This is a genomic window from Spirillospora sp. NPDC029432 (assembly GCF_040703975.1).
Classification (GTDB): domain Bacteria; phylum Actinomycetota; class Actinomycetes; order Streptosporangiales; family Streptosporangiaceae; genus Spirillospora.
In genome coordinates this window covers 1-97,319 of the sequence record NZ_JBEZWH010000027.1, presented here as the reverse complement: position 1 = coordinate 97,319, position 97,319 = coordinate 1, and the positions used below count along the sequence as shown (strand labels likewise).

The 97,319-nt window shown below is 72.9% G+C and carries 85 protein-coding genes; 34 read left to right on the top strand and 51 right to left on the bottom strand.

Annotated elements, in window-relative coordinates; genetic code table 11:
* On the bottom strand, positions 1–742 hold a 742-nt coding region (locus AB0881_RS22165; protein ID WP_366619365.1), incomplete at its 3' end, for a TerD family protein.
* A gap of 178 nt (positions 743–920) precedes the next feature.
* Here AB0881_RS22165 and AB0881_RS22160 point away from each other — a divergent pair.
* Positions 921–1,730: a DoxX family protein gene (locus AB0881_RS22160; RefSeq protein WP_366619363.1), complete on the top strand. Its 810-nt coding sequence runs from the start codon at positions 921–923 to the stop codon at positions 1,728–1,730.
* A 7-nt stretch (positions 1,731–1,737) separates the two neighbouring features.
* On the opposite strand, the gene AB0881_RS22155 is transcribed toward AB0881_RS22160, so the two are convergent.
* The 6 genes from AB0881_RS22155 to AB0881_RS22130 form a co-directional block, all read right to left on the bottom strand.
* Entirely contained in the window at positions 1,738–2,787 is a 1,050-nt protein-coding gene (locus tag AB0881_RS22155) for a biotin/lipoate A/B protein ligase family protein (RefSeq protein ID WP_366619361.1), read from the bottom strand.
* 41 nt (positions 2,788–2,828) lie between these two features.
* A complete protein-coding gene (locus AB0881_RS22150) occupies positions 2,829–4,499 on the bottom strand; it encodes a hypothetical protein (protein WP_366619359.1) in 1,671 nt (556 codons plus the stop codon).
* Complete coding sequence (locus tag AB0881_RS22145) at positions 4,496–6,334, bottom strand: NAD(P)/FAD-dependent oxidoreductase (protein ID WP_366619357.1); 1,839 nt, start codon at positions 6,332–6,334, stop codon at positions 4,496–4,498. The genes AB0881_RS22150 and AB0881_RS22145 overlap by 4 nt, the downstream gene beginning before the upstream one ends.
* A gap of 144 nt (positions 6,335–6,478) precedes the next feature.
* The gene (locus AB0881_RS22140; protein WP_366619356.1) at positions 6,479–7,129 is read right to left on the bottom strand and encodes a helix-turn-helix domain-containing protein; all 651 of its coding nucleotides are present in this window, start codon (positions 7,127–7,129) and stop codon (positions 6,479–6,481) included.
* A gap of 11 nt (positions 7,130–7,140) precedes the next feature.
* Entirely contained in the window at positions 7,141–8,109 is a 969-nt protein-coding gene (locus AB0881_RS22135) for a pirin family protein (protein ID WP_366619354.1), read from the bottom strand.
* A gap of 27 nt (positions 8,110–8,136) precedes the next feature.
* Positions 8,137–9,045: a MerR family transcriptional regulator gene (locus AB0881_RS22130; RefSeq protein WP_366619353.1), complete on the bottom strand. Its 909-nt coding sequence runs from the start codon at positions 9,043–9,045 to the stop codon at positions 8,137–8,139.
* Positions 9,046–9,277: 232 nt separating this feature from the next.
* Here AB0881_RS22130 and AB0881_RS22125 point away from each other — a divergent pair, with 232 nt between their 5' ends.
* Both AB0881_RS22125 and AB0881_RS22120 read left to right on the top strand, forming a co-directional pair.
* Entirely contained in the window at positions 9,278–10,129 is an 852-nt protein-coding gene (locus AB0881_RS22125) for an alpha/beta hydrolase (RefSeq protein ID WP_366619351.1), read from the top strand.
* A complete protein-coding gene (locus tag AB0881_RS22120) occupies positions 10,126–11,370 on the top strand; it encodes an MFS transporter (RefSeq protein WP_366619349.1) in 1,245 nt (414 codons plus the stop codon). The genes AB0881_RS22125 and AB0881_RS22120 overlap by 4 nt, the downstream gene beginning before the upstream one ends.
* A 42-nt stretch (positions 11,371–11,412) precedes the next feature.
* On the opposite strand, the gene AB0881_RS22115 is transcribed toward AB0881_RS22120, so the two are convergent.
* The 6 genes from AB0881_RS22115 to AB0881_RS22090 all read right to left on the bottom strand — a co-directional run bounded on the left by AB0881_RS22115 (position 11,413) and on the right by AB0881_RS22090 (position 19,771).
* The gene (locus AB0881_RS22115) at positions 11,413–12,648 is read right to left on the bottom strand and encodes a cytochrome P450 (protein WP_366619347.1); all 1,236 of its coding nucleotides are present in this window, start codon (positions 12,646–12,648) and stop codon (positions 11,413–11,415) included.
* Positions 12,649–12,815: 167 nt separating this feature from the next.
* Complete coding sequence (locus tag AB0881_RS22110; protein ID WP_366619345.1) at positions 12,816–15,644, bottom strand: vitamin B12-dependent ribonucleotide reductase; 2,829 nt, start codon at positions 15,642–15,644, stop codon at positions 12,816–12,818.
* A 119-nt stretch (positions 15,645–15,763) separates the two neighbouring features.
* Positions 15,764–16,234 (bottom strand): transcriptional regulator NrdR, encoded by a 471-nt coding sequence (gene nrdR / locus AB0881_RS22105; RefSeq protein WP_366619343.1) that lies wholly within the window; start codon positions 16,232–16,234, stop codon positions 15,764–15,766.
* A gap of 224 nt (positions 16,235–16,458) precedes the next feature.
* Positions 16,459–17,541 (bottom strand): serine hydrolase domain-containing protein, encoded by a 1,083-nt coding sequence (locus AB0881_RS22100; protein ID WP_366619341.1) that lies wholly within the window; start codon positions 17,539–17,541, stop codon positions 16,459–16,461.
* Positions 17,542–17,569: 28 nt separating this feature from the next.
* Positions 17,570–19,162: an MFS transporter gene (locus AB0881_RS22095; protein WP_366619339.1), complete on the bottom strand. Its 1,593-nt coding sequence runs from the start codon at positions 19,160–19,162 to the stop codon at positions 17,570–17,572.
* A 90-nt stretch (positions 19,163–19,252) separates the two neighbouring features.
* Positions 19,253–19,771, bottom strand: a complete 519-nt coding sequence (locus tag AB0881_RS22090; RefSeq protein ID WP_366619338.1) for a LysM peptidoglycan-binding domain-containing protein — start codon at positions 19,769–19,771, stop codon at positions 19,253–19,255.
* Between the two features lie 197 nt (positions 19,772–19,968).
* Between AB0881_RS22090 and lexA the strand changes: the two genes are divergently transcribed.
* On the top strand, positions 19,969–20,670 hold the full coding sequence (lexA, locus tag AB0881_RS22085; protein ID WP_366619336.1) for a transcriptional repressor LexA: 702 nt from the start codon (positions 19,969–19,971) through the stop codon (positions 20,668–20,670).
* 325 nt (positions 20,671–20,995) lie between these two features.
* Here lexA and leuS read toward each other — a convergent pair whose 3' ends face one another.
* A complete protein-coding gene (leuS, locus tag AB0881_RS22080; RefSeq protein ID WP_366619334.1) occupies positions 20,996–23,500 on the bottom strand; it encodes a leucine--tRNA ligase in 2,505 nt (834 codons plus the stop codon).
* Positions 23,501–23,988: 488 nt separating this feature from the next.
* On the opposite strand from leuS, the gene AB0881_RS22075 reads away from it, so the two are divergent.
* Positions 23,989–25,530 carry a long-chain fatty acid--CoA ligase gene (locus tag AB0881_RS22075; protein WP_366619332.1) on the top strand — a complete coding sequence of 514 codons (1,542 nt, stop codon included), beginning with the start codon at positions 23,989–23,991 and terminating at the stop codon, positions 25,528–25,530.
* A 34-nt stretch (positions 25,531–25,564) separates the two neighbouring features.
* Here AB0881_RS22075 and AB0881_RS22070 read toward each other — a convergent pair whose 3' ends face one another.
* The 7 genes from AB0881_RS22070 to AB0881_RS22040 all read right to left on the bottom strand — a co-directional run bounded on the left by AB0881_RS22070 (position 25,565) and on the right by AB0881_RS22040 (position 34,422).
* A complete protein-coding gene (locus AB0881_RS22070; RefSeq protein WP_366619330.1) occupies positions 25,565–27,466 on the bottom strand; it encodes a glycosyltransferase in 1,902 nt (633 codons plus the stop codon).
* A gap of 149 nt (positions 27,467–27,615) precedes the next feature.
* Positions 27,616–28,863: a cytochrome P450 gene (locus tag AB0881_RS22065; protein ID WP_366619328.1), complete on the bottom strand. Its 1,248-nt coding sequence runs from the start codon at positions 28,861–28,863 to the stop codon at positions 27,616–27,618.
* 121 nt (positions 28,864–28,984) lie between these two features.
* A complete protein-coding gene (locus tag AB0881_RS22060) occupies positions 28,985–29,890 on the bottom strand; it encodes an alpha/beta hydrolase (RefSeq protein ID WP_366619326.1) in 906 nt (301 codons plus the stop codon).
* 97 nt (positions 29,891–29,987) lie between these two features.
* On the bottom strand, positions 29,988–31,253 hold the full coding sequence (locus AB0881_RS22055; RefSeq protein ID WP_366619324.1) for a class I SAM-dependent methyltransferase: 1,266 nt from the start codon (positions 31,251–31,253) through the stop codon (positions 29,988–29,990).
* A gap of 116 nt (positions 31,254–31,369) precedes the next feature.
* Positions 31,370–32,737 carry an FAD-binding oxidoreductase gene (locus tag AB0881_RS22050; protein WP_366619322.1) on the bottom strand — a complete coding sequence of 456 codons (1,368 nt, stop codon included), beginning with the start codon at positions 32,735–32,737 and terminating at the stop codon, positions 31,370–31,372.
* Positions 32,738–32,941: 204 nt separating this feature from the next.
* Positions 32,942–33,475: a DUF1707 and DUF4870 domain-containing protein gene (locus AB0881_RS22045; protein ID WP_366619320.1), complete on the bottom strand. Its 534-nt coding sequence runs from the start codon at positions 33,473–33,475 to the stop codon at positions 32,942–32,944.
* 53 nt (positions 33,476–33,528) lie between these two features.
* Positions 33,529–34,422 carry a polysaccharide deacetylase family protein gene (locus tag AB0881_RS22040; protein ID WP_366619318.1) on the bottom strand — a complete coding sequence of 298 codons (894 nt, stop codon included), beginning with the start codon at positions 34,420–34,422 and terminating at the stop codon, positions 33,529–33,531.
* A 184-nt stretch (positions 34,423–34,606) separates the two neighbouring features.
* Between AB0881_RS22040 and AB0881_RS22035 the strand changes: the two genes are divergently transcribed.
* Together AB0881_RS22035 and AB0881_RS22030 are read left to right on the top strand one after the other, a co-directional pair.
* Complete coding sequence (locus tag AB0881_RS22035; protein WP_366619315.1) at positions 34,607–34,978, top strand: hypothetical protein; 372 nt, start codon at positions 34,607–34,609, stop codon at positions 34,976–34,978.
* A gap of 118 nt (positions 34,979–35,096) precedes the next feature.
* Positions 35,097–36,005, top strand: a complete 909-nt coding sequence (locus tag AB0881_RS22030; RefSeq protein ID WP_366619313.1) for an NADP-dependent oxidoreductase — start codon at positions 35,097–35,099, stop codon at positions 36,003–36,005.
* A gap of 327 nt (positions 36,006–36,332) precedes the next feature.
* Here the strand turns inward: AB0881_RS22030 and AB0881_RS22025 are convergent, their stop codons facing one another.
* The 14 genes from AB0881_RS22025 to AB0881_RS21960 all read right to left on the bottom strand — a co-directional run bounded on the left by AB0881_RS22025 (position 36,333) and on the right by AB0881_RS21960 (position 49,756).
* Complete coding sequence (locus AB0881_RS22025) at positions 36,333–37,322, bottom strand: DUF4192 domain-containing protein (RefSeq protein ID WP_366619312.1); 990 nt, start codon at positions 37,320–37,322, stop codon at positions 36,333–36,335.
* Positions 37,323–37,393: 71 nt separating this feature from the next.
* Positions 37,394–37,927, bottom strand: a complete 534-nt coding sequence (locus AB0881_RS22020) for a hypothetical protein (protein WP_366619311.1) — start codon at positions 37,925–37,927, stop codon at positions 37,394–37,396.
* 11 nt (positions 37,928–37,938) lie between these two features.
* Positions 37,939–38,808: a hypothetical protein gene (locus AB0881_RS22015; RefSeq protein WP_366619309.1), complete on the bottom strand. Its 870-nt coding sequence runs from the start codon at positions 38,806–38,808 to the stop codon at positions 37,939–37,941.
* Positions 38,809–38,828: 20 nt separating this feature from the next.
* Positions 38,829–39,389: a hypothetical protein gene (locus tag AB0881_RS22010; protein ID WP_366619307.1), complete on the bottom strand. Its 561-nt coding sequence runs from the start codon at positions 39,387–39,389 to the stop codon at positions 38,829–38,831.
* 11 nt (positions 39,390–39,400) lie between these two features.
* Positions 39,401–39,895, bottom strand: coding sequence for a hypothetical protein (locus tag AB0881_RS22005; RefSeq protein WP_366619305.1), 495 nt, complete (start codon positions 39,893–39,895; stop codon positions 39,401–39,403).
* Complete coding sequence (locus AB0881_RS22000) at positions 39,892–41,139, bottom strand: MlaD family protein (RefSeq protein WP_366619303.1); 1,248 nt, start codon at positions 41,137–41,139, stop codon at positions 39,892–39,894. Before AB0881_RS22000 ends, AB0881_RS22005 begins: the two co-directional genes overlap by 4 nt.
* Positions 41,139–42,353 (bottom strand): MCE family protein, encoded by a 1,215-nt coding sequence (locus AB0881_RS21995; protein ID WP_366619301.1) that lies wholly within the window; start codon positions 42,351–42,353, stop codon positions 41,139–41,141. Before AB0881_RS21995 ends, AB0881_RS22000 begins: the two co-directional genes overlap by 1 nt.
* Entirely contained in the window at positions 42,350–43,588 is a 1,239-nt protein-coding gene (locus AB0881_RS21990) for an MCE family protein (protein ID WP_366619299.1), read from the bottom strand. The genes AB0881_RS21995 and AB0881_RS21990 overlap by 4 nt, the downstream gene beginning before the upstream one ends.
* 11 nt (positions 43,589–43,599) lie before the next feature.
* A complete protein-coding gene (locus AB0881_RS21985) occupies positions 43,600–44,730 on the bottom strand; it encodes an MCE family protein (protein ID WP_366619298.1) in 1,131 nt (376 codons plus the stop codon).
* A complete protein-coding gene (locus AB0881_RS21980; protein ID WP_366619296.1) occupies positions 44,727–45,779 on the bottom strand; it encodes an MCE family protein in 1,053 nt (350 codons plus the stop codon). The genes AB0881_RS21985 and AB0881_RS21980 overlap by 4 nt, the downstream gene beginning before the upstream one ends.
* Positions 45,776–47,068, bottom strand: coding sequence for an MCE family protein (locus AB0881_RS21975; RefSeq protein WP_366619294.1), 1,293 nt, complete (start codon positions 47,066–47,068; stop codon positions 45,776–45,778). Before AB0881_RS21975 ends, AB0881_RS21980 begins: the two co-directional genes overlap by 4 nt.
* A gap of 7 nt (positions 47,069–47,075) precedes the next feature.
* Positions 47,076–47,912: an ABC transporter permease gene (locus AB0881_RS21970; protein ID WP_366619368.1), complete on the bottom strand. Its 837-nt coding sequence runs from the start codon at positions 47,910–47,912 to the stop codon at positions 47,076–47,078.
* A gap of 21 nt (positions 47,913–47,933) precedes the next feature.
* Positions 47,934–48,722, bottom strand: a complete 789-nt coding sequence (locus AB0881_RS21965) for an ABC transporter permease (protein WP_366619292.1) — start codon at positions 48,720–48,722, stop codon at positions 47,934–47,936.
* Positions 48,719–49,756 (bottom strand): ATP-binding cassette domain-containing protein, encoded by a 1,038-nt coding sequence (locus AB0881_RS21960; protein WP_366619290.1) that lies wholly within the window; start codon positions 49,754–49,756, stop codon positions 48,719–48,721. Before AB0881_RS21960 ends, AB0881_RS21965 begins: the two co-directional genes overlap by 4 nt.
* Before the next feature lie 626 nt (positions 49,757–50,382).
* Here AB0881_RS21960 and AB0881_RS21955 point away from each other — a divergent pair.
* The 4 genes from AB0881_RS21955 to AB0881_RS21940 all read left to right on the top strand — a co-directional run bounded on the left by AB0881_RS21955 (position 50,383) and on the right by AB0881_RS21940 (position 54,616).
* Positions 50,383–51,402, top strand: a complete 1,020-nt coding sequence (locus tag AB0881_RS21955) for a methyltransferase domain-containing protein (protein ID WP_366619288.1) — start codon at positions 50,383–50,385, stop codon at positions 51,400–51,402.
* A gap of 67 nt (positions 51,403–51,469) precedes the next feature.
* Complete coding sequence (locus AB0881_RS21950; protein WP_366619286.1) at positions 51,470–52,117, top strand: PadR family transcriptional regulator; 648 nt, start codon at positions 51,470–51,472, stop codon at positions 52,115–52,117.
* Positions 52,118–52,303: 186 nt separating this feature from the next.
* Positions 52,304–53,494, top strand: coding sequence for an NAD(P)/FAD-dependent oxidoreductase (locus AB0881_RS21945; protein WP_366619284.1), 1,191 nt, complete (start codon positions 52,304–52,306; stop codon positions 53,492–53,494).
* 162 nt (positions 53,495–53,656) lie between these two features.
* Complete coding sequence (locus AB0881_RS21940; RefSeq protein ID WP_366619282.1) at positions 53,657–54,616, top strand: NAD(P)-dependent alcohol dehydrogenase; 960 nt, start codon at positions 53,657–53,659, stop codon at positions 54,614–54,616.
* A 106-nt stretch (positions 54,617–54,722) separates the two neighbouring features.
* Here AB0881_RS21940 and AB0881_RS21935 read toward each other — a convergent pair whose 3' ends face one another.
* The 4 genes from AB0881_RS21935 to AB0881_RS21920 all read right to left on the bottom strand — a co-directional run bounded on the left by AB0881_RS21935 (position 54,723) and on the right by AB0881_RS21920 (position 57,315).
* A complete protein-coding gene (locus AB0881_RS21935; RefSeq protein WP_366619280.1) occupies positions 54,723–55,367 on the bottom strand; it encodes a hypothetical protein in 645 nt (214 codons plus the stop codon).
* A gap of 89 nt (positions 55,368–55,456) precedes the next feature.
* Positions 55,457–55,984, bottom strand: coding sequence for a DinB family protein (locus AB0881_RS21930; RefSeq protein ID WP_366619279.1), 528 nt, complete (start codon positions 55,982–55,984; stop codon positions 55,457–55,459).
* Between the two features lie 162 nt (positions 55,985–56,146).
* Complete coding sequence (locus AB0881_RS21925; protein ID WP_366619277.1) at positions 56,147–56,533, bottom strand: DUF4440 domain-containing protein; 387 nt, start codon at positions 56,531–56,533, stop codon at positions 56,147–56,149.
* Positions 56,530–57,315 (bottom strand): NmrA family transcriptional regulator, encoded by a 786-nt coding sequence (locus AB0881_RS21920; protein ID WP_366619275.1) that lies wholly within the window; start codon positions 57,313–57,315, stop codon positions 56,530–56,532. The genes AB0881_RS21925 and AB0881_RS21920 overlap by 4 nt, the downstream gene beginning before the upstream one ends.
* A 35-nt stretch (positions 57,316–57,350) precedes the next feature.
* On the opposite strand from AB0881_RS21920, the gene AB0881_RS21915 reads away from it, so the two are divergent.
* From AB0881_RS21915 to AB0881_RS21900, 4 genes are all read left to right on the top strand, one after another.
* Positions 57,351–58,304: an AraC family transcriptional regulator gene (locus AB0881_RS21915; RefSeq protein WP_366619273.1), complete on the top strand. Its 954-nt coding sequence runs from the start codon at positions 57,351–57,353 to the stop codon at positions 58,302–58,304.
* Between the two features lie 195 nt (positions 58,305–58,499).
* Entirely contained in the window at positions 58,500–59,051 is a 552-nt protein-coding gene (locus AB0881_RS21910; RefSeq protein ID WP_366619271.1) for a hypothetical protein, read from the top strand.
* Positions 59,052–59,296: 245 nt separating this feature from the next.
* Positions 59,297–59,557: a hypothetical protein gene (locus AB0881_RS21905; protein WP_366619269.1), complete on the top strand. Its 261-nt coding sequence runs from the start codon at positions 59,297–59,299 to the stop codon at positions 59,555–59,557.
* Positions 59,558–59,995: 438 nt separating this feature from the next.
* On the top strand, positions 59,996–60,661 hold the full coding sequence (locus AB0881_RS21900; RefSeq protein WP_366619267.1) for a hypothetical protein: 666 nt from the start codon (positions 59,996–59,998) through the stop codon (positions 60,659–60,661).
* Between the two features lie 151 nt (positions 60,662–60,812).
* Here AB0881_RS21900 and AB0881_RS21895 read toward each other — a convergent pair whose 3' ends face one another.
* A complete protein-coding gene (locus AB0881_RS21895; protein WP_366619266.1) occupies positions 60,813–62,876 on the bottom strand; it encodes a DUF6801 domain-containing protein in 2,064 nt (687 codons plus the stop codon).
* Between the two features lie 244 nt (positions 62,877–63,120).
* Entirely contained in the window at positions 63,121–63,750 is a 630-nt protein-coding gene (locus tag AB0881_RS21890; protein WP_366619265.1) for a hypothetical protein, read from the bottom strand.
* Between the two features lie 733 nt (positions 63,751–64,483).
* Here AB0881_RS21890 and AB0881_RS21885 point away from each other — a divergent pair.
* From AB0881_RS21885 to AB0881_RS21875, 3 genes are all read left to right on the top strand, one after another.
* Entirely contained in the window at positions 64,484–65,614 is a 1,131-nt protein-coding gene (locus AB0881_RS21885) for a helix-turn-helix domain-containing protein (protein WP_366619263.1), read from the top strand.
* Positions 65,615–65,884: 270 nt separating this feature from the next.
* A complete protein-coding gene (locus tag AB0881_RS21880; protein ID WP_366619261.1) occupies positions 65,885–67,216 on the top strand; it encodes a helix-turn-helix domain-containing protein in 1,332 nt (443 codons plus the stop codon).
* 127 nt (positions 67,217–67,343) lie between these two features.
* Positions 67,344–68,459: a hypothetical protein gene (locus AB0881_RS21875; RefSeq protein ID WP_366619259.1), complete on the top strand. Its 1,116-nt coding sequence runs from the start codon at positions 67,344–67,346 to the stop codon at positions 68,457–68,459.
* Between the two features lie 58 nt (positions 68,460–68,517).
* On the opposite strand, the gene AB0881_RS21870 is transcribed toward AB0881_RS21875, so the two are convergent.
* Positions 68,518–69,015, bottom strand: a complete 498-nt coding sequence (locus tag AB0881_RS21870; RefSeq protein WP_366619257.1) for a phosphoribosyltransferase — start codon at positions 69,013–69,015, stop codon at positions 68,518–68,520.
* Between the two features lie 121 nt (positions 69,016–69,136).
* Between AB0881_RS21870 and AB0881_RS21865 the strand changes: the two genes are divergently transcribed.
* From AB0881_RS21865 to AB0881_RS21810, 12 genes are all read left to right on the top strand, one after another.
* Positions 69,137–71,272, top strand: a complete 2,136-nt coding sequence (locus AB0881_RS21865; RefSeq protein ID WP_366619256.1) for an ATP-dependent DNA helicase — start codon at positions 69,137–69,139, stop codon at positions 71,270–71,272.
* 109 nt (positions 71,273–71,381) lie between these two features.
* Positions 71,382–72,233: an IclR family transcriptional regulator gene (locus AB0881_RS21860; protein ID WP_366619254.1), complete on the top strand. Its 852-nt coding sequence runs from the start codon at positions 71,382–71,384 to the stop codon at positions 72,231–72,233.
* On the top strand, positions 72,230–72,712 hold the full coding sequence (locus AB0881_RS21855; RefSeq protein ID WP_366619252.1) for a pyridoxamine 5'-phosphate oxidase family protein: 483 nt from the start codon (positions 72,230–72,232) through the stop codon (positions 72,710–72,712). Before AB0881_RS21860 ends, AB0881_RS21855 begins: the two co-directional genes overlap by 4 nt.
* Positions 72,709–73,929 carry a M20/M25/M40 family metallo-hydrolase gene (locus AB0881_RS21850; protein ID WP_366619250.1) on the top strand — a complete coding sequence of 407 codons (1,221 nt, stop codon included), beginning with the start codon at positions 72,709–72,711 and terminating at the stop codon, positions 73,927–73,929. Before AB0881_RS21855 ends, AB0881_RS21850 begins: the two co-directional genes overlap by 4 nt.
* A complete protein-coding gene (locus AB0881_RS21845; RefSeq protein ID WP_366619248.1) occupies positions 73,926–74,903 on the top strand; it encodes an ABC transporter permease in 978 nt (325 codons plus the stop codon). The genes AB0881_RS21850 and AB0881_RS21845 overlap by 4 nt, the downstream gene beginning before the upstream one ends.
* Positions 74,900–76,081: a substrate-binding domain-containing protein gene (locus AB0881_RS21840; RefSeq protein ID WP_366619246.1), complete on the top strand. Its 1,182-nt coding sequence runs from the start codon at positions 74,900–74,902 to the stop codon at positions 76,079–76,081. The genes AB0881_RS21845 and AB0881_RS21840 overlap by 4 nt, the downstream gene beginning before the upstream one ends.
* Before the next feature lie 16 nt (positions 76,082–76,097).
* Positions 76,098–77,624 carry a sugar ABC transporter ATP-binding protein gene (locus AB0881_RS21835; protein WP_366619245.1) on the top strand — a complete coding sequence of 509 codons (1,527 nt, stop codon included), beginning with the start codon at positions 76,098–76,100 and terminating at the stop codon, positions 77,622–77,624.
* The gene (locus AB0881_RS21830) at positions 77,621–78,610 is read left to right on the top strand and encodes an ABC transporter permease (protein ID WP_366619243.1); all 990 of its coding nucleotides are present in this window, start codon (positions 77,621–77,623) and stop codon (positions 78,608–78,610) included. Before AB0881_RS21835 ends, AB0881_RS21830 begins: the two co-directional genes overlap by 4 nt.
* Positions 78,603–79,634 carry a sugar kinase gene (locus tag AB0881_RS21825; RefSeq protein WP_366619241.1) on the top strand — a complete coding sequence of 344 codons (1,032 nt, stop codon included), beginning with the start codon at positions 78,603–78,605 and terminating at the stop codon, positions 79,632–79,634. The genes AB0881_RS21830 and AB0881_RS21825 overlap by 8 nt, the downstream gene beginning before the upstream one ends.
* A complete protein-coding gene (locus tag AB0881_RS21820) occupies positions 79,631–80,275 on the top strand; it encodes a bifunctional 4-hydroxy-2-oxoglutarate aldolase/2-dehydro-3-deoxy-phosphogluconate aldolase (RefSeq protein ID WP_366619239.1) in 645 nt (214 codons plus the stop codon). Before AB0881_RS21825 ends, AB0881_RS21820 begins: the two co-directional genes overlap by 4 nt.
* The gene (locus tag AB0881_RS21815) at positions 80,272–81,150 is read left to right on the top strand and encodes an amidohydrolase family protein (protein ID WP_366619238.1); all 879 of its coding nucleotides are present in this window, start codon (positions 80,272–80,274) and stop codon (positions 81,148–81,150) included. The genes AB0881_RS21820 and AB0881_RS21815 overlap by 4 nt, the downstream gene beginning before the upstream one ends.
* Positions 81,150–82,298 (top strand): aminotransferase class I/II-fold pyridoxal phosphate-dependent enzyme, encoded by a 1,149-nt coding sequence (locus AB0881_RS21810; RefSeq protein ID WP_366619236.1) that lies wholly within the window; start codon positions 81,150–81,152, stop codon positions 82,296–82,298. Before AB0881_RS21815 ends, AB0881_RS21810 begins: the two co-directional genes overlap by 1 nt.
* Positions 82,299–82,338: 40 nt before the next feature.
* Here the strand turns inward: AB0881_RS21810 and AB0881_RS21805 are convergent, their stop codons facing one another.
* The 3 genes from AB0881_RS21805 to AB0881_RS21795 all read right to left on the bottom strand — a co-directional run bounded on the left by AB0881_RS21805 (position 82,339) and on the right by AB0881_RS21795 (position 85,348).
* Positions 82,339–82,782 (bottom strand): pyridoxamine 5'-phosphate oxidase family protein, encoded by a 444-nt coding sequence (locus AB0881_RS21805; RefSeq protein WP_366619234.1) that lies wholly within the window; start codon positions 82,780–82,782, stop codon positions 82,339–82,341.
* A 70-nt stretch (positions 82,783–82,852) separates the two neighbouring features.
* A complete protein-coding gene (locus AB0881_RS21800) occupies positions 82,853–84,064 on the bottom strand; it encodes a pyridoxal phosphate-dependent aminotransferase (protein WP_366619232.1) in 1,212 nt (403 codons plus the stop codon).
* Positions 84,065–84,100: 36 nt separating this feature from the next.
* A complete protein-coding gene (locus AB0881_RS21795) occupies positions 84,101–85,348 on the bottom strand; it encodes an FtsX-like permease family protein (protein WP_366619230.1) in 1,248 nt (415 codons plus the stop codon).
* Positions 85,349–85,566: 218 nt separating this feature from the next.
* Here AB0881_RS21795 and AB0881_RS21790 point away from each other — a divergent pair, with 218 nt between their 5' ends.
* The 3 genes from AB0881_RS21790 (at position 85,567) to AB0881_RS21780 (ending at position 88,273) form a co-directional block, all read left to right on the top strand.
* Positions 85,567–86,253 carry a TetR/AcrR family transcriptional regulator gene (locus tag AB0881_RS21790; protein ID WP_366619228.1) on the top strand — a complete coding sequence of 229 codons (687 nt, stop codon included), beginning with the start codon at positions 85,567–85,569 and terminating at the stop codon, positions 86,251–86,253.
* 44 nt (positions 86,254–86,297) lie between these two features.
* Complete coding sequence (locus tag AB0881_RS21785) at positions 86,298–87,308, top strand: diiron oxygenase (RefSeq protein ID WP_366619227.1); 1,011 nt, start codon at positions 86,298–86,300, stop codon at positions 87,306–87,308.
* A gap of 143 nt (positions 87,309–87,451) precedes the next feature.
* On the top strand, positions 87,452–88,273 hold the full coding sequence (locus AB0881_RS21780) for an SDR family oxidoreductase (protein WP_366619225.1): 822 nt from the start codon (positions 87,452–87,454) through the stop codon (positions 88,271–88,273).
* Between the two features lie 13 nt (positions 88,274–88,286).
* On the opposite strand, the gene AB0881_RS21775 is transcribed toward AB0881_RS21780, so the two are convergent.
* The 4 genes from AB0881_RS21775 to ctaD form a co-directional block, all read right to left on the bottom strand.
* Complete coding sequence (locus AB0881_RS21775) at positions 88,287–89,594, bottom strand: ABC transporter substrate-binding protein (RefSeq protein ID WP_366619223.1); 1,308 nt, start codon at positions 89,592–89,594, stop codon at positions 88,287–88,289.
* Positions 89,575–89,955 carry a DUF742 domain-containing protein gene (locus tag AB0881_RS21770; protein ID WP_366619221.1) on the bottom strand — a complete coding sequence of 127 codons (381 nt, stop codon included), beginning with the start codon at positions 89,953–89,955 and terminating at the stop codon, positions 89,575–89,577. Before AB0881_RS21770 ends, AB0881_RS21775 begins: the two co-directional genes overlap by 20 nt.
* Positions 89,955–93,059 carry a nitrate- and nitrite sensing domain-containing protein gene (locus tag AB0881_RS21765; protein WP_366619219.1) on the bottom strand — a complete coding sequence of 1,035 codons (3,105 nt, stop codon included), beginning with the start codon at positions 93,057–93,059 and terminating at the stop codon, positions 89,955–89,957. Before AB0881_RS21765 ends, AB0881_RS21770 begins: the two co-directional genes overlap by 1 nt.
* Positions 93,060–93,240: 181 nt before the next feature.
* Complete coding sequence (gene ctaD / locus AB0881_RS21760) at positions 93,241–94,908, bottom strand: cytochrome c oxidase subunit I (protein ID WP_366619217.1); 1,668 nt, start codon at positions 94,906–94,908, stop codon at positions 93,241–93,243.
* 93 nt (positions 94,909–95,001) lie between these two features.
* Here ctaD and AB0881_RS21755 point away from each other — a divergent pair, with 93 nt between their 5' ends.
* The gene (locus AB0881_RS21755; protein ID WP_366619216.1) at positions 95,002–95,499 is read left to right on the top strand and encodes a DUF523 domain-containing protein; all 498 of its coding nucleotides are present in this window, start codon (positions 95,002–95,004) and stop codon (positions 95,497–95,499) included.
* Between the two features lie 22 nt (positions 95,500–95,521).
* Here the strand turns inward: AB0881_RS21755 and AB0881_RS21750 are convergent, their stop codons facing one another.
* Both AB0881_RS21750 and AB0881_RS21745 read right to left on the bottom strand, forming a co-directional pair.
* Positions 95,522–96,661, bottom strand: coding sequence for a DUF6596 domain-containing protein (locus AB0881_RS21750; protein ID WP_366619366.1), 1,140 nt, complete (start codon positions 96,659–96,661; stop codon positions 95,522–95,524).
* A gap of 8 nt (positions 96,662–96,669) precedes the next feature.
* The gene (locus tag AB0881_RS21745; RefSeq protein ID WP_366619214.1) at positions 96,670–97,077 is read right to left on the bottom strand and encodes a YciI family protein; all 408 of its coding nucleotides are present in this window, start codon (positions 97,075–97,077) and stop codon (positions 96,670–96,672) included.
* Positions 97,078–97,319 lie beyond the last annotated feature (242 nt).

The window sequence follows — 97,319 nt, the reverse complement described above, 5'->3', positions numbered from 1 at the left end:
ACTGCTGGCCCGGCGCGGGCGGCGGGGGCGGGGGCGTGTACTGCTGGCCGGGCGGCATGTACTGGTTCGCGGGCGGCGGGGGCGGCGGCGCGTACTGCGGCGCGGGCGCGGCGGGAGCCGGCGGCGCGGGCGGCGCGGGCGGGGGCGCCTGCGGAGCGGGCGGAGCCTGGGGGGCCGGCGGGGCCTGCGGCGCGGGCGGGGCCTGCGGTGCCGGAGCGGGCTCGTCCACGGAGATGCCGAAGTCGGTGGCCAGCCCGCCCAGGCCCGAGTCGTACCCCTGGCCGACCGCGCGGAACTTCCACGCGCCCTGGCGCCGGTACAGCTCGCCCAGCACGAACGCCGTCTCCGACGTGGCGCCCGGGTTCTCGAAGCGCGCCACCTCCGTGCCGGCGGCCGCGTCCACCACCCGCACGTACAGGCCCTGGAACTGGCCGAACGTGCCGCCGTCCGAGGACGCAGCGATCACGATGCGCTCGATGGCCGGCTCGACCCGGCCGAGGTCGACCGCCAGCACGTCCCGTACGGTCGGGCCCTGCTGCTTGCCCTCGTGCCGGACCGAACCGGACCCGTGCGCGGGCTGGTTGTAGAAGACGAAGTCGTCGTCCGAACGCACCCGGCCGGTCTCCGCGAGCAGCAGCGCGGAGGCGTCCGCGTCGGGCACGCCGGGGCCGCTCTGCCAGCCCAGCTCGATCTTCACCGACGGCACCGGGACCGGCGTGTTGGCGCCCTTCTGCATGGACATGAACGCTCCTCCTCCTCATCCGACGTTCACAACCTATGCCAGTCGCGCGCCCCGGCGGCCAGGCCCGGCGAAGCTCCGGCCACCCGCGTCCACCAGCGGGACTCGCGCGATCCGCGCGCCGGGCGTCATACTCGCGGTCGAAACCCGGGCCCGCCCCCGCCCCGAAGGAGCCGACGGCATGCGCTCACGGCCGCTGTTCGACGTCGCCGCCCTCCTCGCGCGCCTCGGCGCGGGCGTCGTCTTCATGGCGCACGGCTGGCAGAAGATCGAGGCCGGCATCACCGCGACGGGCCGCTCGTTCGACGCGCTGGGCGTGCCGCTGCCGACGGGCGCCGCCGTGTACGCCGCGTTCGTCGAGCTGCTGGGCGGTGCCGCGCTGATCGCCGGGCTGGGGCTGCCGGTCGTGGGGGTGCTGCTGTTCGTCGACATGGCGGGCGCGTTCGTGTTCGTGCACGCGGGCGAGGGCCTGTTCCTGGTCGACGGCGGGACGGCGCGCAACGGCTACGAGCTGGTGCTGGTGCTCGGGCTGACGAGCCTGCTGTTCGCGGCGGGCGCGGGCGGGCGGCTCACCCTGGACCGGTGGCTGCTCGCGGGCCGGCCGCGCCGCTCCTCCGGTGACGGCGGCGACGACGACGAGGAAGAGGACGAGCAGAGCTTCGTCGCGTCGCTCCGCGAGCCGGAGGCTCCGGGCGCGCCCGGAGCGCTCACGAAGCCGAAGCCGGAGCCCAAGGCCCCGGCCCCCAAGCCCCCGGCGCCGCCGGAATCCGCCGTCCGGCCGGAGAGGAAGCCGCGGCTCGCCACCGACATCGTGGAGGGCGAGGCGGACGACACGCTCGTCGCGGGCCGCCGCAAGCCGGGCCGGCGCCGCCGTACGGACGACACCCGGCCCATCCGCCGCGAAGGCGACCAGGGCCCCGGCCGCAAGGGCGCGGCTGGTAAGGACGGCAAGGGCGCGGACGGCAAGGGCGCGGACGGCAAGGACGCCTGACCGCGGCCTACGGCACCCGCGCGGTCCACTCCGGGTTCTCGAACTTCTCCCCGGCGAGCTTCTCCGCGCGGCGCAGCTCCTCGTCGCTCACGCGATCGTCCACGAGCCCGTAGCGGCCGCGGAAGTGCCCCACCATCCGGTCGATGATCTCCTCGCGCGGCAGCCCGGTCTGGCGGCGCAGCGGGTCCACCCGCTTGCCCGCGCTGGCGATGCCCTTGCCGGACAGCTTCTCCTTGCCGATCCGCAGCACCTCCAGCATCTTGCCCGCGTCGATGTCGTACGACATCGTCACGTGGTGCAGCACCGCGCCGGCCGCCAGCCGCTTCTGCGCCGCGCCGCCGATCTTGCCGTTCTCGGAGGTGATGTCGTTCAGCGGCCGGTACCAGGCCTTGATGCCCAGCTCGCCGAGCGCGCCGAGCACCCAGTCGTCCAGGAACGCGTAGCTCTCGGCGAACGACATGCCCGCGACCAGCGACTCCGGCACGTACAGCGAGTACGTGATCGTGTTGCCCGGCTCCACGAACATCGCGCCGCCGCCGCTGATGCGGCGCACCACGGTGACGCCGTGCCGGTCCGCGCCCGCGGGGTCCACCTCGTTGCGCAGCGACTGGAAGCTGCCGATGATCACCGAGGGCGAGGCCCACTCCCAGATCCGCAGCGTCGGCGGCCGCCGCCCGGCGCCCACCTCCTCGGCGAGCACCTGGTCCAGCGCCATGTGCAGGGCCGGCTCCTGCGGCCCGTCGTGGATCAGCCGCCACTCGTGGTCCCGCCAGTCGGACGCGTGCGCGACGGCGCGCCGCACCGCGATCCCGACCGCCTCGGCGGTCAGCCCGAGCAGCACCGTGCCCGGCGGCAGCCCGCGCTCCACCTTCGCCGCGATCTCGGCCGCCTCCAGCGTCGCGGGCAGCCCGTCCAGGGCCGCGTCGATCGCCTCCAGCGCCTCGTCCGGCTCCAGGAAGAAGTCCCCGCTGATCCGCGGCGACCTCAGCACCCCGTCCACGACCTCCAGGTCGGCGACCACCAGCTTGCCGCCCGGCACCTTGTACTCCCCGTGCATCACGTCCAGTGACAACCACGCGCGCGCCCGGCGGATTCCGCCTACTTCTCGGACAGGGCCAGCACGCTCCCCTCGCCGTTCGCGGAGATCAGGAGGCGGCCGCCGGGGCCTGCCGCGAGCCCGGCGAACGGGCGCGGCGGGGCGGGGACGCCCGGCGGGACGGGCGGCCGCACCCGGCCGGGGGCGGCGGTCCCCGGGGGCAGGCCGACCGCCAGGTCCTCGGCGTCGATCCGGCTCTCCCCCGTGGCGGTCGAGATCGCCAGCAGGCGCCGGCGCCCGACCTCCACGACGAACAGCTCGCCGCCGCGGACGGCCAGCCCCTGCGGCGCCTCCAGCCCCTCCACCAAGGGCACGGCCGCGCCGCCGTCGAGCCGGAGCACCGCGCCGCGCTCCTCGTCGCTGGCGTAGCAGCGCCCCTCGGCGTCGAACGCCACGTCCACCGGGCGGCCGAGGCCCTCGGCGAGTACGGAGACCCGGTCGTCCGGGCCGATCCGCACGATCCGGCCGGCGCCCGTCTCCGCGACCACGAGCGCGCCGTCCGGCGCGACCGCGATCCCGCCGGGCTCGTCCAGGTCCCTGGCCCGTACCCGGGTGGTCCGCTCCACCGGATCGTGGGTGCGCACGTCCCCGGTCTGGGAGGTGAGGTGCAGCAGCCCGTCGTCGCCGGCGGTGACGGCGTGGACGAAGACCGCCAGCTCATGGGTGACGGCGTCGCCGTCCTCCGCGTTCTCTGTGTTCGCGTTCTCTGTGTCCGCTTTCTCTGTGTCCGCTTTCTCTGTGTCCGTGCTCTCGGTGCGGGCCAGGCGGTAGTGGTCGGCCGCGTAGACCGTCCCGCCGAGATCGACCGTGATGCCGAACGGGCCGTCCAGGCCGCGCGGGACGATCTCGCGGGTGCGGCCGTCGGCGTGCATCTCGGTGACCCCGCCGCTGGCGTAGCTGGAGACGAACATGCGGTTCTCGCCGTCGAACGCCGCGTTGTCCAGCCCGGTGACGCCCGAGGTGACGATCCACCGGCGCCCGGTGTCCAGGTCGATCCGGGTCACGATGCCCTCGGCGCCGCGCGACAGGACCGTCAGGATCCCGCCCTGGTCGAAGCGCACCGCGACCGGCTCGTGCACCCGCTCGGCGACGAGCTCCGGCGGGCCGGAGCCGTCCGCCGGGACGCGCCACACCTGGTCCCCGACCATGTGCGGGTAGTACAGGCAGCCGTCCGGCCCGAGCTGCATCGCGTTGCCCATGGCGAGCCCGCCGGCCAGCGGCACCGGGTCGCCGCCGCCGGGGAACAGCTCCAGCAGCCGGCCGTCCATCCTCATCTCGTTGACGAACAGCCGGTCGCCGACGCAGGCGATGCCGTTCGGCGCCACCAGGTCGTCCGACACCAGGGTGTACTCGCCCTCCGGGCCGCGCCGCCACACCCGCCCCGGGGTCAGGTCGGTGATGTACATCGAGCCGTCCGCGCCGAACGCGAGGTCGTCCGGCGCCAGGACCGGACCGTCCATCGGCACCACCACCTCGACGTCCCCGGACGCGGGGTCCACCGCGCTGATCTGCCCGGCGAGGAACTGCGCCACGTACAGCCGCCCGTCGGGCCCGAACGCGACACCGTTCGAGCCCCACAGGCGGTTGGTCCGGACGAGCCTGCGCACGTCCCAGCGGCGGCTCGACGGCCGCCCGCGCCCGGTGCCGTCGAACCGGCTGGGCCGGGCCGTCACTTCCGGCCCCCGGTGTCCGGGACGAGCACCTCGCCGAACCGGTCGTCCTCGCGCCACCGGCGCAGGAGCTCCTGGAACGCGACCGGCCCGTCCCCGAACATCTGGCTGCGCGGCGGCGGCATGCCCTCGCGGTTCTTGTAGCCGGGCGTGCACTCCATCTGGAACCGGTACAGGTCCGGCGCCCTCTCGTCGATCAGGTCGATCCAGCCGGCCTCGGCCTCCTCGGTCGGCTCCACGTACCGCGCCCCGCGCTCGCGCGCCGCGGCGATGACCGCTGCGATGTGCGTGGCGCCGGTGTCGAGCACGTGCACGAAGTTCACCGCGGGGGCGCCCTGGATGGAGCCGAGCTGGAACAGGTTGGGGAACCCGCGGGTGCAGAACGCCTGGAACGTCCTCGGCCCGTCCTTCCAGCACTCGGCCATGGTGACGCCGCCGCGCCCGTACGCCGGGAGCCGCCCGGAGACGGTCGCCGGCAGCGGCGAGTCGAATCCGGTGGCGAAGATGATGCAGTCCACCTCGTACCGGGCGCCGCCGACGACGACCGCGTCCTCCTCGACGCGCTCGACGCCGCCGTGGTCGGCCGTGTCGACCAGCGTGACGTTGGGGCGGTTGAAGGTCTGCAGGTACTCGTCGCTGAACGTGGGGCGCTTGCACTCGTAGCGGTACCAGGGCTTGAGCAGCTCCGCCGTCCGCGGGTCCCGGACGATGCCGTCGACCCGGGCGCGCAGCTCGTTCATCTTGCGGAAGTCGTCCAGCTCGTCCCGGAGGTCCTGGTCGGGATCGCCGGACGAGGGGCTGCCGCTGCCGGGGACGCCGGCGCGGAGCCGCCGGGCGGTGCTGGTCCAGGCGTCCCCCACGAGGTCCTCCTCCACCGGCTCGCCCGAGACGATGGAGAGGAAGTTGTCCATGCGGCGCCGCTGCCAGCCCGGCTCCAGCGAGGCCGCCCACTCGGGATCGGTGCGGCGGTTGCCGCGCACGTCCACCGAGGACGGCGTGCGCTGGAACACGTACAGGTGCCCGGCGTCCCTGCCCAGGTGCGGGACGACCTGGACGGCGGTGGCGCCGGTGCCGACCAGCGCGACGCGCTTGCCGGCCAGCCCGTGCAGGTTCCCGCCGTCGCCGCCGCCGGTGTAGTCGTAGTCCCACCGGTTGGTGTGGAAGGTGTGGCCCTTGAACGTCCGGATGCCGGGGATGCCCGGCAGCTTCGGGCGCAGGAACGTCCCGTTCGTCACCACGACGTAGCGGGCCCTGATGCGGTCGGCGCGGTCGGTGCCGAGCAGCCACTCGGCGGCCTCCTCGTCCCAGCGCAGCTCGGTCACCTCGGTCTGGAAGCAGGCGTCCCGGTAGAGGTCGAACGTCCGGCCGATCGCCTGCGCGTGCCGGCGGATCTCCTCGCCCGGGGCGTACTTCCACTCCGGTACGGAGCCGACCTCCTCCAGCAGCGGCATGTAGACGTACGACTCGATGTCGCAGTGGATGCCGGGGTACCGGTTCCAGTACCAGGTGCCGCCGAAGTCGCCGCCCTTCTCGATCACGCGGATCGACTCCACGCCGTGCCGGCGCAGTCGCGCGGCGGCGAGCAGCCCGCCGAAGCCGCCGCCGATGACGGCCACCTCGACCGAGTCGTGCAGCGGGTCCCGGGCGAAGTCCGGATCGGCGTACGGGTCGTCGGCGTAGTAGGCGAAGTCGCCGGTGGCCTCCTGGTACTGGACGGCGCCGTCCGGGCGGATCCGGCGGTCCCGCTCGGCGCGGTACTTCGCGCGCAGGGCCTCGGGGTCGAAGCCCGGGTCGTCCGGGCCGGCGGCGGGGGGCACGGGGGCATGCGTGTCGAACACGTCGGAACCGTCTCCTGTCTTCCCCCCGTGCCGGGAGCTGGCACGCGGGCGGGATGTACGTTCAGTTGCCGGTCGCATTAAATCAGCTGATTGATTTAAATTAGAGGCCGCCTGTCCCGCGCACAACCCCGCCGGGGACCGCGCTCAGCGCGTGACGGGTGCCCGCCAGAGCGCGACGATCGCGTCGATCAGGCCGTCCGCGGTGGCGCGCCAGGTTGGGCGGACGGGGAACCTGTTCTCCGCGAGGGCGCGCTCCCGCTCGGCCGCCATCTGGAGGATCAGATGGCGCGCCATGACGGCGCGCTCCTGGTGCACGTCCACGGGCAGCTCGGGCAGGTGCCGGGCCAGCCCGTCCGACAGCCAGGGCAGCGACGGCGAGGCCAGGAACGACTCCTCGATCATGATCTCGTACAGCGCCGGGTCGGCCATGGCCTGGACGGTGAAGCGGGCGTACCAGCTCGGCGTGCCCAGGTCGTCCAGGTGGCCGGTGACCGGGCGGACCAGGCAGGCGACCCAGTCCCGCAGGTCGGCGGAGTCGCCGATCTCCTCCAGCATCCGCACCCGGGCGCCCTCCATGGGCACGGCGTGCCGGCGGATGATCGCGCGGACCACGTCGGCCTTGGTACCGAAGTGGTAGCTGACCGCCGCGTTGTTGCCCTGCCCCGCCGCCTCGCTGATCTGCCGGTTGGACACCGCGTGGATGCCGCGCTCGGCGAACAGCCGCTCCGCCGCGTCCAGCAGCGCCTCGCGGGTCGCGCCGGCCCGCTCGTCGCGGACCGTCCTGCTCCTGCTCATCCGGACGGTCACTAGCGGGTACGGCCCCGCGCCTTCAGCGGCACGGAGGGCAGGTCGGGCGCGGCCAGCGGGGCACCCTCGTACCCCTCGACCCGGCCGAACCGCTCCCCCGCCGTCCAGTCGGCGCGCGCCTGAGCGATCTCCTCGCCGGTCCGGCCGACGAAGTTCCACCACATCACGAGCCTCTCCTCGAACGGCTCGCCGCCCAGCAGGACCAGCCCGGCGCCGCCGGCGTCCGCCCGCAGCGGCAGCTCCCGCCGCCCGCAGCCGAGGTAGAGCATCGAGCCGGGCTCCAGCCGGACGCCGTCGACCTCGGTGATCCCGGACATGGTCAGCGCCGCGTACTCGAAGTCGGGCTCCACCGGGAGCCGCACGTCCGCGCCGTCCGCGAGCTCCAGGTCGGCGCCCACGATCGGGGTGTACGCCGCGCCCGGCGAGGCGGCGCCGTCCAGCTCGCCCAGGATGACCGTGCCCCGGAACCCGGGGCCGGTCACGGCGGGCAGGTCGGCGTGGTGCTCGAACGCGGGCGCGACGTTCCGGCGCTCCTCGGGCAGGGCCACCCACAGCTGCGCGCCGTGCAGCATCCGCCCGTGCTCGCGCGGCGACTGCTCCGAATGCGCGATCGCGCGCCCGGCCGTCATCAGGCCGAGCTCCTTCGGCCGCACGGTCTGGACGCTGCCGACGCTGTCGCGGTGCAGCACCTCGCCCGCGTGCAGCCAGCTCACCGTCTGCAGGCCGATGTGCGGGTGCGGCGGCACCTGCATGCCGGGCTCGCCCTCGATGTCGTCGGGCCCGTAGTGGTCGACGAAGCACCAGGCGCCCACCATCCGCCGTCCCAGGGTGGGCAGCAGCCTGCGCACCACGGTGCTCTCGCCGAGCGGGACGGCGCGCGGCTTCAGCAGCTCGCGCACCGGCCCGCCGGCCACGTCGTCACGCCCGCCGCACACCACCGGCGCCGGCCTGGTCTGGAGATCGCTCACCCGCCCCACGGTACTCGCGGCGGGCGGTCATCCGCCGCTCGCGCGCAGGGCCTCGATCAGCCACTCGTAGGCCGGGACGCCCGCGGGCGGCGGCGGGTCGCCCTTGATCATCGCCATCAGGTGCCAATAGCGCTCGACCCGGGCGTCGGTGAACGTCTCCAGCGTCTTCCGGAGCCGGGCCCGTTCGGCCGCCGGGGTGTCCGGCGGGACGATCCGGTCCAGGACGGCCCGGCCCGCCGCCGAGCCGGGGGTGACCCCTTCGTCCAGCGCCCGCCCGACGTGCTCGGTGACGGCCCGCGGGTCGGGCCCGGAGGGCGGCTCGCCGGCGCCGGCGCTCCCGGCGACCGCCATCTCGCGGACGCGCCGCCGGAAGTCCTCGTCGGCGACGAGCTCGCCCAGCTCGATCCAGGCGTCCACCTGCTCGGGGGCGGGGTCGTCGGGCAGCTCCGGCAGCCGCCGCATGTTCTCCGCGATCCCCATCGCGGGCCCGTCGGGGTCGATGCCCTCGACGACCTCCGCGACGAAATCGTCGATGATCTGCTGCCGCTCGCGCGCGGACAGCCTTGCCAGCCGGTGCATCAGTAGCGTCTCCTCGATCGTGCTCCCGCGCTCGGCGACCGTGCTCAGCACGGCGCGGCGCAGCCGGAGCGTGCGGATCTCCGCGTCCAGCGCGGCCACCTGCGCGGCCGCCACCTCGGCGACCGTGTCGGCGCGCGCCAGCACGGCCCGTACCTGGTCCAGCCCGAGACCCAGCTCGCGCAGGGTCTGGACGAGCTCGAGCCGGGCCACCGCCGCGGCGTCGTAGAGCCGGTAGCCGCCGGCGGACCGGCCGGCCGGCACCAGCCCGCTGTCGGACCAGAACCGGATCGTCCGCGCCGACAGGCCGGTACGGCGGGCCAGCTGCCCGATGGTGAACCCCGCGCTCGTCGAGCTCATGGAGACGACTCTGCACCTTCCAGCCGCTGGAACCTCAAACGCTTTCCGCGGCCGGTTCCCGCATGATCACTCGGCACGCTATGCCCGTACGGCTATAGCGGAACCCGAATATGCAATTACCCAATCATACGTTGAGGCGCCAGGATGTGAGCGCGGACACAGCGTGACCGTGACGGCCCCCGCCACCGTCGATCCGTCCGCGACACGGCCCCTGACCTCCGAAGGAGCGGCGTTGACCCCGATCCGACCGGCCGATCCCACGGCGTACTTCACGTACCGGAACCCCGGCGACTACCACGCGGACTGGAAGGGCTTCTACGAGACCGCGCTGGAGAAGCGGGCCGAGGTCCGGGACGCCTTTCCGCACGCGCTGGACCTCAAGTACGGTCCCGATCCGGCGCAGCTCGCCGACGTCTACCACCCGGAGGGCGCGGCCGGGTGCCCGGTGATCGTCTACTTCCACGGCGGGCGGTGGCGGGAGGGCCATCCGGCCTTCTACGACCATTTCGCCGCCCCCTGGGTGGAGGCGGGAGCGGTGTTCGTGTCCTGCGGCTACCGGCTGGTCCCCGAGCACACGATCGCCGACGCCGTCGACGACGCGGCCCTGGCCGTGCGCTGGGCGCGGCGCGTCGCGTCCGGGTTCGGCGGCGATCCGGACCGCGTCACCGTGGCCGGGCACTCGGCGGGCGCGCACCTCACCGCCATGGTCACCATGACCGATTGGGCGGATCGGCTCGACGGGACGGTCGGCGCCGTGTGCATGAGCCCGCCCGTCGACCTGCGCACCGCCGAGCCGGGCACCGCCGACGCGGAGCGCCTCAGCCCGCACACGCGGATCACGCACGCGCCCCCGGGGGTCGTGGTCTCCTACGGCGACCCCGAACCCAACAACAAGGCGCACGACGGCGGATTCTTCGAGCGGGAGGGACGGCTGCTGGTGGAGGCGCTGGAGAAGGCCGGGCACCGGCCCGCGACCGTCGTCCTGACCGGGACCGACCACGTCGGCACCGGGGCCGCGTTCGCCGACCCGGACTCGCCGCTGTTCGCGGCCGCGCGGGCCGTCGTCTTCGGAGGCCGCTCATGAGCGGCGGCGGGGAGCCGCGCCGCGTGCTGTGGTCCGTGGTCGTCCTGGCGTTCCTGGCGGTGCTGCTCGACGGGTTCGACGCGGCCGCGCTGGCCTTCTCCGTCCCCACGCTGGCCAGGGAGTGGGGCGTCGAGCGCGCCGCGTTCACCATGCCGCTGGTGCTGACCAACCTCGGCGTCGTGGTGGGCTACCTCGCGTCCGGGCCGCTGGGCGCCCGGCTCGGCCGGCGCCGGCTGCTGATCGGAGGGGTGGTGTTCTTCGCCGCCGGCACGCTGCTGACGGCGGCGACGCTCGCGCTGCAATCGATCAGCGTCCTCGGCGTCACCCGCGTGCTGACCGGGCTCGGGCTGGGCGCCGTGCTGCCCGCGGCGGTGGCGCTGGCGACCGAGCACAGCCCGTCCCGGTGGCGCGAGCGGGTCTCGGTCACCGTGACCCTGGGCCTGGCGAGCGGCGCCACCCTCGGCGGCGTGTTCGGCGGCCGGATGCTGGAGACGCTCGGGCCCGCCGGGGTCTTCTGGTTCGCCGGCGGGGCCCCGCTGGTCCTCGCCGCCGCGATGGCGTGGCGCCTGCCGCCCGCGACCGCCGCCGGCACCGGCGGCGAAGCCCGGCGGGGCGAGCGCGTCGGCGAGCTGTTCCGTCCCGGACTCCGCACCAGCACCCTGCTGATCTGGACGTTCTCGTTCCTGGTGTTCGTGTCCGCCTACACGCTGCAGTCCTGGGTGCCCGCGCTGCTGACCGACTTCGGCTTCGCCGAGTCCGAGGCGCCGCTGGGCCTGGCGTACTTCAGCTTCGGCGGCATCCTCGGCGGGATCGTGCTGATCTGGCTGGCCGCCCGGATCAGGATCGCGCCGGCGCTGTGCGCGATGTCGCTGCTGGGCGCGGTCTGCGCGCTGGTGGTCGCCCGGGTCGAGCTCGGCGACGGGCCGCTGCTGCTCGTGATCGGCGGCGCGGGCGCCGGGCTGATCGGGAGCCAGATCGGCCAGCTCACCATGGCGGTCGCGCTGTATCCGGCCGCGACCCGCACCACCGGCGTCGGCTGGGCGGCCGCGCTCGGCCGCGCCGGGTCCATCGTCGGCCCCGGCATCGGCGGCGTCCTGCTCGGCCTCGCCCTCCCCGGCCGGGACATCGTCCTGCTCACGACGCTGCCCGTCCTGGCCGCCGCGGTCTGCGCGGTCCTGCTGTGGCGGACGGGCACCGCCCCGGCACCCGCCGCCCGCCCGGTCGCGGAACAGCGGGGCTGACCGGTGTCCCGGGGTCCGGGGCCGCCCCCTGACCCCGGGCGGCTACCACTCGATCGGGAGTGACTCCGGTGAGGTGAGGCTCTGGCCCGCCTTCCACCGGACCTCGCCGGGCGGTACGGCCGGCCGCAGCGCGGGCAGCTCGCGCAGCAGCGCCGCGATGGCGATGCGGATCTCCAGCGCGCCGAGGGGCGCGCCGATGCAGTAGTGCGCGCCGTGCCCGTACGACATGTGCCGGTTCGGCGTGCGGCCGAAGTCCATCCGGCCGGGGTCGCCGAACGCGCGCGGATCGCGGTTGGCGGCGTCGTGCGACGGGATGACGATGTCCCCCTCCCGCAGCCGGGCACCGCTCGGCAGCTCCACGTCCGCCATCACGCGGCGCGGCATGTCGTCGCCGGCCGTGGTCGAGTAGAGCCGTTCCAGCTCGGTGACGGCGGTGTCGATCTCCCCCGGGTTGGCGAGGAGGTACTCCCAGCCGGTCGGGTGGTCGCCGTACGGGCGCGTGCACAGGACGTGGACGAAGCGGCAGATCGAGCCGGCGGCGGTCTCCCAGCCCCCGACGACCAGCGCCAGCGCCAGCTTGACCTGGATGTCCGGCGGCAGGTCGGCGCCGTCCACGGCGATCCTGCTGAGGAGATCGCCGGACGGGCTGGTGCGCCGGGCGTCGATCTGCCCCCACAGATAGGCGCCCATCTCCTCGGCGGAACGGGCGGCCTCCTCACGGCTGATGTCGGCCGTGTTGAGGAACATGTCGCTCCAGGAGCGGAACCTCATCCGGTCCTCGAGCGGCAGGCCGAGCAGGTCGCAGACGGCGTCCAGGGTGAACGGCAGCGCGAAGTCGTCCATCAGGTCGGCGCGCCGCCCGCCGGCCTTCATGGCGGCCAGCCGCTCCGCCGCGGCCCGCTCCAGCCCGGGACGCATCCCGTCCACGGCCGCCATGGCGAAGGCGTCGCGCACGACGCCGCGCACCCGCGCGTGCCGCTCGCCGTCCATCCCGAGGACCGTGCCGGACACGTCGACGTCGTCGGCGTGCGCGGCCGCCTCCCGGGAGAAGACGTCCTGGCGGCGCAGCACCGTCCGCACGTCGTCGTACCGGCAGATCAGCAGCGCGTCGATGCGCTTCCCGTTCACGGTCCGCACGATCGGGACCACTCCGGACCCGGTGGCCGCGAACTCGGTGTAGTTGGGGTGCTTCTCCGGCCCCGGGGGCCGGTTGACCCCTTGGGCGTCCTGGTAGAAGGGGTGCGGGATCCGGGCGACGGTGTCCGAGTGCGTAGCCATACGTCCCTTTTGGTCGGCTTGCCCCGAATCGCACGCTAACTCGGCACTTCACTCCAGGCAATGGCCGTCCCGACCACTCCCCCCGCCGCCCGGGCCCCACCCGTCCCGGACCCCGACGCGGGAAGGGGGCCCGGACCATGTCCGAGCCCCCTCACGAACCGCTGGCGTCAGCTGCAGCCGCTGGTGGAGCCGCAGCCCTCGCAGACGTAGCAGCTGCCGGCCGGGCGCATCTTCGTCCCGCAGGTCAGGCAGAGCGGGGCGTCCGCGGTACGGCCCTGGCGGCTCTCGATGACCTCCATCGAGGAGTGCGCCTCGGGCGCCGGGGCGGCGGCCGGGGTCTCGGCCTCCGCCTTGGGACGCTTGATCTCGGCGCTCTGGGCCAGGCTCTCCTGGTCCAGCTCGTCCTCGTGCAGGGTCGCCGGGTCCTTGCCGTCGGCCTGCAGGGCCCGCTCGGCGGCGCTGAGGATGCCCAGCTCGGCGCGCGTCTCGAACGACAGGTGGTCCAGGGCCAGCCGGCGGAAGATGTAGTCCATCACCGAGGTGGCCATCCGGATGTCCGGGTCGTCGGTCATCCCGGCGGGCTCGAAGCGCATGTTGGTGAACTTCTCGACCCAGGTCTCCAGCGGGACGCCGTACTGGAGGCTGATGGAGATCGCCATGGAGAAGGCGTCCATCACGCCGGCCAGCGTGGAGCCCTGCTTGCCGAGCTTGAGGAAGACCTCGCCGACGCCGTCGTCCGGGTACGAGGAGGCCGTCATGTAGCCCTCGGCGCCGGCGACCGAGAAGCGGGTGACCGTGGCCGGGCGCTGCTTGGGCAGGCGCTTGCGGACGGGACGGGGCGTCGCGTCGGCGGGCGCCTCCGCCGCCTTGGGCTCCTCGGTCCGCTTCGACGCCGACAGCGGCTGGCCGACCTTGCAGTTGTCGCGGTAGATCGCCAGGGCCTTGAGGCCGAGCCGCCAGCCCTCGAAGTAGACCTTCTCGATGTCCTCGATGGTGGCCTGCTCGGGCATGTTGACGGTCTTGGAGATGGCGCCGGACAGGAACGGCTGGGTCGCCGCCATCATCCGGACGTGGCCCATCGGGCTGATCGCCCGCTCGCCCATCGCGCAGTCGAACACCTCGTAGTGCTCGGGGCGCAGGCCCGGCGCGTCCACGACGTGGCCGTGCTCGGAGATGTACTCGACGATCGCCTCGATCCGCTCCTGCTGGTAGCCGAGCTTCTCCAGGGCGCGCGGCACCGTGTGGTTGACGATCTGCATGGAGCCGCCGCCGACCAGCTTCTTGAACTTGACCAGGGCCAGGTCGGGCTCGATGCCGGTGGTGTCGCAGTCCATCATCAGGCCGATGGTGCCGGTGGGCGCCAGCAGCGACGCCTGCGCGTTGCGGTAGCCGTGCTTCTCGCCGGCCTTGAGGCACTCGGCCCACTGCTTGGCCGCCGCCGCGTGCACGGCGCGGTCCATCTCGTCGAGCGTGCGGATGCCGTCGTTGGCGGCGGCGTGCTTGCGCATGACGCGCTTGTGCGCGTCGGCGTTGCGGGCGTACCCCTCGTACGGGCCCACGACGCCCGCCAACTCCGCGGAGCGGCGGTACGCGACGCCCGTCATCAGCGAGGTGACGGCGGCGGCGAGGGAGCGGCCGCCCTCGGAGTCGTAGGCGTGCCCGGTCGCCATCAGCAGCGCGCCGAGGTTGGCGTAGCCGATGCCCAGCTGCCGGTAGTCGCGGGTGGTCTGCGCGATCTTCTCGGTCGGGAAGTCGGCGAAGGTGATCGAGATGTCCATCGCGGTGATGATCAGCTCGGTCAGCTTCACGAACCGCTGGACGTCGAACGTGCCGTCGGCGGCCAGGAACTTCAGCAGGTTGATGCTGGCCAGGTTGCAGGAGGAGTTGTCCAGGGACATGTACTCCGAGCACGGGTTGCTGGCGGTGATCCGGCCCGACTCCGGGTTGGTGTGCCAGTCGTTGATCGTGCCGTCGTACTGGATGCCGGGGTCGGCGCACTCCCAGGCGGCCTTGGCCATCAGCCGGAACAGGTCCTTGGCGTTGACGGTCTCGACGACCTCGCCGGTCATCCGGGCGCGCAGCCCGAACTCGCCGCCGGACTCGACCGCGCGCATGAACTCGTCGGAGACGCGGACCGAGTTGTTGGCGTTCTGGTACTGGACGCTGCCGATGTCCTTGCCGCCGAGGTCCATGTCGAAGCCGGCGTCGCGGAGGGCGCGGATCTTGTCCTCTTCGCGGGCCTTGGTCTCGATGAACTCGGCCACGTCCGGGTGGTCCACGTCCAGCACGACCATCTTGGCGGCCCGCCGGGTGGCGCCGCCGGACTTGATCGTTCCGGCGGAGGCGTCGGCGCCGCGCATGAACGACACCGGGCCGCTGGCCGTGCCGCCCGAGGACAGCAGCTCCTTGCTGGAACGGATGCGGGAGAGGTTGAGACCGGCCCCCGAACCGCCCTTGAAGATCACGCCCTCTTCCTTGTACCACTCCAGGATCGACTCCATCGTGTCGTCCACGGAGAGGATGAAACAGGCGCTGACCTGCTGCGGCGACTTGGTGCCGACGTTGAACCAGACCGGCGAGTTGAAGCTGAACATCTGGTGGACCAGCGCGTGCTTCAGCTCGTGGTCGAAGATCTCGGCGTCCTGCTCGGACGCGAAATAGCCGTTCTCCAGGCCGGTGTCGGTGTACATCTTCACGACCCGGTCGACCAGCTGCTTGAGGCTCCATTCGCGCTGCGGGGTGCCGACCGCGCCGCGGAAGTACTTGGACGCCACGATGTTGACGGCGTTCACCGACCAGAATTCGGGGAACTCGACCCCGCGCTGCTCGAAGTTCACCGAGCCGTCGCGCCAGTTGGTCATGACGACGTCACGACGCTCCCAGCGCAGCTCGTCGTACGGATGCACGCCGGGCGTGGTGAAGATGCGCTCGATCTTCAACCCCTTGCGGCCCCCCTTGCCGCGCCGGGCCGCCGAGCCGCTCACCGTCTCCGTCATGCCTTCCCCCTCTCGGGCCCTCCCGCCGGGCCCTGTTCAGGAACAACCCCGCCCGGCGGCCGGTCCATCCCGGGCCGCGGGCACTTCACGTCTGCTTTGTCTGCTTTCGGACCGGCCCGTCAGGGCCGGCCGGGCTCCCCCGAGGAACCGCTCGTGCGCAAGGACTCGATCTCCCGGGCGAAGTCGTCCAGCGACTCGAAACTCCGGTAGACCGACGCGAACCGCAGATAGGCGACCTCGTCGAGATCACCGAGCGGCCCGAGAATGGCCAGGCCGATCTCGTGCGAGGGAATCTCCGCCGATCCGGTCGCCCGGATCGCCTCCTCCACCCGCTGGCCCAGCTTGGCGAGCGCATCCTCGTCGACCGGGCGGCCCTGGCAGGCCCTGCGCACCCCGGCGATGATCTTTTCCCGGGAGAACGGCTCGGTGACGCCGCTTCGCTTGGCGACCATCAGGAGCACGTTCTCCTGCGTCGTGAATCGCTTGCCGCATTCCTGGCACGAACGGCGGCGCCGAATGGCCGCGCCGTCATCGGTGGAACGGCTGTCGATCACTTTCGTGTCGGGGCTTCGGCAGAACGGGCAGTGCACGTCCCCTCCTCTTCCCGACCGACTCCGGCGAAATCCGTTTCCCCCACAAGCACAACTTGTGGTTAATGACATCCATGTAACTACTAGATGTTGTGGTCAACCGTACGAGGATCCGGAGGGCTGCGCAACCTGGAACGGGACCCCCGCCCGTAGACCCTGGTCACATCGGGGCTCTCGCGCCCCGCCCGGCGTGTCGCCCTCCGGACCCCCGTACGCCCCTCCCGTCAGCCCTCCGCGACGATCGCGGCGATCTCGTCGACGGCGCTCGCCCTGGTCGGGTCGAAGCGGTTCTTGGTCACCGCGAAGGCCGTCCCGGAGTCCGGATCCGCGTACGCGGCGCTTCCCCCCATGCCCGGCATCCCGAACGCGCGCGGGCGCGCCGGGGCCAGCGGGCCGAGCGCGTAGCCGAGCGCCCAGGTCGCCGGGTTCCCCATGATCTCATCGGTGCCGGTGAACGCCGGTCCGGAGATCTCGCGGAGGCGGTCCGGGGAGACCAGCCGGACGCCGTCCACCTCGTCCAGCAGCGCGGCGTACATCCGCGCCACCGCGCGGGCGGTCATCACGCCTCCGGCGGGGATGTCGGCGGCCAGGACGTCGGCGCGGTTCCCGTACGCGGCGTGCGGGACCAGCTCCGGCGGCATCACCGCGCCGAACATCGCGCGCATCCCCGCCACCGCCTCCTCGACCTCCGGCGTGCTCTCCAGCCGCGCCAGCCGGCCCTGCTCGGCGGCGGGGACGCCGAAGTACAGCTCGTCCGCCACGCCGAGCGGCCCGGCCACCTCCTCGCGCAGCACCTGCGAGATCGGCCTTCCGGTGGCGCGCCGCACGACCTCGCCGAGGATGTGGCCGTACGTGTGGGAGTGGTAGGCGGTCTTCGTCCCCGGCTCCCACCAGAGCTCCAGGCCGGCGATCAGCGCGCACATGCCGTCCCAGTCGCACAGGTCCTCGACCGTCACGTGCGGCGGCAGGCCCGGCAGGCCGAGGGTGTGCGAGAGGGCGTGCCGGACGGTCGCCGCGCCCTTGCCGTGCGCGGCGAACTCCGGCCACAGCTCGGCGATGGGCGTGTCGTATGCCAGGACCCCCCGCTCCGCCAGCACGTGGACCACCGTCGCGGTCACGCCCTTGCCGGTGGAGGCCGCGTAGAACGGCGTACCGGGCGTGACCGGGCGTCCGGTCGCGGGATCGGCGACGCCCGCGACGGCCTCCACCACCGGCTCGCCGTGCCGGTAGACCGACACCTGGACCCCGGTCTCGGTGCCCTGCGCGACCATCCGGTCGATCGCGTCCTTGATCCTCTGCTGCAGCATCGTCTTCCCGTTTCTCGTTCAGGCTCGTTCAGGAGGCGTCGGCGGGGACGGGCCCCGGCCGCTCGGCGGGCTCGGACCCGGGCTCGGTGCCGGGCTCGGGCTCGCGCTCGGCGCCGATCGGCGGTACGCGGCGCAGCAGCACGGCGATCAGCACGGCCATCGCGGCCAGCAGCACGGCGCTCCCGAAGGCGACCGCGTGCAGCCCGGTGGTGAACGCCGCGCGAGCCGACTCCAGCAGCGCCTCACCGGCGGGGGAGGGAAGACTACCGGCCTGCGCCACGGCACCCGCCAGACTCTCCCCCGCCGCGCCCGGCGCGTCCATCAGGGACCGGTAGAGGACCGTGCCGGCGCTGCCGAGGAGCGCGATGCCGAGCGCGAACCCGAACTCGCCGCTGGTCTCGTTCATGGCCGCCGCCGAACCGGCCCGCTCCTGCGGCACGGAGCCGACCACCAGGTCGGCCGCCAGCGTGACCAGCGGGCCCGAGCCCAGCCCGATCAGCCCCCAGCCGGTGATCAGCAGGACCGGGTCGCGGTCCGTCCCGACCTGGGTCAGCAGCAGCAGCCCCCAGACCGACACGGCCATCCCGGCCGCGATGAGCCGCGCCGGGCGGATCCGCCGGGCCAGCAGCGGGGAGATCTGGAAGCCCAGCGTGTTGGCGCCGAGCGCGGGCAGCATCCACAGCGCGGCGGCCTGCGGGGACAGGCCCTGCACCAGCTGGAGGTGCTGGGTCAGGAACATCATGATCGCGCCGCCCAGCAGCGTCGCCGCCAGCGTGCCGCCCAGGGCGGCGCCGAACTCCCGGTTGCGGAACAGCCGCAGGTCGATCAGCGGGTCGGCGAGCCGCCGCTGCCGCCGGACGAAGAGCGCGCCGGCGGCGAGCCCGGCGCCCAGCACGGCGACGGGCAGCGCCCCCGGGGCGTGCGCCAGCTCCTTGATCCCGTACACGGCCGGCAGGATCGCCGCCAGCGACAGCGCCACGCTGGCCAGGTCGATCCGGCCCGCGCCGGGGGCGCGGTACTCGGGCAGCAGCAGCGGACCGAGCACCAGCAGCAGGACGGCCGCGGGCACGCCGAGCAGGAACGCCGACCCCCACCAGAAGTGCCCGATCAGCAGCCCGCCCACGACCGGCCCGAGCGCGGCGCCGCCCATGACGCCGACCAGCCACACGCCGATCGCCAGCGACCGCTGCCGCGGGTCGCGGAACATCGTGCCGATCAGCGACAGCGTCGAGGGCGCCAGGGTGGCCCCGGCCACGCCCAGCAGCGCCCGCGCCGCGATCAGCAGCTCGGGGGTCGGCGCGTACGCGGCCACCACCGAGGCGGTGCCGAACGCGGCCGCCCCGATCAGCAGCAGCCGGCGGCGCCCGATCCGGTCGCCCAGCCCGCCCATCGTGATCAGGAACCCGGACAGCAGGAAGCCGTAGACGTCCATGATCCACAGCTGCTGGGTGGCGGTCGCGCCCAGGTCCGCGCTCAGGTGCGGCAGCGCCAGCAGCAGGACGAAGACATCGATCGAGACCATCAGCGCGATCAGGACGAGGACGGCGAGTCCCGCCCATTCGCGCCGGCCGGCCCTGGCCTGCGCGGCGTGCGCGGTGTCTGTGCGGGTGTGCGGCTCCATGGCGCCCCCTCCTCCTGGCGCCCCCTGCGGGCGCCGTTCACGAAGGGGTCGGAGCCGGCGCGGCGTTCTCTACACGCCGCGCCGAAAAATCTAGCGGGCCGGCATGCGCAGCTCCTGGCCCGGCTGGATGAACGTGCCGGCGAGCCCGTTCAGGTCGATGATGCGGCGCACCGTGACCCGCGGGTCGCCGTCCGGGTCGTCCCGGGAGGCGATCTCCCAGAGCGTCTCGCCGGGCTCGACCACCACGGTCCGGGCCCGGTCGCCCCGGTCGGCCTCGTCGGACATGCGCTGGGCGGGCCGCTCGGTGCCGTCGCCCGCGCTGGCGCCCAGCCCCGCGGTGAGCCAGAACGTCACCAGCAGCCCGGTCGCCACGGTCCCGATCAGCACGCCGCGGCCGCGCCTGGTCAGCCGCAGCGGCGGCGGCCCGGCGGGACGCCCGGCGCCCTCTACGCGCCCGGCGCGCCCGGCGCGGCCAGTGTGGCCGGCGTGGCCGGCGTGGCCGGCGTGGCCGGCGTGGCCGGTGAGCCTTTCCGCCACTTCGTCCGGTCTCTTCGGGGCGGTCATCGGGGCATCGGTCCTGTCGCGCGTCCCCTCGGGCGACCCCGCCATCTCGGCCCTCCTGCGGTCAGCCGTGCACTCCCCCGCGTTCGAATGCATTTTCGATCGAACGCCTGTACGATGTTGTACATCAATCCGGGGGCGAAACGCGAGGACATTCTTCGAACAATTGTTTGATCATCGGGTGCGGACGCGATAACGTGCCATGACAAGGAGTGACGGATCCAGCGCCGGGGAGGCGACGAGCGATGAGCAAGGTCCGGGAGCTGCCCGACGGCCCTGGGGACGAGAGCGGTCTCACCCAGCGGCAGCGCATGGTGCTGGAAGTCATCCGCGACTCGGTCCAGCGCCGCGGCTACCCGCCGTCGATGCGCGAGATCGGCGAGGCGGTCGGCCTGACCAGCACCTCCAGCGTCTCGCACCAGCTGCGCGCCCTGCAGCGCAAGGGCTACCTCCGGCGCGACCCCAACCGCCCCCGCGCCGTCGAGGTCCGGGTCCCCGGCACCACCCCGGTCCGCACCGACGATGAGGCGTTCGAGGCCCCCGGCACGGCCGCCGAGACCGCGACCCGCCCGGCGCCCGCCTACGTCCCCCTGGTCGGCCGCATCGCCGCCGGTGGCCCGATCCTGGCCGAGGAGGCCGTCGAGGACGTCTTCACGCTGCCCAAGCAGCTGGTCGGCGAGGGCACCCACTTCCTGCTGAAGGTGACCGGTGACTCGATGATCGAGGCCGCCATCGCCGACGGCGACTGGGTCGTGGTCCGGCAGCAGCCGGTCGCCGAGCAGGGCGACATCGTCGCCGCCATGATCGACGGCGAGGCGACGGTGAAGACCTTCAAGCGCCGCGACGGGCACATCTGGCTGATGCCGCAGAACCCCGCCTACGAGCCGATCCCGGGCGACGAGGCCTCCGTCCTCGGTCGCGTCGTAGCGGTCCTGCGCAAGATGTGACACTTCCATGTGACTCCCGCATCTGACCCCCGCGTCGGACTGCCCCCGCCTGCTGTATGTGATCTGTCGTGACCGCCCGGGAACGCGGCGTAAGCCGCGTCCCCGGGCGGTCGTGTCTTCGTGTCCTCCGGCCCGGGCCCGCCGCCCCCGCGGCGGTGCCGTGACCGTTTCCTCGGCTGCCTCGGCGCTCCCCAGCGCCTCTTCGAGCTCTCGGGGACCCTGACCCGCGAGTCCCCGTCAGGGCCGCTCCGGCGGCACCGGAACGGGTCCGGTGCCGCCCGAGCGAACCTGGTATGACCTGGTACGACCTGGTGCGCCGTCCCCGTCAGGCGGGGACGATGTTGACGATCTTGGGCGCGCGGACGATGACCTTGCGGATGCCGCGGCCGGCCAGCGCTTCCTTGATCTTGGCGGACTCCAGGGCCTGCCGCTCCAGGTCCGCCGGGTCGATGCCGGGCGAGACCTCCAGCCGGTCGCGGACCTTGCCGGCGACCTGGACGACGCAGGTCACCGACTCCTGGACCAGCAGCGCCGGATCGGCCGCGGGCCAGCCGGCGGTGGCGACCGGGGCCTCGTGGCCCAGGATCTCCCACGTCTCGTCGGCGGTGTACGGCGCGAACAGCGACAGCATCACCGTGATCGCCTCGGCGGCCTCCCGGACGGCCGGGTCGGCGGGGCCCGCGCCGCCGTCGATGGCCTTGCGGGTGGCGTTCACCAGCTCCATGATCCGCGAGATCGCCACGTTGAAGCGGCGGACCTCGACCAGGCCGGTGGCCTCCTCGATCGCGTGGTGGGTGGCGCGCCGCAGGTCGGTCGAGCCGGTGGCCGGGTCGGTGCCCACCGGGGCGGTGACCTCGGTGGCGATCCGGTGGACGCGGCTCAGGAACTTGGACATGCCGTGCGGCGACACGTCGGCCCAGTCGATGTCGTCCTCGGGCGGGCCGGAGAACAGCATCGCCAGCCGGACGACGTCGACGCCGAACTCGTCGATCTGGGCGCCCAGGTCGACCATGTTGCCCAGCGACTTCGACATCGCCTTGCCGTTCAGGATGACCTGGCCCTGGTTGAGCAGCCGGGTGAACGGCTCGGTGAAGTCCACCATGCCCATGTCGTACAGGACCTTGGTGAAGAACCGGCTGTACAGCAGGTGCAGGATCGCGTGCTCGACACCGCCGGTGTACTGGTCGACGGGCATCCAGCGGCGGACCTGCTCGACGTCGAACGGGCCCTCGGTGTAGCCGGGCGAGCAGTAGCGGAAGTAGTACCAGGACGAGTCGACGAAGGTGTCCATGGTGTCGGTGTCGCGCCTGGCGGCCCCGCCGCACTTGGGGCACTCGGTGTTCACCCAGGCGGCGTTGGACGCCAGCGGCGAGGTGCCCTTGGGGGCCAGGTCGGAGCCGCGCATGTCGTCGGGCAGCCGGACGGGCAGCTGGTCGTCCGGGACGGGGACCTCGCCGCAGGCGTCGCAGTGCACGATCGGGATCGGGCAGCCCCAGAAGCGCTGCCGGGAGACCAGCCAGTCGCGCAGCCGGAAGTTGACGGCGGCCTTGCCCAGGCCCTTGCCGGCCAGGATCCCGGTGATCCGCTCGATCGCGTCGGCCTTGGCCAGCCCGTCGATCGGGCCGGAGTTGACGATCCGGCCGTCGCCGGCGGTGGCCACGCCGCTCGCGGCCGGGTCGGTCTCGCCGGTCTCGACGACGACGCGGACGGGCAGCCCGAACTTCAGCGCGAAGTCCAGGTCCCGCTGGTCGTGCGCCGGCACCGCCATGATCGCGCCGTGCCCGTACTCGGCCAGCACGTAGTCGGAGGCCCAGACGGGGATCCGCTCGCCGTTGACCGGGTTGACCGCGTACCGGCCCAGGAACACGCCGGTCTTCTCGCGCTCGGTGGACAGCCGCTCGATCTCGCTCTCGCGGGAGACCTCGGCGCGGTACGACTCGAACGCGGCGCGCTGCTCGGGCGCGCAGACCTCGTCGGCCAGCGGGGCGTCGGCGGCGACGACCATGAACGTCGCGCCGTACAGGGTGTCGGGGCGCGTGGTGTAGACGGTGACCGGCTCGTCCCGGCCCTCGATCACGAAGTCGACGTCGGCGCCGGTGGAGCGGCCGATCCAGTTGCGCTGCATGAGCAGGACGCGCTCGGGCCACTTGCCCTCCAGCGCGGCCATGTCGTCCAGCAGCCGGTCGGCGTACTCGGTGATCTTGAAGTACCACTGGGTGAGCACCCGTCGCTCGACCAGCGCGCCGCAGCGCTCGCAGTGGCCGCCGACGACCTGCTCGTTGGCCAGCACGGTCTGGTCGTTGGGGCACCAGTTGACCTGGCCGCCCTTGCGGTAGGCCAGCCCGCGCTCGTAGAAGCGCAGGAACAGCCACTGCGTCCACTTGTAGTACTCGGGGTCGCTGGTGTGCAGCCGCCGGGACCAGTCGAACGAGGGCGCGTACCGCTGGAACGAGGCCGCCTGCGTGTCGATGTTGGCGTACGTCCACTCGGCCGGGTGCGAGTCGCGCTTGATCGCGGCGTTCTCGGCGGGCAGGCCGAAGGAGTCCCACCCGATGGGGTGCAGGACGTTGTAGCCCTTCTGGAACCAGTAGCGCGCCACGACGTCGCCGATGGCGAACGCCTCCGCGTGCCCCATGTGGAGGTCCCCGGACGGGTAGGGGAACATGTCGAGCGCGTAGCGACTCTCGCGGGGGTCGTCCCCGCCGGCGGCCTTGAACGGGTCGAGCTCCGCCCACCGGGCCTGCCATTTGTCCTGGACGGCCCTGGGGTCGTACCCGTCACCCGGGCCCCCTCCCGCCGGTGCTTCGCGGAAGGTGTCGTCGCTGCTCACGGTCGCTACTCCACTGGTCCTGTCTCGGTACGGGCGCGGTCCCGTGGCGATGCCCTGACATGAAAGGACCCCTCGTGCGACGAGGGGTAGCCGCACCGCCCTGCCTAGGGCCGGCGCGGCCGGCTGAGAAGCAGCCGGGTCCGCATACAACAAAGACTAGCGCAGGGGCAAGGGGGTCCGCTGGGCGAGCCGATCATCCGTGCGAGGGCTTGCGCGGCGGCCGGTTCCGGACGGTCTCCCCCGCGCCGCCACCCGCGTCGCCCCGTGTTGCCTCCCGTGTTGTGCGGTCGCACCGTGGCCGCTGTGAGCACGCACCGTGTCGATCCGCCTCCCGCCCGCCACCCCGGCCCCTCGGAACGCGGATTCCCACGTCAAAGTACGTGCGAAGGGCTCGCGCCGCGTGTTCCTTATGCAGCAGGATGTGCGGAACCGTTCGTACACTCGTCAGTAACAACCGGCTTATGCCCAAGCCCCGCGCGAGGAGTGCCATGCTCAACCTCTCCGTCCTGCTGGAGGACGCGGCCCGCAAGTCCCCCGACCGGGACGCCGTCGTCTTCGGTGACATGCGGCTGTCGTACGCGGTGATCGACATGATCGCGAACCAGGTGGCCAATCTCCTGCGCTCGCGCGGGATCGGCGCCGGGGACAAGGTCGCGCTCTCGTGCCCGAACGTCCCGTACTTCCCGATGGTGTACTTCGGCATCCTCAAGGCCGGCGCCGCCGTCGTCCCGCTCAACGTGCTGCTCAAGCCGCGCGAGATCGCCTACCACCTGGAGGACTCCGACTCCAAGGCGCTGTTCGTCTTCGAGGGCACCCCCGAGCTGCCGATGGGCGAGGCGGGCCACGCCGGGTTCCAGCAGGCCGAGGGCTGCGAGCACCTCATCCTGATGACCGCCGACCCGGCCGCCTCGGAGTCGCCGTACGAGGACGCCGAGCTGTTCTGGCCGACCATCGGCGCGCAGCCGGGCACGTTCGACGCCGCGCCCACCGGCGCCGACGACACCGCGGTGATCCTCTACACCAGCGGCACCACCGGCCAGCCCAAGGGCGCCGAGCTGTCGCACTCGAACATGCTCATGAACGCGTTCGTCTCGGACACCATGTTCGAGAAGCAGGAGCACGACGTGGCGCTGGTCGTGCTGCCGCTCTTCCACGCGTTCGGCCAGTCCTGCGTGATGAACGTCGGCTTCCGCCGCCGCGCGACGCTCGTCCTCCAGGCCCGGTTCGAGCCGGCCGAGGCGCTGAGGCTGATGGCCAAGGAGAAGGTGACGCTGTTCTCCGGCGTCCCGACGATGTACTGGGCGCTGCTGTCCGACCAGGGCACGGTGCCGGCCGAGGAGGTCGCGGCCAACCTGACCGCCTGCACCTCGGGCGGCGCCTCGCTGCCGCTGGAGGTCCTGAACGGCTTCGAGAAGAAGTTCGGGGTCAAGGTCCTGGAGGGGTACGGCCTGTCGGAGACGTCGCCGGTCGCCTCGTTCAACCAGCCCGACCGGCCCACCAAGCCGGGCTCGATCGGCACGCCGATCTGGGGCGTGGACATGAAGCTGATCGACGAGGACTGGAAGACGATCGAGGGCGAGGGCCCGGGCGAGATCGCGGTGCGCGGCCACTGCATCATGAAGGGCTACTACGGCCGCCCGGAGGCCACCGCCGAGGCGATCCGGGACGGCTGGTTCCGCACCGGCGACATCGCGCGCCGCGACGAGGACGGCTTCTACTACATCATCGACCGCTCCAAGGACATGATCATCCGGGGCGGCTTCAACGTGTACCCGCGGGAGCTGGAGGAGGTCCTGATGACCCATCCGGACGTCTCCCTGGCCGCGGTGGTGGGGGTTCCGCACGACAGCCACGGCGAGGAGATCAAGGCGTACGTGATCCGCAAGCCGGACGCCACGGTCACCGAGGACGAGCTGGTCGCGTGGGGCAAGGAGCAGTTCGCCGCGTACAAGTACCCGCGGATCGTGGAGTTCCGCGACGAGCTGCCTATGACCGCCACCGGCAAGATCCTCAAGCGCGAGCTGCGCTAGCCGCCGGCGGAGCGGCCGGGCGGCGCGTCCAGGATCAGAACAGGACGTGCCGCTCGGCCAGCCCGTAGTGGAGGACCCGGCCGTCGGCGAGCAGCTCCAGGTCGCTCGGGCGCCAGGTGTGCCGTTCGGGGTCGGCGTGCCGGATCGTGACGAACGAGTAGCGGTCGGCCGCGTACACCAGCACGCCGTCCGCGCGCAGCCGCCGGAACAGGTCGGTGTCCTCGCCCCTGCCGACCTCGGCGAAGCGGTACTCGCGGAGCAGGCCGCCCTCGGCCAGCAGCGCGCCGCCGCGCAGCACGTTCACGTAGCGGTGCTCCTGGCCGGGGTGGCGCAGCACCATCGCGTCGATCGAGGCGAGGTGGGTGTAGTGGGCGAGCTTCCCGACGACGGCCGCGTCGGTGTAGCCGAAGGCGGGCAGCAGGTCGGCGACGTAGTGCGGGCCGTACAGCTCGTCGTCGTCCATCTTGCCGATGTACGCGCCGTCCGCGGCCTCGACGCCCAGGTTGAGGCAGGCGCCGAGCGGCAGCGCGGCGTCGGCCTCGATCACCACGACGTCGTCGAGACCCGCGTCCCGGGCCCGCTTCTCCACCAGGGTCGGATCGACCGCCACGGCGTGCAGGACGACGACCAGCTGCAGCGGCCGCCACACCTGCCGCGCCGCGCGCTCGATGGCCGGGCCGATCTGCTCGGCCCGGCACGTCGGCAGCACCAGCGACACCGAGGGCGGCGGGGTGTCGTCGCGCGCTCCGAGCACCGTTTCGAGGACGGTGCCGACGCGGTGCCGGTACGTGTGGCGGGCGTGGACGTCGCGCAGCGCCAGATGCGCCCGCCGGTCGCGCATCTCCGGTCCCGCCAGGAGCGCCCTGAGCAGCCGGGACGCGTCGGCCGCGTCGGTCACCTCCGCGGGCCGGACGGTCGGGACGCCGGCTGCGGCGGCCTCGTACGCCAGGCGCGGGTGGGGCGCGATGAGCACCTGGTAGCGCTTGCGCGCCGTGAGGGCCCGCTCGTACGGGAGCTCCGGGACGACCCGCTGCCGGTAGAGGTGGGGGAAGCCGGTCCCGTAGAAGTGGGCGCCGAGCTTGGGGGCGGGACCGAGGAGCGCCTCGGCTCCGGCGTCGTAGTCCCCTTCGTAGAGGAGGGGGTAGCGGCCCTGGTCCGGTCCCCGCATCGGGTTGTGGATGCGGGGCTGGGCCGCGTACGGCAGCTCGTGGACGCCTCCGACCGCGCCGGCGTACGGACGCTCGCCGGTGGCGAAGACGTGGTCGAAGTGCCGCGCCTCCTCCAGGGTGCCCTCGCCGGTGTCCCAGTACGCGGTGGGGACGCCGTGCTCGCGGCACCATCCGGCGATCTCCTCCAGCGGCAGGTCGCCCCGGCCGCCCGGCTCGACGAAGAGGAGATCGGGGCGCTCGGCCTCGAAGAGCGTGCGCCAGCCCCGGCCGGGCGGCACGTCGAGCTGGCGCCACTCGTACCGCAGCGCCGCCGCGATCGGCGGGCTCGCCACGACGGCGGCGGTCACGCCGGGGCGGGCGACCGGCCCGTCCGGGAGGTCGAGCGCCGGCACGTCGCCGAGGAGTTCGGTGTCGGCGACGCGGACCTCCGGATGCCGGGGCAGGCGCGGCGCGGCCGGGGGCGGGGCGGGCGCGGGGCGGGGGCGCAGGGCGGCCCGCAGCGTCCCGTACGAGGCGGGCGACAGCGGGCGGCGGCGCAGCGCGGACACGGCGTCGCCGAGGCGCCACCAGCGCCGCCGGCGGATCTTCTCGGCCTGCCATTCGGCGCGGTCGGCCCGGTGCGCCTGGACGGCCCGCTCCCGGTCGGTGTCGCCGAGCCGGCGCGCCATGTCGGACAGCGCCCGCCGCAGGTGCTCGATCTGCCGCTCGCGCTCGTCCCGCTCCCGCTCCGCCTCGGCGAGCGCGGGCTCCAGCACAGGATCGGTCACAGGGCACCCCCGGTCAGCGCGTCACGGCGACGCTCCAGCGGATCCACGCTAGACCGGGCCGGGGCCGCGGTCCCGGGGGGCTCGCGAGCCGACATCCGTTGTTCACCCGGATGTCGGCCCGCGGTCCCGCCGGTGCTCCGGTCCCCGTTTCAGAACGTGTACGGCAGGCGCTTGATCCCGTTGATGAAGTTGGACTCCAGCCGGTCCGGCTCGCCCGCCGCGCGGATCTCCGGGAACCGCCGCAGCAGCGTCCGGAACATCGTGGTGATCTCGCGCCGGGCCAGGTGCGCGCCGAGGCAGAAGTGCGGGCCGGGCCCGCCGAAGCCGACGTGCTCCTTGTTGTCGCGCAGGATGTCGAACTTCTCGGGGTCGGTGAACACGGTCTCGTCGCGGTTGGCCGACCAGTAGTAGAGGACGAGCTTGTCGCCCTCCTTGATCTCGTGGTCGTTCAGCGTGGTGTCGCGGGTGGCGGTGCGGCGCATCCAGATGACCGGCGAGACGTACCGGACGATCTCCTCGACGGCGCCCGCGATCCGGCCCTCGAAGTCCTCCACCAGCAGCGCCCGCTGCTCGGGGTGGCGGGTGAACAGGTCGAGGCCGTGCGCGATGGCGTTGCGGGTGGTCTCGTTGCCGGCGACCACCAGCAGGATGAAGAACGAGCCGAGCTCCTGGTCGGTCAGCGACTCGCCGTCGATGTTGGCGTTCACCAGCGCGGAGGTGAGGTCGCCGGTCGGCTCGGCGCGGCGCCTGCGGCCCAGCTCCTCGACCAGGTCCTTGAGCGTCTGGCCGGCGGTGAGCAGGCCGAGCGCCATCGCCTCGGCGTCGGTGTTGTCGACGAACTCGGGATCGTTGCCGGCCAGGATGACGTTGGTGGCGTCCAGGACGGTCTTGTAGTGCTCCTCGCCGATCCCCATCAGATCGCAGATGATCTTCAGTGGCAGCCGGGCGGCGATGTCCGCGACGAAGTCGCCGGTGCCCTCGCCGGCCGCGACCGACTCGGCGAGCTGCTCGGCGACCGCGTCCACCTGGTCCTCGAACCGCTGGATCATGCGCGGCGAGAACGCCCGCGACACGATCCGCCGGATCTTGGCGTGCCGCGGGTCGTCCATGCTGATCATCGAGCCGAAGAACTCGTGCATGTCGCCCGGCATGTCCGGGATGGCGATGGCGCCCTTGCCCGAGCAGAAGTCCTGCGGGCGCCGGGACGCCTCCACGACGTCGGCGTGCCGGGTGAGCGCGTAGTAGCCGGGCCCCCGCGGCACGATCACCACGTCGGGCTCCTCGAAGCGCCGCAGGCTCGGCTCCCAGCGCAGCGCCTTGAACGCCTCGTGCCGGAACTCGTGCGGCCGCCGCCAGAAGTCCCAGTCCGTCAGGTTGATGTCCTCGACCTTGAGCATCCCTGTCTTCACCCGCCCGCCAGCTAGAATGCGATTCGGTTTACATGCACCCTGTCAGAGTCAAGCGGCGGAGGGCGAGCGATGCTCCGATCGAGTGACGTACCTCACTTACATGTATATGTCAGGAGGCGAGCCATTCGAGGATCTTTGCGTTGACCTCTCCCGGCCGTTCCAGCTGGAGGAAGTGCCCCGCCCCGGCGACCGTCTCGGCCCGCGAGCCCTCGGGCAGCCGCGCCAGGACGCCCGCCGCGTCCCCGCCCGGCATCACGGCGTCCGCGCCCAGGCAGCCGTCGTCCGCGCCGTGCAGGTACAGGATCGGCCGCTCGCCCCGCCGGCCCGCCGCCTCCTGCTGCGAGGCGTACCGCGCGACGAGCTTGGACGGGTCCAGCATCGCCCGGTAGTAGCCGATCGCCGCCGCGACGTTCTCCGGCGCGGCCAGGCAGTCCATCACGTGCGCGACGTCCTCGGCCCGCGCGTCCGCCGCGTACCCGGGCGACCAGTCGCGCCACAGCCCCGCCACGAACGCCTCGTTCAGCGCCATCTCGGCCAGCGGCGTCTGGAACAGGAAGATGTAGAACGACCGCTTGAGCTGGTCGTACGAGAAGAACGAGCCCAGCATCGCGTCCAGCGGCGGCACCGCCAGCGTGACGGCCCTCCGCCACCGGTCCGGCGCGAGCGCCGCCGCGCCGTACGTGGCGAACGCGCCCCAGTCGTGCCCGATGAGCACCGCGTCGGAGCCGCCGCCCAGCGCCTCGTGCAGCGCCACGGCGTCCGCCGCCAGCGCGCCCGTCTGGTACGCCTCGTCCCCCGGCACCGACGTCGGCGCGTACCCGCGCATGAACGGCGCCACCGCCCGGTAGCCCGCGGCGGCCAGCTCGGGCATCAGGTGCCGCCAGGTGTACGCCGAGTCGGGGAACCCGTGCAGGCACAGCGCCAGCGGCCCGCCCTCCGGCCCCGCCGCCAGATACCCGAACTCCAGCTCGCCCGCCTTGACCGTGCCGCGCTCGACGCCCTGCTGTTCGCCCACGTTCGCCCTCCTCGCCCGGAAGGCGCCATTATGCACGCAGGGGTACGCGAAGGGCCCCGCCCACCCGGAGCGAGGCCCTGCACGCGCGGCTCGGCCGTCAGGACGCCCAGGTGGGGCGCAGCGGCATGCGCGCCTCGCCGTCCGCGTCCAGCTTCACGCCGAGCGTCTGGTGCAGCTGGATCCAGTTGAGCTCGAAGCCCAGCCGGCAGCCGGCCATGTAGACCCGCCACACCCTGGCGGTGCCCTCGCCGACCTCCTTCACGGCCTCGTCCCAGTGGTCGTCCAGGTTGCGGCACCAGCCGGCCAGCGTCCGCGCGTAGTGCTCGCGGAGGTTCTCCTGGTGGCGGATCTCGAACCCGGCGTCGTTCATCTGCATCTGGATGTAGCCGGGGCCCTCCAGCTCGCCGTCCGGGAACACGTACCGGTTGATGAAGCCGCCCGGCTTCATCGCGGGAGCCAGGTTGTCCGGGCGGGTGATGGTGTGGTTGAGCATCCGGCCGCCCGGCTTCAGCTTCCCGTACAGGAACGAGAAGTACGCCGGGAGGTTCTTCTTCCCGATGTGCTCGGTGAGGCCGATGGAGCTGACCGCGTCGAAGCCGGTCTCGGCCACGTCCCGGTAGTCCAAGTGCCGCACCTCGGCCAGCTCGGAGAGCCCGCGGTCGGCGATCGCCTTCTGCGCCCACTCGGCCTGCTGCTTCGACAGCGTCACGCCCAGCGCCTTGACGCCGTACTCCTTGGCGGCGTGCATCACCATGCCGCCCCAGCCGCAGCCGACGTCCAGCAGCCGCATGCCCGGCTCCAGGCCCAGCTTCTTGGCCACCAGGTCGTGCTTGAAGTACTGCGCCTCCTCAAGGGTGGCGCCGTCCTCCGGGTAGCAGGCGCAGGTGTACGCCATCGACGGGCCCAGGACCCACTCGTAGAAGGTGTTGGAGACGTCGTAGTGGTGGGAGATGGCCTTGGCGTCGCGCCGTTTGGAGTGCCGCAGCCAGGACGGCACCCGGCTGAAGGGGGCCTCCTGCGGCGGCGGGTCGAGCCGGCGGCTGACGGCCGCGCGCAGCAGCGGGTCGCGCACGACCGACCCCAGCAGCCGCACCTTGTCGGCCGGGGTCACCTCGTCGAACAGGTGCCGCATCGTCGCGAGGGTGTCGTACATGTCGCCGTCGACGTCGAGATGGCCGCTGACGTACGCGCGCGCCAGGCCCAGCGAGCCCGGCGCGTGCACCAGGTGGGAGACCGCGTACGGTGACCGCACGTCGACCCGGATGCCGGCGCCTGAGACCCCCGCCCGAGACCCGTCGTACGCCGCGAACTCCACTGGCGCCTCAGGCCCGACGAGTTCCTCGAAGACCTTGGCCAGCGTCATGGTGATTCCTCCTGTCTTTCCGCCCCCGTGACAGGGGGCATGGCGTCATCACGCTGCCCCCGACAGGGCCAGGTGGTGACGCGGCCCCGCCGAGGGCTCCCCCGAACCGCGGACGATCAGCGTCCGCGCACGCACTTGTCGTAGAGGTCCAGCAGCCTGGTGCCGGGGTCGTACGACTCCTTGAGCCGCCGGTAGGTCTCCCCGTCGTAGTACCGCCAGAACTCGTCACGGCTGTAAAAAGCAGTCGAATAGAGGGACTTGTGCCCGTCAAGGGCCGCGACCTGACGCTCGATGAGCCGGTTGTGGTACTCGGGGATCTGCCCCGGAGGAATCCGCACCGTGCCCCAGAATCCGGCGTTCACGTAAGTGCGGCCGGGCTCGAGCGGGTAGAGCGGCCAGCGCTCGCGGGCGCGCAGCGGGCACAGCCAGATGGGGCTCATCCCCACCTTGTCGTGGAAGAAGTCCAGGAACTCGGGCAGCCGCTCGACCGGCACCTCGATGTCCTGGATGACGTCCTCGCGGGGGCGCTGCCCGCGCCACCGGTCGACCCGCGCGACCAGCTGGTAGCGCCGGTCGTAGGCGACGAGCCTCCGGTAGACGTCCGACCGCTTGGCCTTGTCCGGCCACAGCCGCCGGACGACCGGGTTCTGGACGCCGAACGCGCCGGAGCACCAGAACCAGTCGGTGTCCCAGCGCCAGATGTAGTCGCGCACGGTCAGGAAGTCGGTCGACCGCCGCTGGATCGACCGGTAGTAGATCTCCTGGCCGGTGTAGTCGGAGGTGTACGGCGCCTCGTCGTCGAACATCCCGATGGTGATGTACTGCTCGCCGGCGCTGAAGACGGTGCCGTCGAGGAAGTCGACGGTGTCGCCCTCGTACCGGCCGGTCTCGGTGATCTCGGCCATCGCCTCGGCGAGCGCGCCGGCGTCGGTGAAGCGCAGGTGGCGCAGGCGCACGTACGGCTTCACCGGGATCAGGCGGATCTTCAGGCGGACGGCGTAGCCGAGCGTCCCGTAGCTGTTGGGGAACCCGTAGAACAGGTCCTTGTGCTCGTTGTCGGGGGTGGCGGTGACGATCCGCCCGTCCCCGGTGAGCACGTCCATCTCCAGGACCGCCTCGTGCGGCAGGCCGAGGCGGAACGAGGTGGACTCGATCCCGAGCCCGGTCACGGCGCCGCCGAGCGTGATCGTCTTCAGCTGCGGCACGACCGTCGGCATCAGCCCGTGCGGCAGTGTCGCGTCGACCAGGTCCTCGTAGGTGGTCATGCCCTGCACCTCGGCGGTACGGGCCTCGGGGTCCACGTTCAGCACGCGGTCGAACCCGGACACGTCGAGCCCCGGCGCCGCCGAGGGGTCCCGCCAGCGGAACAGGTTGGAGGTGCGCTTGGCCAGCCGTACCGGCGCGCCCTCCGGGATCGACTCGTACGACCTGCGCAGCGCCTCCACGGCCCGCTCGTGATCGCCCTTGACCAGAAGCTCCGTCATCTACCCCTCCCGGCCCCAGTAAATCGAGGATCGCATGTATGTTCCACATATTTAGGGCGAGAGGGTGATCACAGGGACGTAAGGGAATAAAGCCCCAGCCCGGGCATGGCGGGCACCGTCCCCTCCCTCCCACCGGCCCGCTCTAACGCTTCCCCCGAACCGCCCCCGCGACACCTGCCGATCCCCGTCCCCGGACGGGTTCGATCACTTCACCAGGCGCAGGATCCACGGGTAGCGGAACCGCTCCCCGGTCAGCCCCACCACGGCCGCCACCGCCGCCACCCCCCACGCGACCGCGTACACGACACTGCCCAGCCCGAACGTCACGATCGTCAGCAGCAGCAGCGTCAGCTGGAAGTTGACGGCCTCGGCCGCGTGCCGCCGCACGTACGCCGACCGCTTCCCGCTCGTCAGCATCAGCACCAGCGGCCCGAGGAACAGCGTCGGCACCCCCAGCCCGTGCGCGAGCGCCGCCAGCACCCGGTCCTCCCCCGTGGCCGGCGCGTCCGGCCCGGCGAGCCCGGCCGGACCCGCGCGACCGGCCGGACCCGCGCCCAGGTCCCGCGTCACCGCGTCGAGATCCCCACGCGTCTTGGACGTCATCGCCAGGTGCATCCGCACGTCGAACTCGGAATGCTCCAGGCGGCCCTCCGCGTACGCCTCCTGAAGCCGTTCCACGACCGCCTCGCGCTCCGCGTCGGAAACCCGTAGTTCCGGCGCCGCATATCCGCTATTCATGCGTCAATGCTCGCTCATCCGCGGGTCCCGCCGCCATCCGGGAAACCCCCGGATCAACCCTGAGAACCCGACCCGCCCGAGGGACGATCCGACGGCGTGGCGGAGGGGCTCGGAGAAGGCTCCGGCGGCGTGAACTCGACGTATTTCTTACCGGGCGCGAGCGGCTTCCCGTACAGCTCGGAGACGGTCACGAACACGTACCCCTTGGCCGCCAGCCGCTTGATGATCGCCGGTACCGCGTCGACGGTCGTCCCGTGGATGTCGTGCATCAGCACGATGGTGCCATTGCGCGTACCGCCGACGACCTTGCGCTCGACCCGCCCGCTGTCGCGGACCTGCCAGTCCAGCGGGTCGACCGTCCACAGCACCTGCGCGAGCCCCAGCCGCTTCGTGACCGCCGCGACCTGCCTGTCCGTCGACCCGTACGGCGGCCTCATCAGGACGGGCGTCACCCCGGCGGCCCGCTGGATCGCGTGCTGCGTCCGTTCCAGCTCGGCGGCCACCTTCGCCTGCGACGACCGGCCGAGATCGGCGTGCGAGTAGCTGTGGTTGGCCAGCTCGTGCCCCTCGGCGGCCTCCCGCCGCACCAGCTCCGGGTACTCCTCGACGTTGCGCCCGACCAGGAAGAACGTCGCCTTCACCTTGTCGCGGGCCAGCAGGTCCAGCAGCCTCGACGTGCTGGTCATCGGCCCGTCGTCGAAGGTCAGCGCGACGCACTTGGCCTTCCGGCAGTCGACCGGCGGCGGCTTGGGGGTGGGTGTGGGAGTGGGGGTGGGCGTCGGCTTCGGCCGGGCCTTCGGAGCGGCGACCGTCCGGGCCGGCGGGCGCTCGGCCGGACGCGCCGCCGCGGCGCTCGTCGCCGGCGCCAGCGTGCTCAGCCAGCCGCAGACGGCGACCCCCGCAGCCACCGCCGCCCACTTCCGCGTCACGATGGCACCGCGCGTCATGAAACTCCCTTACGGGCTCCCCGATGATCAGTCCGATCGGACAGTGTAGAGCCCGCGACTCCCGGTGGCCCGGCGAATTGCCGTGAAATCGGGAACCCCATTCCGCTGGACAGTCGTTATTGTCATACGCGCCCAGTGTCTCCGGAGCCGTTCCGGAGCGGCATCAGACGACGGGACAGGCCGGATGAGGTTCCGGGACCGATTCGGGATACGCAAAAACCGGGGTTCCACGGTGACCCGGCTCGACCGGGAGGCCACCGACGACGACATCAAGGCACTGATCGCCTTCGCGCGCAGCCGCCAGGGCGTGGAGTTCTACGTCGAGCCCGAGACGTTCGCCACCGACACCACCGCGGTCGCCGTCGCCCACGACGGCGAATGGACCCGCCGCCGCGTCGGCGCCCCCCAGGTCATCGGCAAGGTCGCCCGCGACCTCGGCCTGCCGGTCTACGACGTCCAGATCGTCGGCTACCCGGCCCGCATGCGCGCCTGGAACGAGCGCAACCGCGACCGCCGGATCGACCCCGGCTCCCCCGGCGAGGCCGTCCGCTCCTGAGACCCCGCGTCCACTACCGGCCACCCTTCCCCTCCCAGCCCTTCGCGATCCGCGAATTGACCTCGATCAAACTTGAGGTTCTAGCGTTCCCGGTGTCATCGACGAAGGGAACCGAATCATGAAGGCTGCCGCGTTCACCGCACCGGGCGGGCCCGAGGTCCTGCGGCTGATGGACGTCCCGGACCCGCAGGCCGGGCCGGGCGAGGTCCGCGTCCGGGTCAGGGCCGCCGGCGTCCAGCCGTACGACGTGGCGATCCGCGAGGGCTGGACGCCGCCCGGCACCCCCGAGGGCTTCCCCCGCATCCCGGGCAACGAGTTCGCGGGCGTGATCGACCAGGTCGGCGACGGCGCCGGGCTCGCCCTAGGGGCCGAGGTGGTCGGCTTCACCCGGCTCACCGCGTACGCCGAGTACGCCGTCGTCCCGGCCGATCAGGTCACACCGAAGCCCGCGAGCATGCCCTGGGAGGTCGCGGGCGGGTTCCCGGCCGCCGTGATGACCCCGCACATCGCCCTGGAGGAGATGGCCGTCGGCCCGGGCGACACCGTCCTCATCCACGCGGCGGCCGGCGGCGTGGGCACGGTCGCCGTCCAGCTCGCGCGCATCGTCGGCGCGACGGTCGTCGGCACCGCGAGCGAGGCCAACCACGAGTACCTGCGTTCCCTCGGTGCGATCCCGGTCGCGTACGGCGAGGGCCTGGCAGGCCGCGTCCGCGCCGCCGCGCCCGGCGGCGTCGACGCCGCCCTCGACGGCGCCGGCGGCGACGCCCTGCAGGTCTCCCTCGAACTCGTCAAGGACCGCGACCGCATCATCACGCTCGTCGAGCACGAGCGCGCCGCCGAGCTCGGCGTCCGCGTCACGCCGTTCAAGCGCTCCGCGGCGCGCCTCGCCGAGGCCGCCCGCCACTACGAGGAGGGCCGCCTCCGGCTCCACGTCCGCAACGCCTACCCCCTCTCCCGCGCCGCCGACGCCCACCGCGAGGCGGCCACCGGCCACGGCCGAGGCAAGATCGTTCTCCTCATGGACTGACCCGGAGGCGAGCCCGCCGCACGGACCCGGCAGGGAGCCCCCGGCCCCGAGCGGATGGACGGGTCACGGCGATCGCCCCGGCTAAGGAAGGCCCACGCCGCCGGCGCCGCACCGACCGCACCTGCCCCAGATCACTTTCACTCCTTTCTCAGCCGCGACGGTTTCCCTTGTCCGGCTGGTCTTGATTCGGACCGAACCCCTCCGGCACTTCGGAATCGCCCCGCGAATGGCGCCCCGACTTGAACGGCACCGCGTAGGCGGCCGCCGCAGTGCCGTGCTCTGGAGCGCGGCGGAGGGGCGTGGGGAGGGTCGTACGGGTGGGGTGGGCTATGGGTCTTCTTGGGCGGCGTAGATGTCGGAGAGTTCTTCTGGGGTCATGCGTAGGCGGGGGTCGTCGGGTGGGATGCCGGCGGCGATGACGGCCTGGAGGAGGATCGCCATGGAGTAGTCGGGGTCGGCCCGGTCGAGGGCGATGTTGGCGAGGCCGCCGTCGCCGGCGGCATACGCGGCGCGGGCCAGGAGGCAGGCCGGGGCGGCGGCGTACGGCTCCTCGACGTGGCGGAGGACGGTGCGCCAGAAGGCGATGTCGGCGGACGGGTCGTCGAGATCGATGCGGACGAAGGCCTCGTCGCGGATGCGGAGGTCGGTGAGCAGGACGCCCAGCCACGCGATCTCCTCGTAGGCGGGGGACGGTGCGCGGCGCAGGCGGTGGAGGAGGGCGAGGGCCTCGTCGCGGAGGGCCGCGGGGTCCTGGGAGCGGAGGCGCCGTTCCGCCTGGAGGGTCGCGCGGCGCATGGAGTCGCGGGCGGGGCCCTGGAGGGGAGCGACCGTGCTCGCGAGTTCGGAACGGCCGGGAAGGGCGACCCTGCCGGCGAGGGTGGCCTCGGCCGCGACGACGCTGGAGGCGATGTCGTACGGCGTGCCGCCGGGCGGGCAGCAGTCGGGGACGTCGCAGACGAGCGACCACCAGCGGCCGTCGGCGACGCGGGCGGCGTCCACGATCTCGAGGGGCAGGGTGTCGCGGATGGCGGCGAAGGCCGGCTCGACGCGGTGGCGGGCGCCGTACCCGAGGACGAGGGCACGGTGGAGACCGCCGCCGCCGAGGACCCCGGCGGCATGCCCGGCGGTACGGGCGTGCGCGGCCGGGTCGTCCAGGGGCGGTAAGTCCACGCGGACGGCGCAGGTGTGGTGCGGGCCGCCGAAGCCGATCACGATCATGCTGTCGGCGGGGTGGAAGCCCAGCAGGTAGGGGACGGCGGCGATGGCGTCGGGAATGGACCGGATCCGCATCGGGGTCCGGTGGGAGGTCTCCGTCATGCCATCGACTGTCGCCGGGCGGGTGACCTCCTCGTAAGGGGTGCCGGCAACTGTGGATAACCGCGGCGGATCTACTTCATGAACGTGTCGATGTTCTCGATCTGCCAGCGGTCGTTCCGGTGGACGGCGCCCACGGAGAACATCGCGGCCGAGTAGGCGGTCTGGTTCTTGTCGGTACGGGTGCTCCGCTGGTCGGCGAAGACGAGGAGGCGCGCGCGGTCGCCGGACAGCATGCGCACGCCGCTGTCGGTGACCGTGGTGGTGAGCACCAGCTTCTGCTCGGGCGCCTGCTTCCGCACCATGGCGATCATCTCGTTGTACTGCTGGACGGCCTTGCCCGTCAGGAGCGTCTGCGCGGCGCGTTCGGTCTTGCCGACGTCGGTGTAGTTGTACGAGAAGACCGTGTTGACGATGTCCTGGACCTCGCCCTTGAGCTCGCTCGTACGGGCGTTGTCGGTCAGCGCGACGTTCTCGGCCGTCGTGCCGCTCCTGAGCGTGTGCGCCTGGCGGGCCGACCAGGCGGCCAGGCCGCCCAGGAGGACCGTGACGACCGCCAGGACGATCGGGACGCGGGGGTGCCGCCAGAGGGCGCCGAACTTCTTCACGGGTCGTCCTTTCACCCCGCGCCTCCCACGGGGGCCTGGGACAGGGCGCTGAGCTTCCATCCGGTGGAGGTACGGGTGAGCTGCCCCATCAGCCGGGTCTTCTTGACGGCCGGTTCGCCCTTGGGCGGCGTCACCGTGATCTGCAGGCCGACGATCACGCTCGCCTTGCCTGCGTGCTGGTCGAGTTCGGTCACGGCCGCGTCCAGGACCTTCGCCGAGGTGATCGTCTGGGCCTTCCGGACGGCCTTCTCGAACTGCGGCCGCCCCTGGACGATCTCCTGGTACAGCTCGCTGGTCGAGGAGTCCTGCCACAGCTTCAGCCCTTGGTCGAGGGAGCGGTGGTCGAGGGTGTTGAGGTTCTGCACGGCCTGCTCGCCCGCCCGCAGCACCTCGTCGCGCTCGCGCGAGAAGCCGAGGGAGTCGTCGTGCGCCGCCGCGTACCAGGACCATCCGAACCATGCGGCGCACACGGCCGCGACGACCGCCAGCGCCATCGCCGCCTTGCGTTTCCCGTCCGGGGGCGCCGGTCGCTCGCCGGTCTTCGACTCCTCCTTCTTCTTCGTCTGTTTCTTCTCGCCGTCCTCGTCGTCCGGCTCCTTGCCGTCCTCCGCCGCCTTCTCGGCCTTCTCGCCTTCGTCGTCCGGCGGCTGCTCACCGTCGGCTTCCGGCTTCTCCTCGCTCGCGGACTCCTGCGGCCCCGGCTCGCTGGCGGCGGCCTTCTCCGGCTCCTCGGCCGCCGTGTCCTCGGGTTCCTTGGCCTCGGGTTCTCTGGCCTCGGGTCCCTTGGCCTCGGGTCCCTTGGCCTCGGGTTCCTTGGCCTCGGGTTCTCTGGCCTCCGGCTCCTTGACCTCGAGGTCCTTCTCAAAATCGGTCTTGCTCACGTGGTCACCTCATGTCGTCGTCAGCTCGACCGGATCTCGGTGATGCGCCACTGGCCGTCGCGGAGGCGGGCGGTGATCGCGAGCTGGGCGGCGGCGGTGCCGCCGGCCGGTTTGCCGTTGCGGGTGCTCACCTGGTCGAGGAAGACCAGGAGGTGGGCGGTGTCGCCGGACAGGCGGGTCACGCCGGCGCGGACGACGCGGGTGGTCAGGGTGAGCCGCTGGGCCGGGGCCTGCGCCTTCACCTGGCCGTACAGGGCGCGGTACTGGCCGGCGGCCTTGCCCTCCAGGAGTTGCGCGGCGGCCTTCTCGGTGGCGGCGACATCGCCGTGCTGGTACGAGAGCACCTTGACCAGCGCGTTGCTGACGTCCCCGACGGCCTTCGCGGTGGCCTCGGCGTCGACCAGGGCCCGGTTGGCGGACGGGGACGCGCCGCGCTGCTTCTCGGTGAACGCGAGAAGGCCCCCGGCGGCGAGGGCGACGATCACGGCGGCGGCCAGGACGAGCCGGTGCCGCGGGACCCTCCTCTTCGCGGCGGGCGGCGCCTCGACCTCGGCCTCGGCGGTGTCGGTGTCGGTGGTCACGGGGTCCTCCCTCACCGGGCGTTGGCCGGGAGCGCGGTCAGGGACTTGAGCTTCCAGCCGGCCGCGGTACGGGCCAGCGCGGCGTCGTAGCGCTTGCGCTCCACGGTCGGGGCGGCGCCGGGCCGGGTCACCTCGATGCGGACGGTGGCGATGACCCGGGCGGAGCCGGAGCGCCGGTCGAGCGCGGTCAGCGCGGCGTCGACGACCTTCCCGTTCGCCGTGGTGGCGGCCTTCTGGATCTTCTGCCTGCTCTCGGGCCGGGTGCGTTTCAGCTCGTCGTGCAGGGGGCCGGTGGAGGAGTCCAGCCAGCTCTGGAGGCCCTGGTCGACGCGCTTGGCGTCCATCGAGTTGAGGGCCGCGAGCTGGTTCTTCGCGGCGGTGACCGCCTGGTCGCGGTCGCGGGCCATGTCCTGGGGCTCGCCCTGCCGCATGTCCCAGAACGTCCAGCAGGACCAGGCCAGGAACGCGACGGACAGGGCGAGGAGGACGTACGGGACGCGCTTCATCGTTCCCCCCTCAAGCCGAGCAGGTCGGCCATATCGGGCTCGCGGGGTTCGACGCCGGGGAGGCCGAGCGCGCCGGGAAGGGCGGCGGCGCCGGCGGCGCCCAGCGAGCCGGGACGGGCGGGTACGGGAACGCCGCCCTTGGGGGCGTTGGCCGAGCCGCGCACGTTCACGCCGGACGAGGCGGGCATCGTGCAGCGGGCGCCGGTGTTGAGCGGCGGCGCGGCGGAGAGGTTGAGCCCGTTCCGATACGTGGTGCCGCCGTACCCGCGCATGCAGGGCAGCGGGTTGAAGAACGTGGTCGCCATCCCGAACCGGAGCGTGCCGTCGTCCTGGACGATCGTGGAGCCGGCGGCGACGACGCCGGGGAGGCGCACCATGAGCTCTTCCAGGCCGTCCACGCGGGTGACCGCGAGGTCGGAGACGGTGAGCAGGTTCGCGATGACGACGCTGAGGCTGGGATCGAGGTCGCGCAGCAGGCCCGTCACCTCGGTGGACGCCTGCGGCGCGACGGCGATCAGCTTGCGCAGGTCGGAGTCCGAGGTGCGCAGCTGCTCGGCCAGCAGCCGGGCGTTCCCGGCGAACGCCTTGAGCGCGGCGGCCTCCTGGTTCTGGGTGCGCAGGGCCAGCTCGCCGTCGCGGATGAGCGTGCTGGTGGGGTCGATGTTGGCGTCGGCGGCGCGGATGAACTCGTTCTGCGCGTCCATCAGCGCCTGGAGGTTCGGGCCCTGGCCGTTGAACGCGAGGTAGAACTCGTTCACGACGGTCTGGAGCGCGGTCGTGGGGACCGAGCGGGTGAAGTCGTTGGCCGCCTTGAGCAGGTCGGTGACCGGGGCCGGGGTGCTGGTGGTGGAGCGCGGGATCACGGCTCCGTCGCGCAGGTACGGCGCGCTGCTGTTGGCGGGGCGAAGGTCCACGTACTGCTCGCCGACGGCCGACAGGTTGGCGACGACGGCGCGCAGGTTCGCCGGGATCCGCGGCGCGGAGTCGTCGATCTTGAGGTCGGCGACGACGCCGTCGCCGGTGAGGTGCAGTTCGCCGACGCGGCCGACCGACACCCCCCGGTAGGTGATGTTGGAGCCGGGGAACAGCCCGCCGGTCTCGGCCAGTTCGAGCTTGGCGACGTAGTAGCCGCGCATGCCGACGAACCGGCCGAGGTCGGCGTACCTGGCGCCGATGAACGCGATCACCGACACCGAGATGACGACGAACGCCAGCGTCCTGATCCTGGTCGCGAGGGTCAGCATCAGCCGCCGCCTCCCGGGAGTTCGGGGAAGATCCCGCCGCCACCGCCGGAGGACGGCGGCGGGGCGCTCGGGCTCCGGCTCGGGGTGCCGGAGGGCGTGCCCGGCGCGACCGGCGGCTGGACGACCTCGGGCGTGTCGACCGGCGGCAGCGGCAGCGTCGGAGTGTCGCGCACCTCGGTCGTCCGCTTCTTCTTCGCCGTGGGCGGCGCCTCCTCGTCGATCAGCGGGATGATCTTCGTGCCGGGCACCGCGGCCACCGACAGGTACACGTTCAGGTAGTCGCCCTTGACGGCGTTCATCACCTCGTCCGTGAACGGGTAGGTGAACAGCACTTCGAGGGACTTGGGCAGGTCCTCGCCCGCGTCGGCGAGCTTCTTGAGCGTGGGGGCCAGCGCGCGCAGGTCGGCGACCATGTCGTCCTTGGAGGCGTTGATGGTGCGTACCGCGACGTCCGACAGGTCCTCGAACTGCCGCAGCATGGTGATCAGGGCGCCGCGCTGCTCCTCCAGGACCTTCATGCCCGGGCTGAGGTCGCTCAGCACGGTCCCGAGCTTCTGCTTGCGGGCGGCCAGGGTGGCGGAGAGCCGGTTGAGGCCGTCGAGCGCCGCGACGATGTTCCCCTTGTTGGAGTCGAGGCTCGCGGTCAGCTCGTTGATGCGTTTCAGGACCGACTTGATCTCGGGTTCGTTGCCGCTGAGCGCGTTGTTGAGCTCGCGGGCGATGGTCCGCATCTGTGGGAGGCCGCCGCCGTTCAGCAGCAGCGACAGCGCGCCGAACACCTCCTCCACCTCCACGTTGCGGTTCGTGCGGGAGGCGGGGATGTTGGCGCCGTCCGCGAGCGTCCCGGTGGCGCCGGCGGGCGGCGCGGCGAGCTGGATGTACTTCTCGCCCAGCAGGCTGGACTGCTCCAGGCGCGCGGTCGCGTTGGCGGGCAGCCTCACGCTCCCGTTGACCAGGAGGGTGACGCGCGCCGTCCAGCCGTTGAGCGGCAGCGACACCTTGGAGACCCGGCCGACCGCGACGTCGTTCACCTTCACCGCGGCCTGCGGGACGAGGTCGAGCACGTTGGCGAACTCGGCGGTGACCGTGTACGGGTCGTCGCCGAGATCGGCGCCGCCGGGCAGCGGGAGGTCCTGGACGCCGGTGAACCCGCCGCCGCAGCCGCTGAGGAACGCGGCGCTCGCGGTGGCCAGCGCCGCCACGCGGGTCTTCATCGGCCGCCCCCCTTGCTGCCCTTGCCGCCGCCCTGGTTCCCGTACGTGTCGCCCACGGCCGGCAGCGGCATCGGCGGCAGGATCCCGGTGGCCCCCTCCGGTACGGGGGTCATGCTCCCGGCCCGCTGCTTCTCGCATAGGGCCTTCGTGGTCTCGCTTGCCGCGGCGGAGGCGCACACCGGGCTGGCGGTGCCCTGGCCGAGTGCCGCCAGCGCCGAGCCGGCCGCCGACGCGCCGCTGATCGGGCCCATGCTGATCTCGTTCAGGTTGCCGCGTCCCATCAGCGTGCGGGTGGCCGGGTCGTAGGCGTTGAGGAAGTTCGTCGCGGTCAGCGGCAGGGTGTCGAACGCCTCCGCGAGCGAGGCGCGCTGGTTCACCAGGACCTGGGTGAGGGACGCGAGCTTGTCGACGTCCTTCTTCAGCAGCGCCCGGTTGTCGCGGATGAAGGTGCGGACCTGGCCGAGCGCGATCGCCAGCTCGCGGAGCGCGGCGCCCAGCTCGTCGCGGTCGGCGGCGAGGAACCCGGTCACGTCCGCCAGCTGCCGTTCGGCCTGCCGCACCTGCGCGTCGTTGTTCTTGATCATCGTCGTGAACTTCTGCAGGTTGGCGATCGTGGCGAACAGGTCGCCGCTGTTGCCGGCCAGCGTCCGGCTGGCCTGCCCGAGCTGCGCGATCGTGTCGTTGAACGCCTCGCCGTTGCCGTTGAGGTTCTCGGCGCCGACCTGGAGGGCGCGCGAGAGGGCGCCGTTGGAGTTGGCGCCCTTCGGGCCGAGGTCGCCGGTGATCCGCTTGAGGCTGTCGTAGAGCTGGTCCAGCTCGACCGGCGTCGCCGTCCGGTTCACGTCGATCGGGACGCTCGGGTCGTACTTGGGGCCGCCCTGGTACGCCGGCGTCAGCTGGATGTAGCGGTCGGCGACGACGCTCGGCGCGACCACCACGGCCTTGACGTCGGCCGGGATCGGGGTGTCGTCGTCCAGCGTCAGCCGCGTCCGGACGCGGGTGCCGATCGGCGTGACCTCGTCGATCGTGCCGACCTTGACGCCGAGGATCCGCACGTCCGACCCCGGGTACACGCCGACCGCCGCGGCGAAGTACGCGGTGATCCGCCGTCCCGCCGGGCCGCCGGCGACCGCCGCGAGCGCGACCGCCATCAGGACCACGGCCATGATGAGCGCGATCACGGTGCGGCGGCGCTCCCGCCACGTCCCGCCGCGCATCGCGTTGTCGATCGTCATCGCCCTGAGCTTCACCGGCCCGCCCCCGTCCCCGCGGCGCCGCCGCCCGGCCTGGGCGGCATGCAGCCGTTCTCCGGCGGCGTGTTCGGCGCCTGGTACTCCTTGGGCACGACGCCGCACAGGTAGCCGTCCATCCAGCGGCCGTTGCCGAGCGCGTTGCCCAGGAGCCGGTTGTACGGTCCCGCCACCGCGAGCGCGCGGTTCAGGTTGTCCTGGTTGCGCTGGAGCACGTCGGTGATGCGGTCGAGCGCCTGGAGGGTCGGCTGGAGCTGCCGCTCGTTGTCGGAGACGAGCCCGGACAGCTGGCGGGCGAGCGCCTGCGAGCCGACCAGCAGCCCGTGGATGGCCTCGCGCCGCCGGCGCAGCTCGGCCAGCAGCAGGTTGCCGTCGCGCAGCAGCGCCTCGAACTCCGCGCTCTGCTCGGCCAGCACCCCGGTGACCTGCTTGGCGTTGGCGAGCAGCCGGGCCAGCTGGGCGTCCCGGGTGGAGATCGTCCGGGACAGCGCCGACAGGCCGTCCAGCGCCTTGCGCACGCTCGGCGCGGTGTTCTGGAACGTGTCGGCGATCGTGTCCAGGCTCTGCGCGAGCTGCACGGTGTCGAGCCGGTCGATGGTGCCCGAGAGGTCCTGGAACGCCTGGGTGACGTCGTACGGCGACACCGTCCGGCTGAGCGGGATGCGCCGGCCCGGGTCCTGCGCGGTCGGCCCGAGCGGATCGATCGCCAGGTACTTCGCGCCGAGCAGCGTCTTGATCATGATTCCGGCGGTGCTGGCGCTGCCGATCCAGGTGTCCCGGACCCGGAACGTGACCTTGACCTTGGCGCCGTCCAGCTCCACGTCCGTGACCTCGCCGACCTTGACGCCGGCGACCCGTACCTCGTCGTCGGGCCTGAGGCCGGCCGCCTCCCGGAAGTCGGCGGTGTACTTCGTGCCGCCGCCGATGACCGGCAGGTCGTCGGCGCGGTAGGCCAGCATGCCGAGCACCAGGATGATCGCCAGCCCGACGACGGCGACGCCGATGGGGTTGCGCTCCCTGATGGGCTTGCGCAGCCGGCCGCCGCGCGGCCTCTTCAGCGGCGGCAGCGCCGTCGCCGCCGGGCGGCCGGCCGGGGCCGGGCCCGGGGGTCCGTTCGTGCCGCTCATTCCCGGCCTCCACATCGTGTCACTTCGTCGTCTCCGATCGGGACGCCGGTGGGCGGCGGGCGGCCGTCGGTGTAGGTGGCGCCGGTGACGGTGGCCTGGCACATGTAGAGGTTGAGCCAGGACCCGTACGAGGCGAGCCGGGCGATGGTGGCGCTCTTGCCGGGCACCGTCCGCAGGAACCGCTCGATCTCGGGGCTCTCGTCGGCGAGCTCGTCCGACAGGCGGCCGAGCTGGCCGATGCTGTCCTTCAGCGGCGCGCGGCCCACCTGGAGCAGGTCGGCGGTGCTGTTGGTCAGCGCGGACATCGCGCCGATCGCCTCGCCGAGGGGCTTGCGGTCGGCGGCCAGCCCGGACGTCAGCCGGCGCAGCGTGACGATCAGGTCGGCGAGCTGGTCGCCGCGCGCGTTGATCGTCTCCAGCACCTCGTTGAGGTTGTCGATGACCTGGCCGATCACCTGGTCCTTGCCGGCCAGCGTGCTGGTCAGGGACGCGACCGTGCGCAGCAGCGAGTCCATCGTCGGCCCCTCGCCCTGGAGCACCTGGATGATCTCGCCCGCCAGCTGGTTGACGTCGGCGGGCGACAGCGCCTGGAACAGCGGCTGGAAGCCGTTGAACAGCTGCGTCAGGTTCAGCGCGGGCGTCGTGCGCTCCAGCGGGATCGTGCTCCCCCGCGCCATCGTCGCGCCCGGCGCGCCGGTGCCGCGGTCCAGCTCGATGTAGCGCTGGCCGACCAGGTTCAGGTACTTGATCGTGGCCTTGGTGGACGACGGCAGCCGGCGGCCGCGCTGCACGCTGAACTCCACCTGCGCCTGCCGCCGGTTCACCACCTCGATCTCGGTGACCTGCCCGACCCGCACGCCCGCGATCCGGATGCTGTCGCCCTCGATCAGCCCGGTCACGTCGCTGAACCGCGCCTTGTAGCGGTCGGCGTTGCCGACTCCGGTGTTGGCGATGCTGATCGCCAGCACGGCGGTGGCGGTGACGGTCACGACCACGAACAGGAACGACTTGACCAGCGGGCCGCCGAGGCCCTTGACGTTCATCCTCATCGGACGTTCACCTCCGCCCCCCGGTAGACCGGGCCGACCAGGACGCTGCTCCAGTCGGGGAGGTTCGACGGGACCTCCCGCAGGCCCGGGGCGAGCAGCTCGTTCACCAGCTGGTTCTCCTGCGGCGAGTTGGGCAGCCCGAGCGCGCCGGGCACGATGGCGACCGGGGTGACCCGGCCGGGCGGCGCGGCCCGCGGCGCGGTGCCGCCGGCGGGGTCGTACGGGAGCGGGTAGCAGCGCGGCCCGCCGCCCGCGGTGTAGCGCGGCGTGTCGCGGCCCGGGACGTAGCGGCCCTTGGACGGCACGGAGGTGATCTCGGCCCTGATGCCGGGCCGGTCGGTGCCCTTGCCGAGGGCCTTGTCCATCCTGGGCTTGAAGTCGTTCAGCATCGAGAACACGCAGGGGAACTCGGGCGAGTACCGCGCCAGCACCTCCAGCGGCGCCCGGCTGTGGTCCGCGAGGCGGATCATGTTGCCGGAGTTCTGCCGCAGGAACGTGGTGAGGTCCTGGGCGCCGCCGGTGACGGTGGAGTACAGGTCGCTGAGGTTGCGGCGCTGGTCGACGACCGTGCGGCTGGTCGCGCTGAAGTCGTACAGGGCGTCCAGGATGTCGGGCGTCGCCTCGCTGTAGTGGTGCGTGAACTCCACCAGCTCGCGGATGTTGCGGTTGAGGGCGGGCAGCTCGGGGTTGAACTTCTTCAGGTACGCGTCCAGCGTCACCAGCGTCTCGCCCAGCTCGTGCCCGCGCCCCTCCAGCGCCGTCGACATCGCGGTCAGCGTCGCCGACAGCTTCGCCGGCTGGACGGCGGTGAGCAGCGGCAGCGTGTTGTTGATGACCTCCTGCAGCTCGACCGCGTTGGCCGTGCGGTCCTCGCTGATGACGCTTCCCTCGCGGATCGGCGAGGGGGCCGGCGCCGCCGGCGCCAGCAGCGCCACGAACCGCTGCCCGAACAGCGTCGTCGGGAGCATCTGCGCGCTGACGTTCGCGGGGATGTGCCGGACCGACTCGGGCTTGAGCGCCAGCGTGAGGCGGGCGCCCGCGCCGTCGGCGCTGATCTCACGGACCTCGCCGACGACGACGCCGCGCACCTTGACGTCGGCGTGCCGGTGCATCTCGTTGCCCACCGACCCGGTCCGCAGCGTGACCATCGTGGCGTCGGTGAACCGCTTCTGGTAGATCGCGACGGCCAGCCACACCAGCAGCGCGGGGACGAGCAGGAACACCACGCCCTGCAGCCGCCGGGACAGTACCGCGATCGCGCTCTCGCTCTTGCCCTCGCCCATGCTCATCGCCCGCTCACCCCGCCACCTTCACCGTCGTGGTGGCGCCCCAGATCGCCAGGCTGAGGAAGAAGTCGGTGACGCTGATCAGCACGATCGCGGTACGGACCGCGCGGCCGACCGCGACACCGACGCCCGCCGGGCCGCCGGCCGCCCGGTAGCCGTAGTAGCAGTGCGCCAGGATCACCATCACGCTGAAGATCAGCACTTTCAGGAACGACAGGACCACGTCCGTCGGCGACAGGAACACGTTGAAGTAGTGGTCGTAGGTGCCGGCGGACTGCCCGTTCACCCAGATCGTGATCTGCCTGGACGCCAGGTACGACGACAGCAGCCCGATCCCGTACAGCGGGATGATCGCCACCGTGCCGGCGATGATCCGGGTGGTGACCAGGTACGGCATGGACGGGATGCCCATGCCCTCCAGCGCGTCGATCTCCTCGTTGATCCGCATCGCGCCGAGCTGGGCGGTGAAGCCCGCCCCGACCGTCGCCGACAGCGCCAGCCCGGCCACCAGCGGCGCGATCTCGCGGGTGTTGAAGTAGGCCGACACGAAGCCGGTGAACGCCGAGGTCCCGATCTGGTTGAGCGCCGCGTACCCCTGGAGGCCGACGACGACGCCGGTGAACAGCGTCATCGCGAACATGACGCCGACCGTCCCGCCGATCACCGCCAGGGCGCCGGAGCCGAACGCGACCTCGCCCAGCAGCCGCTGCACCTCCTTGAGGTAGCGGCGCAGGGCGCGCGGCGTCCACAGCAGCGCCCGCACGTAGAAGCCGAGCTGGTCGCCGGGCTGGTCGAGCCAGGCGAACCAGGACCCGGGCCGGCGGATCGCGGACCCGGGTCCGCGCATCAGTGAGCCGGTGGCCATCGCTCACGACCCCTTCGGCGGTACGACCTGCAGGTAGATCGCGGTCAGCACCAGGTTGACGAAGAACAGCAGCAGGAAGGTGATCACCACCGACTGGTTGACCGCGTCGCCGACGCCCTTGGGGCCGCCGCGCGGGTTGAGCCCCCGGTAGGCCGCCACGACGCCGGCGATGAAGCCGAACAGCAGCGCCTTGAACTCGCTGATGTACAGGTCGGGCAGTTGCGCGAGCGCGGAGAACGAGGCCAGGTACGCGCCCGGCGTGCCGCCCTGCATCACGACGTTGAAGAAGTAGCCGCCCATCACGCCGACGACCGAGACCAGGCCGTTCAGCAGCACCGCCACCAGCATCGCCGCCAGCACCCGCGGCACGATCAGCCGCTGGATCGGCGAGACGCCCATGACCTCCATCGCGTCCATCTCCTCGCGGATCGTCCGCGAGCCGATGTCGGCGCAGATCGCCGAGCCGCCGGCGCCGGAGATCAGCAGCGCCACGATGATCGGGCTGGCCTGCTGGATCACCGCGAGCACGCTGGCGCCGCCGGTGAACGACTGCGCGCCGAGCTGCTGCGCCAGCGACCCGACCTGGAGCGCGATCACCGCGCCGAACGGGATGGAGACCAGCGCGGTCGGCAGGATCGTCACCGACGCGATGAACCAGAACTGCTCCAGCAGCTCCCGCGCCTGGAACGGCCGCCGGAACATCTGGGTCAGCACGGTCGCGCCGAGCGCGAACAGCCGCCCGGTCTCGCGCAGCGCGCCCGCCCCGGGCACCGAGGAGGGGGGCGCGGTCATCGCGGCCCCCCGAACGCCGACGGCCCGAGGCCCGGCGGCGGCCCGAACCCGGGCTGCGCGCGGCGCTCGCGGGCCGGCGGCAGCAGACTGTTCAAGATCGCCTCCTGGGCCGCGGGGGGAAGCTGGGCGAGCATCGTCATCACGCGTTCGCGGCGGCGGTTCACGGCCTTGCGCTCCGGCATGCCGGGGCTGGGCTGGAGCTGCGGGACGATCTCCGGCACGTTCGCGGCCGGCAGCGCGAGCCGCTGCTCGGCGGCCAGCTCGGCGGCGTCCTTCTCCTCGCTCATCCCGATCGGCCCGTGCCGGTTGCCGCGCAGGAACTGCGCCACCACCGGCTCCTGGCTGGTCAGCAGCACCTCGCGCGGGCCGAACGTGACCAGGTCGCGGCGGAACAGCATGCCGATGTTGTCGGGCACCGTGGACGCGATCTCGATGTTGTGCGTGACGATCAGCATCGTGGTGTCGATCCGCGCGTTCAGATCGATGAGCAGCTGCGACAGGTAGGCCGTCCGGACGGGGTCGAGACCGGAGTCCGGCTCGTCGCAGAGGATGATCTGCGGGTCCAGCACCAGCGCCCGGGCCAGCCCGGCGCGCTTGCGCATCCCGCCGGAGATCTGGCCGGGCAGCTTGCGCTCCTGCCCGCCGAGCCCCACCATCTCCATCCGTTCCAGGACGATCCGGCGGATCTCCGTCTCCTTCTTGCGGGTGTGCTCGCGCAGCGGGAACGCGATGTTGTCGAACAGGTTCATCGACCCGAACAGCGCGCCGTCCTGGAACATCAGCCCGAACAGCTTGCGCGTCTCGTACACCTTGCGGTCCGGGTCGTTCACCATGTCGACGCCGTTGATCAGCACCCGGCCGCGCTCGGGCTTGAGCAGCCCGATCAGCGACTTCAGGAACACGGTCTTGCCGGTGCCGGACGGGCCCAGCATCACGCTCACCTCACCGGCCGGCAGCGTCAGCGACACGTCCCGCCAGATGGTCTGCCGGCCGAAGGACTTCGTGAGCCCCTCAACGACGACTTCAAGTCCCATTCGACAGAGCCCATTCCCGGAGCAGAACAGCGGAGATCTAGTGAAACCGGCCTGAATAGCGACCCTTATCCGCGTCGCGACGCCAGCCGCTACTGGCCGGTACGCTACTTGTGGCGAGCGCCACCACGCAAGCAATCCGAGCGAAACGAATTGGACCCCGGCGGAACGTTGTCATCGAATGACAACGACTACCGGAGGGTTTATCTACGAGTGCGCGTCCGGGCCCCGCAGGACCACATCTCTCCAGGTCACGGAACGGTATCAACAAACGGCGCGATGCCGTTAAATGCCTGGACGGAATTGGCGGAAGCCCGCGATGAATGGCAGTCGAATGCGGTCCGGCCGATATGGGGCGGGCCCGGCGGCGGAACGTTCCCGGCCGTACGCACGATCATTCCGAAACGGCGATACACGCGATCGCGAGCGCGCAGAGGCGGGCGGGCCCGCGCGTAAGCGCACGCAAGGACGTCCCCCGTCCCGCCGAACGCCGCTAACATGCCGGGCATGACCTTCTTCCACCTGCGTTAGCGATCCGCCGGCGAGGCGAGGAGCCCCCGCCGCCGGCGATGCGGGACCGGCGCACCGCCCGTCCCGGGTCCTGACGTGGGAGAAGAACGATCATGCGCATGGCGGCGCGTTGCGTCCGCGGGCTCGAGTCCCTGCTGGCCACCGAGATCCTGCGGCACGAGCTCGGCACGATCACCCGGATCGGCCACCGCGAGGTCCACTTCCGTACCGGTCTCCCGCCGGCCGAGGCCACCGCTCTCCGGACGGCCGACGACGTCTTCCGGCTCGTCGCCCAGGTCCCCGACCCCGGCCCCGCGAAGTCCGGTCTTCCCGGCCTGGCCGCGCTCGCCGCGAACCCCGGCCTCGACCTCGGCGACGGCGACGGCGGGCGCGCGGTGGCCGGGGTCGAGGTGTCGGCCTCGTTCCTGGGGCGGCGGAACTTCAACCGGCACGACGCCGAGGACGCCATGGGACGCGCCCTGTCCGAACGGCTCGGCGTCCCGTACCACTCCCGGCGGGACGGGTCCGCGCCGCCGCCGGGGTACGGCGCGTTCCGGCTCGCGCTGGACGGCGCCCGCGCCGGGCTGATGCTGCGCGTCGCGGACCGGCCGCTGCACCGCCGCGCGTACAAGCGGCGCACGATCCCGGGCACGCTGCATCCGCCGGTGGCCGCCGCGATGGCGGTGCTGGCGGAGATCCGGCCGGGGCACACCGTCCTGGACCCGTGCTGCGGCGCCGGGACGCCGCTCATCGAGGCCGCGCTCCTCCAGCCCGGGGCGCGCTGCCGAGGCTTCGACATCGCCCGCGAGGCCGTGGACGCGTCCCGCGCCAACGCGGAAGGGCTCGGGATCGAGTTCCGGCGGGGCGACGCGACCGCGCTGCCCCTGCCGGACGGGAGCGTCGATCGGGTGGTGAGCAATCCGCCGTGGGGCAGGCAGGTGGGGCGGCACGGGCATCTCCCGGGGTGGTGGCGGGAGGTGCGGCGCGTGCTCGCGCCCGGCGGGGCCGCCGTCGTCCTGACGCCCGACCCGGCCGACCTCACCGCGGCGATCCGTACCGGCCTGGCGCCCGTTCACCTCCAGCAGGTCAGGGTCTCCGGTACGCACTCCAGCCTCGTCCGCCTGAACCGCGAGGCCTGAGAGAAGGGTCTTGCCGAGTATTACTCGTCCACGTATATTCGTAGGCGAGTATTCGGGAGGAGGCGGGATGGCCGGCAAGCGCAAGGTCGACAACCTGCTGGCGCTCGCCGTGCTGGCCACGGTCCAGCAGCGGCCGATGCACCGGTACGAGATGGCGTCGATCATGCGGGCCCGCGACAAGGACCGGGACATGAACGTCAAGTGGGGCTCGCTCTACACCGTCGTCCAGAACCTGGAGAAGCACGGCTTCCTGGAGAACATCGGGAGCAGCCGGCAGGGCGCCCGCCCGGAACGCACGATCTACCGGATCACCGACGCCGGCCGGCGGGAGCTGGTCGACTGGACGCGGGAGCTGATCTCGACCCCGCGGCCGGAGCGGCCGGGGTTCGTGGCCGGGCTCTCGGTGCTGGCCGCGCTCCCGCCGCACGAGGCGACCGACCTGCTGCGGACCCGGCTCGGCCGGCTGGAGGAGACCATCGGGTCGCGGCGGGCGGTGCTCGCCGAGGCCGCCGCGGACGTCCCCCGGCTGTTCCTGATCGAGGACGAGTACGAGCTCGCGATGCTGGAGGCGGAGGCGTCCTGGGTCGGCTCGATGATCGAGGAGCTGGCGTCCGGCTCCCACCCCGACCTCGCCGCGTGGCGGTCCTGGCACGAGACCGGTGAGATGCCCGCGGAGATGAACGAGCTCTCGGAGAGGGGGGCCGTCCCGGACTGAGGCACCCCCGTACGAAGCCCGGTGGCGGTGCGGCAACACCGCCACCGGGACCCTTCCCCGAACCGACGCCCGTCGTGACGGACCCGGCCCTGAGGTGGCGACGAAAGGATAACCGGGTTCTCCAGGCGGGACGGTTCGCGACCCGTCGCGGTGGCGCGCCGCCGCACGTCCCGAAGGAGAACACCCATGTCCAAGGTACGAAGCGCACTGGTCATCGGCGGCGGGATCGCCGGTCCGGTCACCGCGGCCGCCCTCGTCAAGGCCGGCATCGACGCGGTCGTCCACGAGGCCTACCCCGCGGAGTCGAACGGCATCGGCGGCACCCTCGCCCTCGCCCCGAACGGCATGGCGGCGCTGGACGTCGTCGGCGCCGGCGACGCGGTCCGCTCCCTCGCCCTCCCGGTCCGGCGCACCGCCATGTCGATCGGGGGCGGGCCGCTCCGCACGATGCCCGCCCTCCCGGACGTGGAGCCGCTGCAGCTCGTCGACCGCGGCGGCCTGCACCGGGCGCTGCGGGACCGGGCGCTCGCGGCGGGCGTCGAGTTCGAGCACGGCAAGCGCCTGGTCGACGTCGACGAGGACCCGGACGGCGTCACCGCGCGCTTCGCCGACGGCTCCACGGCCCGCGCGGACGTCCTGATCGGGGCCGACGGCGTCCGCTCCACCGTCCGCACGCTGATCGACCCGGACGCGCCCGGCCCCGCCTATACCGGCATGCTCGGCTTCGAGGGCCGCGCCGACATCCCCATCGACGCCGAGCCCGGCACGATGGTCTTCGCGTTCGGGAAGCGCGCGTACTACCTGTACTGGACGCTGCCCGGCGGCGCGGTCGGCTGGGGCGCCAACCTGCCCTCGCGCGAGTACCTGACGCTGAACGAGGCCCGCAAGAGCCCCGCCGGGAAGTGGCTGCGCACGCTGCGCGAGACCTACGCCGACGACGACCCCGGCGGCGCGCTGGCCGCCGGCACGGGCGCGGACACGCTGCAGGTCGTCGGCGCCCTGCACATCATGCCGCCGGTGCCGCGCTGGCACCGCGGCCGGATGGTGCTGGTCGGGGACGCGGTGCACGCGCCGTCCAACAGCACCGGGCAGGGCGCCTCGCTCGCCGCCGAGAGCGCGATCGAGCTGGCGCGCTGCCTGCGCGACCTGCCCGGCCCGGCACCGGCGTTCGCCGCGTACGAGCGGCTCCGCCGGTCCCGCGTGGAGCGGATCGCCGCCCGCGGCGCCAGGATCAACACCGCGAAGACGCCGGGCCCGGTGGCGCGCAAGGCCATGTCGGTGCTGATGCCGATCATGTTCCGGGCGACGAACGTCGAGAAGAGCATGGGCCGCGAGCAGCGCCACGTCATCGACTGGGACGCACCCGTCCCCGCCTGAGGGATCGACCGTGCCGACGCACCGGCCCGGTCCCGCCGCGCAGGTCTCGTGTTAGGTGTTCGCTCCGTGGGGACACGTGGATGTTTCCGGAGGTGGTCAGTGCCTTGCCCTTCCGGGGACGGGAGCGGGAGGCTCCGGGTGCCGACGATCTACGGAGCCGCCATGAAGGCCATCGTGCAGGACAGCTACGGTTCAGCCGACACCCTCCGGGTCGCGGACGTCGACAAGCCCGTCCCGGAGGGCGGCGAGCTGCTCGTACGGGTCCACGCGGCCGGGGCCGGGCCCGACGTGTGGCACCTGATGAAGGGTGAGCCGCGGGTGGCTCGGCTCGTGCTCGGCGTCCGGAAGCCGAAGGTCCGGGTGCGCGGGTGGGACGTCGCCGGGCGCGTGGAGGCGATCGGGACGGAGGTCGCCGGGTTCCGGCCGGGGGACGAGATCTTCGGGATCTGCGACGGGTCGTTCGCCGAGTACGCGCGCGTACGGACGGACAGGTGCGCGCGGAAGCCGGAGAACCTCACGTTCGAGCAGGCGGCGGCCGTCCCCATCTCCGGCAGCACGGCCCTGCAGGCGGTCGGGGGGCGGATCTCGGCGGGCCGGAAGGTGCTGGTCATCGGCGCCGCGGGCGGCGTCGGAACGTACGCGGTGCAGCTGGCCAAGGCGTTGGGCGCGGACGTGACCGGGGTGTGCAGCACGTCCAAGACGGAACTCGTGCGCTCCATCGGCGCCGACCACGTCATCGACTACACGCGCGAGGACTTCGCGGACCGGAAGTGCTACGACCTGATCGTCGACACGGCCGGCAACCGTTCCCTGGCGCATCTCCGGCGCGCTCTCGAACCCGGTGGGACGGCCGTCATCGTCGGCGGCGAGGGCGGGGGACGCTGGTTCGGCGACATGCCCCGCACGCTCCGCGCGCAGGTGACGTCCCCGTTCTCGCGGCGCAAGGTCCGGGGCCTCGTCGCGCGCGTACGCGACAGGGACCTGGCCGAACTCAGGACGTTCATCGAGGACGGGAAGGTCACGCCGGTCATCGACCGGACGTACAAGCTGGAGGACGCCCCCGACGCCATCCGCTACTGGGAGACCGAGCACACCCGCGGCAAGGTCGTCATCACCGTCTGACCCGCGGCCGTCGGGTGGGGCACGGCGGATGGCCTGGCCGTTCACACCTGCCGGTGCATCAGCCACCACAGGGTCAGGGCCAGGCGCGTCGCCAGCGCGTGACGGTCTACTTCTCTCCCAGGCACAGCAGGACGTCGACGTTCATGCGGGAGATGTTCCCGAACCGGCCCTGCGATTCCCAGTTCCATGAATAGGAGCGCACGGCCCGGGGGACCTTGGCGCAGGCGCGCTTCTCGTCGAGGCTCGGCACGTCCGCCAGGCGCTTGATGACCTCGAACTCCGCCTCCTTGGCGGCACAGTCGACCCGCTGCGCCTCGCTGCCCGCGAAGGTGACGCAGTCGCCCTCCTTGGCGACGTTCACCGCCTTGTCCGGGTCCACGTCCTTCTCGCCGAGGCACACCGTCGCGTCGTCGTTGGTGGCCGACCGGGACGCGCCGGCGACCTGCTGGCAGGAGCCCTTGGACGTGCCCAGCGGGATGAGCCTGAGCGCCTTATGCGTGGCGGCAGCGTTGTCGCACGGAACGATGCGGTAGGGCGAGTTCTCGTCGTGGCGCGTCTCCCGCAGGCAGTCGCCGACCGCGACATTGTTGATGTGGTCCTTGTTCTTCGACCAGAGCCAGTAGGCGCCCGCGCAGAACAGGACCACCACCGCGAGGACGGCGACGCAGCCCCACACGCCGCCCTGGTGCTGGGCGTTCCCCGCGTCCGTCCGCGACTCCCCGGACGGAGGCATGACCTGGCCTTCAGACATGAAACGCGTCCCCCGATCACCACGGAACGCGCGACTATAGCGCGACAACCAAGGAGATGTAGGGGAATGCCCGCTTCTGGCCGGACGGTTCAGTGGCCGGTACGGCCGTCGATCCGTTCGCGCAGCAGGTCGGCGTGGCCGTTGTGGCGGGCGTACTCCTGGACCACCGTCCAGTAGACCCAGCGCAGGTTGAACTCCCGCTCCCTGCGGAAGTCGAAGTAGACCTCGTCCAGCCCGCGGCCGGCGAGCGTGCGGCGCACCCGCTCGATCTCGCGGGTGTACGTCGCCAGGTCGGCCTCGGCGTCGGCGCCGGTCACGTCGAACTCGGCGTCGAGGTCGTCGTCGGTGACGTACAGGTAGCCCGGCCGTTCACCGGCGAACCTCGTACGGAACCAGTCTCGCTCCACCTCCGCCATGTGCCGGACCAGCCCGAGGAGGGACAGCCGCGACGGCTCGGCGGCGCGCCGCTTGAGCTGCTCGGCGGTGAGGCCGCCGCATTTCCAGAGCAGCGTCCGCCGGTGCAGGTCCAGCCAGGCGTCGGCGAGGGCGCGCTCCCCCGCCGTCGGCAGTTCGAGCGGCGCGATCGTCCGGTCGACTTCGGGTGCCGTCCATGCCATCGCCCCATAGTGCACGGAACGCGCCGCCGGTGGGAGGCCTGGCCTGGCGGCTCGGGTGGAGGGTGAAGCCCAGGCTCAGGTCGAGCGGCCGACGCTCGATGGTGCCGATCCCGCAGGCGGACATGCCCCCTACGCGGCTCCTGAGGTGCTCATTGAGTACGGCTATGGCGTCGCGATCCACGTCTCGTGCAGGTGCCGCCAGCGGAGACCGTGGCGGGCGAACGGATCCGGAACGAGGATCGCGACGGCCCGGCGTGCCTCGTGCCGGAGCTCTGTCTGGTGGTGCTCCTCGTACGTGGCGACGATCAGCCCGTCCGCGTCGAGGAGCACGCGCGGCTCGCGGATCCGGAGACGGAGGTCCGGGACGGAGCCGTGCGCCGCGTCCATGGCGGCGGCGAGGTCGGGCTGTGCGTGCAGGGAGCCGTCCGGGTCGTACCAGGTGAAGTCCGGCGCGTGCATGTCCAGGAAGCCGGCGACGCCGGCGGCGGTGCCGCGCAGCCAGGACTCGATGAAGCGGTGGTGCTCGACGATCTCGTCGACGGCGTTCACCGGCGGTCCAGCCAGGTGCGGAGCGGGGTGAGCCGGACGCCGAAGGCCGCCTCGACGCGCGCCGGGTCGCCGTCGTAGAAGCGCTCGTTCTCCGGGGCCGCGACCCAGCGGTACGTGGCGGCGACGCCGGACGCGGCGGCCGGGCCGAGCAGCGGGGCCATGTGCTCCTCGAAGGCGTCCGGGGTCAGCGGGACGTAGCGGGCGCCGAAGGCGGCGGCCAGGTCCGGGCCGGTCAGCACCTCCCCGCCGCCGATGTCGATCGACGTTCCGACCAGCTCGTCGCGGTCGAACGCGGCGGCGGTGAGGGCGCCGAGGTCGGCGTGCGCCAGCCAGGCGACGCGGTGGCCCGGCGGTATCGGGTACGCGAGGACGCCGCCGGCGGGCGCCAGGTTCTCCAGGTAGACGGGCGGGCGCAGCACGACCGTCGGGATGCCGGAGGCGAGCAGGGCGCCGGCCGCGTGCCGCCTGGTCTCGAACGCCGGAACGTCCGTGGGGGCCGGCGGGATCCGGTTGCCCGCGTTGAAGACGAGCCGCTCGCAGGCCTTCGCGGCGGCGATGATGTTGTCCACGTAGCGCTCCACGAGCGCCGGGTCGAACTCCATCGGCAGCGTCACCGAGGCGCGCGTCACGCCCTCGAACGCGGCGCGCACGGCCTCGGGATCGGCCAGGCCGCCGTCCGCGCGGCCGAAGCCGCGCACGCGGTGCCCGTCCCGTTCCAGCCGCCTCGCGACCGCACCGCCCTGCGCGCCCTTCGCGCCGATCACCAGATATGTCTCGGTCATGGGGTCCAGCGTGCCGGGGGCGTGCAGTACGTTCCATGAGCATGAGTCCGGATCCGGTTAACGATCGTCCGGCCGACCTCCTCGACGCGCTGCTGGCGCCGCTGCGGCTGGAGGGCGTGTTCGTGAGCCGGTGGGTGATGCGCGCGCCGTGGGGGTTCCGCGGCGACCGGGAGCGGAACGCGATCCTGCACTACGTCCGGTCCGGCGAGTGCGCGATCACGATGCCGGACGCGGCGGAGCCGGTCGTCCTGCGCGCGGGCGAGCTGGCGGTCTTCCCGTGCGGGACCGCGCACGAGGTGGCCGACCGGCCCGGACGCGCCACGTCCCCGCTCGACCTGCTGCTTCCGGGACGCCCGCCGGGCACCACGACCGAGGTGCGCGTGGACGGCCCCGGCCCGCCGACCGAGCTGCTGTGCGGCGGGCTGCACTACGACGAGGCGGGCATGTCGCCGCTCTACCGCGCGCTCCCGGACGTCCTGGTGCTCGACCGGGAGACGCTGGCCGACGACCCGCTGCTGTCCGGCACCCTGGAGCGGCTGACCGGGCGGTACGGCGGGCTGGCGGCGCTGCGCGCGTTCGAGCTGGTCTTCGTGCTCGCGCTGCGCGTGGCCATGGAGCGTTCGGACGAGGCGCCCGCCGCGCTGCGGCACCCGGCGGTCGGGCGGGCGCTGCTGGCGATCCAGACCCGCTACGCCGAGCCGTGGACGCTGGAGGCGCTGGCGCGGGAGGCGGGGCTGTCGCGGTCGGCGTTCGCGGCCGCGTTCACCCGGCTGGTCGGCGAGGCGCCGGCCCGCCATCTCGCGGGACGGCGGATGCGCGAGGCGTCCCGGCTGCTCACCGAGACCGGCGTACCGCTGGCCGCGATCCCCGAACGGGTCGGCTACGGGTCGGCCGTGGGCTTCCACCTGGCGTTCCGGCGGCACTTCGGTGTCCCGCCCGGCGAGTACCGCCGGGCGGGACGGCCGCTCAACGCCCGGTCAGATCGCTGAGGACGGCGAGTCCCGGCCGGTTTTGGCATCCGGCGATAACCGGTTGCCGGTTCATGACAATTTTCCGGTGCCATTCAAGGCCGTTCTTGCCGGTGCGGACACCTCGACGTAGCGTCGGGTGATCCGACTCGGCGGTGACCCTCCGGAAGGGAACGGCCCATGAGACGACCCACGCTCCGACATGCCCTCACCCTGATGATCGCGCTGGTCTGCGGCGCCGCGCTCATGGCCCCGGCCGCCCAGGCGGGGGCACGGTCTCCGGCCTCCAGCACGCCGGTCTATTTCGGCTCGTCCAACATGCAATTGAGGGTTGTGCGGACAGGGGTGACGTTCGCCTTCTGCCCCTCGCACGAGATGCAGGGTGAAAAACTCAACGGCTCGACGAGCATTTTCGCGCATTCCTTCATCGATTGCACGACGAGTTTCAACCTTCCGGTGACCTTGAGCGCGAACGGCGACTGGACCCAGAACTCGACGGGACCGACCTCGGACCCCGACATCGACGCCGTCTCGATCACCGGCGTCTCGCTCACCGGCGTCGTGCCGTTCGGGTGCACGTTCACGGTGACCGGCGGGGCGCCCGGCACGTACAACCGCCTCACGTCGGTCATGTCGCTCGACCCGAGCAGCCCCAACCCCGGTGCGATGTCCCTCGTCGCGAGCAGCGTCTCCGGCTGCATGGGCCTCGTCCAGACCGGAGACACGTTCGAATGGTCCGGCGACTACGCGGTCGATCCGCCGCTCTGATGCGCTGACGGCACGGCCCGTGGGCCCAGACGCGCCTGGAGGCGCTTTCCAGCAGCAGGCCATGGGCGATCGGTGCTGTGCTGTCGTGCGTGACCGGGACCCTCGGCGCCGTCACCACATCGGCCATGCCGGTGCACATGGGGGCGCGCGGCGGGGGTCGCGGACGTGTTCCGCGTCAATCCCGGCAACGTCACCCTGTGGTACGCCGTGACCAAGGCGGTCGCGACGGCGGCCGCGCTGTGCCGGTGGGTACGGCGGAGCCCGCCGGGCTGATCCTGGTCGGCGTCCTGCTGACCGCCCCGCCCGCGCTCGCCGAGCCGGCGGCGTGGAGCCTCATGAACGCCGGTGACCGGCGGGTCTTCGTGTCCCCGGAGGCGGTGCGGGCGGGCGCGGCGCGGCTGGTGCCGCCGGGCGTGCTGGCGGGCGGGGCCCGGCCGCCGTCCGGGATCCGCGCGTTCCAGGGGAAGAGGGAGCCCGGCAGTTCCGAGAAAGAATCACGGGCGTGAAGCGAGGGACGGCCGGGAACGGCGCGGGCTCACCGAGATAACGCCACCATTCACTGCGCGTAATTTCGGTGGCCGGTCGCGGACATTCGCAGGCCCTCGAAGGCCCTCTCCTCGCACGTCAGCGGGCCATCGCTCCGGGAGGCGGCGCCGGCCCGCTATCACCGCGAAACAAATGCAAGCGGGCGTTTGTAGGTCGATGACAAATAGTCATATCAGTTTTCGCCGCCCTAGCGCACACCCCTTGTCACCTTTTCTGGGCAGAAGTAATGTTCAACCGTCGGACCAATCATCGGATATGTCGGGTAACGACGTGTCCACCAAACTCCGGACGAATCGACCTCGTCCGGTGGCGGCCGGTCGATGCCCGCCACGATGCGCCGCCGGTGCACCCGTACCGGCGGAATTCACGTGCTGATCCCCGCCCCCAGGAGGACTTCAATGGCGCACCCGAAGACCCGTTCCAGAACCCGCCGGTTCGCCACGCTGGCCGCGGCGGCCACCGCGGCCGCCGCCGTGGTGTCCGTCCCCACCGCGGCGCACGCCGAACCGGTGCTGCGGGTCAACTACCCGGTGAACGGAACGACGGCGATCAAGGCGACGGGGTCCACGATGACGCTCGGCCCCGGCACGCTGGAGTCCAGCCTGGACCTCGGCACCGGCGACCTGTCCGGGAGCCTCAAGATGCCCCCGGCCAAGGGCGAGTTCAAGCAGTGGGGCGTCATCCCCGTCTCGGTGACGACCACGCTGATCGAGAACGGCCCCACCACCGGCAAGGTCGACCTCCAGACCGGCCAGGTCACCTCCACCTCCAAGGTGACGCTGAAGCTCAGCGACATGAAGGTCGCGGGCATCCCGATGCCGGTCGGCGACAACTGCAAGACCAAGACGCCGGCCACCATCAACCTCACGTCCGGGCCGGACTGGAACGTCCTCAACGGCGGGACGCTCAGCGGCACCTACACCATCCCGGACTTCGAGCACTGCCTCCTGGCGACACCGCTGATCAACCTCACGGTGCCCGGGCCCGACAACACCATCACCCTCAAGCTGGGCGCGGCGACCGTTCCCCCCGCGGTGGCCGAGCAGCTGCGCAAGATCGGCTAGCGACCCCGGCCATCGCGCGCCAGGCCCGCCGTTCCCGGAAGGGACGGCGGGCCTTCCGCTGTCCGGGGCGTCCGAGCGGCCCGCGAACGCGGAACGGCCCGCGCTCCCGGGAGGTGGTCCCGGAACCGCGGGCCGTGGGCGGGCCGTGGTCCTACTCGTTGGGCAGCGGCGGCAGCGGTCCCGAGTAGGACATCTCGTTCTCGATACCGGTGAAGGCGACGCGCTGGGTGGGCGGCGTGCTCCAGTTACCGCGGATGACGGCCGGGCAGCCCTGGAGTTCCGTCAGCGCCCCGGCCATCGAGGTGATCGCGAACTCGCCCGCCCTGGAGGAGTAGTCGTACAGGGCCCCGATGTCCCGCGGCGACGCGGCGGCGGGCGCGAGCCTCAGGCTGCACGGCCCCGGCCCTCCGTCCTTCGTCTCCTGCACGGAGAGCCCTGGAATGTCGAAGAGGTTCCCGGAGAGCACCCCGGTCTCCTTGTCGAAGCCTCCGGTGGCGGGGTCGGGACCGATGTCCTCCAGACCGATGGGCAGTTCGTCCATCTTGACGTTGAAGGTGCGCCCGGTCAGCTGGCTGCCTCCCCCCACGCAGCGGTCGAACGTCCACTCCGTCAGGCTGCCGAGCCGCATGCCGGGTATGCGCCGGCCGGATCGGAAGGATCCGGCGATGGTGGTGCTCTGGCAGGTGATGGTGGCCGCGCTGGCGGCGCGCAGGACGAAGGTGATCGGGCCGCCGGTCGCCCGGAACCGCCCGCCGGGCTCGATCGTGTAGCCGAAGTCCCCGGGCGGGCACGGCAGCCGCTTGGTCGGCGGGAACTCCGCGAAGCAGACGGGGCCCTGCACCACCCGCACGAAGTTGCCCTTGCCCGACACCGACGCGGTGAACAGCCGGTCGAGGTCCTCGCCGACCCCGCAGCCGGTGAACGCGGGGATGTCCGCCGTGCCGGTGAGGAACCCGCCGGCCTCGACGTCGTAGGGGTAGTCCCCCTCGCTGGTCCCCTCCAGCGCCAGGAGGATCGGCTTGCTGGACCGGCAGTTCGGCCCCACGTCCATGAAGGTGCCGTTGACGTGGACGTCGAAGAGGCGCATCGACACCTCGGTCCACGCCTTGGAGAGGTTCGGACGGGTCCGCCGGGCTCCGGCCGGCCCCTCGTTCACGATGTTGCTGTTGCCGATCTGGGTGATCTCCAGCTTGGCCCGGGTGGGCATGAAGTCGAAGGTGAGGAACACCGACTGGGTGACCTGGAAGTTCCCCTTGCCCACATGCCGGACCTGCGAGTAGCCCGGGTCGCTGACGGACGTGGGGAAGCGGTTGAAGCCCTGCTTCTTGATGTGGGCCACCAGCTCGCCGCGGGCCGGCGCCGCGCCCTTGAGCTTGTTGACGTTCGAGAGCCCGTCGACGAGTGCGCACGCCACCTCGGTGTTGGTGGGCGATTCGACGGCGTTCTCGAGCGCGGGGTCGGGGAAGAGGTGCATGAACTTCGGGTTGTACTCGTCCGGCGGCGCGGGCGAGCACCTGTTCTCCTGGGCGGCGGCGGCCCGGTCGCCGGTGCCGCCGGTCCCCGTACCGCCGCCGGAGCCGGGCGTGCCGGTGGGGGGAGCCTGCTCCGGCCCGTCCAGGGGGACGGTCACCAGCGTGGTGTCCTGGCCCAGCTGCGGCGTGCACTCGATCGGCGTGCCGTAGGCGGCCGTGCCCTCCGCGCCCGTGGAGAGCCGCAGGGTCAGCATCCCCGCGGAGAGGACCACGTCCCCCGCGCCGGCGGACGGCACCGCGGGCACCGCCCCGGACGCGACCAGCGTGGTGTCGCCGGAGCCGCCCAGCGGGGTCGAGGGAATGGCGAGTCCGGACCATTCGCTCGAGGTGGGCCTTCCCGACTGGGTCGACAGGGTCTGGAGGTTGGCGATCCCGGTCACCTTCGCCGCACCGGAACCCGCCGCCTTCCGCAGCGCCTCGCCCGGCGCGGCGACCGCGACCGAGACCTTGCGGGGCTGGATGGCCTTGCCGGTCTCCCCCGTGGCGGGGAAGGTGCCCTTGACGCGTACCTTCACGGGCTCGACGCCCGCCGGGAACTGGCAGGCGTAGCGGAGCACCGCGTCGGCCTCCTGTGCCGCGGCCGCCGCCCGCGCCCCGGGGAGCAGCCCGGCCAGCAGGACCACGGCGGCGATCCCGGCCGTCCGCGCGCGGCGCCTGGGCGCCCGAAACCTAACGCTCTTCATGCCCGTCCGCCCACCTGGACCGCCCGAACTCGTATTGCGCCGACGAAAGAATGGTTACTACCAGCCGGTAGCGTAGTGCCGCCATTTCTGGCCCACAAGACAAAAGCGACCCCCCGGGAGCGGCCGCCGAATTTTTATTACCGAGTGATAATACGATTCGCGAAACTAGCAAGGGCCGATTATGGAGGTGCCGCACGGCGGGAGCGGATCCCGCCGTGCGGCGCCGGTCGTGCGTACTCCCCGCTTACGGGGAGGTGAGGGCGATGCTCAGCGGGTCGACGTCGAAGTCGCCCTTGAACTCGACCACGTCGTTGGCCTGGATCAGACCCAGGCAGTTGTTGGCCGCGGTGGCCTTGAGCTGCACGTTGTGCGGGTTGGGGTCGGTCGGGTCCAGGGTGAGGACCGCGAGGTTGTTGTCGTAGTGACCGGGCACGCCGCCCTCGAAGGTCGCCGTGCAGCCCGAGCCCGCGATGTCGGCCTTGATGTTGGTGATGCTGCCGGTGTTCACGGCCGGGTCGGCCGTGGTCGCCACGGCGTTGAGGTCCCAGACGCCCTGGTGGGTGACGGTGAAGGTCAGGCCGAGGGGACCGGAGCAGGTCGTCCACGCGGTGTTGCTGATCTTGCCGATGCCCAGGCCCGAGTGGCCGGTGACGTTGTTGATGGTCGCGGTGGCCGTGGACGTCACGCAGCGCAGGACGGCGCCGCTGCGCAGCACCTTCAGCTCGGTGTTGCCCGAGGTGGCCGTCGCGCTGCCGTTGGCGTTGGCGCCGGTGACCGACCACGTGGCGTCGGCCATGGCCGGGGTGGCGGTCAGGCCGATGCCGGCGGCGACGACGGCGGAGGCGACGAGGCCCTTGCGGATGGACTTGCGCATTGGATGTTGCCCTTTCGAGAGGGGGGTTCCCGGTATGGGGATGCTTGTCGAAGGGGTGGGAATCCGGGGACGGGGTGGCCGTGCTCTTTGTCGGGCGCCTCCTTGGCATGATCTGCGACCAGGCAGGAGTGATCTGGAGACTTCGCCGTTTGACCACGACCGGGCATTGGTCTCTGGTAACCTGCTCGGTTCTGTCGCGGCGCCTCCTACCGATGAGTAAACTAAGCGCCGACCTCGCACCCGACAAGGGCTCCTCCGAGAAAATCTCCGACTGTCCCAATTTCTTGTCACATGGTGATCAAAACGGCCGGACTTCTATAACGAGGTGAGTGGCCGGACGGCCCGCCGGAGCACTTGGCGGACACCATAGATCCTGGTCAGCGGCCAGAAACCGAGCGGATCGAGACTCTCTCGCACGACCTTCCGTGGATCGGTGCACGATACGCCCGAGTAGGTTACGTTTGACGTGTCGTAGATCACCGCGGGGCCGTGGAGCATTCACACCGCCTCCGCAATGAATAGGGCGCGATATCGCTGACCGTAATGGCCGTACCGGAGTCGGGAGGCACCCCGCCGCCGCCCGCCATAACCGCGCGGCCGGCGGCGGTGTGAAGGAGGACCGACGATGGCGCGCACCCTCGATCCGCCCGGGCGGGACCGCCGGCCGGGGCGGCTTCCGCCGCAGATAGCCGCCGTTCTCCGGCCTGAATTGGAGTCCCTCACCGAGGACATCATGAAAGAGGTCAGGCGGACGATCCCGGAGTACGCGCAGGGGACGGGCGCGGACGCCGCGGCGGGCCGGGCGGAGGCCGCCGAGCGGCCCCGGCTGCGGCTGAGCGTCGAGCAGGCGCTGCGCACGTTCGTCGACCAGATCTCCGGCTCCACCGACTCGCGCGAGCGGCGCGACGAGCTGTGCCGGGCGCTGGGCCGGGCCGAGGCGTACGAGGGCCGCAGCCTGGACGCGCTCCAGGCCGCGTACCGGACGGGCGTGCAGGTCGCCTGGCGGCGCGTCGCGGAGGTCGGCCGCAGGCAGGGGCTCTCGCCGACGGTCATGTCGCAGCTGGCCGACGCGCTGTTCGCCTACATCGACGAGCTGGCGTCGCTGTCGGTGCAGGGCTACATGGAGGCCCGGTCGTTCAGCGCCGACGAGCGCGCCGAGCTGCGCCGGCGGCTGCTGCGGCTGATCCTGGAGCGTCCCAAGGCGTCCCGCACGGCGATCGCGCGGGCCGCCGCGGAGGCGGGCTGGAGCGTGCCCGCCGAGGTGACGGCGGTGGCGCTGCCGGCGCAGGCGCGGGTCCTGCGGGCGGCGCTGGACGACGACCTGCTGGCCGAGCTCGGCGGCGGCGAGCCGCACCTGCTGGTGCCCGGCCCGGTCGACGCGGCCCGGCGGGCGGCGCTGCTGGCCGCGCTGCCCGAGCGGCGCGGCGCGGCCGGGGTCACGGTGCCGCTGCCCGAGGCGGCCGACTCGCTGCGCTGGGCGCGGCGGACGCTGGACCTGGTGGACGCCGGCGTCCTGGACGACGAGGGCCTCACCCCGGCCGAGGACCACCTGCTGGAGCTGTGGCTGCTGGCCGACGGGGCGCTGCTGGACCAGGTCGCCCGGCAGCGGCTCGCGGTGCTGTCGCGGATGAGCGAGACGCAGCGGCTGCGGCTCACCGAGACGCTGGGCGCGTGGCTGGAGACCCAGGGGAACGCGGTGGAGACGGCCCGGCGCCTCCAGGTGCACCCGCAGACGGTCCGGTACCGGCTGCGCCAGATCAACGAGGCGTTCGGGGACCAGCTGGCGGAGGCCGATTCGAGGTTCGCACTGGAAGCGGTATTACGGGCGGGCCGATTGAGGCGGCGGAGCCCTTCGCTGCAATAAAGGCACGGACGATGACGACTCCCCGTGTCAAGATCATGACGGAGGGCGGTTTTAACCTTTCTTTACCGTAAAACGCTGCCCGATTGATCTACGTTCAGTGTGCTTCAGCTCACAAGAACTTCATCATGAACCTGCTCGGGGGGCGCGCAGGGGTCCCCCGCTCGGCGCGCCCACCGGGTCCATGCGCAGCGCCGTGGTCGGCAGCTCCGGCGACCCCGCCGGGCGGGCACCCTCCCACCCTCGACTCCGGCGTTACCGGAGGTTGCACCGATGACCCGAACGCTCGAACCGGGTGGCCTGGAGCGCACGGCGGCGACACCGCTGCCCCGGCGGCTCGCGACGATCATGCGGCCCGAGCTGCCCAGTCTCGCCACGGAGATCATCGAGGAGATCCGCCGCTCCATCCCGGAGTACGGCCGTCCCATGCAGGGCCCGTACGTCCAGGCCCTGCAGATCGGCGTCGAGCGCGCGCTCGGCCACTTCGTCGACCAGATCGACGACCCGTCGGCGCCGCGCGAGCGGCACGAGGACACCTACCGGCGGCTCGGCCGGTTCGAGGCCCAGGAGGGCCGCACCCTCGACCACCTCCAGGCCGCGTTCCGGATCGGCGCGCAGGTCGCCTGGCGCCGCGTCATGCGCGTCGGCCCGACGCGCAACCTGTCGTCGGCGGTGATGGCGCAGCTGGCCGACACGCTGTTCGCCTACATCGACGAGCTGGCCTCGCTCGCCCTCAAGGGCTACCTGGACGCGCTGCCCGCCGAGGAGCTGGAGGAGCACCGGCGCCGCCTGCTCCACCTGCTGCTGCGCCGCCCGCCGGCGTCCCGCCGCGCGATCGAGGAGCTGGCCGAGCTGGCGGAATGGGGCGTCCCCGAGGAGGTGACGCTGGTCGCGGTGCCGCCGGGCTCCCGCGTGGTGCGGACCGCGCTGGACCAGGACGTGCTCGCCGACCTCACCGCGCCCGAGCCGCACCTGCTCGTGCCCGGCCGGATGACCGCCGACCGGCAGCGGATGCTGGCCGAGGCGCTGCCCGAGGGCCGCGCGGTGTCGGGCGTGAGCGTCCCGCTGACCGGCACGGCCGACTCGCTGCGCTGGGCCCGCCAGGCGCTGGCGCTGGTGGACGCCGGGGTCCTGGACGACGGCCCGGTGACCCGCTGCGAGGACCACCTGGTCGAGCTGTGGCTGATGTCGGACCAGGCGCTGATCGACCAGATCGCCCGGCGCAACCTGGCCGGCATGGCGGCGCTGAACGACGGGCAGCGGCACCGGCTGCTGGAGACCCTGCACACCTGGCTGACCACGCGCGGCACCGCCGCCGAGATCGCCGAGGAATTGCACGTCCACCCGCAGACCGTCCGCTACCGGATGCGCAAGCTGGAGGGCACGCTCGGCGACCGGCTCACCGACCCGGGGTCGCGCTTCGCGATCGAGGTGGCGCTGCGGGCGATGTGGCTGCGCCGCCGCGCCGGCGAGACGGCCGCGCCCGCGGCGGAGGCCGAGGCGCCCGCCCCCGCTCCGGAACGGTCCGCCGCCCGGTCCCGCGGCGCCGGGCTGGCCGCGTTCGACCTCAGGGCCGCGACCGAGGCGGGAGTGCGCACCCGGTGATAAGGGGCGGGTGCGAATGCGCACCCGCCAATAACCTTATTCGGCCAGGGTTGATTCGACCATTAGTTCCATGCTCCCATGCCATTTCGGCACCCTTTTATCGGCGGGGACGCGTGGAGGTGTAGAGGTGCGCTCACGATCGGCGGGCGGTTCGCTGCTGGCGGGGCTCGGCACGGCGGCGGTCCTGGCCGTCGCGTCCGCGCCCCCGGTCTTCGCCGAGCCGGACCCCGCCCCGAGCGGGGAGACGTCCGAGACCCCGGCCGATCCGACGCCGACCGCGCCCGACCCGTCGAACCCGCCGGACCCCACGGACCCGCCGGACCCGACCGATCCGCCCGACCCCACGGATCCCCCGGACCCCACGGACCCGCCCGACCCGACCGATCCACCGGACCCCACGGATCCGCCGGACCCGACCGATCCGCCGGACCCCACGGACCCGCCCGACCCGACCGATCCGCCCGACCCGCCGGCCAGGCCGGAGCTGCGGCTGGGGCTGTCGGTGTCGTCGGCCACGGTCAAGCCCGGCGGCACGATCACGGTGATGGTCAGGGTGACGTCGGCGAAGGCCACCGCGCAGGGCACCGTGCTGCGGCTGGCGGCGACGAACGCGTCGGTGTCCCCCAAGTCGCAGGGCATGGGCACCATCGGCGCCACGGGCGGGAACGCGCAGGCCACCGTGCGGGCCCCGGCCGACGCCAAGCCGAGCAGGATCAGGCTGACGGCCACGGTGACGGCGCCCAAGGCCACCTCGGCGTCCCGCGGCTACACGCTGCTCATCACCAGCGCCACCGGCGCGCTGCCGCCCGGCGTCTCGCTGTCGAACCTGCCGCCGGACGTGCCGCCGCTGACGAACTCCTCGTTCAACGCGGTCGCCGGGATCCCGGCGCCCCAGGTGGCGCTGCCGCCGGTGGCCTCGCCGCAGATCGCGCCGAGCCCGATGCCGCTGGTCCCGGTCGCCGCGCTGGGCCGCAACCGGGGCGAGCCGTTCGACACCGAGGACCTGGCCGCGCTCCAGGCGGGCTGGCTGGCCGCGATGACCGTCTCGATCGGGCTGCTGCTGGCCCGTACCCGGCTGGCCAGGCGGCACGCGCTGCCGCCGCACATCCGGCGCGTCCTGGCCGGGCGGCTGCTCACCGAGGCGCGCCTGCGCACGGTCCCGCCGCAGCCCGCGCCCAAGCCCGGCCGGGTGACCTGGCTCCCGCCCACCCCGAAGGGCGCGGTCCGGATGTCGGGGACCTGACCGTCCAGGGGCCGGGCCTAGAGGGGGCCGGGCCTAGAGGGGGTCGGGCGTCGAGGGGTCAGGCGTCGAGGACCTGGCCCTCGGAGCGGACGACCGGCGGCTCGGTCGACCAGGGGAAGTTGATCCAGCGGTCGGTGTGCCGCCAGACGTACTCGCACTTGACCTCGCTGTGCGGCTTCTCGTACACCACGGCGCAGCGGACGTCGGCCACGTGGTCGGCGCAGAAGTCCCGGACGAGCTTGAGGGTGGCGCCGGTGTCGGCGACGTCGTCGGCGACCAGGACGCGGGCGCCCGACAGGTCCACGGCGTTCGGCACCGGGGGCAGCATCACGGGGAGGTCGAGGCGCTCGTTGACGCCGGTGTAGAACTCGACGTTCATCACGTGCAGGTTCTTGACGTCCAGCGCGTAGCCGAGCGCGCCGGCGACGAACAGGCCGCCGCGGGCGATCGACAGGACGAGATCGGGACGGTAGCCGTCCTCGGCGATCTCGACGGCCAGGGCGCGCGAGGCCGTACCGAACAACTCCCAGGTCAGGACTTCTCTCTCCGCAGACACGAGGTATATCTTCGCCGACGCGGATCAGTGCTTCGTCCCGGCCCCGGACGGCCCGCAGGACCGCTCCCGATCTCCCGGGCCCGGGCGCGGATGTCGGCGGCGGGCGGTAGCGTTGGCCGACGTGCCCGCCCCTGATCTGCTGACCGGCAGCGACACCCAGATTCCGGACACCGCGACGCTGCTCGCCGCCGCCGTCGAGGCGATCGGCGGTGCCGAGCGGCCCGGCCAGGTCGAGATGGCGCGGGCGGTGGAGCACGCGATCGCGTCCGGCGAGCACCTGGCCGCGCAGGCGGGCACCGGCACCGGCAAGTCGCTGGCCTACCTGGTCCCGGCGATCCGGCACGCGATCGCCAAGAAGACCACGGTGGTGGTGTCCACCGCGACGATCGCGCTCCAGCGGCAGCTGGTCGACCGCGACCTGCCCCGGCTGGCCGAGACGCTGGAGCCGCTGCTCGGGGTGGAGCCGAAGTTCGCGATCCTCAAGGGCCGCCGCAACTACCTCTGCCTGAACAAGATCCAGACCGAGGCGTTCGACGATCCGGACGAGGGCGGCGAGAGCCTCTTCGACCCGCAGCAGGTGTCGGCGCTCGGGCGCCAGGTCAAGCGCCTGAACGAGTGGGCCGACGAGACGAAGGAGGGCGACCGCGACGAGGTCGTCCCCGGGGTGAGCGAGCAGGCGTGGCGGCAGGTGTCGGTCACCGCCAAGGAGTGCCTGGGCGCCCAGCGCTGCCCGCAGGGCACCGAGTGCTTCGCCGAGCTGGCGCGGGCCCGGGCCGGGGAGGCGCACGTGGTGGTCACCAACCACGCGCTGCTGGCGATCGACGCCCTGGAGGACTTCCAGGTGCTGCCCGAGCACGACGTGGTGATCGTGGACGAGGCGCACGAGCTGGTCGATCGGGTCACCTCGGTCGCGACCGGCGACCTGAGCGCCGCCGGGGTCGAGGCGGCGGCGCGGCGCTGCGGCCGGCTGATCGAGGAGGGGCTCGCCGACCGGCTCAAGGAGTCGTCCGAGGGCCTGTCGCTGCTGCTGGAGGACCTCCCGGACGGCCGGATGGACGTGCTGTCCCCCGCCCTGGGCAACACCCTGGCCGTCGTCCGCGACGCCGCCCACACCTGCCTCACGGCGCTCGGGCCGGAGAAGAAGGACAACGACCCGGGCACCGCGGCGGCGCGCAAGGCGGCGCGGTCCTCGCTGGAGGACCTGCACGACACGGCGGTGCGGCTGCTGGAGTCGTTCCAGCCGGAGATCTCGGCGCGGTTCGAGGTGGTGTGGCTGGAGAAGCCGTTCGTCCCGGACGGGCGTCCCAAGCGGCCGCCGGCGCTGCGCGTCGCGCCGATCGGCGTGGGCGGCCTGCTGCGCACCACGCTGTTCGAGGAGCGCACCGCCGTCCTCACCTCGGCGACGCTCACGCTGGGCGGGTCGTTCGAGCCGCTGGCCCGGCAGTGGGGCCTGCCGCCGCTGGGGGACGGCGCGTCCAGGGACGCCCGCACGGCCGCCGAGGGCCTCGCCCGTACCGCCGAGAACGGGACCGGGGCCGGGAGCGAGAGCGGGAACGGCGCCGGGCCGAAGCAGGACCAGAAGAAGATCGCCTGGTCCGGGCTGGACGCCGGATCGCCGTTCGACCACGCGCGGTCGGGCATCCTCTACGTCGCCCGGCACCTCCCGCAACCGGGCCGGGACGGGCTCGCCGACGCCTACCTGACCGAGATCACCGAGCTGATCGAGGCCGCCGGGGGCCGCACGCTCGGGCTGTTCTCGTCGATGCGCGCCGCCCGGCAGGCCGCCGACGAGCTGCGCGACCATCTCACCCACCCGCTGCTGTGCCAGGGCGAGGACTCCACGTCCCTGCTGGTCAAGCAGTTCGCCGAGGACGAGCGGACGTCGCTGTTCGGCACCCTGTCGCTGTGGCAGGGCGTGGACGTCCCCGGCCCCTCGCTCCGGCTGGTGATCATGGACCGGATCCCGTTCCCGCGCCCGGACGACCCGGTCTCCTCGGCGCGCTCCCGGGCGATCGCGGCCAAGGGCGGCAACGGCTTCATGTCGGTCGCCGCGACCCACGCGGCGCTGCTGCTCGCGCAGGGCGCGGGCCGCCTGCTGCGGTCGATGGACGACCGGGGCGTGGTGGCCGTCCTCGATCCGCGGCTGGCCACGGCGCGCTACGGCGGATTCCTGAAGGCGTCGCTGCCGCCGTTCTGGCCGACGACCGATCCGGCGGTCGTCCGCGACGCGCTGCGCCGCCTCGACGCCGCTTCCTGAGCCTCCCTCCTTCCACCGGACACCTTCCACCGGACGCAGTCCGGGGCCGAACGCTGCCCGGAATTCACCCCTTGTGCACGTCAGGGCGTCGCTGGTAGGAATGGACGCCATGTCCAGACTGAGAATGGACGATGAGTCCAAAGTGGCCGGCGCGGCGGCCGCGACCGGCACGGCCAAGGCCCTCGTGAAGGGCATGGGGCTGGTCGATCTCATCGCCGCGGACGGCCCGCGGCGGCTCACCGACCTGGTCGAGGCGAGCGGCGTTCCGCGCGGCACCGTCATCCGGCTGCTGGAGGTGCTGCTGGACGCCGGGGTGCTGCGCACCGACGCCGCCGGGCTGTACGACCTCGGCCCACGGCTGGCGGTCTGGGGGCAGCGCTTCCTGGACCGGCTGGACATCCGCGGGCTCGCCCAGGACCTCATGGCCGGCCTCTCGGCCGAGACCCGGGAGACCTGCTTCCTCGGCATCGTGCAGGACGACCAGGTGCTGTACGTCGCCAAGATCGACAGTCCGCAGGCGGTCCGGCCCGCCGCCGTGGTCGGCACCGTGAACCCGCTGCACAGCACCGGGATAGGAAAGGTGCTGCTCGCCCACGCGGACGAGCGGACCCTGCGGCGCTGCCTGGAGCGCCCGCTGGTCCGCAAGACGCCCAACACCATCACCGATCCGGACGCGCTGGCCGCCGAGCTGGCCGCGACCCGCGACCGCGGCTACGCCATCGACGAGATCGAGAACGAGGACGGCGTGCGCTGCGTCGCCGTCCCCGTCCGCGACCACACCGGGCAGGTCGCGGCGGCCCTGTCGGTCTCGGCGCCGGCGTACCGCTTCCCCCGCGAGGGCCTGCCGGCCGTCGCGGAGATGGCGCTGGCCGCGGCCGCGACGCTGTCGGAGCGGCTCGGGCACCAGCCGCCACCCCCCGCCGATCCCCCGGGATCGCACGAGCACGAGGAGGTCTCATGAGCGAGACGCCCACCACCGACGAGAGCTGGCGCGGCAAGGTCGGGAGGCTGGCCGGCGACGAGGTCGCCGCCTTCCTGGCCGAGGGCCACATCGCACGGCTGGCCTGCCTGGACGGCGACGGCTGGCCGTACGTGGTGCCGTGCTGGCATGAGTGGGACGGCTCCGCGTTCTGGGTCGTCCCCCGCGAGCGCGCGGCCTGGGCCCGCTACCTCGCCGCCGAGCCGCGCTGCGCGATCACCGTGGACGAGGCCGGCACCCAGCGCAAGGTGGTCGCGCAGGCGCGCGCCGTCCTGGTGGAGGAGCCCTGCCTGAACGGTCGCTGGCTTCCGGTCGCCGAGCGGATGAGCGTGCGCTACCTGGGCGAGAACGGGCCGAAGTACCTGGAGCCGACGCTCGACAAGCCGCGCTGGCTGTTCCGGCTCGAACCGGTCAACATCACGACCTGGCAGGGCAACGACTGGGCGGAGAAGTACAAGTGACCGCCGACGTCGTCGAGCTGACCCGGGCGCTGGTCCGGGTGCCGAGCCCCAATCCGGGCGGCGACGAGAGCGAGGTGGCCGCGGTCCTCGCGGAGATGGCGCGGGACGCCGGGCTGCCCGCCGGAACCTTTCTGGAACGATCCAATACCGGTTCGCCCGCCCCTTCACGCCCGAACCTCCTCTTCACCCTCGACTTCGGTCCCGGCGGCCGGCACCTGATGCTGTGCGGCCACATGGACACCAAGCCGATCGGCGACGCGGAGTGGACCGCCGACCCGCTGGGCGCCGACCTGGACGGCGACCGCCTCTACGGCCTCGGCTCGGCCGACATGAAGGGCGCGCTCGCCGCCATGGTCCTGGCCGCGGGCCGGCTCACCGGCGCGGGCGCCCCGGCGGCGGGGCGGCTCTCGCTGCTGTTCACCGCCGACGAGGAGGACGGCGCGTACCACGGCGCCCAGTACCTCGCCGAAGCGCCGCCGGCCGGCCTGCCCGACGCCGTGCTGATCGGCGAGCCCGGCGGCATGGAGGCCGACTACGACCTCCTCCACCTGGGCAGCCGCGGCATCGCCCGGCTCCGCGCCACCGCGTACGGGCGGCAGGGCCACTCCAGCCTCTCCGGCGAGCCCGGCACCCGCAACGCCGGGGTGGACGCCGCGCGCGCCGCGGTCGCGCTGGCGGAGGAGCTGGAGCTGCCCTCCCCCGCCGACCCGTACGGGATCCGGGGCTGGACCACGACGGTCAACACCGGGCTCGCGTACCGGGGCGGCGTCGGGTACGGCGTGCTGCCCGGCCGGATGGGCGTGGACACCGAGGTGCGGCTGCTGCCCGGGATGACCCGCGCGGACGTGGAGAAGCCGATCAGCGACCTGGTCGGCCGGGTGGCGGAGCGGACCGGCGCGCGGCTGGAGGTCGAGTTCGACGAGCAGGGCTTCCTGCCCGGCACGGTCGCCGACCCCGGCGGGCCGCTGCCGCGCGCCGTCCGGGAGGCCGCCGGGCGGGTGCTCGGGCACGTCCCGCCGGACGCGATGTTCCCCGGGACGACCGACGCCGCGTTCCTGCAGCCGGCGTGGAACGTTCCCGTCCTGCCCGCGTTCGGGCCGGGCCTGCTGCGGCGGGCGCACGGTGCCGACGAGTGGGTGTCGGTGACGGCGCTGCGCCAGGCCGTGGACCTGTACGCGGGCATCGCCGCCGCGTTCTGCGCGGGAGCGGACGGATGACCGCCGGGACGCCGGCGGCCGGCCGCGGCCGCTCGCTCGCGTCGGCGACGACGCTGATGCCGCTGAGCGGGCTCGCGCTCGTACTGATCGTCGGCGCGGTGGTGACGCCCGGCTTCTACTCCGGCGCCAACCTGCGCCTGGTGCTGTTCCAGGCGGGCCTGATCGGCATCACCGCGGTCGGCCAGACGCTGGTGCTGCTCGGCCGGGGCATCGACCTGTCGGTCGGCGCGGTGATGGGCCTGACCACCGTGATCGTCGCCGCGCAGAGCGGCGGCGACGCCGACCGGCTGCCGCTGGCGATCGGGCTCGCGGTGCTGGCCGGGCTCGCGGTCGGCGCGGTGAACGCCGGGCTGGTGGTGCTGCGCGGCGTACCGCCGTTCGTGGCCACGTTCGCGGTGTTCGTGCTCGTCCAGGGCGCGATCACGGCGTGGACGAAGGGCGCGGCGGCGGGCGACATCCCCAAGGCGCTCCAGCCGCTCGGCTCCGGCCGGTTCCTGGGCGTGCCGACGCCGCTGTGGCTGTTCGCCGTGATCGCGGCCGTGGTGGCGGTGGTCCTGGCCCGCACCAGCGCCGGGCGGCGGCTGTACGCCACCGGCTCCAACCCGCGGGCGGCCCGGCTGTCGGGGATCCGCACCGGCCGGGTGATGGCCGCCGGGTACCTCGCCAGCGCGCTGCTGGCGGTGCTGGCGGGCCTGGTCAGCGCCGCGTACGCGGGCCACGTGGACGCCCAGCTGTCGCGCAGCCTGGACCTGAACTCGCTGGCCGCGGCCGTGATCGGCGGCATCGCGCTGACCGGCGGGCGCGGGCACATCGGGCACACCGTGATCGGCGTGGCGCTGCTGGCCGTGCTGATCGTCTGGATGATCCAGCTCGGCGCCGGGGCCGGCGGCCAGCTCGCCGTGCAGGGCGCCGCGATCCTGCTGGCCACCTGGCTGCGCCAGCGCGGGACGAACGGCTCAGGAGGTGGCGGATGACCCGCTCCCGTACGAAGATCACCGCGGCGGCGGTGCTCGCCGGGACGCTCGCCCTCGGCGCGTGCAGCACCGAGCGCGAGTCGCTCACCGCCGGGCTCGGCGAGGCCGCCGACTGCACCGGCCCGCAGGCGCGGGCCGCGCAGCAGAAGTACGCCGAGACCTGGCGGACGGCGGGCGAGGCGATCGGCCTCAAGGGCCTGTCCCCCGCGCAGGCGAAGGTCTGCGAGGTCGACACCGGCAAGTTCGCCAAGGAGCGGCCCAAGGGCGGCTACCGGGTGGCGATCGCCGCGCAGGGCCCGACGAACGCGTGGGCGCTGACCAACGAGGAGGCGTTCAAGCACCGGGCGGAGCAGCGCGGCGTGGACGTCCTGTACGCCTCGGCGAACGGCGACGTGAACAAGCAGGTCGACAACGTCCAGCAGCTCGTGGCGCAGCGCCCGGACGCGATGGTCGTGGTCCCGATGGGCGACGCGATCACCGGCCAGGTGCGCGCCGCCGCCGCGCAGGGCATCCCGGTCGTGGTGTGCTCGGGCCGGCTCGGCGAGGGCTCGGGCGCCGTCAGCACGGTGACCCGCGACTACGAGCTCCAGGGAACGCTGTGGGCCGAGTGGATCGCCCAGCGGCTCGGCGGCAAGGGCAAGGTCGCCATGCTGTCGGGGATCGCGGGCGTGCCGACGGCCGAGCTGCCGAAGGCGCAGGCGGAGAAGATCTTCGCCGCGAAGTACCCGGGCATCGAGGTCGTCGCCAAGCAGAACACCGACTGGTCGGCGACCAAGGCCAAGACCGTGGCGGCGCAGCTGCTGGCCCGCCACCCCGACCTGGACGCGATCTGGTCGGACTCCTCGATCACCAACCTCGGCGTGTACGAGGCGTACAGCCAGGCGGGCAAGCCCGTGCCGCCGGTCACCGGGGACGTGACCAACGCGTTCCTGAAGGCGGTGCGGGGGAAGAACGTGCCGTTCGCGCTGGGGTCGTTCCCGCCCGAGCAGAGCGCGCAGTGCCTGGACGTGGCGCTGGACGCGCTGGGCGGCAGGAAGGTCCCGAGCCAGGTGAACGTCGACGCGGCGGTCTTCACGCACGAGCGCATCGACCGGTACGTCCGCCCGGAGTGCAGCGACGACCTGGCGGTGCCCTCGGCGCTGCCGGCCGGCCTGCTCAAGAAGCTGAAGCTGTGCTGAGGGAGGTGACCCGGAGATGACGACGACACAGGCCGCCCCGGCGCTGGAGGCGCGCGGGCTGGTCAAGCGGTTCCCCGGCGTGACGGCGCTGGACGGGGCCGGGCTGGTCTGCCGGCCGGGCCGGGTGCACGCCCTGCTCGGCGAGAACGGCGCGGGCAAGTCCACCCTCGTGCGGATCCTGACCGGCAACCACCCGCCCGACGAGGGCGAGCTGCTGATCGGCGGGGAGCCCGTCCGGCTGGACGACCCGCGGCAGGCCCTCGCGCACGGCGTGACGGCCGTCTACCAGGAGCTGACCGTACTGCCGGAGCTGTCCGTCCTGGACAACGTGATGCTCGGCCAGGAGGTCGCGCGCCGCGGCCTGCTCGACCGCGGCCGGCAGCGCGACACGGCGAAGGCCGCGCTCGGCCGCGTCGGCCTCGGCGACCTGGACCCGCGGGCGCGGGCCGGGACGCTGTCGGCCGCCACCCGGCAGCTGGTCGAGATCGCCCGCGCGCTCGTGCGCGGCAGCCGCGTGCTGCTGCTGGACGAGCCGTCCGCGCTGCTGTCGGGCGAGGGCCTGGACGCGCTGCACGCGGTGGTCCGCGAGCTGACCGCCGACGGCGTCGCGATCATCTACATCACGCACCGGCTGGAGGAGGTGCGGGCGCTCGCCGACGACGTCACGATCCTGCGCGACGGCCGGCTCGTCTCCTCCGGTCCCGTGGCGGACTACCCGGTCGACCGGATCGTCCGCGAGATGGTCGGCCGGGACGTCGACGCGGTCTTCCCCGACCTCGCCGCCCCCCGGGACGAGGACGTGCTGGCCGTGCGGGGGCTGGTGCCGGCGGGGCGGTCCGCGCCGCCGCTGGACCTGACCGTGCGGGCCGGGGAGATCGTCGGCGTCGCGGGCCTGCTCGGCTCGGGCCGCAGCACCCTCCTGCGCACCCTGGCCGGCGTGATGCCGCGCTCGGCGGGGACGGTCACCGTGAACGGCTCCGCCGTGCGCGGGTCGCTGCGCGCGGCCGTGGACGCGGGCGTCGTCCTGGTGCCCGAGGAGCGCAAGACCGAGGGCCTGGTGCTCGACCTGCCCGTCCGGGCCAACACGACGCTGTCGAGCCTGCGGTCGGTCGCCCCCGGCGGCTGGCTGTCGGGCGCCCGCGAGCGCGCCGCGTTCGAGGAGGAACGGGACCGGTTCGGGATCCGGGTGTCGGGTCCCGGGCAGCGCACCGGGCAGCTGTCGGGCGGCAACCAGCAGAAGATCGTGCTGGCCAAGTGGCTGCGCACCGGCCCGAAGGTGCTGCTGCTGGACGAGCCGACCCGCGGCATCGACATCGGCGCCAAGACCGAGATCTACCGGATCATCGCCGAGCTGGCCGCCCAGGGCCTGGCCGTCGTGTTCGCGTCCAGCGAGCTGCCGGAGGTGACCGGGCTGGCGCACCGGGTGCTGGTGTGCCGGGACGGCCGGGTCGCCGGCGAGCTGACCGGCGACGGGATCGACGAGGAGCGGATCATGCACCTGGCGCTCGGCACGCGCGACGGCGGAGACGAGGTGGCGTCATGAGCGTCATGACCGCGCCGGGCGGCCGCACCGCCGGGCGCTCGCCGGGGGACGTGCTCGCCGCCGCGGCCCGTACCGGGCTGGCGGCCTGGGCGATCGTCGCCGTGCTGGTGGCGGTGCTGACCGTGGCGGACCCGGGCGGGTTCTGGGCGGCGGCCAACATCGCCAACGTGCTGACGGCGACCGTCGTGCTCGGGCTGGTGGCCCTGGGGCAGCACCTGGTCGTGCTGACCGGCGGCATCGACCTGTCGGTCGGCTCCACCGCGACGCTGTCGGCGCTGCTCACCGCGATGCTGATCGACGGCTACCCGATCCGGACGATCCCCACGATCATCGCGATGCTGGCGCTGGGCGCCGCGATCGGCGTCCTGCACGGGCTCATCGTGGCGCGGACGACGATCCCGGCGTTCGTGGTGACGCTGTCGACGTTCTACCTGATCCAGGGCATCGCGTTCCTGATCAGCACCACCCCGGCCGGGCAGGTGACCCGGGCGCTCGCCGCGGTGGGCATGCGGCGCGCCGGGCCGTTCCCGCTGGCGCTGGCGGTGCTGGCGGTCGCCGTGGCGATCGTGGCCGTGCTGCTGCACCGGACCCGGTTCGGCCGGCACGTCCACGCGGTCGGCGGCGACAAGGAGGCGGCCCGGTCGGCGGGCGTGCCGGTGCGCCGCACGCTGCTGCTCGCGTTCATGATCGCGGGCACGCTGGCCGCGGCGGCCGGGGTCATGCTGGCCGCGCGCGCCACGATCGGCTCCCCCAGCGCGGGCCAGGGCCTGGAGCTGTCGGCCATCACGGTCGTGGTGGTGGGCGGCGCCTCGCTGCTCGGCGGCCGGGCCAGCCTGGTCGGAACGCTCGGCGGCGTGACGCTGCTCGCCCTGGTGGAGAGCTCGTTCACGCTGCTCCAGCTCCCCGCCACCGCCTCCGACCTGATCCGCGGCGTAGTGATCCTGGCTGCCGCCGCACTCTTCGTACCGAGGACCAACGATGACTGACGCTCCCGAACCTCCTTCTCTGCCCCCTCTGCCGGTCGTGCCGCACGTGGTCGGCCTGGGCGAGTCGCTGCTGCGGCTCTCCCCGCCCGGGCACCGGCGGCTCGACCACGCCACCGGGCTGGACGTGGAGGTGGGCGGCGCCGAGATGAACGCGCTGATCGCCGCCGCCGGGCTGGGCCTGCCCGCCACCTGGGTGTCCCGGGTGGCCGACAACCCGCTCGGCCACCGGATCGCCGCGCACGCGCACGCGTTCGGCGTCCGCACCCACATCGACTGGGACCCGGACGCCCGCGCCGCGCTGTACTTCGTCGAGCAGGGCGTGCCGCCGCGGCCGTCGGAGGTCCTGTACGACCGTTCCGGCACCGCGATGCGGGACCTCACCCCGGACGCGTTCGACTGGAAGACCCTGACCGACGGCGCCGGCGCGGCGCTGAGCAGCGGGATCACCTGCGCGCTCGGCCCCGGCCCGGCCGCCGCCGTGGCGGCGCTGCTGTCGGCGGCGCGCGGCAACGGCGCCGTCACCGCGTTCGACGTCAACCACCGCGCCCGGATGTGGACCTGGGAGGAGGCCGTCCCGGTGCTGCGGGGCGTGCTGCCCCACGTGGACGTCCTGCTCGCCAGCCGCCACGACCTGCTGCGGCTGCTGCCGGACGCCCCCGCCGGCGCCGCGGTGGCGGAGCTGGCGCGGCGGGCGATCGGGGAGTTCGGCCACGAGATGGTCGTGCTCCGCGAGACCGAGCAGCTGCCCGGACGGCGGATCGCCGCCCGCGTCACCGCCGTCACCGCCGCCGGGGAGCACGCCGGCGGCACCCACGAGGCCGACGTCGTCGACACGTTCGGGGCCGGGGACGCCGCGCTCGGCGTCCTGCTCGCCGCCCTGCTCGCCGGCGACGGCCCCGCCGAGGTCGCGGACAAGGCGGCCTGGGCGGGCGCGTTCCAGCACACCATGCCCGGCGACGCCTGCCCGATCCGCCCGGCGGACCTGGCGCGGCGCGGGGCCGAAGGACGGAGGATCCTGCGATGACCCCGGTGACCGGGCGGGAGTTCGGCGGCGCGATCGCCATCCTGCGGATGACCGACCACGCGCACATCGTCGAGGTCGGCACCGCGCTGTACGAGGCGGGCCTCACGGCCATGGAGGTCACCTTCGACCATCCGGACGCCCCGGCCGGGCTGCGCGCGCTGCGCGCCGCGCTGCCCGCCGGCGCGCTGCTGGGGGCGGGCACGATCCGTACCCGCGCGCAGGTCGAGGAGGCGGCGGCCTGCGGCGCCCGCTACTGCGTCAGCCCGCACACCGACACCGGGCTCATCCGCGCCGTGCTGGGCGCGGGGCTGGAGCCGCTGCCCGGGGCCACGACCGCGACCGAGGTCGCCGCGGCGCAGGACGCGGGCGCGCGGCTGATCAAGCTGTTCCCGGCGGGCGCGCTCGGGCTGCCCTACCTGAAGGCGCTGCGCGGCCCGTTCCGGGAGGTGTCGTTCATCCCGACCGGCGGCGTCCGGCACGACGCGGTCGGCGACTGGCTGGCGGCGGGCGCGGTGGCGGTGGGGCTGGGCTCGGACCTGGTCCCGGCCGCGCCCGGCCCCGGTGACGTGCCGGGGATCGCGGAGCGCGCCGCGACGGTGGCGGCGCAGATCGCGGCGGCCCCCGCGGCGGGGACACCGTGATCGTCGACGCGCACCTGCACGTCTTCCGCCCGGCCGCCGTGCGGCGCCGGGCGGTGGACGAGCTGGCCCCGGCCGGCCGGGACGCCCCGGCGCGGGACCTGCTCGCCCTGATGGCGGCCGCCGGGGTCGACCGGGCGGTGCTCGTACCGCTCGGCCCGGAGGACGAGTACGTGGCCGAGGCGCGCGCCGCCCACGCGCGGCGGTTCGCCGCGGTCGCGGTCGCGGGCCCGGAGATCCAGGGAAGGCGCCCGGGATCGGGCCCGCTGGAGGCCCTGCGCGGGCGGCTCGCGCAGGGCTTCTCCGGCCTGCGCACGCAGTGGCTCGGCGAGCCGGGCCGCCCGCTGGCCGACAGCCCGATGCTGCCGGTGCTGCGGGAGCTGGCCGAGCGCGGGCTGCCGCTGTGGAGCTACCTCCCGCCCGAGCAGCTCCCGCTCCTGCGCGAGCTGCCGGGCGCGGTGCCCGGCCTGCGGATCGTGCTGAACCATCTCGGGTTCGCGCCGCACGGCATGCGCGTGGACGAGCACGGCCGGCCGTACTTCGAGGACCCGTTCCCGCCGCCCGTGGTGGAGACGGTCCTGGAGCTGGCCCGCTGCCCCGACGCCTACCTGATGTTCTCCGGGCAGTACGCGCTGTCCCGGGAGGCGCCGCCGTACGCCGACCTGAACGGCGTCGTGCGCGCGTTCGCCGACGCCTACGGAGCGGACCGGATGCTCTGGGCCTCCGACTATCCGTGGACCCGCGACGTCCCCGGGTACGGCGAGCTGCTCGGCCTGGCCGGGCACGCGCTGCCCGGGCTGTCGGCCGCCGAACGCGCCGCGCTGCACGGCGGCACCGCGCTGTCCCTGTTCCCCGAACTCGCAACGAAGGAGGCCTGATGCCGTCCATCGCGCCCAACGCCGAGCGGATGCCCCGGTCCGGGATCCGCGCCATCATGGACCTGGCCTGGCGGCTGCCGGACCCGGTCATCGGGCTGCACGTGGGCGAACCGAGCTTCGCCACGCCCCGGCACGTCCTGGACGCGGCGGCCCGGGCCTACGCCGAGGCGCGCACCCGGTACGTCCCCAACGCCGGGGTGACCGAGCTGCGCGAGGCGATCGCCGCCAAGCTCCGCGACCTCAACGGCATCGCCGCCGCGACCACCGAGCAGGTGATCGTGACCGCGGGCGGCATGCAGGCGCTCCAGCTCGGCATGAGCTCGGTCGTCGGCGCGGGCGACGAGGTGCTGATCCCCGACCCGGGCTGGCCGAACTTCAACATGCTGGTCCAGCTGCTGCAGGGCGTGCCGGTCCGCTACGAGCTGCGCCCGGAGAACGGCTTCCAGCCCGACATCGCCGATCTCGCCGCGCTGGTCACCCCGCGGACGCGCGCGATCGTGGTGAACTCGCCGTCCAACCCGCTCGGGACCGTGCTGCCCGCCGCGGCCGTCGAGCGGCTCGTCGCCTTCGCCCGCGAGCACGACCTGTGGCTGGTCTCCGACGAGTGCTACGAGGAAATCACCTTCGACGGGCCGCACGTCAGCCCCGCCGTGTACGACACCGACGGCCGGGTGATCAGCTGCTTCAGCTTCTCCAAGACGTACGCGATGACCGGGATGCGCGTCGGCTACGTGCTGGCGCCGCCGGTGCTGGCGCCCGTCTGCGCCAAGCTCCAGGAGCCGCTGGTGGCGTGCGTGAACGCGCCCGCGCAGTACGGCGCGCTCGCGGCGCTGACCGGGCCGCAGGACCAGAAGGCCGAGGCGCGCGACGCGTACCGCGCGCGGCGGGAGGCGGCCACCGCGGCGCTCGACGAGGCGGGGCTGCCGTACCTGCGTCCCGAGGGCGCGTTCTACCTGTGGGTGGACGTGTCGGACCGGTGCGGCGACGACGTGACCGAGTGGGCCGTCCGGCTCCTCCAGGAGGAGCATGTCGCGGTCGCGCCGGGGACGACGTTCGGCCCGCACGGCGCGGGCTGGATCCGGCTCTCCCTCGCCACGGCCACCGAGGACCTGCTGGAGGGCATCGGGCGCATCGTCCGCTGCCGCTGAGCACGGCGGCGGCGGGCGGCCGCGGCGGTCAGCGTGGCGGTCAGCCGTGGCGCAGGCGGCGGCCGGAGATCTCCTGCGGTTCGATCCGGATGTAGACGGGGCGGTCGCCGCCCGGCCACGGCTCGACGGACGCGCCCGCCGGGCGCTCGTGGTCGGGCAGGTGCTCGCCGCCGCCGCGCAGCAGCACGCTCCAGCCCTCGTGCCGCTCCTCGTCGATCCGGTCGACCTCGAACGCGATCCGGACCGCCGCGCCGGTCAGGACGGTGGCCAGGCTCTTGTTGAGGCGCCCCTCCAGGCTGGTACGGAAGATCACCGCCGTGCCCTCGACCGCGTAGTTCACCGGGATGACGGCGGGCCCCTCGCCGTCGTCGAAGGCGACCCGGCCGATCCCGCCGGGCGAGATCAGCTCCAGGCACTCCTCGGTGTCCAGCTCCTCGAGGACGGGACGGTCGGCGGCCGGGCCCGGTCCGGCAGGTGTGTTCATGGTCGGGGTCCTTCCCCCGTTCCCCGGCTCTCACGCCCGCCCCGCCGGCCGCGGCGATCAGCCTCGACGATCAGCCCCGGCGGGTCTCCAGGAACTCGCCGATCCGGCCGATCGCCTCTTCGAGGTCGTCGGCGTACTGGAGCGTCACCACGCGGAAGTGGTCGGTGGCGGGCCAGTTGAAGCCGGTCCCCTGGACGATCAGGATCCGCTGCTGCTCCAGCAGGTCGAACGCGAACCGCACGTCGTCCTCGATCCGGTACACGTCCGGGTCCAGCCGCGGGAAGACGTACAGGGCGCCGTCCGGCCGGGCGCAGCTGACACCGGGGATGTCGTTCAGCAGCTTCCAGGCGCGGTCGCGCTGCTCGCCGAGCCGGCCGGTCGGCAGCACCAGGTCGTCGATGCTCTGGTAGCCGCCGAGCGCGGCCTGGATCGCGTGCTGGCCGGGGACGTTCGGGCACAGCCGCATGTTGGCCAGGATGTCCAGGCCCTCGATGTACGACTCGGCGTGCTCGGTCGGGCCGGACAGGATCAGCCAGCCGGAGCGGAAACCGGCGACCCGGTAGTTCTTGGACAGCCCGCCGAAGGTGAGGCACAGCAGGTCGGGGGCCAGCGAGGCGATGGAGACGTGCTCGGCGCCGTCGTACAGGATCCGGTCGTAGATCTCGTCCGCGAAGATGATCAGGTTGCGGCGGCGGGCGATCTCGACGATGCCCTCCAGGACCGGGCGCGGGTAGACGGCGCCGGTCGGGTTGTTCGGGTTGATGATCACGATCGCCCGGGTGCGGTCAGTGATCTTCGCCTCGATGTCCTCCAGCGACGGCGCCCAGGCCGCGGCCTCGTCGCACAGGTAGTGGACGGGCGTCCCGCCGGTCAGGGAGACGCCGGCCGTCCAGAGCGGGTAGTCCGGCGCGGGGATCAGCACCTCGTCGCCGTTGTCGAGCAGCGCCTGCAGCGTCATCACGATCAGCTCGGACACGCCGTTGCCGAGGTAGACGTCCTCGACGTCCACGCCGAGGATGCCCTGTTCCTGGGCGCGCTGCACGACGGCGCGGCGGGCCGGGAGGATCCCCTTGGAGTCGCTGTAGCCGTGCGCCTCCGGCAGGTTGAGCACCATGTCCTGGAGCAGCTCGGGCGGGGCCTCGAAGCCGAACGGGGCCGGGTTGCCGATGTGCAGCTTCAGGATCCGCTGCCCCTCGGCCTCCAGCTGCTTGGCCCGCTTGAGCACCGGGCCGCGGATGTCGTAGCAGACGTTGGTGAGCTTGCTCGACTGATTGACCTGCATGGACGCAGCATATCCGCGGCGATCAACGCGTTTTCGTCACGGGGTGGGCGGCGGCCGCCGGGCGGCCGCCCGGGTCGCGGCCGCGATCCCCGCCGCGGCCACGGCGATGACGATCAGGCCGATCCGGAAAGGCGGCGCGGTGACCGGAGCGTCCCGCGCCCGGACCAGGGCCCAGCCCAGGAACAGCCCGAGCCCGGTGCCCGCGGCGGTGCCGTACAGCACGGTGATCAGCGCCTCCCACCGCGCGTTCACCCGGGCCCGCGACCCGGCGGCGCCCGGCTCGCGGGCCCGTTCGCGCGCCGACAGCGCCAGCGTGCCGGCCATGCCGAGCACCACGACGGCGATCGCCAGCGCGAGCATGCCGTCCACGGCGCCGCGTAACGCGCCCGCGCCCGGCGGCAGGCGGGCGGCCGAGGCGCGCGCGGCCCCGGCGAGCACCGCCAGCGACGCGACCGCCCCGGCCCCCGCCATGACCGCGCAGCCCGCCCGGGCCGTACGGCGCGGCTCGCGGGCGGTGTCCTCGCCCGCGAGGTTCGCGGCGTGCCGGGCGGCGAGCGGGGCGAGCGGCGCCGTGACGGCCACCGCCATCGCGGCGCCGACACCGGCCATGCTGGCCGAGCCGATCAGCGCGCCGGTGAGGACGGCCCCGGCGGCGACGGCCGCCAGCACGATCCAGACGAGCACGCGCGGCACCGGCGGCGCGGGACCGCCCTCGCGCGGCGCGACCGCCGGCGGCACCCGCACCGCCCGTACGGCCGGGGGCAGGGCCGCCAGCAGCGTGCCGCCCAGCCCGGCCGGTACGGCGAGCAGAGCGGCGTCCCCGGCGATCGGCGGCCCGGTCCCGGAGGGGGCGAGGAGCGCGGCGCAGCCGATCCCGGCCGCCAGCCCGGCGAGGGTGCCCGCGGCGCCGACGGCGAGGGCCTCGGCCGCCGCGATCCCGAGCACCTGGCCGCGCGTGGCGCCCAGCGCCCGCAGCCGCGCGTACTCGCGGGCGCGCCGCGCGTGCGTGCGCGCGAACGCGCCGTGGACGCCGGCCCCCGCCGCCACCAGCGCGACCGTCCCGAAGATCCCCGGCACGCCGCGGAGCAGCGCCAGGGACCCGCCGCGCTCCGGGCCTGGCGGGTGGAGGCGGTCCAGGCCGGCCGTGACCGTGCCGCCCAGCGCCAGCGTCCCGGCCAGCCACGTCACGCCCAGGAACACCGCCGCCAGCGGGCCCGCCGCCCGTTCCCGCGCAGCGCCGAACGCGAGCCTGACCGCCACCGGGGACCCCGTCGTCTCCGCCATGGACGCGATCGTCGTCCCCCGGCCTGCCGCCCGTCGTCGGGTGAGGAGCGTCACCCGGGCTGCATCCACAGGTGCAGGGAGCCGGGAGCCCGTACACCGCAAGGCGTACGCGCGTCTCCGGCGGCGGGCGAATAAGACGCGATGTCCAATTGTGATGCGCGCAACATACAAGCAGGCTTGCTTGCTTGTAACCGCGCTCGTACCTTCGAGGTGTGTCAGTGAGCGAGCGACGGCGCCACCACCGCCGGCACGGCGGGCGGCGCACCCAGGCCCAGCGGCGGACCGAGACCCAGCAGCGGCTGCTGGACGCGACCGCCGAGGCACTGGCCGATCTCGGCTGGTCGGGCCTGTCGACGACCGAGGTGTCGCGGCGCGCCGGCGTCTCGCGCGGCGCGCAGCAGCACCACTACCCCACGAAGATGGCGCTGGTCGCCGCCGCGCTGGAGCACCTGCTGGACCGGCTGCGGGCCGAGTACGAGCAGGCGTTCGCCGACCTCCCTCACGACCGGCGCGACGTGGCCGGGGCCCTGGACCTGTTCTGGGACACGCTGCGGCAGCCGCCCGCGATGGCGCTGCTGGAGCTGGCCCTGGCCGGCCGTACCGACGAGGACCTGCGCGTCCTCAGCGTCGACCTCAACGAGCGCGTGATCCAGATCGTCAAGGAGGTGTTCCACGACCTGTTCCCGGAGACCCTCCCGCCGGATCTCGTGGACACCCTGATCCGCGGCCTGTTCGCCCTGCTGGTCGGGCTGTCGCTGCAGAACTCGCTGGACGGCGACGCCGGCGGCCACCAGGCCGCCGTGCTGGCGCAGCTCAAGGACTTCGCCCGGCTGCTCGTCCCCGACACCGGCGCCGTACCGGGTACGGCCGCCGGGGCGGCCCCCGCGGCCGCGCCCGCCCCCTGACCCCGACTCCACCCCTGAGCACGACCCGCGAGGGAGCGCCCGACATGACCGAAGCCCCCACCGACCTCGCCGAGGAAGTCCGCGAGCAGGTCAAGGACCGCGGCTCCTACCACGGCGTCATCGACCGCCTCAACAAGGCCTCCGTCGACAAGCACTGGGAAGCGTACGTCGACATCCCCTGGGACGACCCCGAACTCCAGATCGACCCGAACGACCCCCGCTGGATCCTCGGCGAGATGGACCAGCTCGGCCGGACCGAGTGGTACCGGTCGCAGCCGGTCGAGGTCCAGGCCCAGATCGGGCTGTGGCGGGTGGCCACCGCGATGAAGATCGGGCTCCAGTTCGAGAACCTGCTCAAGCGCGGGCTGCTGAACTACGCGTACTGGCTGCCGAACGGGCGGCCCGAGTTCCGGTACGTCTACCACGAGACGACCGAGGAATGTCATCACGGCATGATGTTCCAGGAGTTCGTGAACCGCACGAAGATGCCGATCCGCGGCATGCCCCGGGCGCTCACCACGCTCGCCCAGGTCGCGCCCTGGATCCCGCTGGTCAACACGGAACTGTTCTTCATCTTCGTGCTCGGCGGCGAGGACCCGATCGACTACGTGCAGCGCAAGAACCTCAAGGGCGGGCACATCAAGCACCCGCTCGAAGAGATGATCATGAAGATCCACATCGCCGAGGAGGCCCGGCACATCTCGTTCGCCCGGCACTACCTCAAGCACCGGGTGCCGAACCTGAGCAAGGGCCGGCGGCGCGCCATCGGCATCGCCTCGCCGCTGATCCTCGGCTGGATGGCGCGGATCATGCTCTCCCCGCCCGGGCCGATGGTCAAGCGCTTCAACATCCCGCCGGAGGTCGTCCGCGAGGCGTACAAGGACGGCGCCCACATGGACGAGGTCAGCGACTCGGTCGGCAAGGTCCGCGACCTGATGGCCGAACTGGGCCTGATCACCCCGGTCAACCGCCGGCTGTGGAAGGCGCTGGGCATCTGGGACGAGCCCAAGGCGCGCCGGACGTCCGGCCCCCGCCGCGCCGCCAAGGCCGCCTGAGCCGCTCCGTTCCCGCCCGCCTCCCGTGCGAAAGTGCGCGGGAGGCGGGCGGGAGTGTTGCCCGGGACGGGTGTTCAAGGGGACGCGGCCGCCCTAGACTCGGCGCAATTCAACACGGCATCCAATATGGGAGCGGAGCAGCGATGAGCATCGCTATCGTGACCGGGGGCGCGTCCGGCATCGGCCGCGCGATCGCCACGGCACTGGTGGCCCGCGGCGACACCGTCGTCGTCACCGACATCGACGAGGCCGGCGCGGGCAAGGTCGCCGACCGGCTCAACACCCTCGGCCGCGGCAAGGCGACCGCCGCCCGGCTCGACGTCACCGACGCCGCCGCGGTCGCCGAGGCCTACGGCGCGGTACGCGACGAGCACGGCGCGCTCGACCTGGTGTTCAACAACGCCGGCATCGCGATCGGCGGGCTGGCCGAGGAGCTCACCCTCGACCACTGGAACCGCGCGATCGACATCAACCTCAAGGGCGTGGTGCACGGCGTGCACGCCGCGTACCCGATCATGCTGGAGCAGGGCTCCGGGCACATCGTCAACACCGCCTCGCTCGCCGGGCTCGTCCCGATGCCGATCGGCATCCCCTACACCGCCACCAAGCACGCCGTCGTCGGCCTGTCGCTCGGCCTGCGCGCCGAGGCCGCCGGCCGCGGCGTCAAGGTCAGCGTCGTGTGCCCCAGCTTCGTCGACACCCCGCTGCTCGCCAACGTCAACCCCGGCCTGCCCGAGACGCCGATGAGCGGCGACGCCAAGAACGACATCGCCAAGGCGTCCCCGCGGCTCTACACCGCCGAGAAGCTCGCCCGCGACATCATGCGCGGCGTGCGCCGCAACCAGGCGCTCATCGTCGCCCCGGCGCACGGCCGGGCCGCCTGGCGCGGCGTCCGCCTCAACCCCGGCGCCGCCGTACGGGTCGCACAGCTCGCCGTGGACCGGATCCGGACCGACAAGCGGTGAACCGCCCCCGGGGTCACCGCGGGCTGTAGCAGGGCGCGTCCAGCCGGTGGCTCTTGGCCGTCGGCCCCGCGAAGAAGTCCGTGATGACGCGCGTTCCGGTGTACTGCCGCTCGTCGGGACGCGAGATCACCGACTCGCGGAACGCCGCCGAGTTCGGCGTGCCGGAGAAGTCGCCCGCGTGCGCGGGCAGCATGCCCTCGTAGTCGACCCGCGTCACCTGGCCGAGCGCCTCGTACACGCCCTCCCGCGTCAGGTTCCCGTTCGCCGCCGCCTTCTCCAGGACCGTCTTGAGCGCGTACGAGAGCGTCCAGCCGGTGGTGTACGAGTCGTCGGGGTCCACCCGGCCGAGCGCCTGGCGCATCGCGGTGTGCCCCGGCGAGTCGTACGCGAACGGCTTCCAGGGCGCCACGTACCAGAACTTCTCCTTCAGCACCGGGAACGCCGGCGACCGCAGCAGCTCCTTGACGAAGGTCGGGTTGCTGCCCATGAACTCGCCGCGGAACCCCGCCGCGACGGTCTTGGCGACGATGGCCGCGGCCTCGGCCGGGCCGGTCGTCAGCATCACCACGTCCGGCCTGCGCTCCACGATCGTCCTGATCGCCGCGTCCTGTGCCGCCGCGCCCTGCTTCGTGGGCACCTCCGAGTACGACAGCCCGCGCGCCCGGGCCGCGGCCTTCGCGCCGGCCGCCGCGTCGCCCCCGTAGTCCCCCGGGAAGTAGACCGCCATCGCGCTGCGGGCCCCCAGGTTGTCGACCGCGTAGTCGACGGCGTTCATGGCCTCGAAGCAGTACGACGCCCCCGCCTCCAGGATGACGTTCTCGAACTCCCACTTGGACGGGTACGAGGCCGGCACCGCGATCATCCGGCCGGCCCGCAGCTCGGTCAGGATCGCCTCGGTCGTCGGCGACCCCAGGCTCTGCGCCAGCGCCAGCACATCGTCCTTGATCTCCTGGAAGGCGCGGCGGTGCGTGGCGGGGTCGTACTTGTTGTCGCGGACGTACGTGCGCGCGTCGATGTCGTACCCGCCGATGCCGCCCTGCCGGTTGATCCGGTCCCAGAACACCTGCTGCGCCCGCGTCAGCGGCACCCCCAGCGACTTGAACGGCCCCGCCGACAGGTCGGAGATGATGCCCAGGTAGATGCACCCGTTGTCCTCGTTGACCGGCTGCGGGCACGGCTTCCGGGTGACGCCCGGCGCCGGCGACGCCGAGTCGCCGTCGCCCGCACCGCCGCAGCCCGCCGCCAGCAGCGCCAGCAGCGCCGCCCCGGCCAGCAGGGCCCTGCCCCTGCGGCGGAGCCTGTCAGAGCGCACGGAGTCCATCGATCACTTCCTTGAGAATGCGCACGTCGGGACGGTCCGCCTGGAGGACCGGTGTCTGGACCTCCAGCAGGCCCCGTTCGATCAGATCGCCCAGCAGCACCCGGACCACGCCCACCGGCAGCATCAGGTCGGCGGCCAGCTCGGCCACCGACACCGGGTTGAGGCAGCGTTCCAGGATCCGCTCGTCCTCGGGCCCCAGCGTCGCCGGCTCCGGCATCGGCACCTCGGCCGTCACCACGACCGAGATCAGGTCCAGCTCGCCGCCGCGCTGGCGGGTCCGCCCCCGCGCGACGGCGAACGGCCGGACCACCGGCCCGGCCTCCTCATCGACCCACAGGTCGTCCGGCCCGTCCCCGGACATCACTCGCCGCCGCCCCCGGGGTGCTCCGGCCCACGCTCGCCACCGCCGCCCGGCTCGGCCTCGTCCCGGCCGCGCCGCCAGCCGCGCTGCATCGTCGCCATGAGATCGCGGGCGGCCTCAGGCGACCGCACCGCCGGCTCGTCGTCGTCCTCCGCCGCCGGCGGCTCCGGCGGGGCCGCCCGCCTGAGCTGCGGCGCGAGACTGGCCTGCCGCCGCCTCCTGGGCAGCGGAAGCTCCCCGGTCGTCAGCGTCGGCGGATGCTCGACCCCACCCGCACCCCGCCCCGAGCCTTCGCCACCCCTGGAAGAACTCGAATACTCCCCCGCCCCACCGGACGCGGAGCCTTCCCCCGACCCGCCAGACGCCGCATACTCGCCCGACCCGCCGGCCGCCGCGCCTTCTCCAGGGCCATAGCTGCTCGCGTACCCACCCCTGCCGCCGTACTCGCCCGACCTGCCAGGCGCCGCGTACTCGCCCGACCCGCCGGGCGCCGCATAATCACCCCACCCGCCGGAACCCGCGCCCTCGCCCGACCCGCCAGAGGTCCCGTACTCACCTGAACCGCCGGAACCGGCCTGCTCACCTGGGCCGCCGGGCGCCGCATACTCGCCCCACCCGCCAGAACTCGCGCCCTCACCCGGCCCGCCGCTGCCGCCGTACTCGCCCGACCTCCCAGAGGTCGTGTACTCGCCTGAGCCGCCGGAACCGGCGTACTCGCCCGACCCGCCGGACGACGCGTAGTCGCCCCACCCGCCGGAACTCGCGCGCTCGCCTGTTCCGCCAGGGGTCGCGTACTCGCCTGTGCCGCCGAAGCTCGCGTAACCGCCCGATCCGCCAGAGGTTCCATGCTCGCCCGAGCCACCGGTTCCGGCGTACTCACCAGATCCGCCAGAGGTCCCGTACTCGCCAGGACCGGCGTTCGCGGCCTCGCTCGTTCCGCCGGGGGGCGCGGGGGCGGCTGGGGTGCTGGGGGACGTGTACTCGCCGGAGACGCTGCGGCCGGGGGCGTCGCCCCAGGGGGCGGTGCCGGGGCCGGTCGGGCCGGCGAAGCCCGTGGGGCCGATCGACGCGATGGGGCCGGTCGCCTCGCTGGGACGTCCTGGCACTTCGCTGCCGGGCTCGGTGGGGACGGGCGCGGCGAGCGCGGGTACGGCGCCGGACGGGCCGGCGGCGATCGGGGCGGGCTTGCGGCGGCCGGCCGCCGGGTCGATCTCGCCCGGCTCCACGACCAGGTCCGGCGGGACCAGCGCGATCGCGATGACGCCGCCGTACGGCGAGCCGCGCAGCGTGACCTTGATGCCGTGCCGGGCCGCCAGCCGCGCGACGACGAACAGGCCGAGCCGGGCGCTGTCGTCCAGGTCCAGCTCGGGGTCCGTCGCCAGCAGCCGGTTCAGCTCCTCCATGGTCTCCGGGTCGATGCCGAGGCCGCGGTCCTCGACCTCCAGCGCGAAGCCGTGCGCGACCTGCTGGCCGGTCACCCGGATCGGGGTGCTGGGCGGGGAGAACGTGGCCGCGTTCTCGATCAGCTCGGCCATCAGGTGGATGGTGTCGGCCACGGCCGGGCCGCTCAGCGCGGTCCGTCCCATCGGCACGACCTCGACGCGGGCGTAGTCCTCCACCTCGGCGGCCGCGGCGCGCGCCACGTCCACGAGCCGGACGGGGTTGCGCCAGCTGCGGCCGGACGGGCGCCCGGACAGGATCACCAGGCCCTCGGCGTGCCGCCGCATCCGGGTGGCCAGCGAGTCGAGCTCGAACAGCCGCTCCAGTTCGTCCGGGTCCTCGGTGCCGCGCTGCATCGCCTCCAGCATCCGCAGCAGCCGCTGCAGCAGCGACTGGTTGCGGCGGGCCAGGGTCACGAACACCTCGTTCAGCCGCTTGTGCGCGGCCGCCTCGCCCTCGGCCGCGCGGACGACCTCCCGGCGGGCCTCGCCGAACGCCCGGTCGATCTGCGCGATCTCCGTCACCCGGAACGCCCCGGCCGCGCGCGGCGCCTCCTGCGGGACGGGCTCGCCCCGCCGCGCCCGCTCGCTGATCTCCGGGAGCCGGTGGTGCGCGAACTCCGACACGGCGGCGGCCATGTCGCGGCTCTCCACGATCAGCCGGCGGCCGGCCCGCACCGCGACGACGATCGCCACCACGACCGCGACCAGCCCGAGCCCACCCATCAGGCCCAGCCGCAGCAGCACGCTACTGGCCTCGTCGCGGGCGCGCGCGGTCGTGGCGGACCGGATCGCGTTCGAGAACCCGGCCAGCTGGGCGTCCGCGGACTCGGTGGAGGTGTGCCAGGCGCCGATGTCGACGGCGGGCCGCCGGTCGGTGGCGCCGCCGCGCATCAGCCGGTCCTCCAGGTCCTTGAACCGGGTGAACTCGGGGCCGGAGACGATCCGCTCGTACGCGGCGCGCTCGGCGGGCGGCAGGCCGCGCGAGGCGTCGTCGTACAGGAACCGGTGCGCGCCGGCGAACTGCACCAGCTGCAGGTGCTCCTGGTCGCCCAGCCGCCCGGCGGCCAGCGCGCCGGTGACCAGCGCGTCCTCGCGGGAGAGGTTCTCCCTGGCGCGTTCCAGGGTGCGCAGGATCCGGTTGGCCCGCACCAGCTCGGGGTCCAGCGAGTGGACCTCGTCGTAGATCTCGGCGGCCAGCTCGATGTACTCGGTGTAGCGGCCGAGCGCCTGCGCGCGGTCCAGCGCCCGCCCGTCCACGGAACGGCGCAGCTCGTCCAGCCCGCCGAGGGCGCTCGCCAGCCGCGCCATCCGCTCCCGCGTCGCGGGCCGGGTCGCGCCCGCGATGTCGCCGTCGGCCGCCGACCGGCGGAACAGGTCGCGGGTGCGGTCGGTCTCGGCGCGCTGCGCGTCGAACCCGGCGCGGCCGATCGTGGCGTCGTCGCCGAGGAACGACAGCGACATGCGGCGCTCGTCCTGCAGCGCCGCGATCATCTGGTCGGTCGGCCGCAGCACCTTCTCGGTGAACGTGCGCGCCCGCGTCTGCCGGAGGCTGTCCTGCAGCGACTGGGCCGCGGCGAACGCCCACAGCGCCACCAGCGCGGTGACCGGCAGGACCAGCAGGACCACGATCCTGGACTTGACGGACCTCGTACGCCCCGCCATCAGGCCCCCACGCCGGCGGCACGGACAACGCTCACGGCGCCCCCTACGTTCTCCTGTGATCCATCTCACTCGACGGTGTGAGAACCGTACTCCATCGCCGCGAGACACTCGGCCGGATTGCCTCACGGCAGGTGATTGTTACTCCCGCGTGACGAAGCGGTCGGCCGGGGGGCGGGAAACCTCATTCCTTCGATGGACCAACGCGTCCCTGCTCCACCGCGTCCCGCCGGGGAAAGTGCAGGTCGAACGCGGGACGCTCGGATCGGATCCGCGGGATCGCGACGAAATTATGCCGTGGCGGCGGGGACGACGTCGCCCACTCCAGCGAGTTGCCGAAGCCCCACGGATCGTCGGCGTCCACCCGCGGCGCGTGCCTGGCCGTCCGGTACACGTTGTAGATGAAGAACAGCGTGGAGACGCCCAGGATCAGGGCGCCCAGGCTCGACACGCGGTTCAGCGCCGTGAACTCCTCCGGGTAGTCCGCGTACCGCCGCGGCATCCCCTCGGCCCCCAGCCAGTGCTGCACCAGGAACGTCGTGTGGAAGCCGATGAACAGGAACCAGAAATGCCACTTGCCGAGCGGCTCGTTCAGCATCTTCCCCGTCATCTTCGGCCACCAGAAGTAGAAGCCGGCGAACATCGCGAAGACCACCGTGCCGAACACCACGTAATGGAAGTGCGCGACCACGAAGTACGAATCGGTGACGTGGAAGTCCAGCGGCGGCGACGCCAGGATCACCCCGGTCAGCCCGCCGAACAGGAACGTCACCAGGAAGCCGACCGAGAACAGCATCGGCGTCTCCATCGTGATCGTCCCGCGCCACATCGTGCCGACCCAGTTGAAGAACTTGATGCCGGTCGGCACCGCGATCAGGAACGACATGAACGAGAAGAACGGCAGCAGCACCTGCCCGGTCGCGAACATGTGGTGCGCCCACACCGCCATCGACAGCCCGGCGATCATGAGCGTCGCCCCCACCATCCCGATGTAGCCGAACAGCGGCTTGCGGCTGAACACCGGAATGACCTCGGTGATGATGCCGAAGAACGGCAGCGCGATGATGTACACCTCGGGATGGCCGAAGAACCAGAACAGGTGCTGCCACAGCAGCGCGCCGCCCAGGGACGGGTCGTACACGTGCGCGCCCAGCCGCCGGTCCGCCTCCAGCGCCAGCAGCGCCGCCGCCAGCACCGGGAACGCCATCAGCACGAGCAGGCTCGTCAGCAGGATGTTCCAGGTGAAGATGGGCATCCGGAACATCGTCATGCCGGGCGCCCGCATCCCGATGATCGTCGTGATGAAGTTGACCCCGCCCAGGATGGTGCCGAACCCGGACAGCACCAGCCCCATGATCCACAGATCGCCGCCCACCCCCGGTGAGCGGACGGCGTCCGACAGCGGCGCGTATCCCGTCCAGCCGAAGGCGGCCGCCCCGCCCGGCGTCACGAACGACAGGAACACGATCAGCCCGCCGAACAGGAACAGCCAGTAGCTGAACATGTTGAGCCGCGGGAACGCCACGTCCGGCGCGCCGATCTGCAGCGGCATGATCACGTTCGCGAACCCCACGAACAGCGGCGTCGCGAACAGCAGCAGCATCACCGTCCCGTGGATGGTGAACATCTGGTTGTACTGCTCGTTGCTCACCATCTGCAGGCCGGGCTCGGCCAGCTCGCCCCGCAGCACCATGGCCATCAGCCCGGCCAGCAGGAAGAAGACGAACGAGGTGGACAGGTACAGATAGCCGATCACCTTGTGATCGGTGGTCGTCATCCACGAGACCAGTACCGAACCCGCGGGACGCACCCGCGGCTGCGCCTCCGGTACGGGGCGGCCGAGAAGGACCATGCCGACGCTCCTGTGAACGGGGTCACTTCAACTATTCGCCGCCGCCCCACCAGACGCAAGAGACGGTTTCCCAGGGCGCATAACCTAAACAACATGGAACGCATCCTGGTGAGCGCCTGCCTGCTGGGACGGCCCGTCCGCTACGACGGCGCCGCCAAACCCGTGCACGGCGCGCTCATGGACCGCTGGCGCGCCGAGGGCCGCCTGGTGCCGTTCTGCCCGGAAGTGTCCGGCGGCCTGCCGACCCCGCGCCCGCCCGCCGAACTCGACGGGGACGCCGCCGCCGTCCTGGCCGGGACCGGCCGCGTCCTCACCGCCGACGGGACCGACGTCACGGCCGCGTTCCTCCACGGCGCCCGCCTGGCCCTCGCCGCCGCCGAACGCGCCGGCGCCCGGATGGCGATCCTCAAGGAGGGCAGCCCCTCCTGCGCCAGCCACCAGGTCTACGACGGCACGTTCACCGGCACCAAGACCCCCGGGATCGGCCTCACGACGGCTCTGCTGCGCCGCGCGGGCGTCCACGTCTTCAACGAGCACACCCTCGACGACGCCGCGGCCCACCTCGCCCGCCTGGAGGCCACCGCCTCCTGACCGCCGGCCGCGGTACCGGGCGTCAGCTTCGGGTGTTGAGGCGGGCGGCCTGGCGGGTCAGGTAGTCGCGTTCGGCGAGGTTGGGAGCCTTCCGGGCCGCCTCGGCGTACAGGCGCGCCGCCGCGTCCAGGTCCCCGGCGCGCTCGTGCAGGTACGCCGCCACCGCGGCGTGGCGGGGCAGCGAGTCGTCCAGCTCCGCGAGCGCCGCCAGCCCGGCACGCGGCCCGTCGGCCTCACCGACGGCCACCGCACGGTTCAGCCGGACGATCGGGCTGCCGGTGAGCCCCGCCAGCTCGTCGTACCACTCGACGATCTGCACCCAGTCGGTCTCCCCGGCCGTGGGCGCGTCGGCGTGCAGGGCCGCGATGGCCGCCTGGGCCTGGAACTCGCCGAGCCGGTCCCGGGCGAGCGCCACCTGCAGGATCCCGACACCTTCAGCGATCAACGCGGTGTCCCAGCGGCAGCGGTCCTGCTCCGCGAGCGGCACCAGACCGCCGTCGGGCGCCGTACGGGTGGCGCGCCGGGCATGGTGGAGCAGCATCAGCGCGAGCAGCCCCGACACCTCGGGATGGTCGATCATCGCCGCGAGTCGCCGGGTGAGCCGGATCGCCTCGGCGGCGAGGTCCACGTCACCGGAGTAGCCCTCGTTGAAGACCAGGTAGAGGACGCGCAGCACGGTGGCGACATCGCCGGGCCGGTCGAACCGCACGCCGGAGACGGTGCGCTTGGCGCGGCTGATCCGCTGCGCCATGGTCGCCTCGGGCACCAGGTAGGCGGCGGCGATCTGGCGGGTGGTGAGCCCGCCGACGGCGCGCAGCGTCAGAGCGACCGCGGACGACGGCGTCAGCGACGGGTGCGCGCACAGGAAGTAGAGCTGGAGCGTGTCGTCCACCGCGGGCGCGGGCCCGGGCTCCGGCTCCTCCCCGAGGAGGTCCTCGCGCCGGCGGCGGGCGCTGTCCGCCCGGGTCGCGTCGAGGAACCGGTGCCAGGCCGTGGTGACCAGCCAGCCCTTCGGATCCCGCGGCGGATCGTCCGGCCAGACCCGGACCGCCTTCACCAGCGCGTCCTGCACGGCGTCCTCGGCCGCCGCGAAGTCGGCTCCGCGGCGGACGAGGATTCCGATCACACTCGGCGTGAGGCTCCGGAGCAGAGCCTCGTCCATCGGTGAGGTCACTCCGTGATGGTAGGCGGCTCCGTCAGGAACGGCCGCACCTCCAGCCACTCGTGGATCGGCGCGCCGCCGGCGCCCGGGGCCGCCGACAGTTCACCGGCGAGTTCGAGGGCACGCTCGTAGGTGTCGACGTCGATCACCATCCAGCCGGCGATGAGGTCCTTGGTCTCGGCGAACGGGCCGTCGGTGACCGGCGGCCGCCCCTCACCGTCGTACCGGACGAACGTCCCCTCGGGCGCGAGCGCCTGGCTGTCGACGAACTCGCCGGTCTCCACGAGCCGGTCCGCGAAGTCGCGCATGTACTGCACGTGCGCCGAGATCTCCTCGGGCGTCCACTTCTCCATCGGCACGTCGTTGACCGAGGCCGGAGCGCCGCGGTAGTGCTTGAGCAGCAGGTACTTGGCCATCGTGGTCCTCCTCCGTACTGTGCGCCCCATCTTGGCGCATCCACTACGGGGACGGAGCCGACCGCCGCTTCTCGACACCCACCCAAAAGAATCTTGAACGTCCTCAGAGACGCCCGCCGGGCCCACTCCAGCCACAAAACCCCTGGAAAATGAAGAAGGCCCCGCCATCACTGGCGGGGCCTTCCCCTAATAAATGTCCGGCGGTGTCCTACTCTCCCACACAGTCTCCCATGCAGTACCAT

What these genes read in the sequence shown, in the direction of transcription:
- AB0881_RS21920 (WP_366619275.1), bottom strand. Translation starts at nt 57,315, where the DNA reads ATGACCGAGACATATCTGGTGATCGGCGCGAAGGGCGCGCAGGGCGGT.
- AB0881_RS22040 (WP_366619318.1), bottom strand. Translation starts at nt 34,422, where the DNA reads ATGACGCGCGGTGCCATCGTGACGCGGAAGTGGGCGGCGGTGGCTGCG.
- AB0881_RS22120 (WP_366619349.1), top strand. Translation starts at nt 10,126, where the DNA reads ATGAGCGGCGGCGGGGAGCCGCGCCGCGTGCTGTGGTCCGTGGTCGTC.
- AB0881_RS21755 (WP_366619216.1), top strand. Translation starts at nt 95,002, where the DNA reads ATGGAACGCATCCTGGTGAGCGCCTGCCTGCTGGGACGGCCCGTCCGC.
- AB0881_RS21825 (WP_366619241.1), top strand. Translation starts at nt 78,603, where the DNA reads ATGACTGACGCTCCCGAACCTCCTTCTCTGCCCCCTCTGCCGGTCGTG.
- AB0881_RS22035 (WP_366619315.1), top strand. Translation starts at nt 34,607, where the DNA reads ATGAGGTTCCGGGACCGATTCGGGATACGCAAAAACCGGGGTTCCACG.
- AB0881_RS21930 (WP_366619279.1), bottom strand. Translation starts at nt 55,984, where the DNA reads ATGGCATGGACGGCACCCGAAGTCGACCGGACGATCGCGCCGCTCGAA.
- AB0881_RS21820 (WP_366619239.1), top strand. Translation starts at nt 79,631, where the DNA reads ATGACCCCGGTGACCGGGCGGGAGTTCGGCGGCGCGATCGCCATCCTG.
- AB0881_RS21940 (WP_366619282.1), top strand. Translation starts at nt 53,657, where the DNA reads ATGAAGGCCATCGTGCAGGACAGCTACGGTTCAGCCGACACCCTCCGG.
- AB0881_RS22130 (WP_366619353.1), bottom strand. Translation starts at nt 9,045, where the DNA reads ATGAGCTCGACGAGCGCGGGGTTCACCATCGGGCAGCTGGCCCGCCGT.
- AB0881_RS22045 (WP_366619320.1), bottom strand. Translation starts at nt 33,475, where the DNA reads ATGAATAGCGGATATGCGGCGCCGGAACTACGGGTTTCCGACGCGGAG.
- AB0881_RS22030 (WP_366619313.1), top strand. Translation starts at nt 35,097, where the DNA reads ATGAAGGCTGCCGCGTTCACCGCACCGGGCGGGCCCGAGGTCCTGCGG.
- AB0881_RS22140 (WP_366619356.1), bottom strand. Translation starts at nt 7,129, where the DNA reads ATGAGCAGGAGCAGGACGGTCCGCGACGAGCGGGCCGGCGCGACCCGC.
- AB0881_RS21840 (WP_366619246.1), top strand. Translation starts at nt 74,900, where the DNA reads ATGACCCGCTCCCGTACGAAGATCACCGCGGCGGCGGTGCTCGCCGGG.
- AB0881_RS21745 (WP_366619214.1), bottom strand. Translation starts at nt 97,077, where the DNA reads ATGGCCAAGTACCTGCTGCTCAAGCACTACCGCGGCGCTCCGGCCTCG.
- AB0881_RS21795 (WP_366619230.1), bottom strand. Translation starts at nt 85,348, where the DNA reads ATGGCGGAGACGACGGGGTCCCCGGTGGCGGTCAGGCTCGCGTTCGGC.
- AB0881_RS21965 (WP_366619292.1), bottom strand. Translation starts at nt 48,722, where the DNA reads ATGACCGCGCCCCCCTCCTCGGTGCCCGGGGCGGGCGCGCTGCGCGAG.
- AB0881_RS21855 (WP_366619252.1), top strand. Translation starts at nt 72,230, where the DNA reads ATGAGCGAGACGCCCACCACCGACGAGAGCTGGCGCGGCAAGGTCGGG.
- AB0881_RS22075 (WP_366619332.1), top strand. Translation starts at nt 23,989, where the DNA reads ATGCTCAACCTCTCCGTCCTGCTGGAGGACGCGGCCCGCAAGTCCCCC.
- AB0881_RS21800 (WP_366619232.1), bottom strand. Translation starts at nt 84,064, where the DNA reads ATGCAGGTCAATCAGTCGAGCAAGCTCACCAACGTCTGCTACGACATC.
- AB0881_RS22110 (WP_366619345.1), bottom strand. Translation starts at nt 15,644, where the DNA reads ATGACGGAGACGGTGAGCGGCTCGGCGGCCCGGCGCGGCAAGGGGGGC.
- AB0881_RS21805 (WP_366619234.1), bottom strand. Translation starts at nt 82,782, where the DNA reads ATGAACACACCTGCCGGACCGGGCCCGGCCGCCGACCGTCCCGTCCTC.
- ctaD (WP_366619217.1), bottom strand. Translation starts at nt 94,908, where the DNA reads ATGGTCCTTCTCGGCCGCCCCGTACCGGAGGCGCAGCCGCGGGTGCGT.
- AB0881_RS21780 (WP_366619225.1), top strand. Translation starts at nt 87,452, where the DNA reads ATGAGCATCGCTATCGTGACCGGGGGCGCGTCCGGCATCGGCCGCGCG.
- AB0881_RS22160 (WP_366619363.1), top strand. Translation starts at nt 921, where the DNA reads ATGCGCTCACGGCCGCTGTTCGACGTCGCCGCCCTCCTCGCGCGCCTC.
- AB0881_RS21785 (WP_366619227.1), top strand. Translation starts at nt 86,298, where the DNA reads ATGACCGAAGCCCCCACCGACCTCGCCGAGGAAGTCCGCGAGCAGGTC.
- AB0881_RS21770 (WP_366619221.1), bottom strand. Translation starts at nt 89,955, where the DNA reads ATGTCCGGGGACGGGCCGGACGACCTGTGGGTCGATGAGGAGGCCGGG.
- lexA (WP_366619336.1), top strand. Translation starts at nt 19,969, where the DNA reads ATGAGCAAGGTCCGGGAGCTGCCCGACGGCCCTGGGGACGAGAGCGGT.
- AB0881_RS21980 (WP_366619296.1), bottom strand. Translation starts at nt 45,779, where the DNA reads ATGAGGATGAACGTCAAGGGCCTCGGCGGCCCGCTGGTCAAGTCGTTC.
- AB0881_RS22065 (WP_366619328.1), bottom strand. Translation starts at nt 28,863, where the DNA reads ATGCTCAAGGTCGAGGACATCAACCTGACGGACTGGGACTTCTGGCGG.
- AB0881_RS21935 (WP_366619280.1), bottom strand. Translation starts at nt 55,367, where the DNA reads ATGTCTGAAGGCCAGGTCATGCCTCCGTCCGGGGAGTCGCGGACGGAC.
- AB0881_RS22090 (WP_366619338.1), bottom strand. Translation starts at nt 19,771, where the DNA reads ATGGCGGGGTCGCCCGAGGGGACGCGCGACAGGACCGATGCCCCGATG.
- AB0881_RS22005 (WP_366619305.1), bottom strand. Translation starts at nt 39,895, where the DNA reads ATGAAGCGCGTCCCGTACGTCCTCCTCGCCCTGTCCGTCGCGTTCCTG.
- AB0881_RS21915 (WP_366619273.1), top strand. Translation starts at nt 57,351, where the DNA reads ATGAGCATGAGTCCGGATCCGGTTAACGATCGTCCGGCCGACCTCCTC.
- AB0881_RS21955 (WP_366619288.1), top strand. Translation starts at nt 50,383, where the DNA reads ATGGCGGCGCGTTGCGTCCGCGGGCTCGAGTCCCTGCTGGCCACCGAG.
- AB0881_RS21900 (WP_366619267.1), top strand. Translation starts at nt 59,996, where the DNA reads ATGGCGCACCCGAAGACCCGTTCCAGAACCCGCCGGTTCGCCACGCTG.
- AB0881_RS21990 (WP_366619299.1), bottom strand. Translation starts at nt 43,588, where the DNA reads ATGACGATCGACAACGCGATGCGCGGCGGGACGTGGCGGGAGCGCCGC.
- AB0881_RS22100 (WP_366619341.1), bottom strand. Translation starts at nt 17,541, where the DNA reads ATGCTGCAGCAGAGGATCAAGGACGCGATCGACCGGATGGTCGCGCAG.
- AB0881_RS21970 (WP_366619368.1), bottom strand. Translation starts at nt 47,912, where the DNA reads ATGCGCGGACCCGGGTCCGCGATCCGCCGGCCCGGGTCCTGGTTCGCC.
- AB0881_RS22115 (WP_366619347.1), bottom strand. Translation starts at nt 12,648, where the DNA reads ATGGCTACGCACTCGGACACCGTCGCCCGGATCCCGCACCCCTTCTAC.
- AB0881_RS21845 (WP_366619248.1), top strand. Translation starts at nt 73,926, where the DNA reads ATGACCGCCGGGACGCCGGCGGCCGGCCGCGGCCGCTCGCTCGCGTCG.
- AB0881_RS21835 (WP_366619245.1), top strand. Translation starts at nt 76,098, where the DNA reads ATGACGACGACACAGGCCGCCCCGGCGCTGGAGGCGCGCGGGCTGGTC.
- AB0881_RS21890 (WP_366619265.1), bottom strand. Translation starts at nt 63,750, where the DNA reads ATGCGCAAGTCCATCCGCAAGGGCCTCGTCGCCTCCGCCGTCGTCGCC.
- AB0881_RS21775 (WP_366619223.1), bottom strand. Translation starts at nt 89,594, where the DNA reads ATGGACTCCGTGCGCTCTGACAGGCTCCGCCGCAGGGGCAGGGCCCTG.
- AB0881_RS21765 (WP_366619219.1), bottom strand. Translation starts at nt 93,059, where the DNA reads ATGGCGGGGCGTACGAGGTCCGTCAAGTCCAGGATCGTGGTCCTGCTG.
- AB0881_RS22000 (WP_366619303.1), bottom strand. Translation starts at nt 41,139, where the DNA reads ATGCTGACCCTCGCGACCAGGATCAGGACGCTGGCGTTCGTCGTCATC.
- AB0881_RS22050 (WP_366619322.1), bottom strand. Translation starts at nt 32,737, where the DNA reads ATGACGGAGCTTCTGGTCAAGGGCGATCACGAGCGGGCCGTGGAGGCG.
- AB0881_RS22025 (WP_366619312.1), bottom strand. Translation starts at nt 37,322, where the DNA reads ATGACGGAGACCTCCCACCGGACCCCGATGCGGATCCGGTCCATTCCC.
- AB0881_RS22095 (WP_366619339.1), bottom strand. Translation starts at nt 19,162, where the DNA reads ATGGAGCCGCACACCCGCACAGACACCGCGCACGCCGCGCAGGCCAGG.
- AB0881_RS21880 (WP_366619261.1), top strand. Translation starts at nt 65,885, where the DNA reads ATGACCCGAACGCTCGAACCGGGTGGCCTGGAGCGCACGGCGGCGACA.
- AB0881_RS21750 (WP_366619366.1), bottom strand. Translation starts at nt 96,661, where the DNA reads ATGGACGAGGCTCTGCTCCGGAGCCTCACGCCGAGTGTGATCGGAATC.
- AB0881_RS21975 (WP_366619294.1), bottom strand. Translation starts at nt 47,068, where the DNA reads ATGAGCATGGGCGAGGGCAAGAGCGAGAGCGCGATCGCGGTACTGTCC.
- AB0881_RS21950 (WP_366619286.1), top strand. Translation starts at nt 51,470, where the DNA reads ATGGCCGGCAAGCGCAAGGTCGACAACCTGCTGGCGCTCGCCGTGCTG.
- AB0881_RS21985 (WP_366619298.1), bottom strand. Translation starts at nt 44,730, where the DNA reads ATGAGCGGCACGAACGGACCCCCGGGCCCGGCCCCGGCCGGCCGCCCG.
- AB0881_RS21885 (WP_366619263.1), top strand. Translation starts at nt 64,484, where the DNA reads ATGAAAGAGGTCAGGCGGACGATCCCGGAGTACGCGCAGGGGACGGGC.
- AB0881_RS21895 (WP_366619266.1), bottom strand. Translation starts at nt 62,876, where the DNA reads ATGAAGAGCGTTAGGTTTCGGGCGCCCAGGCGCCGCGCGCGGACGGCC.
- AB0881_RS21910 (WP_366619271.1), top strand. Translation starts at nt 58,500, where the DNA reads ATGATCGCGCTGGTCTGCGGCGCCGCGCTCATGGCCCCGGCCGCCCAG.
- AB0881_RS21860 (WP_366619254.1), top strand. Translation starts at nt 71,382, where the DNA reads ATGTCCAGACTGAGAATGGACGATGAGTCCAAAGTGGCCGGCGCGGCG.
- AB0881_RS21995 (WP_366619301.1), bottom strand. Translation starts at nt 42,353, where the DNA reads ATGAAGACCCGCGTGGCGGCGCTGGCCACCGCGAGCGCCGCGTTCCTC.
- AB0881_RS21810 (WP_366619236.1), top strand. Translation starts at nt 81,150, where the DNA reads ATGCCGTCCATCGCGCCCAACGCCGAGCGGATGCCCCGGTCCGGGATC.
- AB0881_RS22055 (WP_366619324.1), bottom strand. Translation starts at nt 31,253, where the DNA reads ATGACGCTGGCCAAGGTCTTCGAGGAACTCGTCGGGCCTGAGGCGCCA.
- AB0881_RS21945 (WP_366619284.1), top strand. Translation starts at nt 52,304, where the DNA reads ATGTCCAAGGTACGAAGCGCACTGGTCATCGGCGGCGGGATCGCCGGT.
- AB0881_RS22155 (WP_366619361.1), bottom strand. Translation starts at nt 2,787, where the DNA reads ATGCACGGGGAGTACAAGGTGCCGGGCGGCAAGCTGGTGGTCGCCGAC.
- AB0881_RS21830 (WP_366619243.1), top strand. Translation starts at nt 77,621, where the DNA reads ATGAGCGTCATGACCGCGCCGGGCGGCCGCACCGCCGGGCGCTCGCCG.
- AB0881_RS21960 (WP_366619290.1), bottom strand. Translation starts at nt 49,756, where the DNA reads ATGGGACTTGAAGTCGTCGTTGAGGGGCTCACGAAGTCCTTCGGCCGG.